The 115,343-nt window shown below is 54.7% G+C and carries 102 protein-coding genes (2 of these 102 only partly in view); 69 read left to right on the plus strand and 33 right to left on the minus strand.

Going from position 1 to position 115,343, the window contains the following annotated elements:
- A protein-coding gene (locus GN242_RS01225) for a zinc/cadmium/mercury/lead-transporting ATPase (protein WP_154754327.1) crosses the window boundary here: on the minus strand, positions 1–2,139 show its 5' portion. 129 nt of this gene lie to the left of the window's left edge; 2,139 of the gene's 2,268 nt are visible here — the first part of the coding sequence; the start codon lies at positions 2,137–2,139; the stop codon falls past the left edge of the window.
- Positions 2,140–2,231: 92 nt separating this feature from the next.
- Positions 2,232–2,858, minus strand: coding sequence for a lysoplasmalogenase (locus GN242_RS01230; RefSeq protein ID WP_154754328.1), 627 nt, complete (start codon positions 2,856–2,858; stop codon positions 2,232–2,234).
- A 154-nt stretch (positions 2,859–3,012) separates the two neighbouring features.
- On the opposite strand from GN242_RS01230, the gene GN242_RS01235 reads away from it, so the two are divergent.
- A complete protein-coding gene (locus GN242_RS01235; protein WP_154754329.1) occupies positions 3,013–3,378 on the plus strand; it encodes a DUF2500 domain-containing protein in 366 nt (121 codons plus the stop codon).
- A 64-nt stretch (positions 3,379–3,442) separates the two neighbouring features.
- Here GN242_RS01235 and GN242_RS01240 read toward each other — a convergent pair whose 3' ends face one another.
- Both GN242_RS01240 and rsmD read right to left on the minus strand, forming a co-directional pair.
- Entirely contained in the window at positions 3,443–3,712 is a 270-nt protein-coding gene (locus GN242_RS01240; RefSeq protein WP_154754330.1) for a DUF1145 family protein, read from the minus strand.
- Positions 3,702–4,307 carry a 16S rRNA (guanine(966)-N(2))-methyltransferase gene (rsmD, locus tag GN242_RS01245; RefSeq protein ID WP_154754331.1) on the minus strand — a complete coding sequence of 202 codons (606 nt, stop codon included), beginning with the start codon at positions 4,305–4,307 and terminating at the stop codon, positions 3,702–3,704. Before rsmD ends, GN242_RS01240 begins: the two co-directional genes overlap by 11 nt.
- A 174-nt stretch (positions 4,308–4,481) precedes the next feature.
- Between rsmD and ftsY the strand changes: the two genes are divergently transcribed.
- From ftsY to GN242_RS01270, 5 genes are all read left to right on the plus strand, one after another.
- Positions 4,482–6,182 carry a signal recognition particle-docking protein FtsY gene (gene ftsY / locus GN242_RS01250; RefSeq protein ID WP_156286799.1) on the plus strand — a complete coding sequence of 567 codons (1,701 nt, stop codon included), beginning with the start codon at positions 4,482–4,484 and terminating at the stop codon, positions 6,180–6,182.
- A gap of 6 nt (positions 6,183–6,188) precedes the next feature.
- A complete protein-coding gene (gene ftsE / locus GN242_RS01255) occupies positions 6,189–6,857 on the plus strand; it encodes a cell division ATP-binding protein FtsE (protein WP_154754333.1) in 669 nt (222 codons plus the stop codon).
- A complete protein-coding gene (gene ftsX, locus GN242_RS01260) occupies positions 6,847–7,839 on the plus strand; it encodes a permease-like cell division protein FtsX (protein WP_156286800.1) in 993 nt (330 codons plus the stop codon). The genes ftsE and ftsX overlap by 11 nt, the downstream gene beginning before the upstream one ends.
- Positions 7,840–8,133: 294 nt before the next feature.
- Entirely contained in the window at positions 8,134–8,988 is an 855-nt protein-coding gene (gene rpoH / locus GN242_RS01265) for an RNA polymerase sigma factor RpoH (protein ID WP_154754334.1), read from the plus strand.
- Positions 8,989–9,432: 444 nt separating this feature from the next.
- On the plus strand, positions 9,433–10,713 hold the full coding sequence (locus GN242_RS01270) for an aminotransferase class I/II-fold pyridoxal phosphate-dependent enzyme (RefSeq protein ID WP_156286801.1): 1,281 nt from the start codon (positions 9,433–9,435) through the stop codon (positions 10,711–10,713).
- 73 nt (positions 10,714–10,786) lie between these two features.
- On the opposite strand, the gene panM is transcribed toward GN242_RS01270, so the two are convergent.
- On the minus strand, positions 10,787–11,179 hold the full coding sequence (gene panM, locus GN242_RS01275; protein WP_156286802.1) for an aspartate 1-decarboxylase autocleavage activator PanM: 393 nt from the start codon (positions 11,177–11,179) through the stop codon (positions 10,787–10,789).
- 390 nt (positions 11,180–11,569) lie between these two features.
- On the opposite strand from panM, the gene GN242_RS01280 reads away from it, so the two are divergent.
- From GN242_RS01280 to ugpQ, 10 genes are all read left to right on the plus strand, one after another.
- Entirely contained in the window at positions 11,570–12,685 is a 1,116-nt protein-coding gene (locus tag GN242_RS01280) for a branched-chain amino acid ABC transporter substrate-binding protein (RefSeq protein ID WP_156286803.1), read from the plus strand.
- 152 nt (positions 12,686–12,837) lie between these two features.
- Positions 12,838–13,764 (plus strand): high-affinity branched-chain amino acid ABC transporter permease LivH, encoded by a 927-nt coding sequence (gene livH / locus GN242_RS01285; protein WP_154754338.1) that lies wholly within the window; start codon positions 12,838–12,840, stop codon positions 13,762–13,764.
- A complete protein-coding gene (locus GN242_RS01290; RefSeq protein ID WP_154754339.1) occupies positions 13,761–15,035 on the plus strand; it encodes a high-affinity branched-chain amino acid ABC transporter permease LivM in 1,275 nt (424 codons plus the stop codon). The genes livH and GN242_RS01290 overlap by 4 nt, the downstream gene beginning before the upstream one ends.
- On the plus strand, positions 15,032–15,799 hold the full coding sequence (gene livG, locus GN242_RS01295) for a high-affinity branched-chain amino acid ABC transporter ATP-binding protein LivG (protein WP_154754340.1): 768 nt from the start codon (positions 15,032–15,034) through the stop codon (positions 15,797–15,799). Before GN242_RS01290 ends, livG begins: the two co-directional genes overlap by 4 nt.
- A gap of 1 nt (position 15,800) precedes the next feature.
- A complete protein-coding gene (gene livF / locus GN242_RS01300; protein WP_154754341.1) occupies positions 15,801–16,514 on the plus strand; it encodes a high-affinity branched-chain amino acid ABC transporter ATP-binding protein LivF in 714 nt (237 codons plus the stop codon).
- 208 nt (positions 16,515–16,722) lie between these two features.
- Entirely contained in the window at positions 16,723–18,042 is a 1,320-nt protein-coding gene (gene ugpB, locus GN242_RS01305) for a sn-glycerol-3-phosphate ABC transporter substrate-binding protein UgpB (protein ID WP_156286804.1), read from the plus strand.
- A gap of 90 nt (positions 18,043–18,132) precedes the next feature.
- Positions 18,133–19,020: a sn-glycerol-3-phosphate ABC transporter permease UgpA gene (gene ugpA / locus GN242_RS01310; protein ID WP_154754343.1), complete on the plus strand. Its 888-nt coding sequence runs from the start codon at positions 18,133–18,135 to the stop codon at positions 19,018–19,020.
- Positions 19,017–19,862 carry a sn-glycerol-3-phosphate ABC transporter permease UgpE gene (gene ugpE / locus GN242_RS01315; protein WP_154754344.1) on the plus strand — a complete coding sequence of 282 codons (846 nt, stop codon included), beginning with the start codon at positions 19,017–19,019 and terminating at the stop codon, positions 19,860–19,862. The genes ugpA and ugpE overlap by 4 nt, the downstream gene beginning before the upstream one ends.
- 2 nt (positions 19,863–19,864) lie before the next feature.
- Positions 19,865–20,935, plus strand: a complete 1,071-nt coding sequence (locus tag GN242_RS01320) for a sn-glycerol-3-phosphate import ATP-binding protein UgpC (protein WP_154754345.1) — start codon at positions 19,865–19,867, stop codon at positions 20,933–20,935.
- Positions 20,935–21,675 (plus strand): glycerophosphodiester phosphodiesterase, encoded by a 741-nt coding sequence (ugpQ, locus tag GN242_RS01325; RefSeq protein WP_154754346.1) that lies wholly within the window; start codon positions 20,935–20,937, stop codon positions 21,673–21,675. The genes GN242_RS01320 and ugpQ overlap by 1 nt, the downstream gene beginning before the upstream one ends.
- A 258-nt stretch (positions 21,676–21,933) precedes the next feature.
- Here ugpQ and GN242_RS01330 read toward each other — a convergent pair whose 3' ends face one another.
- Positions 21,934–22,212, minus strand: a complete 279-nt coding sequence (locus tag GN242_RS01330) for a DUF2756 domain-containing protein (protein ID WP_154754347.1) — start codon at positions 22,210–22,212, stop codon at positions 21,934–21,936.
- Positions 22,213–22,367: 155 nt separating this feature from the next.
- Here GN242_RS01330 and ggt point away from each other — a divergent pair, with 155 nt between their 5' ends.
- A complete protein-coding gene (gene ggt, locus GN242_RS01335; RefSeq protein WP_156286805.1) occupies positions 22,368–24,116 on the plus strand; it encodes a gamma-glutamyltransferase in 1,749 nt (582 codons plus the stop codon).
- Positions 24,117–24,157: 41 nt separating this feature from the next.
- Here the strand turns inward: ggt and GN242_RS01340 are convergent, their stop codons facing one another.
- Positions 24,158–25,300 (minus strand): phytanoyl-CoA dioxygenase family protein, encoded by a 1,143-nt coding sequence (locus GN242_RS01340; protein WP_154754349.1) that lies wholly within the window; start codon positions 25,298–25,300, stop codon positions 24,158–24,160.
- Between the two features lie 9 nt (positions 25,301–25,309).
- Positions 25,310–26,140, minus strand: coding sequence for an SDR family oxidoreductase (locus GN242_RS01345; protein ID WP_154754350.1), 831 nt, complete (start codon positions 26,138–26,140; stop codon positions 25,310–25,312).
- 315 nt (positions 26,141–26,455) lie between these two features.
- On the opposite strand from GN242_RS01345, the gene GN242_RS01350 reads away from it, so the two are divergent.
- The 5 genes from GN242_RS01350 (at position 26,456) to gntU (ending at position 31,991) form a co-directional block, all read left to right on the plus strand.
- A complete protein-coding gene (locus GN242_RS01350) occupies positions 26,456–27,643 on the plus strand; it encodes an aspartyl protease family protein (protein ID WP_197094758.1) in 1,188 nt (395 codons plus the stop codon).
- Between the two features lie 412 nt (positions 27,644–28,055).
- Positions 28,056–28,751, plus strand: a complete 696-nt coding sequence (locus tag GN242_RS01355) for a pirin family protein (protein ID WP_154754352.1) — start codon at positions 28,056–28,058, stop codon at positions 28,749–28,751.
- A 107-nt stretch (positions 28,752–28,858) separates the two neighbouring features.
- The gene (gntR, locus tag GN242_RS01360) at positions 28,859–29,854 is read left to right on the plus strand and encodes a gluconate operon transcriptional repressor GntR (RefSeq protein ID WP_154754353.1); all 996 of its coding nucleotides are present in this window, start codon (positions 28,859–28,861) and stop codon (positions 29,852–29,854) included.
- Between the two features lie 250 nt (positions 29,855–30,104).
- Positions 30,105–30,644 carry a gluconokinase gene (gene gntK / locus GN242_RS01365; RefSeq protein WP_154754354.1) on the plus strand — a complete coding sequence of 180 codons (540 nt, stop codon included), beginning with the start codon at positions 30,105–30,107 and terminating at the stop codon, positions 30,642–30,644.
- Positions 30,645–30,650: 6 nt separating this feature from the next.
- The gene (gene gntU / locus GN242_RS01370; RefSeq protein ID WP_154754355.1) at positions 30,651–31,991 is read left to right on the plus strand and encodes a gluconate transporter; all 1,341 of its coding nucleotides are present in this window, start codon (positions 30,651–30,653) and stop codon (positions 31,989–31,991) included.
- A 47-nt stretch (positions 31,992–32,038) separates the two neighbouring features.
- Here gntU and GN242_RS01375 read toward each other — a convergent pair whose 3' ends face one another.
- Positions 32,039–32,632 carry a YhgN family NAAT transporter gene (locus tag GN242_RS01375; protein ID WP_154754356.1) on the minus strand — a complete coding sequence of 198 codons (594 nt, stop codon included), beginning with the start codon at positions 32,630–32,632 and terminating at the stop codon, positions 32,039–32,041.
- A gap of 263 nt (positions 32,633–32,895) precedes the next feature.
- Here GN242_RS01375 and asd point away from each other — a divergent pair, with 263 nt between their 5' ends.
- The 6 genes from asd (at position 32,896) to glgP (ending at position 43,926) form a co-directional block, all read left to right on the plus strand.
- Positions 32,896–34,005, plus strand: coding sequence for an aspartate-semialdehyde dehydrogenase (asd, locus tag GN242_RS01380; RefSeq protein WP_154754446.1), 1,110 nt, complete (start codon positions 32,896–32,898; stop codon positions 34,003–34,005).
- A 469-nt stretch (positions 34,006–34,474) separates the two neighbouring features.
- Positions 34,475–36,661, plus strand: coding sequence for a 1,4-alpha-glucan branching enzyme (gene glgB, locus GN242_RS01385; protein WP_156286807.1), 2,187 nt, complete (start codon positions 34,475–34,477; stop codon positions 36,659–36,661).
- Entirely contained in the window at positions 36,658–38,643 is a 1,986-nt protein-coding gene (gene glgX / locus GN242_RS01390; RefSeq protein WP_156286808.1) for a glycogen debranching protein GlgX, read from the plus strand. Before glgB ends, glgX begins: the two co-directional genes overlap by 4 nt.
- A gap of 12 nt (positions 38,644–38,655) precedes the next feature.
- Complete coding sequence (gene glgC / locus GN242_RS01395) at positions 38,656–39,942, plus strand: glucose-1-phosphate adenylyltransferase (RefSeq protein ID WP_154754359.1); 1,287 nt, start codon at positions 38,656–38,658, stop codon at positions 39,940–39,942.
- An 81-nt stretch (positions 39,943–40,023) separates the two neighbouring features.
- Positions 40,024–41,457, plus strand: a complete 1,434-nt coding sequence (glgA, locus tag GN242_RS01400; RefSeq protein WP_156286809.1) for a glycogen synthase GlgA — start codon at positions 40,024–40,026, stop codon at positions 41,455–41,457.
- Between the two features lie 21 nt (positions 41,458–41,478).
- On the plus strand, positions 41,479–43,926 hold the full coding sequence (gene glgP, locus GN242_RS01405; RefSeq protein ID WP_154754361.1) for a glycogen phosphorylase: 2,448 nt from the start codon (positions 41,479–41,481) through the stop codon (positions 43,924–43,926).
- A 79-nt stretch (positions 43,927–44,005) separates the two neighbouring features.
- Here glgP and glpD read toward each other — a convergent pair whose 3' ends face one another.
- Positions 44,006–45,517, minus strand: coding sequence for a glycerol-3-phosphate dehydrogenase (gene glpD / locus GN242_RS01410; protein ID WP_156286810.1), 1,512 nt, complete (start codon positions 45,515–45,517; stop codon positions 44,006–44,008).
- A gap of 237 nt (positions 45,518–45,754) precedes the next feature.
- Here glpD and glpE point away from each other — a divergent pair, with 237 nt between their 5' ends.
- From glpE to malQ, 5 genes are all read left to right on the plus strand, one after another.
- Positions 45,755–46,078, plus strand: a complete 324-nt coding sequence (gene glpE / locus GN242_RS01415) for a thiosulfate sulfurtransferase GlpE (RefSeq protein ID WP_154754362.1) — start codon at positions 45,755–45,757, stop codon at positions 46,076–46,078.
- Positions 46,079–46,191: 113 nt separating this feature from the next.
- Positions 46,192–47,010, plus strand: a complete 819-nt coding sequence (glpG, locus tag GN242_RS01420) for a rhomboid family intramembrane serine protease GlpG (RefSeq protein ID WP_154754363.1) — start codon at positions 46,192–46,194, stop codon at positions 47,008–47,010.
- A gap of 12 nt (positions 47,011–47,022) precedes the next feature.
- Positions 47,023–47,781: a DeoR/GlpR family transcriptional regulator gene (locus GN242_RS01425; RefSeq protein WP_156286811.1), complete on the plus strand. Its 759-nt coding sequence runs from the start codon at positions 47,023–47,025 to the stop codon at positions 47,779–47,781.
- Positions 47,782–48,079: 298 nt separating this feature from the next.
- A complete protein-coding gene (malP, locus tag GN242_RS01430; protein ID WP_156286812.1) occupies positions 48,080–50,512 on the plus strand; it encodes a maltodextrin phosphorylase in 2,433 nt (810 codons plus the stop codon).
- On the plus strand, positions 50,493–52,562 hold the full coding sequence (malQ, locus tag GN242_RS01435) for a 4-alpha-glucanotransferase (RefSeq protein ID WP_154754365.1): 2,070 nt from the start codon (positions 50,493–50,495) through the stop codon (positions 52,560–52,562). Before malP ends, malQ begins: the two co-directional genes overlap by 20 nt.
- A gap of 118 nt (positions 52,563–52,680) precedes the next feature.
- Here malQ and fabF read toward each other — a convergent pair whose 3' ends face one another.
- The 3 genes from fabF to gntX form a co-directional block, all read right to left on the minus strand.
- Positions 52,681–53,964: a beta-ketoacyl-ACP synthase II gene (fabF, locus tag GN242_RS01440; protein WP_154754366.1), complete on the minus strand. Its 1,284-nt coding sequence runs from the start codon at positions 53,962–53,964 to the stop codon at positions 52,681–52,683.
- Between the two features lie 169 nt (positions 53,965–54,133).
- Entirely contained in the window at positions 54,134–54,709 is a 576-nt protein-coding gene (gene nfuA / locus GN242_RS01445) for a Fe-S biogenesis protein NfuA (RefSeq protein ID WP_154754367.1), read from the minus strand.
- A 58-nt stretch (positions 54,710–54,767) separates the two neighbouring features.
- Positions 54,768–55,451: a DNA utilization protein GntX gene (gene gntX, locus GN242_RS01450; protein ID WP_154754368.1), complete on the minus strand. Its 684-nt coding sequence runs from the start codon at positions 55,449–55,451 to the stop codon at positions 54,768–54,770.
- A 36-nt stretch (positions 55,452–55,487) separates the two neighbouring features.
- On the opposite strand from gntX, the gene bioH reads away from it, so the two are divergent.
- Positions 55,488–56,264 carry a pimeloyl-ACP methyl ester esterase BioH gene (bioH, locus tag GN242_RS01455; RefSeq protein ID WP_154754369.1) on the plus strand — a complete coding sequence of 259 codons (777 nt, stop codon included), beginning with the start codon at positions 55,488–55,490 and terminating at the stop codon, positions 56,262–56,264.
- A 158-nt stretch (positions 56,265–56,422) separates the two neighbouring features.
- Complete coding sequence (locus tag GN242_RS01460; RefSeq protein ID WP_154754370.1) at positions 56,423–56,689, plus strand: YdgH/BhsA/McbA-like domain containing protein; 267 nt, start codon at positions 56,423–56,425, stop codon at positions 56,687–56,689.
- Positions 56,690–56,721: 32 nt separating this feature from the next.
- On the opposite strand, the gene GN242_RS01465 is transcribed toward GN242_RS01460, so the two are convergent.
- From GN242_RS01465 to greB, 5 genes are all read right to left on the minus strand, one after another.
- Complete coding sequence (locus tag GN242_RS01465; RefSeq protein WP_154754371.1) at positions 56,722–58,410, minus strand: sugar phosphorylase; 1,689 nt, start codon at positions 58,408–58,410, stop codon at positions 56,722–56,724.
- A gap of 81 nt (positions 58,411–58,491) precedes the next feature.
- Positions 58,492–60,801: a Fe(2+) transporter permease subunit FeoB gene (feoB, locus tag GN242_RS01470; RefSeq protein WP_156286813.1), complete on the minus strand. Its 2,310-nt coding sequence runs from the start codon at positions 60,799–60,801 to the stop codon at positions 58,492–58,494.
- On the minus strand, positions 60,798–61,040 hold the full coding sequence (gene feoA, locus GN242_RS01475) for a ferrous iron transporter A (protein ID WP_154754373.1): 243 nt from the start codon (positions 61,038–61,040) through the stop codon (positions 60,798–60,800). The genes feoB and feoA overlap by 4 nt, the downstream gene beginning before the upstream one ends.
- A 146-nt stretch (positions 61,041–61,186) precedes the next feature.
- Positions 61,187–63,517 (minus strand): Tex family protein, encoded by a 2,331-nt coding sequence (locus GN242_RS01480; protein WP_154754374.1) that lies wholly within the window; start codon positions 63,515–63,517, stop codon positions 61,187–61,189.
- 100 nt (positions 63,518–63,617) lie between these two features.
- Positions 63,618–64,097 (minus strand): transcription elongation factor GreB, encoded by a 480-nt coding sequence (gene greB, locus GN242_RS01485; RefSeq protein WP_154754449.1) that lies wholly within the window; start codon positions 64,095–64,097, stop codon positions 63,618–63,620.
- A 288-nt stretch (positions 64,098–64,385) separates the two neighbouring features.
- Here greB and ompR point away from each other — a divergent pair, with 288 nt between their 5' ends.
- Both ompR and envZ read left to right on the plus strand, forming a co-directional pair.
- Entirely contained in the window at positions 64,386–65,105 is a 720-nt protein-coding gene (ompR, locus tag GN242_RS01490) for an osmolarity response regulator transcription factor OmpR (RefSeq protein ID WP_001157751.1), read from the plus strand.
- On the plus strand, positions 65,102–66,451 hold the full coding sequence (gene envZ, locus GN242_RS01495) for a two-component system sensor histidine kinase EnvZ (protein WP_156286814.1): 1,350 nt from the start codon (positions 65,102–65,104) through the stop codon (positions 66,449–66,451). Before ompR ends, envZ begins: the two co-directional genes overlap by 4 nt.
- A 202-nt stretch (positions 66,452–66,653) precedes the next feature.
- Here the strand turns inward: envZ and pckA are convergent, their stop codons facing one another.
- The 4 genes from pckA to GN242_RS01515 all read right to left on the minus strand — a co-directional run bounded on the left by pckA (position 66,654) and on the right by GN242_RS01515 (position 72,220).
- Positions 66,654–68,273, minus strand: a complete 1,620-nt coding sequence (pckA, locus tag GN242_RS01500) for a phosphoenolpyruvate carboxykinase (ATP) (RefSeq protein WP_154754376.1) — start codon at positions 68,271–68,273, stop codon at positions 66,654–66,656.
- A 391-nt stretch (positions 68,274–68,664) separates the two neighbouring features.
- A complete protein-coding gene (gene hslO, locus GN242_RS01505; protein WP_154754377.1) occupies positions 68,665–69,543 on the minus strand; it encodes an Hsp33 family molecular chaperone HslO in 879 nt (292 codons plus the stop codon).
- Positions 69,544–69,565: 22 nt separating this feature from the next.
- Positions 69,566–69,967, minus strand: coding sequence for a ribosome-associated heat shock protein Hsp15 (gene hslR / locus GN242_RS01510; RefSeq protein WP_154754378.1), 402 nt, complete (start codon positions 69,965–69,967; stop codon positions 69,566–69,568).
- 114 nt (positions 69,968–70,081) lie between these two features.
- Positions 70,082–72,220, minus strand: a complete 2,139-nt coding sequence (locus tag GN242_RS01515) for an intracellular growth attenuator family protein (RefSeq protein ID WP_154754379.1) — start codon at positions 72,218–72,220, stop codon at positions 70,082–70,084.
- 400 nt (positions 72,221–72,620) lie between these two features.
- Between GN242_RS01515 and nudE the strand changes: the two genes are divergently transcribed.
- Positions 72,621–73,187, plus strand: coding sequence for an ADP compounds hydrolase NudE (nudE, locus tag GN242_RS01520; protein ID WP_154754450.1), 567 nt, complete (start codon positions 72,621–72,623; stop codon positions 73,185–73,187).
- Between the two features lie 73 nt (positions 73,188–73,260).
- On the opposite strand, the gene mrcA is transcribed toward nudE, so the two are convergent.
- Positions 73,261–75,813, minus strand: a complete 2,553-nt coding sequence (gene mrcA, locus GN242_RS01525) for a peptidoglycan glycosyltransferase/peptidoglycan DD-transpeptidase MrcA (protein ID WP_156286815.1) — start codon at positions 75,811–75,813, stop codon at positions 73,261–73,263.
- 116 nt (positions 75,814–75,929) lie between these two features.
- On the opposite strand from mrcA, the gene pilM reads away from it, so the two are divergent.
- The 12 genes from pilM to trpS all read left to right on the plus strand — a co-directional run bounded on the left by pilM (position 75,930) and on the right by trpS (position 85,850).
- Positions 75,930–76,757, plus strand: a complete 828-nt coding sequence (pilM, locus tag GN242_RS01530; protein WP_156286816.1) for a type IV pilus biogenesis protein PilM — start codon at positions 75,930–75,932, stop codon at positions 76,755–76,757.
- Entirely contained in the window at positions 76,757–77,302 is a 546-nt protein-coding gene (locus GN242_RS01535) for a PilN domain-containing protein (protein WP_154754382.1), read from the plus strand. The genes pilM and GN242_RS01535 overlap by 1 nt, the downstream gene beginning before the upstream one ends.
- A complete protein-coding gene (locus tag GN242_RS01540; protein WP_156286817.1) occupies positions 77,299–77,796 on the plus strand; it encodes a HofO family protein in 498 nt (165 codons plus the stop codon). Before GN242_RS01535 ends, GN242_RS01540 begins: the two co-directional genes overlap by 4 nt.
- Positions 77,786–78,187 (plus strand): DNA utilization family protein, encoded by a 402-nt coding sequence (locus GN242_RS01545; RefSeq protein ID WP_156286818.1) that lies wholly within the window; start codon positions 77,786–77,788, stop codon positions 78,185–78,187. Before GN242_RS01540 ends, GN242_RS01545 begins: the two co-directional genes overlap by 11 nt.
- Positions 78,108–79,355, plus strand: coding sequence for a DNA uptake porin HofQ (gene hofQ / locus GN242_RS01550; RefSeq protein ID WP_156286819.1), 1,248 nt, complete (start codon positions 78,108–78,110; stop codon positions 79,353–79,355). Before GN242_RS01545 ends, hofQ begins: the two co-directional genes overlap by 80 nt.
- A 392-nt stretch (positions 79,356–79,747) precedes the next feature.
- On the plus strand, positions 79,748–80,269 hold the full coding sequence (gene aroK, locus GN242_RS01555; protein WP_048917675.1) for a shikimate kinase AroK: 522 nt from the start codon (positions 79,748–79,750) through the stop codon (positions 80,267–80,269).
- Positions 80,270–80,322: 53 nt separating this feature from the next.
- Positions 80,323–81,411 (plus strand): 3-dehydroquinate synthase, encoded by a 1,089-nt coding sequence (gene aroB, locus GN242_RS01560; protein ID WP_154754386.1) that lies wholly within the window; start codon positions 80,323–80,325, stop codon positions 81,409–81,411.
- 96 nt (positions 81,412–81,507) lie between these two features.
- Positions 81,508–82,494 (plus strand): SPOR domain-containing protein, encoded by a 987-nt coding sequence (locus GN242_RS01565; protein WP_156286820.1) that lies wholly within the window; start codon positions 81,508–81,510, stop codon positions 82,492–82,494.
- A gap of 127 nt (positions 82,495–82,621) precedes the next feature.
- Positions 82,622–83,440 (plus strand): adenine-specific DNA-methyltransferase, encoded by an 819-nt coding sequence (dam, locus tag GN242_RS01570; protein ID WP_154754451.1) that lies wholly within the window; start codon positions 82,622–82,624, stop codon positions 83,438–83,440.
- 39 nt (positions 83,441–83,479) lie between these two features.
- A complete protein-coding gene (gene rpe, locus GN242_RS01575) occupies positions 83,480–84,166 on the plus strand; it encodes a ribulose-phosphate 3-epimerase (protein ID WP_154754388.1) in 687 nt (228 codons plus the stop codon).
- Positions 84,150–84,827, plus strand: a complete 678-nt coding sequence (locus tag GN242_RS01580) for a phosphoglycolate phosphatase (RefSeq protein WP_154754389.1) — start codon at positions 84,150–84,152, stop codon at positions 84,825–84,827. Before rpe ends, GN242_RS01580 begins: the two co-directional genes overlap by 17 nt.
- Positions 84,828–84,845: 18 nt before the next feature.
- Positions 84,846–85,850, plus strand: coding sequence for a tryptophan--tRNA ligase (gene trpS / locus GN242_RS01585; protein WP_154754390.1), 1,005 nt, complete (start codon positions 84,846–84,848; stop codon positions 85,848–85,850).
- Positions 85,851–85,910: 60 nt separating this feature from the next.
- Here trpS and GN242_RS01590 read toward each other — a convergent pair whose 3' ends face one another.
- Positions 85,911–86,348, minus strand: coding sequence for a hypothetical protein (locus GN242_RS01590; protein ID WP_154754391.1), 438 nt, complete (start codon positions 86,346–86,348; stop codon positions 85,911–85,913).
- 151 nt (positions 86,349–86,499) lie between these two features.
- Here GN242_RS01590 and GN242_RS01595 point away from each other — a divergent pair, with 151 nt between their 5' ends.
- Positions 86,500–87,777: a cytosine deaminase gene (locus GN242_RS01595; RefSeq protein ID WP_156286821.1), complete on the plus strand. Its 1,278-nt coding sequence runs from the start codon at positions 86,500–86,502 to the stop codon at positions 87,775–87,777.
- A gap of 72 nt (positions 87,778–87,849) precedes the next feature.
- Here GN242_RS01595 and tsgA read toward each other — a convergent pair whose 3' ends face one another.
- Complete coding sequence (gene tsgA / locus GN242_RS01600) at positions 87,850–89,034, minus strand: MFS transporter TsgA (protein WP_154754393.1); 1,185 nt, start codon at positions 89,032–89,034, stop codon at positions 87,850–87,852.
- 276 nt (positions 89,035–89,310) lie between these two features.
- Here tsgA and ppiA point away from each other — a divergent pair, with 276 nt between their 5' ends.
- The 3 genes from ppiA (at position 89,311) to argD (ending at position 91,827) form a co-directional block, all read left to right on the plus strand.
- Complete coding sequence (gene ppiA, locus GN242_RS01605; protein ID WP_154754394.1) at positions 89,311–89,883, plus strand: peptidylprolyl isomerase A; 573 nt, start codon at positions 89,311–89,313, stop codon at positions 89,881–89,883.
- A 61-nt stretch (positions 89,884–89,944) separates the two neighbouring features.
- Positions 89,945–90,523, plus strand: a complete 579-nt coding sequence (locus tag GN242_RS01610) for an aminodeoxychorismate synthase component II (RefSeq protein WP_154754395.1) — start codon at positions 89,945–89,947, stop codon at positions 90,521–90,523.
- Between the two features lie 86 nt (positions 90,524–90,609).
- Complete coding sequence (argD, locus tag GN242_RS01615) at positions 90,610–91,827, plus strand: bifunctional acetylornithine/succinyldiaminopimelate transaminase (protein ID WP_154754396.1); 1,218 nt, start codon at positions 90,610–90,612, stop codon at positions 91,825–91,827.
- A gap of 583 nt (positions 91,828–92,410) precedes the next feature.
- Here the strand turns inward: argD and GN242_RS01620 are convergent.
- Both GN242_RS01620 and crp read right to left on the minus strand, forming a co-directional pair.
- Positions 92,411–94,489 carry a YccS/YhfK family putative transporter gene (locus GN242_RS01620; RefSeq protein WP_154754397.1) on the minus strand — a complete coding sequence of 693 codons (2,079 nt, stop codon included), beginning with the start codon at positions 94,487–94,489 and terminating at the stop codon, positions 92,411–92,413.
- Between the two features lie 57 nt (positions 94,490–94,546).
- Positions 94,547–95,179, minus strand: coding sequence for a cAMP-activated global transcriptional regulator CRP (gene crp, locus GN242_RS01625; RefSeq protein ID WP_000242758.1), 633 nt, complete (start codon positions 95,177–95,179; stop codon positions 94,547–94,549).
- 366 nt (positions 95,180–95,545) lie between these two features.
- On the opposite strand from crp, the gene GN242_RS01630 reads away from it, so the two are divergent.
- Together GN242_RS01630 and GN242_RS01635 are read left to right on the plus strand one after the other, a co-directional pair.
- Positions 95,546–95,953 (plus strand): OsmC family protein, encoded by a 408-nt coding sequence (locus GN242_RS01630; RefSeq protein WP_156286822.1) that lies wholly within the window; start codon positions 95,546–95,548, stop codon positions 95,951–95,953.
- A 285-nt stretch (positions 95,954–96,238) separates the two neighbouring features.
- Positions 96,239–97,414 carry an amidohydrolase gene (locus tag GN242_RS01635; RefSeq protein ID WP_154754399.1) on the plus strand — a complete coding sequence of 392 codons (1,176 nt, stop codon included), beginning with the start codon at positions 96,239–96,241 and terminating at the stop codon, positions 97,412–97,414.
- Positions 97,415–97,428: 14 nt separating this feature from the next.
- Here GN242_RS01635 and GN242_RS01640 read toward each other — a convergent pair whose 3' ends face one another.
- The 3 genes from GN242_RS01640 to GN242_RS01650 all read right to left on the minus strand — a co-directional run bounded on the left by GN242_RS01640 (position 97,429) and on the right by GN242_RS01650 (position 99,608).
- Positions 97,429–98,298 carry a phosphoribulokinase gene (locus tag GN242_RS01640; protein ID WP_154754400.1) on the minus strand — a complete coding sequence of 290 codons (870 nt, stop codon included), beginning with the start codon at positions 98,296–98,298 and terminating at the stop codon, positions 97,429–97,431.
- 75 nt (positions 98,299–98,373) lie between these two features.
- A complete protein-coding gene (locus GN242_RS01645; RefSeq protein ID WP_156286823.1) occupies positions 98,374–98,592 on the minus strand; it encodes a YheU family protein in 219 nt (72 codons plus the stop codon).
- Positions 98,592–99,608, minus strand: a complete 1,017-nt coding sequence (locus GN242_RS01650; protein ID WP_156286824.1) for a hydrolase — start codon at positions 99,606–99,608, stop codon at positions 98,592–98,594. The genes GN242_RS01645 and GN242_RS01650 overlap by 1 nt, the downstream gene beginning before the upstream one ends.
- Positions 99,609–99,667: 59 nt before the next feature.
- Between GN242_RS01650 and GN242_RS01655 the strand changes: the two genes are divergently transcribed.
- The 5 genes from GN242_RS01655 to tauD all read left to right on the plus strand — a co-directional run bounded on the left by GN242_RS01655 (position 99,668) and on the right by tauD (position 104,629).
- Positions 99,668–100,270: a LysE family translocator gene (locus GN242_RS01655; RefSeq protein WP_154754403.1), complete on the plus strand. Its 603-nt coding sequence runs from the start codon at positions 99,668–99,670 to the stop codon at positions 100,268–100,270.
- Between the two features lie 939 nt (positions 100,271–101,209).
- Complete coding sequence (tauA, locus tag GN242_RS01660; RefSeq protein ID WP_156286825.1) at positions 101,210–102,187, plus strand: taurine ABC transporter substrate-binding protein; 978 nt, start codon at positions 101,210–101,212, stop codon at positions 102,185–102,187.
- Positions 102,188–102,201: 14 nt separating this feature from the next.
- On the plus strand, positions 102,202–102,969 hold the full coding sequence (tauB, locus tag GN242_RS01665) for a taurine ABC transporter ATP-binding subunit (RefSeq protein ID WP_154754405.1): 768 nt from the start codon (positions 102,202–102,204) through the stop codon (positions 102,967–102,969).
- The gene (gene tauC, locus GN242_RS01670) at positions 102,966–103,793 is read left to right on the plus strand and encodes a taurine ABC transporter permease TauC (protein ID WP_156286826.1); all 828 of its coding nucleotides are present in this window, start codon (positions 102,966–102,968) and stop codon (positions 103,791–103,793) included. The genes tauB and tauC overlap by 4 nt, the downstream gene beginning before the upstream one ends.
- Positions 103,790–104,629 carry a taurine dioxygenase gene (gene tauD / locus GN242_RS01675; RefSeq protein ID WP_154754407.1) on the plus strand — a complete coding sequence of 280 codons (840 nt, stop codon included), beginning with the start codon at positions 103,790–103,792 and terminating at the stop codon, positions 104,627–104,629. The genes tauC and tauD overlap by 4 nt, the downstream gene beginning before the upstream one ends.
- Here the strand turns inward: tauD and GN242_RS01680 are convergent.
- Positions 104,626–105,351, minus strand: a complete 726-nt coding sequence (locus GN242_RS01680) for an NUDIX hydrolase (protein ID WP_156286827.1) — start codon at positions 105,349–105,351, stop codon at positions 104,626–104,628. The genes tauD and GN242_RS01680 overlap by 4 nt on opposite strands.
- A gap of 210 nt (positions 105,352–105,561) precedes the next feature.
- On the opposite strand from GN242_RS01680, the gene prs reads away from it, so the two are divergent.
- Together prs and GN242_RS01690 are read left to right on the plus strand one after the other, a co-directional pair.
- On the plus strand, positions 105,562–106,437 hold the full coding sequence (gene prs / locus GN242_RS01685) for a ribose-phosphate diphosphokinase (protein ID WP_156286828.1): 876 nt from the start codon (positions 105,562–105,564) through the stop codon (positions 106,435–106,437).
- Positions 106,427–107,914 carry a nicotinate phosphoribosyltransferase gene (locus GN242_RS01690; protein ID WP_156286829.1) on the plus strand — a complete coding sequence of 496 codons (1,488 nt, stop codon included), beginning with the start codon at positions 106,427–106,429 and terminating at the stop codon, positions 107,912–107,914. The genes prs and GN242_RS01690 overlap by 11 nt, the downstream gene beginning before the upstream one ends.
- 206 nt (positions 107,915–108,120) lie before the next feature.
- Here GN242_RS01690 and GN242_RS01695 read toward each other — a convergent pair whose 3' ends face one another.
- Positions 108,121–110,022 (minus strand): ABC transporter ATP-binding protein, encoded by a 1,902-nt coding sequence (locus GN242_RS01695; RefSeq protein ID WP_154754411.1) that lies wholly within the window; start codon positions 110,020–110,022, stop codon positions 108,121–108,123.
- Between the two features lie 126 nt (positions 110,023–110,148).
- Here GN242_RS01695 and kefG point away from each other — a divergent pair, with 126 nt between their 5' ends.
- From kefG to slyD, 4 genes are all read left to right on the plus strand, one after another.
- Entirely contained in the window at positions 110,149–110,700 is a 552-nt protein-coding gene (gene kefG / locus GN242_RS01700) for a glutathione-regulated potassium-efflux system ancillary protein KefG (protein WP_154754452.1), read from the plus strand.
- On the plus strand, positions 110,701–112,506 hold the full coding sequence (gene kefB / locus GN242_RS01705) for a glutathione-regulated potassium-efflux system protein KefB (protein WP_154754412.1): 1,806 nt from the start codon (positions 110,701–110,703) through the stop codon (positions 112,504–112,506).
- 50 nt (positions 112,507–112,556) lie between these two features.
- Positions 112,557–112,751 (plus strand): YheV family putative zinc ribbon protein, encoded by a 195-nt coding sequence (locus GN242_RS01710; protein WP_154754413.1) that lies wholly within the window; start codon positions 112,557–112,559, stop codon positions 112,749–112,751.
- Positions 112,752–112,887: 136 nt separating this feature from the next.
- On the plus strand, positions 112,888–113,442 hold the full coding sequence (gene slyD / locus GN242_RS01715; protein WP_154754414.1) for a peptidylprolyl isomerase: 555 nt from the start codon (positions 112,888–112,890) through the stop codon (positions 113,440–113,442).
- A gap of 271 nt (positions 113,443–113,713) precedes the next feature.
- Here slyD and GN242_RS01720 read toward each other — a convergent pair whose 3' ends face one another.
- Positions 113,714–113,932: a SlyX family protein gene (locus GN242_RS01720; RefSeq protein ID WP_154754415.1), complete on the minus strand. Its 219-nt coding sequence runs from the start codon at positions 113,930–113,932 to the stop codon at positions 113,714–113,716.
- Between the two features lie 290 nt (positions 113,933–114,222).
- Here GN242_RS01720 and fkpA point away from each other — a divergent pair, with 290 nt between their 5' ends.
- Both fkpA and GN242_RS01730 read left to right on the plus strand, forming a co-directional pair.
- Positions 114,223–115,053, plus strand: coding sequence for an FKBP-type peptidyl-prolyl cis-trans isomerase (gene fkpA, locus GN242_RS01725; RefSeq protein WP_154754416.1), 831 nt, complete (start codon positions 114,223–114,225; stop codon positions 115,051–115,053).
- A gap of 201 nt (positions 115,054–115,254) precedes the next feature.
- On the plus strand, positions 115,255–115,343 hold the 5' end (the start) of the coding sequence (locus tag GN242_RS01730) for a helix-turn-helix transcriptional regulator (protein WP_154754417.1). The gene runs 634 nt beyond the window's last position; 89 of the gene's 723 nt are visible here — the first part of the coding sequence; it begins with the start codon at positions 115,255–115,257; its stop codon lies off the right edge, out of view.

Raw genomic sequence — 115,343 nt, forward strand, 5'->3', positions numbered from 1 at the left:
CAGCGCCAGCGCCACGTTCTGGCGGATATTGGCGTGGGTGGCGCGCGACAGTCGAATCATCGTCGCCAGCCCGTTAAGGCGGTTATGGGTCAGCGCCGCATCGGCAGTTTCCAGCGCAACATCGCTCCCGCTGCCCATTGCAATACCGATGGTGGCCGCCTTCATGGCCGGGGCATCATTAATTCCGTCACCCACCATCGCCACTGGATGCTGCTGGTTAAGCTCGCTAATGGCTGCCACTTTATCTTCCGGCAGCAGGCCTGCGCGATAGTCAATATTCAGCTCTGAGGCGATGGATGCGGCCGCACGCGGATTATCGCCTGTCAGCATAACCGACTGAATACCCAGTGCTTTCAGTTCATCCAGTGCCGCTCTGGCATCGGCTCGCAGCGTATCGCGCAGTGCTATGATCCCCATCAGCTGCTGGCCGTCATGCATCAGCACCACGGTATTGCCCGCACTTTCCAGTTTTTCCACTCGTTCACGTTCCGGAGCCAGCAGGTCACCTGGCAGTTTTGACGGTGAACTGATAGTCAGTAAGCGTCCACTAACCTTTGCTTCCACACCGCTGCCCGCCAGCGCCCGCTGTGAGTCGGTCGGGGGCAGCTGTAGCTCGCGCGTGGTGGCCGCTGCAACAATAGCCAAAGCCAGCGGATGGGAGGAACCCTGTTCAATCGCGGCAGCATTTGCCAGTAGCTGGTTTTCATCCATCCCGGCCAGCGGCAGGATAGCGGTAACCTGGGGTTTGCCCTCGGTCAGGGTGCCGGTTTTATCAAAGGCCACTGTGCGCACGCTGCCCAGACTTTCCAGCGCAGCACCGCCTTTTATCAGGGCACCGTGTCGTGCCGCAGCGGCCAGACCGGACGTGATCGCCGCCGGAGTAGAGATGACCAGCGCGCAAGGGCAACCGATCAGCAGCAGCGTTAAGCCTTTATAGATCCACGGCTGCCATTCAGCCCCCAGCAGCAGCGGTGGCACCAGCACGACTGCCAGCGCCAGCGCGATGATTGCCGGCGTATAGATTCGGCTGAAACGGTCGAGGAAGCGTTCGATCGGTGCGCGCCGCTCTTCGGCTTCTTCAATCAGGTGAAGAATACGGTCGATGGCGCTTTTACCGGGTTCAGACACCACTTCAAGCTGTACCAGTCGATCGACGCTCAGGCAGCCTGCGGCAATGGTCTCATTTTTCTGGCGCTCAACCGGTACCGACTCTCCGGTAAGGGCGCTCTCATCAAAACTGGCGAATGCAGAGAGCAGCCTGGCATCGGTGGGAAGACGGGAACCAGCGGCTACCTCAATGACATCACCGGGGCGCAGATCGTTGACCGCCACGCTCTCACGCTGGCCCGATCGCAGGCGCAGTGCGGTGTCCGGCTTTAGCGCCATCAGGGCCGTCACCCCTTTACGCGCACGTCCGGCAGCAAATGACTCCAGCCGCTCTCCCAGCATAAACAGCAACAGCACCATTGCCGCTTCGGCAGTGGCACCAATAAACAGCGCGCCAAGCGCGGCGACGGTCATCAGGGTCTCAATGCTGAACGGCGATCCGCTGCGCATCAGACGCAGCGCACTGCGGCCAATTGGCCAGACGCCAAACAGCGTCGTCAGAGTAAATGCCAGGGTGCCGGCCGGATGATTCATACTGTTCAGCAGCCAGCTTGCAGCCATCATCACTGCCAGTACGATCAGGCTGAGATTCTCCTGCCAGAAACTCTTCCCGGCTTTTGCGGGGGCGGGGGCGTCACTACGACGCAGCTGGAAACCTGCAAGGACTACCGCCTGCTCTATCTCATTACGTATATCGCTACTGGCATCGACCAGCAGTTTTTCGCTGGAAAATATCACGCGCGCCTGGCTGACTTCAGGGAGTTTTTTGACGGCGGTTTCGACCTTGCGTGCGCAGCTCGGACAATCCATTCCGGCGATCTGCCAGCTGAAGCTTACTGCACCTGTGCCCCTGTCGGCCTCATCATCGGGATCTGGCCCCGAACAGCAGGTACTCTCTTCACAGCAGGGCGCTTCAACGCTGACGGCGCTGATAGAAGTGATTTTTTGAATGACAGGACGTGGGTGAATGCTACATCCGTGTGGCTTACTGGCGTGGTGGTGACCACAGCTGCATGAAGAGTGTTGATGCATAACGCCTCCTGACGAGTATTGGCGGACACAGCTGCCCGCCGATACTTATCTTACACTCTGGAGTGGACTCCAGAGTCAAGCGTTAGTGCCGATTAGAGCCACAAAGCGCGTACGATCATAAAGTGGCCACCAAAATAACAGGCAGCGATAATTGCACTGTCAGCGCGGAAACGGTGGCGATAATGGCTGACCAGCCAGACAATATTACCCAGCAACAGCAGCATAGCGCCGACCATCAGGGTCAGTGTTTCATCGGTCGGCAGCACAAAGTAGCGCTCTGTCGCCAGCCACACCATTAGCAACGCCATACCGAAAAAGGTGCTGACAGGCCAGCGTAGCTCCTCCAGCCGGTTCCAGACCGTAGCTATCACGACGGCTCCGATAATTAACAGCATCAGAGGAACAGGCCAGAATATACTCAGCGTCATCTCGCTGGCGAAATAGAGGGTATAGAGCAGGTGCGACAGGAAAAAGGCACCGATGGCGTACAGCATACGTTTATTGGGCAGCAGCGTCAGTGCATCGCCAACCAGCGTTGCCAGCACACCCAGCAGAATCAGGTAGTCTGTGGTTTTCAGCACCGGAGCCTGCCATGCCCAGGCCAGCAGCAGAAGCATAGTAACCGGTTTAAACACCCAGCGTTGCCACTGCGGACCGCGATAGGATGCATCGACATACAGCCAGCCGGAGAAAAGAACTGCAAGGAAAGACCAGATCATAGATAGATTGTCCCTGTATAGATTAAAATGATGCAACCTCATCCCCAGTCTAGGATAAGGGGGGGCAATGTGACAATGAGAGGTCTCCGGTTGTATCCTGTTGCGCACTCGATGCACACTCTCACTTTGTTACCTCCGGGAGGATGAAGAAAATATGAAGCCCCCTCTGATCTTTTTTATCGTACTGGCTGTGATTGCCATCCTTGCTACCCGCCAGTTTATTAAACAGCGGCGTGAGGTGGCGGTGAATGATGCCTCGCCGGTACGTACCCTGATCGTCGAAGTCAAATCAAAGCGGGAATACCTCGCCCCGAACCGTCGTTCACGCCAGCGCGAACATATTCCGGTGGAAGATATGCGCTATGAAGCATGGTTCCATCCGTTAAACAATGCGGGTGACTTTAAGCTGGAGCTGAACGCCGGGGACTATCATCAGATGGATAAGGGCAGCAAAGGCGAGTTGAAGATAAAAGGAACGCGCTTTATCAGCTTTGTGCCCGAGGGGGCCGCTTCGTCATGATGCGATGCCGGAAAGCGGGATTTTCCGGCATAAGACGGCAGGGCAAGTTAAGCGAAATAGCCCGTTACTGCTTAGGAAAGTTCTTCTTTTGCCAGGCCAGAAGCTCAAAAACACCGAAAAAGAATATTTTGACCTGCATCAGGCCGCTGAGTTTTTCCGCGCCTTTTGGCTGGGTGGTGCGCATCAGCACCAGCTGTAAACCATGCATGATTACCATGAAAAACAGGGCGACGTTTACAAAGTAAGTCAGCGGTTTTGGAAATGGCTGGATCACATTTAGTAGCAAAAATGCCCAGACAAACAGCATCAGCACTCGGCCTGCATTAATCAGCATCGGAAATCTCCTTATCAGTGCTGTGACGGATATAGAGGCGATAAGCCACCTGGCCTGCGATTTTTTCACGGTGCAGCTGCCAGTTTACCGGAACGGGGGGGATGCCGTGCTCCACTTCACTTTCAACATACACCAGTGCGCCATCACTCAGCCAGCCATTACTCTCCAGTAAGCTGGCGGTTTGTTCCAGCAGCCCCTTACGAAATGGTGGGTCAATAAATACCAGCTGATGCTCATCTCCTTTCTGCGCCAGAAATTGCAGGGTATTGGTGTTCACCACGCGCCCGCCTTTTGCTCCCAGAGTAGCAAGATTTTTTTCCAGCTGTTGAGCAACCGGGCGTTCCAGCTCCAGCAGTGTGGCGCTGGCAGCATGGCGCGACAGCGCCTCCAGACCAAGTGCGCCGCTGCCTGCAAAGCAGTCGAGGCATTTTGCCTGCTGAATATCAGCCGCCAGCCAGTTGAACAGGGTTTCGCGCACCCGGTCAGTGGTCGGGCGCAGGCCCGCGCTGTCAGGAACCGGCAGCTTACGGCCGCGCCATTGCCCACCAATAATACGTATTTGCCCGGCTGCGCCGCTGCGGGGTTTCTTATTCATCTTGCTGAACTCTTAATAATTTGTTGCATAGTTTAACGGGCTAACGGGGTGGAGGAAACGTAAAAAGGGTGCTGTGATGCGCTCTGTAGAAAGTGTTAGACTAATAAATTAATTAACAGATTAATTTTCGTACCGGAAACGGAACAGTTTTCCCGCGAGGAGTGTGGTTGCACCATGGCAAAGAATAAAAAACGTGGCTTTTTTTCCTGGCTTGGTCTGGGGCGTGAAGAACAGACACCACAGGAAGAAATAAAAGAAACGTTACCACCGCAGCCCTCTGCTGATACGCCTGCGGAAACGACACCAGTCACTGAGCCTGCACCGCAAAATAATCATGAAGCCGAGGCTGCCGCCCGTGCCGAAGCCGAAGCTGCCGCCCGTGCTGAAGCCGAAGCTGCCGCCCGCGCTGAAGCCGAAGCTGCCGCCCGTGCCGAAGCCGAAGCTGCTGCCCGCGCTGAAGCCGAAGCTGCCGCCCGCGCTGAATCCGAAGCTGCCACCCGCGCCGAAGCCGAAGCTGCCGCCCGTGCCGAAGCCGAAGCTGCCGCCCGTGCCGAAGCCGAAGCTGCTGCCCGCGCTGAAGCCGAAGCTGTCGCCCGTGCCGAAGCCGAAGCTGCCGCCCGTGCCGAAGCCGAAGCTGCCGCCCGTGCCGAAGCCGAAGCTGCTGCCCGCGCTGAAGCCGAAGCTGCTGCCCGCGCTGAAGCCGAAGCTGCTGCCCGCGCTGAATCCGAAGCTGCCGCCCGCGCCGAAGCCGAAGCTGCCGCCCGCGCCGAAGCCGAAGCTGCCGCCCGCGCTGAAGCCGAAGCTGCCGCCCGCGCTGAAGCCGAAGCTGCCGCCCGCGCTGAAGCCGAAGCTGTCGCCCGTGCTGAAGCTGAAGCAGAGCTGGAAGCCGCTGCACTGGCCGCTGAAATGGTTGAAGAAGAACCACAGCAGGTAGTTGAGCAGGTGCGCCCCAGCAAAGAAGGGTTCTTTGCTCGCCTGAAACGCAGCCTGGTCAAAACCCGTGAAAATCTTGGATCCGGCTTTATTGGCCTGTTCCGGGGCAAAAAAATTGACGACGATCTGTTTGAAGAGCTGGAAGAGCAGCTGTTGATAGCCGACGTTGGCGTGGATACCACGCGCCGCATTATCGCCAGCCTGACGGCACACGCCAGCCGTAAGCAGTTACGTGATGCTGAAGCGCTGTACGGTTTGCTGAAAAGCGAAATGGCGGAAATTCTTGCTAAGGTTGAATCACCGCTGGATGTCAGTGGTAAAACCCCGTTTGTTATTCTGATGGTGGGTGTTAATGGCGTGGGTAAAACCACCACCATCGGCAAGCTGGCACGACAGTTCCAGGCAGAAGGCAAATCAGTGATGCTGGCCGCAGGGGATACCTTCCGTGCCGCTGCTGTTGAGCAGTTACAGGTGTGGGGTGAGCGCAATAATATCCCGGTGGTGGCGCAGCATACCGGCGCAGATTCCGCCTCGGTGATTTTTGACGCTATCCAGGCAGCAAAGGCGCGCCATGTTGATGTGCTGATCGCCGATACGGCCGGGCGTTTACAGAACAAATCGCATCTGATGGAAGAGCTGAAAAAAATCACCCGCGTAATGAAGAAACTCGACGACCAGGCGCCGCATGAGGTGATGCTGACGATTGATGCCAGCACCGGCCAGAATGCGATCAGCCAGACTAAACTGTTCCACGAGGCCGTTGGCCTCACCGGGATTACCCTGACCAAACTGGACGGTACGGCAAAAGGTGGGGTGATCTTCTCGGTGGCGGATCAGTTCAACATTCCGATTCGCTATATCGGCGTTGGTGAAGGTATTGAAGATTTACGGTCGTTTAAGGCTGACGATTTCATAGAGGCACTTTTTGCCCGAGAGGACTAAATTAGGATGATTCGCTTTGAAGAAGTCAGTAAGGCTTATCTCGGCGGTCGGCAAGCGCTACAGGGGGCAGATTTCCATCTGCGTCCTGGCGAAATGGCGTTTCTGACCGGACATTCCGGGGCGGGGAAAAGTACCTTGCTGAAGCTGATCTGTGGCATTGAGCGCCCGAGTGCCGGGCACATCTGGTTTGGCGGTCACGACATCAGCCGTCTGAAAAGCCGGGAAGTCCCGTTTCTGCGCCGTCAGATCGGGATGATCTTCCAGGATCACCATTTGCTGATGGATCGCTCGGTGTATGACAACGTGGCGATCCCGCTGATTATCAGCGGTGCCAGCGGTGAGGATATTCGCCGTCGCGTTTCAGCTGCGCTGGATAAAGTCGGCCTGCTCGACAAAGCAAAAAGTTTTCCGATACAGCTGTCCGGCGGTGAACAACAGCGCGTGGGAATTGCCCGTGCGGTAGTGAATAAACCTGCGGTGCTGCTGGCGGATGAGCCAACCGGGAACCTCGATGAGGCGCTGTCAGAAGATATTCTGCGCCTGTTTGAAGAGTTTAACCGCGTGGGCGTCACCGTGCTGATGGCGACCCATGATATGGGGCTGATTAGCAGCCGGAACTATCGGCTGATGACGCTAAACCAGGGACGTCTGCACGGAGGTCATCGTGGCCAATAAACGTAATCCCCGTCCGGCTGCTGCCAAAGCGGTGAAGCAGAAAATGCCATCGAAAAGCAAAGCGCTGAAAGGGGGATGGCAGGAGCAGTGGCGTTATGCCATGCATGGCTCGCTCTCTGATATGTGGCGTCAGCCGCTGGCAACCCTGCTGACGGTGATGGTGATCGCTATCTCTCTGACCTTGCCAAGCGTCTGCTATATGGTGTGGAAAAACGTCAGCCAGGCGGCGGATCAGTGGTATCCCGCGCCGCAGCTGACGGTTTATCTCAGCAAAACGCTGGATGATGATGCAGCCGAAAATGTAGTCGCGCAGCTGAAAAAAGAAGAGGGCGTCGACAAAGTTAACTATCTGTCGCGTGAAGAGGCGCTGGGTGAATTCCGTAACTGGTCCGGCTTTGGCGGTGCCATGGATATGCTGGAGCAGAACCCGCTGCCAGCGGTAGCGATAATCACGCCGAAACTCAATTTCCAGAATTCAGGGACCATGGACAACCTGCGTGAACGCGTGTCGAAAGTGCAGGGCATTGATGAAGTGAAGATGGATGACAGCTGGTTTGCCCGCCTGGCGGCGCTGACCGGGCTGGTGGGGCAGGTTGCGGCAATGATTGGCATTCTGATGATTGTGGCGGTGTTCCTGGTGATTGGTAACAGCGTACGCCTCAGCATCTTTGCCCGGCGCGACACCATCAATGTACAAAAGCTGATTGGTGCCACCGATGGCTTTATTCTGCGTCCCTTCCTTTACGGAGGGGCACTGCTGGGCTTCTGTGGTGCGCTGCTTTCGCTGGTGCTGTCGGAAGTCCTGGTGCTGCGTCTGGAGTCGGTTGTGACGCAGGTTGCTGCCGTGTTTGGCACCACATTTGGTCTGCACGGGTTGGCATGGGATGAAAGCCTGCTGCTGCTGCTAATTGCCGCGATGATCGGCTGGGTTGCCGCCTGGCTGGCAACGGTACAACATTTACGCCGATTTACTCCGCAGTAACCCCTTTACACGTTTTTTTGATATAATCTTCCTCTGCTGCGTGAGAGTTTACCGCAGAGGAAGTTCATCAACCTGTCACTTCCCCCTGCGATTCTGTTCTTCTCATGCGCGCTGCTGTGTGCAAAATATCCGCAATTTTGATGGAACTCGCGGATAAATTTTGTGTCGTAGTAGGTGGATTTTGATCTCATAGCTTCGCACAGATTGCTTTCGATCTTTGCTGGCAATTCGCGTAGTGTAGTCAGCGCGTCATGGATTGGCGCTGTCACCACGCTTAACACAGAGAGGATTTGAATGACCAAAGAAATGCAAACTTTAGCTATTGCTCCTTTAGGCAACCTGGATGCATATATCCGGGCAGCTAATGCCTGGCCTATGCTGACGGCAGAAGAGGAAAAAGCGTTGGCTGAACAGCTGCATTACCAGGGCGATCTGGAAGCAGCTAAAACGCTGATCCTGTCTCACCTGCGCTTTGTCGTTCATGTTGCTCGTAACTACTCTGGTTACGGCCTGCCGCAGGCTGACCTGATTCAGGAAGGTAACATCGGCCTGATGAAAGCTGTGCGCCGTTTTAACCCGGAAGTGGGTGTGCGCCTGGTCTCCTTTGCTGTGCACTGGATCAAAGCCGAAATCCACGAATACGTCCTGCGTAACTGGCGTATCGTGAAGGTTGCCACCACTAAAGCGCAGCGTAAGCTGTTCTTTAACCTGCGCAAAGCCAAGCAGCGTTTAGGCTGGTTTAACCAGGAAGAGGTTGAAATGGTGGCGCGTGAACTGGGCGTCAGCAGTAAAGACGTGCTGGAAATGGAATCACGCATGGCAGCGCAGGATATGACCTTTGACCCAACGCCGGATGACGAAGGTGAAGGGCGTTCAATGGCGCCGATGCTCTACCTGCAAGACAAATCTTCTGACTTTGCTAACGGCATTGAGGAAGATAACTGGGACGATCACGCGGCGGATAAGCTGAGTGATGCGATGCAGGGGCTGGATGAACGTAGTCAGCATATTATCCGCGCTCGCTGGCTGGACGATGACAACAAAACCACGTTGCAGGAGCTGGCCAACCAGTACGGCGTTTCAGCTGAACGTGTACGTCAGCTTGAGAAGAACGCGATGAAGAAACTGCGTCTGGCGATTGAAGCCTGATAGCATCTGGTGTTGGAGTTGGCACTTCTGCGGCTCCTGCACAAGAAACCGTTCCCGGGTGAATCTTGCCCCATAAGTTGGACGGTTTATCTCAGGCGACTATCCTGGCCTGGGTTCGGTACATTACCGAACCCAGGCCTTTTAGTTTCTGCCTTGTTTTTATCACTAATATATTCCCTATATTTATTCTGCATTTCTTACCGCTATTTTTAATTTAATTCATTTTATTCTTAATTTCCCGTTAGGTTTTTTACGAAAAGATCCTTTTAAAGCATTAATTCACCATTGTGGTGAAATATTGTGCTAAATTCTTAATGCTTCATAATTATGTTTTTTAATAGTGCATTATTTCTGGCGAGGATAATACTACTCCTCAAGGATAGATGGCTGAGAAACGATGCCTGCATTTTAATTTGACAGGTTTATTGTGCAGTTAAGGAAGATATGATGGTTGATGAAATTATTACTGTTCAAGAAGACGCGGGTTTTAAAAAAGAGAAAGTAAGCTATAAAAATGATTACTTAACCGCTGTCAGCGCCAGAATTGAAGAATTTGTTCGTAATGGGAAAATGGATCTTATTGAAAGAGAGTTTCATTCGCCTGCTACTACTTCTGCGGAAGTTAGCCTCAGTCGTTATAGTACAGAATCACCCGCTGAAAAAAAACAGGTTCTCCATCTGGGGTCTTATAATTATTCTGGCCTTAATGGACACCCTGAAATTATCAATGCATCCATTGATGCCATAAAAAAATATGGAACGACGTCAAGCGGTGTCAGGCTTCTGAATGGTACTAATGATTTACATATTGAGCTTGAAAAACGCCTCGCGGATTTTCTGGGAATGGAAGAAGCTATCACCGTCTCTTCTGGCTATGCTGCCAACCTGGCGGTGCTGGGAACGCTCTGTCAGGCGGGGGATATTGTCCTGACGGATATGCTCAATCATCAGTCCATTGTCGATGGATTAAAATTGAGTGGTGCAAAGGTCATTCCTTATCGACACTGCTCATTAAAAAGTATTGAAACAACACTTAAAAACTATCGTCATGTGACAAGGAAGTTCCTTGTGACTGATGGTGTTTTTAGCATGGATGGAAATTTTGCTCCATTAGTTGGAATCGTTGAACTTTGTGAGCGCTACGGTGTAAAAATTATCGTTGATGATGCTCATGGCACCGGACATGTCGGCCCATTTGGCAAAGGCGTATGTGAGAAGCTGGGCGTCACTGAAAAGATAGATATTATAATTGGAAGTATGAGTAAAGGTCTGCCTGGTATTGGTGGTTTTATTGCAACCAATAGCGAAACAGCAAATATACTCAGGGCTGCTGCCAATCCTTATATATTCTCTGCATCTATCCCGCCTGCGGTATCAGCCTCTGTTATAGAAGCAATAAAAATTCTGGAAAGTAATCCTGAAATATCCAGAATTCTGGAAGAAAAAACATATTATTTTTCTGATAAGTTGCGAAATCTAGGTTTCGATCTTTTAAATACAGAAAGCAGTATCATTCCAATATTAGGTCGCGACGAAGATAAAGTATTTGAAATGACTCGTCTGCTGTTTGAAAAGGGCGTGTATGTCAATCCTGTGGGTTATCCTGCCGTGGCGAAGTCACGGGCGAGAATCAGGATCAATCTTTGTTCCAGCCTCACCTATAAAGAGCTGGATTACTGCATTGATGCGATTGCCTGCGCCGGAAAAACGGTCGGTGTGATTTAACCGCAGATCACAGAGGCGGTCACGCCACCTCTAAAACAGGCATACGTTTGGCTGGCGCGCGGCAGGCAGTAGTTTAATTATGTTTCGACCACTCCCCCTCTTGATGAGTAAACCCGGCCGCCTGCATAAAGGCGGCTATCACATCAGCAGAAGATGTGCCGTCCTGGGCAATCGTCCAGCGCTGCGTATCAGGATTTTGTGCCAGCACCTCCTCCACCAGGTAAAGCCCCACACCCCGCCTGCGTGTCACTTCACGCACTTCCAGCAATGACATGCGTCCTTCATCAGCGTTGATCTCTACTCTGACAGCCGCCAGCAATCGCTCGTTGAAGCGCGCCGCATAGAGCCGGTGCTGTTCATCAAGATCGGCTTCCAGCGTCCCGGTATCAGCCTGAGGCCAGATTTTTTTTATATCACTGCGATCCTGCTGCGAGAGGTGTTGCAGGCGGATGATAGTCAGTTTCATCGGAATAACCCGTACGTGAGAAAGGCATATTGTAGCGAAGTTGACCATACTATAACGTGTTAGTTTTTCTGTACAAAAACGAGGCGATCTGTCGCTACATTCGGTCGTTAACCGAGTAAATCATTATTACACCGTTTCCAGGCCAGCATAAAACCCTGGTAATCTGGCTAAAACGCCATCGTTCATGTCAGTGGATTGTCCTGTTGTACCTGCCATTTACTGGATATGTCAGTTGATTTACAGCAGAATATTCCTGTTTAATAACCTGAAATTTAAAGCCTTATTCATAAAAACTGCCGGTAATCACTCTAACTCGTTCTTAGTTAAGCGTTTATCGCTGATTCCACGGCAAATAATAAAATAGCAACCACAACAGATGGGGTAGTTCGGATGAAAATGAGTAAAGGTAGTGCGTTCCTGGCGGGCTGTATCGCCCTGGCAATGAGTCATGCGGCAATCGCCAAAGACATCAAAGTGGCGATTGTTGGTGCTATGTCCGGCCCGGTCGCACAGTACGGCGATATGGAGTTCACCGGTGCCAAGCAGGCGATTGCTGATATCAATGCTAAAGGCGGCGTAAACGGCAATAAACTGGTTGGCGTTGAATATGATGATGCCTGCGATCCTAAGCAGGCGGTGGCCGTGGCCAACAAAGTGATCAACGACGGTATCCGTTATGTGATTGGCCACCTGTGCTCATCATCTACTCAGCCAGCGTCAGATATTTATGAAGATGAAGGCGTGCTGATGATCACCCCGGCAGCCACCGCTCCAGACCTGACTACCCGTGGCTACAAACTGATTATGCGTACTACCGGCCTGGATTCCGACCAGGGCCCTACCGCAGCAAAATATATTCTGAGTGAGATCAAACCGCAGCGTATCGCCGTGGTTCATGACAAGCAGCAGTATGGCGAAGGCCTGGCGCGTTCCGTGCAGGAGAGCCTGAAAAAATCTGGCGGTAACGTGGTGCTGTTTGAAGGTGTGACCGCCGGAGATAAAGACTTCTCTACGCTGGTTGCCCGCCTGAAGAAAGAAAACGTCGATTTCGTTTATTTCGGTGGTTACTACCCTGAGATGGGCCAGATCTTACGCCAGGCTCGTGCTGCCGGTCTGAAAACCAAGTTTATGGGCCCGGAAGGTGTGGGTAACTCCTCACTGTCTAACATCGCGGGTACGGCATCTGAAGGGATGCTGGTAACACTGCCTAAACGTTACGATCAGGTGCCTGCCAACAAACCTGTTGTTGACGCGCTGAAAGCGAAGAAACTCGACTCTACAGGCCCGTTTGTCTGGACAACCTATGCCGCATTACAGTCACTGACTGCCGGTATGGAGCGCAGCAAGAGCGAAGAACCTGAAGCTATCGTGAAAAATCTGAAGGAAGGCGCAGCGGTACCAACCGTAATGGGCGACCTGAACTGGGATGAGAAGGGCGATCTGAAAGGCTTCGAGTTTGGCATTTTCACATGGCACGCTGACGGCTCTTCAACCGCTGTTAAATGATGCAGGCTGCGGGCCAGGGGTGCCTGGCTCCTACGGAATAACGGTGATCGGTGGGCTGGCTCACTTATCTCCGTAGGGGCCGGGCATGCCCGGCCCTTTGTCGTTTTCATCCACCTGGTTCTGCTGTAGGTGGATTCGTAAGGTATTAAGGTATGTCCGAGCAGTTTCTCTACTTCCTGCAACAAATGTTCAACGGCGTCACGTTGGGCAGTACCTATGCGCTGATCGCCATCGGTTACACCATGGTGTACGGCATTATCGGCATGATTAACTTTGCCCACGGCGAAGTGTATATGATCGGCAGCTACGTCTCGTTTATCGTCATCGCTGCGCTGATGATGGTGGGTATTGATGTCAGCTGGCTGCTGATTGGCTCTGGCTTTGTTGTGGCAGTGGTCATCGCTTCCTGCTACGGCTGGAGCATTGAGCGCGTTGCCTACCGGCCGGTGCGCTCCTCGAAACGTCTGATCGCGCTGATTTCGGCGATCGGCATGTCAATCTTCCTGCAAAACTACGTCAGCCTGACCCAGGGCTCGCGCGATCTCGCGCTGCCAAGTCTGGTAACGGGTCAGTGGACGCTGGGTGAAAGCAATGGCTTCGCCGCGACTATTTCCACCATGCAGATGGTGATCTGGGGCGTAACGTTCCTCTCAATGCTGGCGCTGACGCTGTTTATTCGCTATTCACGTATGGGTCGCGCCTGCCGCGCCTGTGCGGAAGACTTGAAAATGGCCAGCCTGCTGGGCATTAATACCGACCGTGTGATCTCCCTGACCTTTGTGATTGGTGCGGCAATGGCGGCGGTAGCTGGCGTGCTGCTGGGCCAGTTCTACGGCGTGATCAACCCCTACATCGGCTTTATGGCCGGAATGAAAGCCTTCACCGCAGCGGTGCTGGGTGGCATCGGTAGTATTCCTGGCGCGATGCTCGGTGGCCTGATTCTGGGGATTGCAGAGGCGCTGACCTCGGCCTATCTCAGTACTGAATACAAAGACGTGGTGTCATTTGCCCTGTTGATTGTGGTGCTGCTGGTGATGCCTACCGGCATCCTTGGCCGTCCGGAGGTTGAGAAAGTATGAAGAAGCTCAACCTGCTTAACGCCATTGTCTCGGCGCTGATGCTGCTGGTTCTGGCGGCATTCTTTATGGGGATGCGCCTCAATCTTGACGGAACTCATCTGGTGGTGCATAACGCCGGAGAAGTGCGCTGGAACTGGATAGCTCTGGGCTGTGGCGTGGTGTTTCTGTTCCAGCTGCTGCGCCCGCTGTTGCAGAGTGGCCTGAAAAAAGTCTCCGGCCCGTCGCTGGTATTACCGGGCATTGATGGCTCTACCGTGAAGCAAAAGCTGTTTCTGCTGGTGCTGATCGTTGCGGCAGCCGTGTGGCCGTTCCTGGTGTCACGCGGCACGGTGGATATTGCCACCCTGACGCTGATTTACGTCATGCTGGGCCTTGGCCTTAACGTGGTGGTGGGGCTGTCGGGCCTGCTGGTGCTGGGGTATGGCGGTTTCTATGCCATCGGTGCCTATACCTTTGCGCTGCTTAACCACTATTACGGACTGGGCTTCTGGCAGAGTCTGCCGCTGGCAGGTCTGGTGGCGGCGGCATTTGGCCTGCTGCTCGGCTTCCCGGTGCTGCGTCTGCGCGGTGACTATCTGGCGATTGTGACTCTCGGCTTTGGCGAGATCGTGCGTATCCTGCTGCTGAATAACACCGAAATTACCGGCGGCCCGAATGGCATCAGCCAGATCCCGAAACCCTCCTTCTTTGGTCTGGAATTTAACCGCAGCGTGCGCGACGGTGGATGGGATACCTTCCATAACTTCTTTGGCCTGAAATACGATCCAAGCGATCGCATTATCTTCCTGTATATGGTGGCGCTGCTGCTGGTAGTGATTACGCTGTTTGTTATCAACCGCCTGCTGCGTATGCCGCTGGGTCGTGCCTGGGAAGCGCTGCGTGAAGATGAGATTGCCTGCCGCTCGCTGGGCCTCAGCCCGACGCGTATCAAACTGACGGCGTTCACCATCAGCGCCGCTTTTGCCGGGTTCGCCGGTAGCCTGTTTGCAGCCCGTCAGGGCTTTGTCAGCCCGGAATCCTTCACGTTTGCCGAGTCGGCATTTGTGCTGGCGATTGTGGTATTGGGCGGGATGGGCTCGCAGTTTGCGGTGATTCTGGCGGCTATCCTGCTGGTGGTATCACGGGAGCTGATGCGCGATCTGAACGAGTACAGCATGCTGGTTCTCGGCGGCTTAATGGTATTGATGATGATCTGGCGTCCGCAGGGGCTGTTGCCGATGAAGCGCCCGCATCTGAAGTTGAAAAATGCGGAAAAAGGAGATCAGGCATGACTCAGCCTTTGTTAGCCGTCAATGGCCTGATGATGCGCTTCGGCGGCCTGCTGGCCGTCAACAATGTTGAACTGGAGCTGCACCCGCAGGAGATTGTTTCACTGATCGGCCCGAACGGTGCCGGTAAAACCACGGTATTTAACTGTCTGACCGGTTTCTATCGTCCAACCGGCGGCTCTATCAAGCTGGGTGATAAGCAGCTGGCGGGTCTTCCCGGGCAGAAGATTGCGCGGATGGGCATTGTGCGTACCTTCCAGCACGTGCGTCTGTTCCGTGAAATGACGGTCATTGAAAACCTGCTGGTTGCTCAACATCAGCACCTGAAAAGCGGCGTATTTTCTGGCCTGCTGAAAACCCCGGCTTTCCGCAAAGCAGAGAGTGAAGCGCTCGATCGCGCCGCCTCCTGGCTGGATCGCGTAGGATTACTGGAACTGGCTAATCGTCAGGCTGGTAACCTTGCCTACGGGCAGCAGCGCCGTCTTGAGATTGCCCGCTGTATGGTGACGCGCCCGGAAATTCTGATGCTGGATGAACCGGCGGCCGGTCTGAACCCGAAAGAAACCCATGAGCTGGATGAGCTGATTGCCGAACTGCGCAACCAGCACAACGTCTCGGTACTGCTGATTGAACATGATATGAAACTGGTGATGGGTATTTCTGACCGCATCTACGTGGTTAACCAGGGGACACCGCTGGCTAACGGTACGCCGGACGAGATCCGCAATAATCCGGACGTGATCCGCGCCTACCTGGGGGAGGCATAATATGAGTCAGGCAATGCTTTCCCTGAATAACATCAGCGCGCATTACGGTAAAATCCAGGCGCTGCATAACGTCAGTCTGCATATCAATCAGGGTGAGATTGTTACCCTGATCGGTGCTAATGGCGCAGGTAAAACTACTATTCTCGGTACGCTGTGCGGTGAGCCACGAGCGACCTCCGGGTCGGTGATCTTCGACGGTAAAGAGATCACCGACTGGCAGACGGCGCGTATTATGCGTGAAGCGATTGCCATTGTACCGGAAGGGCGTCGCGTCTTTTCGCGCATGACGGTGGATGAGAATCTGGCGATGGGCGGTTTCTTTGCCGAGCGTCAGCAGTATCAGCAGCGTATCAAGCGGGTGTATGAGCTGTTTCCGCGCCTGTATGAGCGCCGTGTGCAGCGTGCAGGCACCATGTCAGGCGGTGAGCAGCAGATGCTGGCTATTGGTCGTGCACTGATGAGCCAGCCGCGCCTGCTGCTGCTGGATGAGCCATCCCTGGGCCTGGCCCCGATCATTATCCAGCAGATTTTCGACACCATCGAGCAGCTGCGTCAGGAAGGTATGACGATTTTCCTCGTCGAGCAGAATGCTAACCAGGCGCTGAAGCTTGCTGACCGTGGCTATGTGCTCGAAAACGGTCATGTGGTGCTGGAAGATACCGGTGATGCTTTGCTGGCCAATGAAGCCGTCAGAAGCGCGTATTTAGGCGGTTAATATCCGGGGCGGGCTTGCCCGCCCCTACGAACTTCCCCGTGTGAGGCATGCTTCGTCCGCTATCCATGTTGTACTACCGGCCGTCACCTCGCTGTCACTTTTTCGTCATAACTCCGTTATTTTTCTGTCATTTTCGCATGTCATGTTACCTCCCGACTAAAAGAATGCGCGAAATCGCGCCTTACAACACCGGGTACAGGAAACCGACATGTCATCAATCGCATTCCGTCATACCGCACTTAGCGTAGTACTGGGGCTGACCCTTAGCGCCAATGCTCTGGCCGCTACCGAGATCCCGTTCTGGCACTCAATGGAAGGTGCGCTGGGCGAAGAGGTTAACTCGCTGGCGACCCGCTTTAATGCAGAGCACCCTGACTATAAAATCGTACCGACCTACAAAGGCAACTACGAGCAGAGCATGTCAGCGGGTATTGCCGCCATTCGCTCTGGCAAAGCGCCAGCGATTTTGCAGGTATACGAAGTCGGTACGGCGACAATGATGGCATCGAAAGCAATTGTTCCGGTCAATGAAGTGTTTAAAAACGCCGGTATTGCGATGGATCCGCAGCAGTTTGTGCCGGCGGTGGCGGGTTACTACAGCGATTCGACAGGCCAGCTGATCTCCCAGCCGTTTAACAGCTCCACCCCGGTGCTGTACTACAACAAAGATGCTTTCAAAAAGGCCGGCCTCGACCCTGAGCAGCCGCCAAAAACCTGGCAGGATCTGGCGACCTATTCAGCTGCGCTGCGTAAAGCGGGCATGAGCTGTGGCTACGCCAGCGGCTGGCAGGGCTGGATCCAGATTGAGAACTTCAGCGCCTGGCATGCTCTGCCGGTCGCCACTAAAAATAACGGCTTCGACGGCACTGATGCGGTACTGGAATTCAATAAACCGACCCAGGTTCGCCATATTGCCCTGCTGGAAGAGATGAATAAGAAGGGGGATTTCACCTACTTCGGGCGTAAAGATGAGTCCACCGCCAAGTTCTATAACGGCGACTGCGCTATCACTACCGCGTCTTCCGGTTCGCTGGCCGATATTCGTAGCCACGCCAAATTCAACTACGGCGTGGGCATGATGCCGTACGATGCAACCGTGCCGAATGCACCGCAGAACGCCATTATCGGCGGTGCCAGCCTGTGGGTGATGAAAAACAAGGATGCCGCAACTTACAAAGGCGTGGCCGAATTTATGCAGTTCCTGGCGAAACCAGAGATCGCCGCAGAATGGCATCAGAAAACGGGCTACCTGCCGATTACCACTGCCGCCTATGAGCTGACCAAACAGCAGGGCTTCTACGACAAGAACCCGGGGGCGGATATCGCCACTCGCCAGATGCTGAACAAAGACCCGCTGCCGTTCACCAAAGGGATGCGCCTGGGCAATATGCCGCAGATTCGTACCATCGTGGATGAGGAGCTGGAAGGCGTCTGGACCGGCAAGAAAACCCCGCAGGCGGCCCTGGACAGCGCCGTTGAGCGTGGTAATCAGCTGCTGCGTCGTTTCGAACAACAGAGCAAAAAATAGTAGCCGTCAGGCGGGCGATCCCCGCCTGCATCTGTGTTCAGGGGCGGATCAGCTATCCGCCCTGTTTGATCCCTGCATGAGAACCTATTTATGTCTTCACCGCGCCCTGTTTTCCGCTCGGGATGGCTGCCCTACCTGCTGGTGCTGCCTCAGCTGATTATTACCATCGTTTTTTTCCTCTGGCCTGCGGGCGAAGCGCTGTGGTATTCGGTACAAAACGTCGATCCCTTCGGTATCTCCAGCACCTTTGTCGGGTTGGAAAACTTTGTTCGCCTGTTCGGTGACAGCTACTACCTTGATGCTTTCTGGACCACGCTCATCTTCAGCGGGCTGGTCACCGTTATTGGCCTGGTGGTTTCTCTACTGTTTGCCGCGCTGGTGGATTATGTGCTGCGCCTCAAACGTTTTTATCAGACGCTGATGCTGCTGCCTTATGCTGTTGCGCCTGCGGTGGCGGCGGTGCTGTGGATGTTTCTGTTCAGTCCCGGGCTGGGGCTGATTACCCATTTCTTAGGGCTGCTGGGATACAGCTGGAACCACGCGCAAAACAGCGGCCAGGCGATGTTCCTGGTGGTTCTGGCGTCGATCTGGCAGCAAATGAGCTACAACTTCCTGTTTTTCTTCGCTGCGTTACAGTCAATACCCAAATCTCTGGTGGAAGCCGCCGCCATTGACGGCGCAGGCCCGGTACGGCGTTTCTTCTGCCTCTCATTCCCGCTTATCGCACCGGTTGGCTTCTTCCTGGTGGTGGTAAACCTGGTGTACGCCTTCTTCGATACTTTCCCGGTGATTGATGCCGCGACGGGCGGTGGGCCAGTACAGGCGACCACCACGCTGATCTATAAAATTTATCGTGAAGGCTTCGCCGGTCTGGATCTCTCCTCGTCATCTGCGCAGTCGGTGGTGCTGATGGTACTGGTGATTATTCTGACGGTGATCCAGTTTCGCTATGTCGAGAGAAAGGTGCGCTACCAATGATCGAAAACCGACGCGGGCTGGATATTTTCAGCCATACCCTGCTGGGCCTCGGCATCCTCACCGTGCTGTTCCCGCTGTATGTGGCGTTTATTGCTGCGACGCTCAGTAACGAACAGGTGTTTCAGGTGCCGATGCCGCTGCTCCCCGGTACGCATCTGTGGGATAACATTGCCAGCATCTGGACGCATGGGGTGGGGCAGAACAGCGCACCGTTCAGCACCATGCTGATGAACAGCCTGATTATGGCGCTGGCGATCACCACCGGAAAAATCACCGTGTCGATGCTGTCAGCCTTTGCTCTGGTGTGGTTCCGCTTCCCGCTGCGCAATCTGTTTTTCTGGATGATCTTTATCACCCTGATGCTGCCGGTGGAAGTGCGTATTTTCCCGACGGTGGATGTGATCGCCGACCTCAATATGCTCGACAGTTACAGCGGCTTAACTCTGCCGTTGATGGCCTCGGCCACTGCTACATTCCTCTTCCGCCAGTTCTTTATGACGCTACCCGATGAGCTGATGGAAGCTGCACGCATCGACGGTGCCAGTCCGATGCGCTTCTTCTGGGATATCGTGCTGCCGCTGTCGAAAACTAATCTGGCAGCGCTGTTTGTGATCACCTTTATCTACGGCTGGAATCAGTACATGTGGCCGCTGCTGATTGTCAGCGACAGCAAGCTGGGGACGGCGGTTGCCGGTATCCGCAGCATGATTGCCACCGGCGATGCGGCAACCCAATGGAACCTGGTGATGGCGGCGATGATCCTCACGCTGATCCCACCGGTAGTGATTGTTTTAGTGATGCAGCGCGCCTTTGTTCGCGGTCTGGTTGAGAGTGAGAAATAACGATGGCAGGTGTAAGACTTCAGGCAGTAACGAAATCCTACGACGGGATAAACCAGATTATTCAGCCGCTGGATGTGGCGATCCGCGACGGAGAGTTTATGGTGATGGTCGGCCCATCCGGCTGTGGTAAATCAACGCTGCTGCGTATGGTTGCCGGGCTGGAGCGGGTTACCAGCGGCGATATCTATATCGATACCCGCCGGGTGACCGAGGAAGAGCCGAAAGATCGCGGCATTGCGATGGTGTTCCAGAACTACGCGCTCTACCCGCATATGAGCGTGGAGGAGAATATGGCCTGGGGCCTGAAAATTCGCGGCATGGGTAAAGAACAGATCCGCCAGCGGGTGCTGGAAGCAGCGCGCAGCCTGGAGCTGGAAGCGCTGCTGCAACGCCGCCCGCGTGAACTTTCAGGGGGCCAGCGTCAAAGGGTAGCGATGGGGCGCGCCATTGTGCGTGAGCCAGCAGTGTTTCTGTTTGATGAACCGCTCTCTAACCTGGATGCCAGGCTGCGCGTGCAGATGCGTCTGGAGCTGCAACTGCTGCATCGCCGACTCAACACCACCAGCCTGTATGTTACTCACGATCAGGTGGAGGCGATGACGCTTGCCCAGCGGGTGATGGTGATGAATAAAGGCGTGCTGGAGCAGCTGGGTACGCCGGTGGAAATTTACGAACGTCCGGCCACGCGTTTTGTGGCCAGCTTTATTGGTTCCCCGGCGATGAACCTGCTGGAAGGGCAGATGAACGCCGACGGTTCTCGCTTTAATCTGGGTGATAATATGGCGCTGCCGCTAAGTGCTCCAAAGGCAAAATGGGCCGATCGTACATTGACGCTGGGTGTTCGCCCGGAGCATATTGAACTCTCTTCACCGCAGGATGGCGGTATTCCGCTGGTGGTGGATACGCTGGAAATGCTGGGGGCAGACAATCTCGCTCATGGCCGCTGGGGCAAAAATAAAATGGTGGTACGCCTGCCACACTCGGTGCGCCCGCAGATGGGCAGCACGCTGTGGCTGCATCTGACCCCTCAGTCGTTACACTTCTTTGACCATAACGGACAACGGATCGATTAATGAATAATAGCTGGCCATACCCGCCCATTGTCGCCCATCGCGGTGGCGGGAAACTGGCACCGGAAAATACGCTGGCCGCCATTGATACCGGCGCGCAGTTTGGCCATCTGATGATTGAGTTTGATGCCAAACTGTCGCAGGACGGTGAGGTTTTCCTGCTTCACGATGACACCCTTGACCGCACCAGCAACGGCTGGGGCGTGGCGGGGCAGCTCCCCTGGGAAAAACTGGTTCAGCTGGATGCGGGGAGCTGGTTTGGCAGTGATTTTAGTGATGAGCGCCTGCCGCGGCTGGCTGAGGTGGCAGAGCGTTGTCGTCAGCACCGGATGATGGCTAATATTGAAATCAAGCCCACCACCGGTCTGGAGGTAGAAACCGGACGGGCAGTGGCGCTGGCGGCCAGAACGTTATGGCAGGGGCAGGTGATGCCGCTGCTGTCGTCGTTTTCATATCAGGCGCTGGAAGCCGCACAGCAGGCGGTACCTGAGCTGCCACGCGGACTGCTGCTGGATGAATGGGATGATAACTGGCAGGCGCTGACCACGGAGCTGGGCTGTGTCTCTATTCACCTTAATTACCGGGTACTGACTAAGAAACGTGTGGCGCTGCTAAAGCAGGCCGGGCTGCGAATTCTGGTGTATACGGTGAATAATCCAAAGCGGGCACGTGAGCTGGTGCAGTGGGGCGTGGACGCAATTTGTACCGATCGCATTGATATTATCGGGCCGGAGTTTCGTTAAGCAAAGGCCACGGTGCAAAGGGTCGGGCATGCGCGATGATACGCAGGGGCGAGGCATGGCCCGGCGATTGTTGTGGTATGCACGATAATACGCAGGGGCGAGGCATGGCTCGGCGATTGTGGTATGCACGATAATACGCAGGGGCGAGGCATGGCTCGGCGATTGTGGTATGCACGATAATACGCAGGGGCGAGGCATGGCTCGGCGATTGTGGTATGCACGATAATACGTAGGGGCGAGGCATGCCTCGCCCAAAGGTTAATTCTGTTTCACCTGTCCGTCTTTGGTGCGTTGGCTGGCGCTGTCGCGCTGCTCCTGCATTTTACGCTGCAAATCCTGCTGCTGACGCTGCTGATCCTGCTGGAGCTTCATCTTCTGCTGCGACTGCTGATTTTGCATATTCTGCTGCAAGCGCTGGGTGCTCGGGTTGTAACCTTGCTGCTGCTGGTTACTGTTATTGCTGTTGTTACTCAGCATGTTTGCCATACCGGTTAACGGCAGTACGGCGGCAAAGATAACTAACCATTTCATTTTCATTTTTATTCCTCCGTGTTACTTCCTTAAGTCTACTTCAGCCACAGGCCTTTCACCCCAGGAGTGCTCCTGATTTGCGTTAGCGTTCGCCTTTCCGCCATTTTTGTGCATATTTATCAATGGCAAACATAACGTAAATATAATTAAAGGATGTAACAATGATGACAAAGGTTACTCTGAAACGTCTTTCTTGGTCGCTGTTAGCCGGATTACTGGTCTGGCAGGGGGCAGGTGCTGCGCCCACTGCCCCGCCTGTCTCCTACGGGGTGGGGGCGGATACCTTCCATCCGGTTAAGGCACAGCACGGTATGGTCGCCTCGGTGGATGCGACGGCAACTCAGGTCGGGGTGAAAATCCTGGAGCAGGGCGGTAATGCAGTGGATGCAGCCATCGCCGTGGGCTACGCATTGGCGGTAACCCATCCGCAGGCAGGAAACCTTGGCGGCGGGGGCTTTATGCTGCTGCGTACCGCCTCCGGAAATACCACCGCGATAGATTTCCGTGAGATGGCTCCGGTGCATGCCAGCCGTAATATGTTCCTTGATGCTGAGGGTAACCCCGACAGCAAAAAATCACTGACGTCCCCTCTTGCCTCCGGCGTGCCCGGCACCGTGGCGGGCTTCTCGCTGGCCAGTCAGAAATATGGCACCCTGCCGCTGAGTACCTTAATCAAACCTGCCCTTGAGCTGGCGCGTAACGGCATCGTAGTGAACGATTCGCTGGCTGACGACCTGAAGGTTTACGGTAAAGAGGTGCTGGTTGCACATCCCAACAGTAAAGCTATTTTCTTCAAATCCGACGGCACACCTTATCTGAAAGGGGAAAAGCTGGTGCAGCGCAACCTGGCGCGCAGCCTTGAACTGATTGCGCAGCAGGGGCCGGATGCCTTCTATAAAGGTAAAATTGCCGATGAAATTGTCGGCGAGATGCAGCAGCAAGGTGGTCTGATCGCTAAAACCGACCTGGCAAATTTCCGGGCGGTTGAACGTAAACCGATAAGCGGTACCTATCGCGGCTATGAAGTGTTCTCCATGCCGCCTCCGTCCTCCGGCGGCATTCATATTGTGCAGATTCTAAATATTCTCGAAAACTTCGACCTGGCGAAGATGGGTTTTGGCAGCGCTGATGCCATCCAGGTTATGGCAGAAGCGGAAAAATATGCCTATGCCGACCGCTCGGAATATCTGGGCGATCCGGATTTCGTCAAGGTGCCCTGGCAGGCGCTGACCAGTAAAGCCTATGCTAAATCGCTGGCGCAGCAGATTGATATGGCCAAAGCACGCCCATCTGCGGAGATTAAACCGGGGAAACTGGCACCGTATGAAAGCAACCAGACCACCCACTTCTCGGTAGTGGATAAAGATGGCAATGCGGTGGCAGTCACCTACACCCTGAACACTAATTTCGGCAGCGGCATTGTTGCCGGGAACAGCGGTATTCTGCTGAATAACGAGATGGACGACTTCTCCGCCAGGCCGGGAACGCCAAACGTGTATGGGCTGGTGGGTGGTGAAGCTAATGCGGTACAGCCTTACAAACGCCCGCTCTCATCCATGTCACCAACCATCATCGCGAAAAACGGCAAAACCTGGCTGGTTACCGGCAGCCCGGGCGGTAGCCGTATTATCACCACTGTGCTGCAAATGGTGGTGAACAGCATCGACTTTGGGATGAACGTTGCCGAAGCGACGAATGCTCCGCGTTTCCACCATCAGTGGTTGCCGGATCAGCTGCGCGTGGAGAAGGGCTTCAGTCCGGATACGCTGAAATTACTCAGTGAGAAGGGGCAGAATGTGAAAGTGATGTCGGCAATGGGCAGCACACAGAGCATTATGCTGGGGCCGGACGGCACACGTTACGGCGCGTCAGATCCGCGTACTATTGATGATTTAACCGCAGGTTACTGATGTTTACGGGGCGAGGCGCCTGGCGATTCGCCCCCTTTTAATTACGCCTGACGCTTCCGCACGTGTTCACTCAGCTGCTGGTCAAAATGGACTTCTGTCCACTCCTCTTTTAACGCCTGCAACAGCAGAGCCTGCTGCGTCTGCGGCACCAGCCCGCCAAGCGGTGGGTCGGTATCCAGATTAGTCGGGAACGAATAGCCCTCGGCTGCCGCCGCAATCACCGCATTACGTTGCTCCGTCTCCAGCTGGCGCTGACGCAGGGCCGGATAGAGGCTCAACAGCACCTTCACGTGGTTCACCTTCTCCATGGTTTTACCAAAGCTGGAAGAGACCTGGAGCAGGTTGGCGGTGCGGATATGATCCGCCGTGGTGTTATTGCCTGCCGCGTGGAACAGCGCCGGGTTAAAGAACAGGCCATCGCCTTTGCTCAACGGCAGCTGTATCGCATGCTGCTGGAAGTATTCAATAAAGGCGGGCTGCCGCCATGCCAGATAGCCGCCCTGATACTGATGGGAGAACGGCAAAAGCTGCGTCGGGCCGGACTCCAGCGGCATCTCGCTGTGCGCCACTGCACCTTGCAGGGTCAAATACTGCGAAAGAATCTGTAAGGGCAGCGGGAAGCGGGCAACCACGTCGTTACTCTGGAAGCCCAGATGGTAGTCGCGGTGCGGCTGCTGTGCTTTGCCGCCCGGGCGCACCTGATTCACCTGTGCAGTGATCTCATAGCCAGGCCCCACCCAGCTTTCGCAAATCAGCGCCAGCAGCGGGTTAGCGTAGTAATCGATAAACGCGTCGGCGTCGCGCTCGGCAACTTTTTGCAGAGCATTCCAGATGCGTCCGTTACTGCCCGCTTTAGCAAAATGGTCGCCGCCACCGCCGGACGCTGCTTCATCGCGCAGGATCTCTTCAAAAATCTGGCTGCTGCGATCCACCGCCGCCAGATCGCGATACAGCCCTTTGACCACAAATACGCCCGGTCCGGAAGAGAGCGCACGGTGCAGTTCACTCAGCACCGCCTGGCGATCGTCGTGGGCCGCGCTGATGAGCGAATCAGCCTGATAGATCAGCACATTGCGTTCCGCACCCTGCGCCAGCGGGAACGCCTGCTGCTGCAATGACTGCTGGCAGACGCTATTGAACTCATCCACCGACAGCTGCTCTTCGTTAAGATAGATTGTGTTCATCTTTGCTCCTTACAGGGCCAGTTTCTGCTGAGGCTGAGGTGCACCATCGTCACCACAGCCCACCACGTTCTGATCAAAGTCGATGACTGCGCCGGTCATCATCCCTGACTCTTCTGAAAGTAAAAATGCCACGCCACGCGCCACTTCCTGTGGTTTCAACAGGCGGCCAAACGGCTGGGCACGCTCGGCTTTTTCCAGCCAGTCATCGCTGGCCTGGTGATACTGCTTCTGAATATCATCTTCGTGCGGCGTATCCATCCAGCCAATATTCAGACCATTGACGCGGATGCGATTGCGCATCGCGCTAAAGGCGACATTTTTGGTCAGCGTCACCAGCGCACCTTTGGATGCGGCGTAGGTGGTGAGGAAGCTCTGGCCGCCGTGGGAGGTCATGGTAATGATATTGACGATGCTGCCTTCCACATTGTTAGCGATCATCAGTTTGATCGCGGCCTGCATCAGGAAGAACGGGGCGCGTACGTTGACGGCAAAGATGGCGTCAAACAGCTCCGGGGTGGTATTGAGGATGGTGCCACGGTCGGACATTCCTGCGCAGTTCACCAGTCCGTGCAGCGTACCAAAGCGTGTTGCCGCTTCGGCAATCACGCGCTCACAGGCTTCCGGATCGCTGATATCGGCGGCGACAAACCAGGCTTCACAGCCGAGTGCACGCAGTGTTTCTGCCTGAGCGGCTCCGGCTTTGCTGTTACGCCCACACAGGATCAGCCCACGCGCACCGCGTTCGGCAAGTAATCGTGCAACGGCAGCGCCAAGTCCCTGGGTGCTGCCGGTGACCACATAGACGTTACCGTGAAACTGCTGACTAAGATTTAAGCTCATGGTTACACTGCCTTTTTAGTTAATTATGTAGGTTCAGAAGAGATATCAATTGCTCTGAATTACCTTAGCACCAACATTTCATTAACAATACGCAGTAGAAACCTCAAAAAAACCTCAAAAATAACTCATTTGGTCATCGAGCATTGTGCAGAGCGGGATCGGCGATAGCGGTGCTTTTTTGTGTCTTTTCTCTGCAATTTAGGGCGTTTAGCACGTTTATCTCTGGTCTTATCCACTTTTATGCGTAAATTAAAGCGATATAAAAATCCATTTGGCTCCAATAATGGAAGCGGGGCGTCCATCACAAGGAAAGTTATGAAGCACTCTGTACTTCTCTTCTCGTTTACCGCTGTTTTGTTGTCAGGAACATCATCTGCACTGGCAGAAGGTGAAGGTAGCGCTTATTTAGCTGCCCCACCGTTGTTAACGGTTCCGGTGCGGCCAGACGTGTTGATAGTGCCGGTGAAAATCAGTGGCAGGCAGTACCATTTCCTGCTGGATACCGGCATTAGCACGACGTTGATAGATAATGCTCTGGCGAAGCAACTGACAGAACCACTGCCGGACGAGCAGGTTCCTGCACTGCATCGATCGACACTGGCAGTCGGGGTTTACACTGAGGAGGGACCGCTGCCTCGTCATGTTTTTAAGTTCTGGCAACCTTTAGCCATGGCGCTTGGCGATGCGGTAATTCCTGCCAGCGTACCGTGGCTTGGGGCAGATCTCAGTTCCATTGCTCAGGTGACCGGTGTCAGAGTTGACGGCGTTTTGGGAATGGATATTTTCCGCCAGTTTGCCTGGCAGGTGGATAATCAGCAGCAGCAGCTCACCCTCTGGCAGCAGGCACCCGGTACGCTGGATTATCCGGTGTGTGTTCCCTACCGTGATTCCTATGATTCAGGCCCTCAGCTGATGCTGGACTACCACGATCTTCCGGTACCGATGACGGTCAATACTGGCGTTGACTACAGCTACATCGGCGATGAGCTGATCAAGGTAAGCCGCGAGCGCCCGCAGAGTGCAGTACTGACCGGTATTAATCAGCCGATGCTGGGGTTAAATGGCCAGGAGGTCAGCGATGGCTATTCACTGGCGGGCCTGAGTTTTAACCTGATGCCGCTGGGCAAACTGTTAGCGCGTGAGAATAAACATGGCGCATTTGGCCTGGGAATGAACTTCCTGGCGCGTTTCGATCGCTATCTGTTTTTACCGGAGAAGATGCTGTTCTGCTATCAGGAGCAGAATTTTACCCGTGATGAACCGGCCCCCCAGCGAGTGCTTGCCGTTCGTTATTACCAGCAGCGGATTGAGCTGTTTTCTAATCCCTCTCCGGCTCTGGCGCGTTTTGGCCTGCAAAACGGTGACGTGCTGTTGGAAGTTAACGGCAACAAAGTTATGCCTGAGCGTATTTATCATCTGCGTAATGCGCTGGCAGACACCCCCGCAGGGGAGCTGAAGCTGAAGATTGAACGGCGTGGAAAAATGAAAACCATCACCATTTGATATCAGCAGGGGAGAGCTACGGCATCCCCTGTGTCTCAGTGACTGACGTAAACGTGCCTCCTTGTTGATAGATTCCTGTGGAAAATCAGGGTTTTTATCGCCACTTTAAGCAAAAAATAAACAGAAAATGGCTTTACAAGTGCGAATGATAATGATTATTATTGTCATGCGTTTTCAGGAATGCCTCTGGTACAGACTGAAAAAGCACGACATTGCTCACATTGCTTCAGTATTTCTTAGCCAGCTCGGGTGCTGGCTTTTTTTTTGCCTGCCGCTCCTCCTTCTTCAGCAATTCCCCTGTTTATTGACCTCTGTTTATATCGAATTTTTTGAACAGAGAAGACAATTTTCTCCGCTATCATCCGCAGCGCTACAAGTCCAGACTGTGTCAAAACGTTGAGGAGAATTGAATATGATTTACTTACGCAAAGCACAAGATCGTGGTCATGCTAATCATGGCTGGCTGGACAGTTATCACACATTCTCATTCGCTGATTACTACGATGCCAACTTTATGGGCTTCTCGGCACTGCGGGTAATTAATGAAGATGTGATTGATGGCGGCCAGGGCTTTGGTACCCATCCTCATAAAGATATGGAAATTCTGACCTATGTGTTGTCCGGCACCGTTGAACATCAGGACAGCATGGGTAATAAAGAGCAGATCCCGGCGGGTGAGTTCCAGATTATGAGCGCCGGTACGGGCGTTCGCCACTCAGAGTACAACGCCAGTAAAGATGTGCCGCTGCATCTGTATCAGATCTGGATCATCCCGGAAAGAACCGGTATTGAACCACGTTATGCGCAGCGCCGTTTTGACGATGTACAGGGTCGCCAGCTGGTGCTTTCTCCGGATGAGCGTGAAGGTTCTTTGAAGGTATTCCAGGATATGACGCTGTCGCGCTGGGTGCTGAAGCAGGATGAGCAGGCAAGCGTGGACATTGACGCAGGCCGTCGCGTCTGGATCCAGGTGGTGAAGGGCGATGTGACGGTTAATGGCGAACAGGCAGGCACCAGCGATGCCTTTGCTATCTGGGATGAGAAATCCCTGGCGATTGTTGCCAGCAGCGATGCAGAAATCCTGCTGTTCGATCTGCCGCCAGTCTAATCGTTATCTCGTTCACATATTGGGTGCGGTTTGCCGCACCCTTTCTCTTTTTTATCCCCCTATCTTTGTTACACTCAGCTCAAATCCTTCCTATCCGTTGAAATCAGATGAAGAAAAAAAGACCGGTACTACAGGATGTTGCGGATCGTGTAGGTATCACTAAAATGACCGTCAGCCGCTATCTGCGTCATCCCGATCAGGTATCTGCCGCTTTGCAGGGCAGGATCGCGGCTGCACTGGATGAACTTGGCTATATTCCGAATCGCGCCCCCGATATGCTCTCAAATGCGACCAGTCGCGCCATCGGCGTGCTGCTCCCTTCACTGACGAACCAGGTGTTTGCCGATGTGCTGCGCGGTATTGAAACTGTCACAGATGCGGCGGGCTACCAGACGCTGCTTGGGCACTTTGGCTACAGTGCAGAAAAAGAGGAGTTGCAGCTGCGTTCACTGCTGGGCTGGAATATTGACGGGCTGATCCTCACCGAGCGTACGCACACCCCCGGCAGCCTGCGCATGATTGAAACTGCCGGTATTCCGGTCATTGAAATGATGGACTGCATCTCGCCGTGCCTCGATATGGCGGTAGGGTTTGATAACGTTGAAGCAGCACGGCAGATGACCCACGCAATCCTGAAAAAAGGGCACCGGCATACGGTATATCTCGGTGCGCGCCTTGATGAACGTACCCTGCAAAAAGAGCATGGTTATCGCCTTGCTATGCTGGAAGCCGGGCTGGAGCCTAACTGCATTATGATGGAGGCGGCGTCGTCCTTTTCCGCCGGGGCGATGCTGATGTGTGAAGCACAGAAACGCTACCCGCTGACTGACAGCCTGTTTTGTACCAATGATGACCTGGCGGTAGGTGCGATGTTTGAGTGTCAGCGTCAGGGGCTGAAGGTTCCGCAGCAGATGGCGATTGCCGGTTTCCATGGCCATGATATTGCCCATGTGACCAACCCCCAGCTGGCCACGGTGCAGACACCGCGTGAGCAAATGGGCCATGAGTCTGCGGCGCTGCTGCTGGCCCGTATTCGCGGGGAAAACGTTGATTTTTCCCCGGTGAACGTCGGTTTTACCATTTTTACAGGCGGCAGTATTTAACGCTGCCGGCGCGGTTATTCCTCAGGAGCGAGGTGCGCCTCGCCCGTCTTCGCGGCATCTCCCAACGGGAAATAGCGGCAGAATTGTCCCTTTGTGCCTCTGCCAGTCTGATTCTGTCGTTTTTTTGAAGCGTCTCACATTTACCAGCTTTTTCCGCCGTGGCTGTTGCCATACTCTATGCACATCCAGACAATGTTACCGATAACAATTATCCAAACACATCTGCTATCCCCCAGCCGGAGCTAAAATCATGACCACTCATTCATCGCCTAATCATGTCTTTGTACTGATGGGTGTTTCCGGAAGCGGCAAGTCAGCCGTTGCCAATGCTGTTGCGCATCAACTGAAAGCGGCATTTCTTGATGGCGATTTCCTGCATCCGCGCGCCAACATTGAAAAAATGTCTGAAGGACATCCGCTGAATGATGACGATCGTCGTCCATGGCTGGAAGCGATCAACGATGCGGCATTCGCCATGCAGCGCACAAACAGTGTGTCGCTTATTGTCTGTTCAGCGCTGAAAAAAAGTTATCGCGACATCCTGCGTAAAGGGAATAAAAACCTCTCCTTTGTCTATCTGAAAGGGGATTTCGATACCATCGAGGAGCGCCTGCGTGCGCGCAAAGGGCACTTCTTTAAACCTCAAATGCTGGTAACCCAGTTTGCCACTCTGGAAGAGCCTGCCAGCGATGAAAAAGATGTGCTGGTAGTGGATATTAATCAGTCACTTGATGAGGTTGTTGCGGCAACTCTTAGCTCCATTGACGGTGCGACAGAAAAAAATAAGTAGGATGTGATGAGTACTGCAACACTGGTGTTAACAGCAGCCGGATCGGTCTTGCTGCTGCTGTTTTTAGTGATGAAGGCCCGAATGCATGCCTTTGTGGCGCTGATGTTAGTCTCAATCGGCGCTGGTCTGTTCTCCGGGATGCCGCTGGATAAAATTGCCACAACGATGGAAAAGGGCATGGGCGGCACCCTTGGTTTCCTCGCTATTGTTGTCGCGCTGGGCGCGATGTTCGGCAAAATTCTGCATGAAACCGGCGCGGTCGACCAAATCGCCATCCGTATGCTCAAAGCCTTTGGTGAAAATCGCGCCCATTATGCGATGGGGATTGCCGGGCTGATTTGTGCTCTGCCGCTGTTCTTTGAGGTGGCGGTAGTGCTGTTGATCAGCATTGCTTTTGCGGTCGCCCGCCGCACCGGGGATAACCTGGTGAAGCTGGTGATACCGCTGTTTGCCGGGGTTGCCGCATCCGCTGCCTTTCTGCTGCCCGGGCCTGCGCCGATGCTGCTGGCTTCGCAGATGCATGCTGATTTCGGCTGGATGATTCTGTTAGGGCTGTGTGCCGCCATTCCCGGAATGCTGATTGCCGGGCCGCTGTTTGGTCGCTTTATCAGCCAGCATGTGACATTTGGTGTGCCGGTGGAGGGGAGTAACCCGGAGTTTGATGAGAGCAAATTGCCCTCTTTTGGCTTCAGCCTGTCGCTGATTCTGTTCCCGCTGATTCTGGTCGGGTTGAAAACTATCGGCGCACGCTTTACCACCCCCGGCTCCAGCCTGTATGAGTGGCTGGAGTTTATCGGCCATCCATTTACCGCCATTCTGCTGGCCTGCCTGGTGGCGATTTATGGTCTGGCGTACCGTCAGGGAATGGATAAAGAGCGTGTGATGGAGATCTGCGGCGCGGCGTTACAGCCTGCGGGGATTATTCTGCTGGTGATTGGTGCCGGTGGCGTATTTAAGCAGGTGCTGGTGGATTCCGGCGTTGGCCCGGCGCTGGGTAATGCATTAACCGGTGCCGGGTTGCCGGTGGCGCTGGCCTGTTTTGTGCTGGCTGGCGCAGTGCGCATTATTCAGGGCTCCGCCACCGTTGCCTGTTTGACGGCGGTGGGCCTGATTATGCCGGTGATTGAACCGCTGCACTACTCAGGCGCACAGATGGCCGCACTGTCGATCTGTATTGGCGGCGGCTCGATTATTTGCAGCCACGTTAACGATGCTGGTTTCTGGTTGTTTGGGCGTTTTACCGGTGCAACCGAAGGTCAGACGCTGAAAACCTGGACGCTGATGGAAACTATCCTCGGCACCGTTGGTGCTGTTATCGGCATGATTGCGTTTGAGTTATTGTCGTAAGCATTGAGGGCGGGCGAGGCATGCCTCGCCCGCAGCCCGCACCCATCTTACAATTTCAAATAAACGCGAATCCCATCCAGGAACATCTGCGTTGCCAGCATAATCAAAATCAACCCCATCAGCCGCTCCAGCGCATTAACACCCTTATCCCCCAGCAGCCGTAAAAACAGCCCCGACAGCAGCAGGATCACCACCGTCAGCCCCCAGGCGATCAGCAGCGCGCCGACCAGGTGCCCCATATTTTGCGGATACTGATGTGACAACAGCATCAGCGTTGCCAGCAACGACGGCCCGGCAACCAGCGGGATCGCCAGCGGCACCAGGAACGGCTCTTCACCCGCCGACAGCCCGCTACTGTTGCTTTCCTGGGAGGGGAAAATCATCTTAATAGCGATTAAAAATAGAATAATACCGCCGGAGATCGATACGGTTTCAGTACGCAGATTCAGAAACGCGAGAATTTTCTCACCGGCAAATAGAAACAGCAGCATGATCAGCAGTGCAATCAGCATTTCGCGAATAAGCACCATCCGTCGACGTTTTGGCTCCAGATGCTTCAAAACCGACATAAAAATCGGCAAATTGCCGAGGGGATCCATTATCAGCAACAATAATATCGTTGCAGAGATCATTTCAGTCATGGTTATTGTTCTCGTTATTCAGGGTATATAAGCAGAGCTGCTAAAAAAAACCGTCTAATCGATTTAATTCACTTGCCACTTTTTCTGCAACTTGTAAGGTTTAACCATATTTTCTCCTTTAACTCTAACAGGTCAGGCGTTACTGGTGCAGCCAGTTTGCTTACCGCCAGCACACAGCAACCAGAGCGTACTGAAGTACGTGAGGATTGCGCGTACTGCCGGGATGCAAAGTGGCAAGTAAAGTAGCCTGAAGCGGGTGCATGATGAAGACAGTTGGTTTAGTTGGTTGGCGTGGAATGGTGGGTTCTGTACTGATGCAGCGCATGAGCGAAGAGCGTGATTTTGATGCCATTCGCCCGGTATTCTTCTCAACGTCTCAGCACGGTCAGGCAGCGCCTGCGTTCGGCGGCCAGTCTGCGGGAGCGTTACAGGATGCTTTCGATATTGAAGCGCTGAAAGCGCTGGATATTATCATCACCTGCCAGGGTGGCGATTACACCAGTGACATCTACCCTAAGCTGCGCGCAGCGGGCTGGAACGGCTACTGGATCGATGCGGCTTCAACCCTGCGCATGAAAGATGATGCCATTATTATCCTCGACCCGGTGAACCATAAGGTGATTCACGATGGCCTGAACAGCGGCATTAAAACTTTCGTTGGCGGTAACTGCACCGTCAGCCTGATGCTGATGTCGCTCGGCGGTCTGTTTGAAAACAACCTGATTGAGTGGGCGTCCGTCGCCACCTACCAGGCCGCGTCCGGCGGCGGTGCGCGCCATATGCGCGAACTGCTGACCCAGATGGGAATGCTGCACAATCACGTGGCAAAAGAGTTGCAGGATCCGGCTTCTGCTATCCTCGATATCGAGCGTAAAGTGACCGAACTGAGCCGTACTGGCGTGCTGCCAACCGATAACTTTGGCGTACCGCTGGCGGGCAGCCTGATCCCGTGGATCGACAAGCAGCTGGAAAATGGCCAGACTCGTGAAGAGTGGAAAGGCCAGGCTGAAACTAACAAAATCCTGCGTACCAGCAGTGTGATTCCGGTTGATGGCCTCTGCGTACGCGTCGGTGCACTGCGCTGTCACAGCCAGGCATTTACCCTGAAACTGAAAAAAGATGTGCCGCTGGCGGAAATCGAACAGATGCTGGCTTCTCACAATGAGTGGGTGAAAGTGGTGCCGAACGACCGTGAGATCTCCATGCGTGAACTCACTCCTGCCGCTGTGACCGGTACGCTGCACACCCCGGTTGGCCGCCTGCGTAAGCTGAATATGGGGCCGGAATACCTCTCCGCCTTTACCGTTGGCGATCAGCTGCTGTGGGGTGCGGCAGAGCCACTGCGCCGTATGCTGCGTCTGCTGATTGATTAATTACGCTATTTTTCCCCCCGCCGTGCGCGGGGGGAAATATCGTCCTGTTTCAATGTGAATCATCATTTTTCACAGTTATTACCTGCTCCTGCCACTGTTTTAACTGGCGACTCTCTGCGCCAGATTTCAGCGCTTCTTCCCTGCTCCTGCCTGATCCCGGGTGAATCTAAGAAAGCTCTGACGCCCCTGTCTTATGTCTTAAAAGCAGTAACTTTGATCTGAAAGAATTATTTTTACGCTTTCTTCCATGGCTATTGTCCTCACCTGGCTATGCTTAAAAAAGGTTACGTTCCCTAAAACATTATTAGTTTTCACTTAATCAATTTATTGCAGGCTGCGGCGGTTTTTTCCACAGGAAGGTTACCTCTGCCGGTCAGCGCGCTTTGGGCTCAATGAAGAGCAGTGTATTGGCGCAACCGTAGTTCAGGGTTCCAGTCAGTCGCCTGCCAGTCATCACGGGAAGAAAGTCATGTCAGAGCTTATGGATCGTAGTGCGATTAACGCGTTAGTTTCAGGTCATTTTGCCGACCCTTTTTCTCTGCTGGGGATGCATAAGACCAGTAAAGGTATTGAAGTCCGTGCCCTGTTGCCGGATGCCAGCGAAGTCTGGGTGATTGAAACCAGTACCGGTAAACAGTGTGTGCAGCTTAACTGCATCGATTCCCGCGGTTTTTTCCAGGGAGTGGTGCCAAAGCGTAAAAGTCCCTTTCGTTATCAACTGGCGGTTACCTGGCACGGCCAGCAAAATCTGATTGAAGATGCCTATCGCTTTGGCCCGCTGCTGCCGGAAATGGACAGCTGGCTGCTGGCAGAAGGTACTCACCTGCGCCCCTACGAAACCCTGGGCGCTCACGGAGATGTGATTGACGGTGTTATCGGTACACGCTTTGCGGTCTGGGCGCCTAATGCCCGGCGCGTCTCCGTAGTTGGTGAATTTAATTTCTGGGATGGCCGCCGTCATCCGATGCGGCTGCGCCGTGAGATCGGCATCTGGGAGCTGTTTATCCCCGGAGCGACTCACGGGCAGCTGTATAAGTTTGAAATTATCGACAATCAAGGGCAGCTGCGGTTAAAAGCCGATCCTTACGCCTTTGAGGCGCAGATGCGCCCGCAAACGGCGTCAATGATTTGTGGCATTCCGGAAAAAACCACGCTTTCGCCGGAGCGCCAGCGCGCCAACGGGTTCGATGTTCCTATCTCGATTTATGAGGTGCATCTCGGTTCCTGGCGTCGTCATACCGATAATAACTTCTGGCTCAGTTACAAAGAGCTGGCCGAGCAGCTGGTGCCGTATGCCAAAGAGATGGGCTTTACCCATCTGGAACTGCTGCCGATTAATGAACATCCCTTCGACGGCAGCTGGGGCTATCAGCCGCTGGGCATGTATGCCCCGACGCGACGCTTTGGTACGCGTGATGACTTCCGCGACTTTATCACCGCCGCCCATGATGCCGGGCTGAATGTGCTGCTGGACTGGGTTCCGGGCCATTTCCCTTCGGATGATTTTGGCCTGGCGAAATTTGACGGCACTGAACTGTATGAACACGGTGATCCGCGTGAAGGTTTTCATCAGGACTGGAACACGCTGATTTATAACTTTGGTCGCCGTGAAGTCAGTAACTATCTGGCGGGCAATGCGCTCTACTGGATCGAGCGTTTCGGTATCGATGGCCTGCGGGTGGATGCGGTGGCATCGATGATCTATCGCGACTACAGCCGTGCTGAAGGCGAGTGGGTGCCTAACCACCTCGGCGGGCGTGAGAATCTCGAAGCCATCGCCTTTCTGCGGTATACCAACCGCACCCTCGGCCACGCCGCCCCCGGTTCTATAACCGTGGCGGAGGAGTCTACGGACTTTGATGGCGTGTCGCGACCGCCAGAAATGGGGGGACTGGGTTTCTGGTTCAAATGGAACCTCGGCTGGATGCACGACACCCTCGACTATATGAAGCTGGATCCAATCTACCGTCGCCATCACCACAACCTGATGACTTTCGGCATGTTGTACAACTACACCGAAAACTTTGTGCTGCCGCTCTCGCACGATGAGGTGGTTCACGGTAAGCGTTCCATTCTCGACCGCATGCCGGGCGATGCCTGGCAGAAGTTCGCCAACCTGCGCGCTTATTACGGCTGGATGTTTGGCTTCCCCGGTAAAAAGCTGCTGTTTATGGGCAATGAATTTGCCCAGGGCAGAGAGTGGAACCACGATACCAGCCTTGACTGGCATCTGCTGGAGGGTGAAGACGGCTGGCATAACGGCGTGCAGCGTCTGGTGCGCGACCTGAACCATACCTACCGGGATCATCCGCCGCTCTATCAGCTCGATTTCGATCCGGCCGGGTTTGAATGGCTGGTGGTGGATGATTTCGATAACTCGGTGTTTGTTTTTGTGCGCCGCGATCGCGACGGCAATGAGCTGATCGTCGCCAGTAATTTTACGCCGGTGCCGCGTTACAACTATCGCTTTGGCGTATCGGGTGCCGGGCGCTGGCGCGAAGTGCTGAACACCGACTCCGCCCACTATCACGGCAGCAATACCGGCAATCTCGGGTCAATCAGCACCGATGACTGGGGCAGCCATAACCGCAGCCACTCCCTGAGCCTGACATTGCCACCGCTGTCGACGCTGTGGCTGGTGCGGGAGGCTGAATGACGCCACTGCATGAAGGGCTTCCCGCGCCGCGAGGTGCCAGCTATGACGGCAAAGGGGTGAACTTTAGCCTGTTTTCGCAGTATGCCGAGCGCGTGGAGCTGTGTCTGTTTGATGCCGTTGGTGAGGAAACGCGGGTCGATCTTCCTGCCCGCAGCGGTGACATCTGGCACGGTTATCTGCCGGGATGCAAGCCAGGGCAGCGCTATGGCTACCGTGTGCATGGCCCCTGGCAGCCGCAGCAGGGGCACCGTTTTAATCCGGCGAAGCTGCTGGTAGATCCCTGCGCCCATGAGGTACAGGGAGAAGTGACGGACGATCCCTGCTTCCAGTGCGGCGTACATGAGCCAGATGCTACCGACAGCGGGCCGCTGGCACCAAAAAGCGTGGTGCTGGCCGATGATTTTGACTGGGGAGACGATGCTCCCCCGCGTGTGCCCTGGGGCAGTACCGTGATTTATGAGGCTCACGTGCGCGGCCTGACAAAGCTGCATCCTGAGATCCCGCAGGAGATACGCGGCACCTACGCGGCGCTGGGTCACCCGGTGATGATCGACTACCTCCAGCGCCTGGGGATCACCAGTCTGGAACTGCTGCCGGTGGCCAGTTTCGCCAGCGAGCCGCGCCTGTTGCGGCAAGGATTAAGCAACTACTGGGGCTATAACCCGCTGGCTTGCTACGCGCTGGAGTCGCGCTATGCCTCCGGCCTGCATCAGCATCATCCGCGCCATGAATTTCAGCAGGCGGTGAAGGCGCTTCACCAGGCGGGGATTGAAGTGATCCTCGACGTGGTGTTTAACCACACTGCGGAGCTGGAAGAGACCGGGCCGACATTGTCGATGCGCGGTATCGATAACAAGAGCTATTACTGGCTGGATGAGCAGGGTGAGTATCAAAACTGGACGGGCTGTGGCAATACGCAAAACATCAGTCAGCCGCAGGTAATGGAGTGGGTGCTCGACTGCCTGCGCTACTGGGTAACCGAGTGCCACGTCGACGGCTTCCGTTTTGATCTGGCTACCGTGCTGGGCCGTACGCCGGACTATCGGCAGGATGCACCGCTGTTTCAGGCCATTGCTGCGGATCCGCTGCTGTCAGGCTGCAAGATGATTGCCGAGCCATGGGATATCGGGCCTGGAGGTTATCAGGTGGGAAATTTCCCTGCGCCGTTCGCCGAGTGGAACGACCATTTCCGCGATGGGGTTCGGCGCTACTGGCTGCATGGTCATCTCTCTAACGGGGACTTCGCCCGACGTTTTGCCGGGTCAAGCGATGTGTTCAACCATTATGGCCGGCTGCCCTCCAGCAGCATCAATCTGATCACCGCCCATGACGGCTTTACCCTGCGCGATGTGGTCAGCTATGAGCAAAAACATAATGAGGCCAACGGCGAAGATAACCGCGATGGCAGCAGCAACAATTTTAGCCATAACCACGGTGTTGAGGGATTGCAGGCACCTTTACTGATTATGGAGCACCGCCGCCGGAGCGTGCATGCCCTGTTGACCACTCTGCTGATGGCCCAGGGCACTCCGATGCTGCTGGCCGGGGATGAGCACGGGCACAGTCAGCACGGTAACAATAATGCTTATTGCCAGGACAACCCGCTGACATGGTTCGACTGGCAAGAGCACGATCGCGGGCTGTTTGCCTTCACCGCAGCGTTAATTCATCTGCGCCGCCGTATCCCGGCGTTGCAACAGGATCGCTGGTGGCAGGAGGGTGACGGCAATGTTGAGTGGCTGAACGATCAGGGGCAGCCGTTAACAGCCGCACAGTGGGAGCAGGGGGCGCACCGTTTGCAGATCAGGCTTTCACAGCACTGGCTGCTGACCATCAACGCCACCGAAGAAGTGTGTGACCTGGTGTTACCTCAGGGACAATGGCAAGCCATCCCGCCCTTCGCCGGGGATGATAACCCGATTCTGTCAACGGTCTGGCATGGAGCAGCGCACGGCGTGTGCATGTTCCAGGAACAATCATAATAGGAATCAGACATGGTCAAATTAGATAGGAACGACCCTGTAATGCTGGCAAGGCAACTCCCTACACAAACGGTGGCGCTGATCCTTGCGGGTGGCCGCGGTACGCGTCTGAAAGACCTGACCGCCAAGCGTGCAAAACCCGCCGTTCACTTTGGCGGGAAGTTTCGCATTATCGATTTTGCGCTCTCCAACTGCCTGAATTCCGGTATCCGGCGTATTGCAGTGATTACTCAATATCAGTCGCACACGCTGGTACAGCATATCCAGCGTGGCTGGTCTTTTCTTAATGAAGAGATGAATGAATTTGTCGATCTGCTGCCAGCTCAACAGCGCCTCTCGACGGAACTCTGGTATCGCGGTACTGCCGATGCAGTCACGCAAAACCTCGATATTATTCGTCGCTATAACGCGCAGTACATCGTGATCCTCGCCGGGGATCATATCTACAAGATGGACTACTCGCGCATGCTGATCGACCACGTGGAAAACGGCGCGCGCTGCACCATCGCCTGCCTGCCGGTGCCGCTGGAGGAGGCAAGTTCCTTCGGCGTGATGAAGGTCGATGAGAACAACAAGGTGGTGGAGTTTCTTGAAAAACCTGAGAACCCCCCTTCTATGCCGGGTGACGACAGCCGTGCGTTAGCCAGTATGGGCATCTATGTTTTTGATGCCGAATATCTTTTCGGTCTGCTGGAAATTGACCAGGAGCTGCCGGAGTCGAGCCATGATTTTGGTAAAGATCTGCTGCCAAAAATCGTTGCCAGTGGTGAAGCGCTGGCCCACTCGTTCAGCCTCTCCTGCGTGCAGCATGATGAGAGCGCGGAACCTTACTGGCGCGATGTCGGTACGCTGGAGGCCTACTGGAAAGCCAACCTTGACCTCGCGTCGGTGATGCCGGAACTGGATATGTATGACAGTACCTGGCCGATTCGCACCCATATGGAGCCGCTGCCGCCAGCTAAGTTTGTGCAGGATCGCTCCGGTAGCCACGGTATGACAATGAATTCGCTGGTCTCAGGGGGCTGCATTATCTCTGGCTCGGTGGTAGTGAACTCGGTGCTGTTTTCCCGGGTTCGGATTAACTCCTTCTGCAATATTGAGTCGTCGGTATTACTGCCGGATGTGGAGGTGGGACGTTCCTGCCGTCTGCGCCGCTGCGTAATAGACCGCGCCTGCGTGCTGCCAGAGGGAACGGTGATTGGCGAAAATCCGGATGATGATGCCCGGCGTTTCCACCGATCGGAAGAAGGGATCGTTCTTGTCACAAGGACTATGCTGGCGAAGCTTGGCTGGCGATAGCACAAACATTATCCAAATCAGTTGAGGTCGCCACTAATACAGAGGCAGCTGCAAGTATGAAGGATAAAAAAGGAGCCGATAATGCAGGTGTTACACGTCTGTTCAGAAATTTTCCCGCTGCTAAAGACCGGCGGGCTTGCTGATGTTATTGGGGCATTACCGGCGGCACAAATTGCAGAAGGGATGGATACCCGGGTGTTATTACCGGCTTTTCCCGCTCTGACCAAAGCCATTACCAACACACAGGTGGTGGCGCGGCTGCAAACTTTTGCTGGGTATGTTGAGTTGCATTTCGGTCATTATGACGGTGTGGGTATTTATTTGATCGATGCTCCCGGTTTGTACAATCGGCCCGGAAGCCCGTATCACGATGAATCGCAGTATGCCTATGCCGATAACCATCTGCGCTTTGCGCTGCTGGGGTGGATGGGCTGTGAGCTGGCATGCGGGCTGGACGAATGGTGGCGGCCGGACGTGGTGCACGCGCACGACTGGCACGCCGGGCTGACCTGCGCCTATATTGCCGCGCGCGGGCGTCCTGCTAAGTCGGTATTTACCGTACATAACCTGGCGTACCAGGGGCTGTTTGAGGCGCGGCATCTTGATACGCTGCAAATTCCGGCGTCATTCTTCAATATGCACGGGCTGGAATTCTACGGTCAGATCTCATTTCTTAAGGCCGGGCTGTTTTATGCCGATCATATCACCGCAGTCAGCCCGACCTATGCGCGTGAAATCACCCATCCAGAATTTGGCTACGGCATGGAAGATCTGCTGAAACAGCGCCAGCTGGAAGGGCGTCTGACCGGCATTCTGAATGGTGTCGATCCGGCGATTTGGGATCCGGAGCAGGATTTGCTACTGAATGCCCGCTACAACCGTGATGTGCTGGACGCCAAGCTGGAGAACAAACGCCAGTTGCAGATCACCATGGGGTTGAAGATCGACGATAAAGCACCGGTGTTTGCCGTCGTCAGCCGCTTAACGAAACAGAAAGGGCTGGATCTGGTGCTGGAAGCGCTGCCGGGGCTGCTTGAGCAGGGCGGTCAGCTGGTGCTGCTGGGGGCGGGTGATGCCGAATTGCAGCAGGGATTCCTTGCCGCTGCGGCGGAATACCCGGGCCAGGTAGGGGTACAGATCGGTTATCACGAAGCGTTCTCACACCGCATTATCGGCGGCGCTGATGTGATTATGGTGCCGAGCCGCTTTGAGCCATGCGGCCTGACTCAGCTCTACGGATTGAAATACGGCACGCTGCCGTTAGTGCGGCGTACGGGTGGGCTGGCGGATACCGTTAATGACAGCTCGCTGGAAAATCTGGCAGACGGTATCGCCAGCGGTTTTACCTTTGAAGACAGTAATGCCTGGTCGTTATTGCGGGCTATTCGACGTGCTTTTGTTCTCTGGTCCCGTCCTTCGTTGTGGCGCTATGTTCAGCGCCAGGCCATGGGGATGGATTTTAGCTGGCAGGTGGCTGCTGTGGCCTACCGCGATCTCTATCAACGTTTGTTGTAACCAGAAAATGGGAAATTTGATATGAACGCACCTTTCTCCTATGCATCACCGACGCTCAGTGTAGATGCACTCAAGCATTCGATTGCCTATAAACTGATGTTTACTATTGGTAAAGATCCCTCTATTGCCAACAAGCATGAGTGGCTGAATGCCACCCTGCTGGCCGTGCGTGACCGTATGGTTGAACGCTGGCTGCGATCGAACCGTGCACAGCTGTCGCAGGATGTGCGTCAGGTGTATTACCTGTCGATGGAGTTTCTGGTGGGCCGCACGCTGTCAAATGCGCTGCTGGCGATGGGTATCTATGACGATGCGAAATCAGCGCTCGAAGAGATGGGCTTCGACCTTGAAGAGTTGATTGAGGAAGAGAGCGACCCGGGCCTCGGCAACGGTGGTCTTGGTCGTCTGGCCGCCTGCTTTCTCGACTCGCTCGCCACCCTCGGCCTGCCGGGGCGTGGCTATGGCATTCGCTATGAATATGGCATGTTTAAACAGAATATCGTTGATGGCCGCCAGGCAGAGTCGCCGGATTACTGGCTGGAATATGGTAACCCCTGGGAATTCCAGCGCTTTAACACCCGTTATAAAGTGCGTTTCGGCGGGCGTATTCAGCAGGAGGGCAGCCGCGCTCGCTGGGTAGAAACCGAAGAGGTGCTGGCCACCGCTTACGACCAGATTATCCCGGGCTATGATACGGATGCCACCAATACGCTGCGGCTGTGGGGAGCGCAGGCGAGTAATGAGATTAACCTTGGGAAATTTAACCAGGGTGATTACTTTGCGGCAGTGGAAGATAAAAACCACTCGGAAAACGTGTCGCGCGTGCTCTATCCCGACGACTCGACCTACTCCGGGCGCGAGCTGCGACTGCGTCAGGAGTATTTCCTCGTGTCGGCCACGGTGCAGGATATCCTTCACCGTCACTGGGCGATGCATCAGACCTTCGATAACCTGGCCGATAAAATCGCTCTGCATCTGAACGATACCCATCCGGTGCTGGCGATCCCTGAGCTGATGCGACTGTTGATCGATGAGAATAAATTTACCTGGGATGATGCGTTTGAAATCACCTGTCAGGTCTTCTCCTATACCAACCATACGCTGATGCAGGAAGCGCTGGAGAGTTGGTCGGTTGATATGATTGGTAAGATTTTGCCGCGCCATCTGCAAATTATCTTCGATATTAACGACTACTTCCTGAAAACGATTCAGGATTACTATCCGGATGACTGGGAGCTGCTGGCGCGTATCTCCATTATTGATGAGAACAACGGCCGGCGTATTCGTATGGCCTGGCTGGCGGTAGTGGTCAGCCACAAGGTGAATGGTGTTTCGGAACTGCACTCCAACCTGATGGTGCAGTCACTGTTTGCTGATTTTGCCAAACTGTTCCCGGGCCGTTTCTGCAATAAAACCAACGGAGTGACGCCGCGCCGCTGGCTGGCACTGGCAAACCCGCCGCTGTCCGATGTGCTGGACGATACCATTGGCCGCAACTGGCGTACCGAACTGAGCCAGCTCGACGAGCTGAAACAGCATATCGACTTCCCGAACTTTATTGAGCAGGTGGCGAACGCCAAACTGAAAAATAAAAAGCGTCTGGCAGCTTATATCAGTCAGAAGCTGGATGTGGTTATCGATCCGCGTGCGATGTTTGACGTCCAGATCAAGCGTATCCATGAATACAAACGTCAGCTGCTTAACGTGCTGCACGTGATCACCCGCTATAACCGGATTAAAGCCGATCCGAACGCTGACTGGGTGCCGCGCGTCAATATCTTCGCCGGGAAAGCCGCATCGGCCTACTACATGGCGAAGCATATTATTCATTTGATCAACGATGTGGCTAACGTGATCAATAACGATCCGCAGGTGAAAAATAAGCTGAAAGTGGTGTTTATCCCCAACTATGGGGTCAGCCTGGCGCAGATCATTATTCCGGCGGCGGATCTCTCTGAGCAGATCTCACTGGCGGGAACAGAAGCCTCCGGTACCAGTAATATGAAATTCGCGCTTAACGGTGCGCTGACCATTGGTACGCTGGATGGGGCAAACGTTGAGATGCAGGAGCATGTGGGTAAAGAGAATATCTTTATCTTCGGCAACACCACGCCGGAGGTCGAAGAGCTGCGCACTAACGGCTATAACTCACGTGAATATTACGAGAAGGATGAGGAGCTGCGTCAGGTGCTGACGCAGATTGCTACCGGCGTATTCAGTCCGCAGGAACCCGGGCGCTACCACAATATCTTTGATTCACTGGTGAGTCTTGGCGATCACTATCAGCTGCTGGCCGATTATCGTAGCTATGTGGATACGCAGGATAAGGTGGATAAGCTGTATCGTAATCAGCAAGAGTGGACACGCTGTGCGGTGAACAATATTGCCAATATGGGGTATTTCTCGTCGGATCGTACCATTCAGGAGTATGCGGATGAGATCTGGGGAATAAAACCGATAAGATTGTAATCAGAGTCAGACAGGGCGAGGCATGCCTCGCCCCACCATTACATAATGTAGGGGGTCAGGCACGCCCGACCCGTTGGTATTATGATGCCAGCGACAACGCCGCTGGTTTCTTGCCGTGGGCGGCCAGCCATGCGGCGATCCGCGCCTGCTGCTCATCGTTCAGCCACATTCCCTCTTTCGTGCGGCGCCAGATAGCATCGTCGGTCACGCGAACCCATTCATTTTCCACCAGGTAACGCAGCTCCGCCTCGTAGAAGTGGTGACCAAACAGCTCGCCCAAATCTTCCAGGCTGGTGGCATCTTTTAGCAGCAGCTCGGTATTACTGCCGTAGGTACGCGCATAGTGGCGCGCCATCGCTTCGGTAATAAACGGGAAACGACGACGCAGGGTCGCTGCATAATCTTCACGGGTTCCGGCAAAGTTACCGCCCGGCAGCACACAGCTTTTCGTCCAGGCCGCACCGATATTCGGATAGTATTTGCTCAGTTTCTCCATTGCGTGCTCGGCCAGCTTACGATAGGTGGTCAACTTACCGCCGAACACCGACAGCAGCGGCGCCTGTCCTGCATCATCATGCACATCCAGCGTGTAATCGCGGGTGATGGCCTGTGGAGAATCTGACTCATCGTCGCACAGCGGACGTACGCCGGAGTAAGTCCAGACGATATCGCTGCGACCCAGATCTTTCTTGAAGTGAGCGTTAAACACCTTCAGCAAATAATCGATTTCGTTGTCGTCGATCTTCACATTCTGCGGATCGCCCTGGTACTCAACGTCGGTGGTACCGATAATTGAGAACTCATCCATCCATGGAATGACGAAGACAATGCGGTGATCTTCGTTTTGCAGAATATAAGCCTGCTTCTGGGTATGGACGCGCGGCACCACAATATGGCTGCCTTTAATCAGGCGAATGCCGTACGGCGACTTCAGCTTCAGGCTATCGTCAAACAGCTGTTTGACCCACGGGCCAGCAGCGTTCACCAGGCCTTTGGCCTGCCAGGTGAAGGTTTTACCGCTATCAATATCTTCAGCCTCTACCGTCCACAGACCATTTTCACGCCAGGCGCGCGTCACACGGGTACGGGTACGTACTTCGCCGCCGCGCTTCTCAATTTCCTGCGCATTAAGCACCACCAGGCGGGCATCGTCCACCCAGCAGTCAGAATATTCGAAACCGCGCACGATTTCCGGCTTCAGCACCGAGTCTGAGCCAAAACGCAAACCTTTACTGCCCGGCAGGCTGGTACGTTTACCGAGGTGATCGTACATAAACAGCCCAACGCGAATCATCCAGGCCGGACGCAGGTGCGGGCGGTGTGGCAGGCGGAAACGCATCGGGAAGGCGATGTGGGGTGCCATTTTCAGCAGCACTTCACGCTCGGCAAGCGCTTCACTCACAAGGCGGAATTCATAGTGTTCCAGATAGCGCAAGCCACCGTGGATAAGTTTAGAGCTGGCAGAAGAGGTGGCGCAGGCGAGATCTTGCGCCTCCAGCATCAGCACTGACAGGCCGCGTCCTGCGGCATCAGCGGCAATGCCAGCACCGTTAATACCGCCGCCGATTACGATCAGGTCTTTGGTTTCCACGTCATCTCCTCCGATGTTCGGAATCTTTCAATAATGTTCGTTTTCGAGCATTATATTAATCGCAAACCAACATTGACGCCAGCGTTAACCAAATAAAAACAATTATGCGTGATGCAGGTAACAAATTTGCTGCAAGAAAAGTATATACCCTCTCTTATTACCGGGTTATTGTGCGCGCGCTTCAGGCTACAATGGGGGATATTTGGTCACTTTTTTATCTTTTGACGAGAACCCACCATGGAACAATTTGAGTGCATCAACGTGCAGCAGGCGCAGCAGAAACTCGCGGAAGATAACGCGCTGCTGGTTGATATTCGCGACCCCCAGAGTTTTGCTGCGGCTCATGCCAGCGGTGCCTTTCATCTGACCAACGATTCACTGCACGATTTTATCTCTCAGACTGCGTTGACCAGCCCGGTGCTGGTGATGTGCTACCACGGCAACAGTAGCAAAGGTGCCGCCCAGTACTTGCTCAATCAGGGTTTTAGCGCTGCCTATAGCATCGATGGTGGTTTTGAAGCGTGGCGTGCTGCTTTCCCGCAGCAGATAAGCTCGCTGTAACGCTTGCCTTGTGGCCGGGCAGCGCGCTTTCCTCTGCACGCTGTGAGGGGAAAACGTTATACTGCCGGTTTGTCCGCTTTGTCTGGTCTGACTGAAAGGAAGTCGCTTCTACTATGCGCATCACCCATTTTACCCACCTGCGCCCGGCGCAGGCGTTTGTTGACTACATGGCGACGCGCGGCGTGACGCTGCGTATTGAACATGACAATGGTTACACCCTGTGGCTGGATGACGAATCGCAGCTGACGGTGGTCGAAAACGAACTTAACCAGTTTATTCGTGACCCCAATCACGTGCGTTATCAGGCGGCAAGCTGGACATCAGGCACTACCGACAGCGGTATTCACTATCAGCATGTCTCGCTGATGGAAAACCTGCGCGAACGCGCCGGGGTATTAACGCTGACGGTTATGGCAGCCTGCGTGCTGGTATTTATTATGATGCAGGTGCTGGGCGATGGGGCGGTGATGCGTCTGCTCTCGTGGCCTGATGCCGACCAGCACTTCGAAGTGTGGCGCTGGTTCAGCCATGCTTTGCTCCACTTCTCGCTGTTACACATTCTGTTTAACCTGGTATGGTTTTGGTATCTTGGCGGCACGCTGGAGAAGCGACTTGGCAGCGGCAAGCTGTTTGTGATTATGCTGATCTCTGCGCTACTTAGCGGCTGGATGCAGGCTAAGTTTAGCGGCGTGCTGTTCGGTGGACTTTCCGGCGTGGTCTATGCCCTGATGGGCTATTCCTGGCTGAGTGGTGAGCGCGATCCTGAACGCGGGATCTTCCTGCCTCGGGGGTTGATGGCGTTCGCTGTCCTCTGGCTGCTGGTGGGATATTTTGGCTGGTTTGGTTTGTCGATCGCCAATGCAGCGCATGTTACGGGGCTGGTGGTTGGGCTGGCAATGGCGTTTGTCGATACGCGTCCGGGTAAACGTTAAAAGGGGAAGAGTGTGAAGCAGACACAACGACATGATGCCATCATCGATTTGGTGCGCCGTCAGGGATATGTCAGTACCGAAGAACTGGTGGAGCATTTTAACGTCAGCCCGCAAACTATTCGCCGTGACTTAAACGACCTGGCGGAGCATAACAAAATTCAGCGCCATCACGGCGGAGCAGCGCTGCCTTCCACGTCGGAAAATACCGCCTGGCAGGATCGTAAAATGATGTGGTCGGCTGAGAAGGCGCGTATTGCTCAACGTGTTGCCAGCCAGATCCCTGACGGGGCCTCGCTGTTTATTGATATCGGTACCACGCCGGAAGCGGTGGCCCATGCGCTGATGAATCACAGCAATCTGCGTATCGTTACCAATAACCTGAATGTGGCGGTGCTGCTGATGGCGAAGCCCGACTTCCGCCTGATCCTCGCCGGCGGCGAAGTGCGTACCCGTGACGGTGGAATTATGGGGGAAGCTACCCTCGACTATATCTCACAGTTCCGCCTTGATTACGGCATTCTCGGTATCAGCGGCATTGATATGGATGGTTCACTGCTCGACTTTGACTACCACGAAGTGCGCACTAAACGCGCCATAATCGAAAATTCGCGCTGTGTCATGCTGGTGGCCGACCACTCTAAATTTGGTCGTAACGCGATGGTTAACCTCGGCAATATGGGGCTGATTGACTATCTGTTTACCGACCAGGCACCACCGCCCAGCGTTATGAAAACTATCGAACAGCACGAAGTTCATCTGGAACTTTGCTAACCGCCTGAGGCGGCCGAAAAAAAGGCCGCCTGCCACTGGCGCGTTTAACGAATTCACTCATACTTAAACCAGAGTCTCTTTTTCCCTCTCCTTCCCCTTGCCGGGCGTGCAGCCTGTTCTGCACCCTATGACCGTGCGCTTTATCCGGGCTGCCTGGCCCGGTTAGTTGTATCCCTCTAGTTGTATTTTTTGCTTTTTTTTCGCTCATCGCATTCTGCGGTGAGCTTTTTTTCGTATTGGCGTCTTAACTGTAAGGTGCCCTTTGTCACATTTTCGCCTACCTATTAAGAGGGACTGTATGTCGCAACAGAAATTCAATAAGTCGCGCTTTAACGCAGCTCTGACACGACAGTGGCAGCATCTGGGCTACACCGACGCCGCAGAGATGACCGCCCACCAGTGGTGGCAGGCTATCAGTAGCGCGCTGGCGGAAATGCTGGCGGCGCAGCCTCCGGCTAAAGCTGCGAAAAATCAGCGCCACGTTAACTATATTTCCATGGAGTTTCTCATTGGCCGTTTGACCGGAAATAACCTGCTGAATCTGGGCTGGTATGACGAGGTTAAGGCTGCGCTGGCGGAACATCAGTGCAACCTCAGTGAGCTGCTGGAGGAGGAGGTCGATCCGGCTCTGGGCAATGGCGGGCTGGGCCGCCTGGCAGCCTGCTATCTGGATTCGATGGCCACGGTCGGTCAGTCAGCAACGGGTTACGGCCTGAATTATCAGTACGGTTTATTCCGTCAGTCGTTTGAGGATGGTCATCAGACTGAAGCGCCGGATGACTGGCAGCGCGAACGTTATCCGTGGTTTCGCCATAATGCCGCCCTGGATGTCAGCGTTGGTATCGGCGGGACGATAATAAAAAACGCCGACGGGCATATCTCATGGCATCCGGCGTTTACCCTGCGCGGCGAAGCCTGGGATCTGCCGGTTACCGGCTATCATAACGGCGTGGTACAGCCGCTGCGCCTGTGGCAGGCGACGCACGCCCATCCGTTTAACCTCACGCTGTTTAACGATGGCAAATTCCTTGCCGCCGAGCAGCAGGGCATTGACGCGGCGAAGCTGACCAAGGTGCTTTATCCCAATGATAATCATCAGGAAGGTAAGCGTCTGCGCCTGATGCAGCAATATTTCCAGTGCGCCTGTTCGGTGGCCGATATCCTGCGCCGCCATCACCTTGCCGGGCGCAGTGTGCATACGCTGCCGGACTATGAAGTGATTCAGCTTAATGATACCCATCCCACCATCGCCATTCCGGAGATGCTGCGCGTGCTGCTGGATGAACACCAGTTAAGCTGGGATGAGGCCTGGGAAATCACCAGCAATACCTTTGCTTACACCAACCACACGCTGATGCCGGAGGCGCTGGAGCGCTGGGATGAACGGCTGGTTCGCACCCTGCTGCCGCGCCATTTTATTCTGATTAAAGAGATCAACCGGCGCTTTAAGAAAGTGGTGGAGAAGCAGTGGCCGGGCGATGAGGCGGTCTGGGCAAAGCTGGCGGTGGTGCATGATAAACAGGTGCGAATGGCCAATCTCTGCGTGGTGAGTGGTTTTGCCGTAAATGGTGTCGCCGCGCTGCACTCTGAGCTGGTGGTAAAAGATCTGTTTCCGGAATATCACCTGCTGTGGCCGGAGAAATTCCATAATGTGACCAATGGCATTACGCCGCGTCGCTGGCTGAAGCAGTGCAATCCGGCGCTGGCCGATCTGATTGATAAGACGCTGAACGTCGAGTGGGCAAATAATCTCGACGCGCTAAAAGGCCTCGAGGCGTTTGCCGACAATAAAGCGTTCCGCGAGCAGTACCGGAAAATTAAGCACGCCAACAAGCTGCGGCTGGCGGAGTATATCGTGCAGCGTACCGGTATTGTGGTCAATCCGCATGCGCTGTTCGATGTGCAGATCAAACGCCTGCATGAGTATAAGCGCCAGCATCTTGGCCTGATGCATATCCTCTCGCTGTATAAACGGCTGCGCGAGGATCCTGCGCTCGATGTGGTACCACGCGTATTTCTGTTCGGAGCTAAAGCTGCACCGGGTTACTACCTGGCGAAGAATATTATCTATGCCATTAACAAGGTGGCAGAGAGGATCAATAACGATCCGCTGATAGGCGACAAACTCAAGGTGGTGTTTATTCCTGACTACCGCATCACTGCCGCTGAACTGATGATCCCGGCAGCCGACCTCTCCGAGCAGATCTCGACCGCCGGGTATGAAGCTTCCGGCACCGGCAATATGAAGCTGGCGCTCAACGGCGCGCTGACCGTGGGCACCCTTGACGGAGCCAATGTGGAAATCGCCGAACAGGTCGGTGAAGAGAATATCTTTATCTTTGGCAATACGGTGGACGAGGTAAAAGCGCTGAAAGCCGGAGGCTACAATCCGCTGAAGCTGCGCAAAAAAGATAAACATCTTGATGGTCTGCTGAAAGAGCTGGAGAAGGGCTTCTTCAGCGACGGTGATAAGCACGCTTTCGATTTGATGCTGCACAGTCTGGGTAAAGGCGGCGATCCGTGGCTGGTTCTGGCTGACTTCGCCAGCTACTGCGAAGCACAGCTGAGGGTGGAGGCACTGTATCGCGACAGTGAAGCCTGGACTAAAGCGGCGATTCTGAACACTGCCCGCACAGGGATGTTCAGTTCCGATCGCTCCATTCGAGATTATCAGCAGCGTATCTGGCAGGTAAAACGGCCCGGGAGAGGCGATGGACTTAAAAAAGCTTGAGCAGGCCGCTGCGGCGGCTGGTATTGCAGCGAAATATATTAATGCACGTGGAGAGCCTGAAGAGGTTAGCCCTGACACGCGTGAGAAGCTGCTGGCGGCGATGGCCGCACGGCCAAAGGCGCGCAGCGCTCCGCTGCCACCCTGTCAGGTGCTGCTGAAAAAGCGCACTCAACAGCTGCAAATAGGCGGTAAGGGGGAGTATCAGTGGCAGTTTAACAGTGAACAGGGCAAAGCTTATTACGGCGAAATCTCTGCGGGAGAGATGCTGAAGCTGCCGTCGAATCTGCCGGAAGGCTATCATCAGCTGCTGCTGACGCAGAGGAAAAAGCAGTGGGCGTGCCGGATTATCGTCGCGCCAAAACGCTGCTATGAACCCGCAGAGTTGCTACGTGGCGATAAGCTATGGGGTGCCTGTGTGCAGCTCTACACGCTGCGCTCCGCACATAACTGGGGAATCGGTGATTTTGGCGATCTGAAGCGTATGGTCGGTGAGATCGCGACGCGCGGTGGGGCCTTTATCGGCCTTAATCCAATCCACGCGCTTTATCCTTCGCTGCCTGAAAATGCCAGCCCGTACAGCCCATCGTCACGCCGCTGGCTGAATGTCATCTATATCGATGTGGCTGCGGTAGCAGACTTCCAGCAGAGCGCGGCGGCCCAGCGCTGGTGGCAAAAAAAGAGCACTCAGCGGTTGCTTAAAAGCGCACGGGATACGGACTGGGTCGACTATGCCGCGGTAGGGGAGCTGAAAATCCACGGTCTGCGGCTTGCCTGGCAGCAGTTTTCCACGCGCGATGCCCAGGACGCCAGCGTGCTGAACTTTGCTACCTTTATTAAAGCTGGCGGTGACAGCCTGTTGAACCAGGCCGCTTATGATGCGCTGCACTGCACCCTGCTGAAGGAGGATCCGGCGCTTTGGGGCTGGCCGGTGTGGCCGGAAGCGTTACAGCACGGTGACCAGGACGCGGTACGGCAGTTTTGCCAGGATCACCAGGACGAAGTGCGTTTCTGGCTGTGGCTGCAATGGCTGGCGAGCTGTCAGTTTGACGAGTGCTGGCAGTGCTGCCAGCAGCATCGGATGCCGGTGGGGCTTTACCGTGATTTAGCCGTCGGCGTGGCTGAGGGAGGAGCGGAAACCTGGTGTGACCGCGAGCTGTACCGCCTGAAAGCCTCGGTGGGCGCACCTCCGGATATTCTCGGCCCGCTGGGGCAGAACTGGGGGCTGCCGCCGATGGATCCGCACGTGATGACGGCACGCGGCTATCAGCCGTTTATCGATCTGCTGCGGGCCAATATGGCAAGCTGCGGTGCGCTGCGTATCGACCACGTGATGTCGCTGCTGCGGCTGTGGTGGATCCCTTACGGTGAAACGGCCAACTTCGGTGCCTATGTTTACTATCCGGTGGACGATTTAATGGCGATCCTTGCGCTGGAGAGTCAGCGCCATCAGTGCATGGTGATTGGTGAGGATCTCGGTACCGTGCCGGTGGAGATCGTCAGCAAGCTGCGTGATAGCGGCGTCTATTCGTGGAAGGTGCTCTATTTCGAACAGGAGAGCGACGGTCGTTACCGTGCGCCGTCGGACTGGCCGCGTCAGTCCATGGCCAGCGCCACCACTCACGATCTGCCAACGCTGCGCGGTTTCTGGAGTGCCGGGGATTTAACGCTCGGGGCAACTCTTGGCGTCTATCCGGATAAGTTGATTCTGAAAGGGCTGTTTGAGCAGCGCACCCGGCAGAAACAGGCATTGCTGGAGGCATTACATCACTATGGCTGCGTGCCCAAAAGCTGCGCTAAACGTGCCGATAATATGATAATGACGGCGGTACTGAACCGTGGATTACACCGCTTTATTGCCGACAGCAACTGTGCACTGACCGGGCTGCAACCGGAGGACTGGCTGGATATGGCAGCGCCGGTAAACGTGCCGGGTACCACCGATCAGTATCCCAACTGGCGGCGTAAACTGAGCACTACCCTGGAGGCGATGTTTGCCGATGATCGCGTTAATCGTTTGATTAAGGATGTTGATAAACGACGCAGGAGATGAGCGCGGCGCAGCGCGGATGTGATGTCGTGGCGCTTTTAAAACCCACCGCGTGTACTGTCTGGCCTCAGATCTGAAGCCAGACAGTCGCCACAAAACTCTTTGCTACATTGATGGCGTATTATGGCGTAAAGGCTTTAAAAATCACCGAACCATTAACACCGCCAAACCCAAAACCATTCACCAGCACGTTACGGATGGTGGTCTGCTGCGCGTTATTTCGCACAATATTCAGCCCTGCTGCGGCACTGTCCAGATCTGTGACGTTAAGTGAAGGGGGAGCAATCTGCTGACGCATCGCCATCAGCGAGAAGATCGCGCCCACCGCTCCGGCGGCACCCAGCAGATGTCCGGTAGCAGATTTGGTGGAAGAGATCGCCGCATGTGCGCCGTCGCCCAATACGCGCAGCAGTGCGTTGATCTCGGCCAGATCGCCCACCGGAGTAGAGGTGGAGTGCGCGTTGATATAATCCACATCGCTGCCCGTCATTCCTGCCTGCTGAAGCGCAATGTTCATGGCACGGGCGGCACCGTCACCATCTTCCGGTCCGGAAGTAATATGGTAGGCATCTGAGGTAGTGCCGTAACCCACGACTTCACCCAGGATGGTTGCGCCGCGGGCCTGAGCACGGGTCAGCTCCTCCAGTACCAGCATCCCGGCACCTTCTCCCATGACAAAACCATCACGGCCCTGGTCGAACGGACGTGAGGCCTGTTCCGGGTGCTCATTGAAAGCGGTTGAGAGTGCACGCGCCGCCTGGAAACCGCCAAGCGATACCGGGTTAATGCAGGATTCACAGCCGCCAACCACGGCGATATCTGCATCGTCATAGCGAATAGCACGGAAACCGTCGCCGATACTTTGAATGCTGGCGGCACAGGCGGAAACCGGCGTCCCCAGCATCCCTTTGAATCCATATTTGATTGCCACGTGTGAGGCGGCAAGATTGGCAATAAACGAAGGAATAGTGAAGGGTGACAGCTTGCGGCTGCCTTTTTCAGCCACGGTTTTCACCGCATTGCTGATGGCGTGAAAACCGCCGATACCGGTGGCAATAATGGTGGCGGTGCGCAGACGCGCGGCTTCCGTCAGATTATGCAAACCTGCCTGGGTAATAGCTTCTTCAGCTGCCGCCAGCGCCAGATGAATAAAACGGTCTGCTTTACGCTGCTCTTTCACCGGGATAAGCGCGGCGATATCGAAGCCGTACTGCGGATCTTCTTCAATGGAAGGAACCTGCCCGCCGATGCGGATTGGTGTATCACCGTGTGCCTCTGCCGGGAGGTGGCGAATACCGGACTGCCCGGCGATCAGCCGCTGCCAGCTACCTTCCACGCCATTGCCCAGTGGGCTGATTAAGCCCATACCAGTGATCACGACTCTTCTGCCAGTATTGTTCAACATGATGACCTGTGGGTTACGAAAACAGATTTCAGTGTACACGTGTAAGCTGAAAGATCCAGTGACAATCATGCCGTAAATAATCAATAGCAAAAAAAAGCGGAGGTTATCAGGGGGGAGTTAAACGCAGGGAGCTGCAAAAAAAAGGCCGGATAACCGGCCCTCGGGGGAATCAGTAGAACGAGTGATCGCCGCGCTCGTGTTCTGTCAGGTCGCGTACGCCTTTCAGCTCAGGGAACGCAGCCAGCATCTCTTTCTCGATGCCTTCTTTCAGGGTCACATCCACCATGGAACAGCCGTTACAGCCGCCGCCAAATTGCAGGATGGCATAACCTTCATCAGTGATTTCCATCAGGGAAACTTTACCGCCGTGGCTGGCCAGCTGCGGGTTGATCTGCGCCTGCAACAGGTACTCAACGCGTTCAATTAACGGGGCATCGTCGTTCACTTTACGCATTTTTGCGTTCGGCGCTTTCAGCGTCAGCTGTGAACCCAGGTTATCCGTCACAAAGTCGATTTCAGCTTCTTCCAGATACGGGGCGCTCAGTGCATCCACGTAGGCTGACAGCAGCGGGAATTTCAGTTCAGTATCGGTTGCTTCTACTGCATCGGGCGGGCAGTAAGAAACACCGCACTCGGCAGTTGGCGTACCCGGATTAATCACGAATACACGAATTTGGGTGCCATCTTCCTGCTTTGACAGCAGTTTAGCGAAGTGCTCTTGGGCAGAGTCGGTAATTAGGATCATGGCGATTGCTCAATAGTTGACTAATTTCATTGGTTATAATACGCCCATCACCGACGCTCTACAAGGTTCGGCACAGGCACCAGATCTGTACGCTGGCAGCGCCGTGGGCCAGCAAAAGGCGGCTGATCTCGGCAACGGTACTGCCGGTGGTCACCACATCATCCAGCAGTGTGATATGCAGTCCGCGCACCTCAATTTCAAGTCGAAACGCGCCGCGTAAGTTTTTACGCCGCGCCAGTGCACCCAGATGATGCTGAATATGCGCGGCGCGTATGCGTGTAATGGCACGGGGTAAATAGCGACACTGCGTCCAGCGTGCCAGCTGGCTGGCGATCTCTTCTAACTGATTATAGCCGCGCTGCCATGCCCGGCGATGATGCAGTGGAACTGTCAGCAGCAGGTCGGGGCGTTGCAGCACATATTTACGCCGCTGCTTCAACCAGCATAGCAGTAACAGGCGGGCCAGCATTACCGCAAGTGCGGTGGCACGATAAAACTTCAACCGGTTCACCAGCCGGTTCAGCGGCGGCTGCCAGGGGGTGACTGCGATCATCCGCTGCCACGGCGGCGGGCGGCGCAGGCAGCGACCACACTCGATATTGGTCTGACTGCTGGATAGCCCGCAGCGCGGACAGCCGCAGGGCAGCGCCAGAAGCTGACGCAAACAGACCGTACACAGCCCGTGCTGTGCGAGTGTGAGCGGCATCAGACATAGCCAACAACCCGCTGGCATTGGTAGCATGGCGACCTCTTAATTCAAAAAACAGGACAATAACCCATGAAGGCGCTTCACCGGGAGACTATTGGCCACGGCGATCGCCATCTTGTGCTGCTGCACGGATGGGGGCTGAACGCCGGGGTCTGGCATTGCATCAGCGATCGACTCAGCGCACATTTTTGTCTGCACCTGGTGGATCTGCCTGGCTATGGTCGTAGCCAGGGTTACCCGGCGATGACGCTGGATGAGATGGCGGCGACGGTGGTAGCGCAGGCGCCGGAGCAGGCGATCTGGCTCGGATGGTCCCTCGGCGGCCTGGTCGCCAGCCAGATCGCGCTGGACTTCCCGCAGCGCGTAAGCGGCCTGATAAGCGTTGCCTCCTCGCCGCGTTTTAGCGCGGAGGATAGCTGGCCCGGTATTAAGTCAGAGACACTGAGTGCTTTTCAGCAGCAGTTAAGTGAGGATTTCCAGCGTACCGTCGAGCGTTTTCTGGCGTTGCAGACGCTGGGAACCGAGAGTGCGCGGCAGGATGCCCGTGCGCTGAAAAGCGTGGTCTTTGAACGCCCGATGCCAGCGGTTGAGGTGCTGAATGGTGGGCTTGAGATTCTGAAGACGGCAGATCTGCGACAGGCGCTTGTCGGTCTGCCACTGCCATTCTTACGACTTTACGGTGCGCTGGATGGATTAGTACCGCGAAAAATTGTCCCGCTGCTCGACGGGCGCTGGCCTGACAGCCGCAGCCATATTATTGCCAGGGCTGCGCACGCGCCGTTTATCTCTCATCCGGCAGAATTTTGTCAGCAGATTATCGATTTCAGTGATGCAGTGTGGCCCTGAGTGCCATTCTGTTTACGGGGTATTAATGGGGATCAAAACATTACCTTCTGCAACAATTCACTGATTTACCGCTTTTCATCCAGGGGATGATAATCATCAGGGTAGCGTTTTTTTGCTACCAAAGTTAGCTGGAGTATTGGCCTAAGGAGAGGACAAATATGAAACAGATTATCGTCACTGCCGTTCTGTCACTCGCTGGCCTGCTGGCATTTAATGCCAGTGCGGCACAGGAAATTACCCGCCAGCAGGCGCTGGATATGAAACTGGAGAAGATCGGTACCGTAACCACCAACTCCACCCTTGATCCGATGGATGCAAACGCGCGCCTGTCTGAGAAAGCGGATGCGAAGGGGGGGAAATACTACGTGATCATTGCCGCCCAGCAAGGGAATCACGATCACGCGCTGGCCGACGTATATAAATAAACGCCTTATCTGCCTGCCGCTGGTGGGCAGTTTCAGACCTTCAGCCAGCGAAATTCCCATGCTTTCAGCAGCAGCGCCTGCGTACCGTCAAGTCGATCGCCACTGGCGATATCACGATACCAGCGCCCCTCCGGCAGCATCATATTCACCTCTTTACTGCTCAGGTTAAACAGGCACCAAAGGGATTCCTGCTCTTCTCGCGCCTGACGTTTCATCACCAGCAGTGAGTTGTCGCTATCGATAATCATCATCGGGTTATCCGGATGAAAGGCAGATTGCTGAGTGCGTATCTGAATCAGCTGGCTCAGGGCGTAGTAGACCCGCTGGCGCAGAGAATCTTTCTCCATTAACGCCGGTTCGATATCGCTGATGGCGTATTTCTGACGGTTAATCGCCCGGTTGTATCCGGCGGCTTTCACCCCGTCCACATCGTTACGCGAGCCTAAAATACTCTGGATATAGATGGCCGGGACGCCGGGAAAGGCCAGCAGCAGCGCATGAGCCAGCAGGAAACGGCGCAGGCGTGTATCGTCATCATCCCCTTTTTGATTCAGCGCATCCATATAGGTGACGTTGATCTCATAAGGGCTGGTGGTGCCGTCAGGATTATTTTTATAAGAGATCAGCGCCCCTTCCATTGCCAGGTCGCGCACCAGGGAGACAATCTCAGTTTCCGGCAGGATGCCGCGCAGCGGATTAAGGCCGATGCCATCATGGGAGGCGAGGAAATTAAAGAAGGTGGTACTGCCGTTGCTGCCGTCCAGAGTGGAGGCCCACTGGCGCAGAGCACGTGACGATCCGTAATGGATGGCGTGGAGTACCAGCGGTGGCAGTGAAAACTGGTAGACCATTTGCGCTTCGTCACGGCCATTGCCGAAATAACTGATGTTATCTTTGTGCGGCACGTTAGTTTCGGTCAGCACCACCGTACCGGGGGCGACTTCATTGGCAATGGCGCGAAATAATTTGACCAGCTGGTGGGTTTTTTCCAGATGAATGCACGAAGTTCCAGGGGTTTTCCACATATATCCCACCGCATCCAGCCGCAGGTAGTCAGCCCCTTTTTGCAGATAATCGAGCAGCACGTTCACCATGGCGAGCAGCACTTGCGGATTGGCAAAGTTCAGGTCGATCTGATCGGCGCTGAAGGTGGTCCAGACAAAGCGTGTTTCACCGTCAGCCATCTCGAAAGGCGTCAGCAGCGGTGAAGTGCGCGGGCGGGTGACGGCGCTTAAGTCGGTGGTGGGCGGCATACTGATAAAGAAATCATCCCAGCCGGGATCCTGTGCCAGGTAGTGCTGAAACCAGGCGCTGCGCGATGACATATGGTTGCAGACAAAATCAAACATCAGCCTGGTGTGCTGGCGCAGGTCAGCAACGTCCTGCCAGTCACCGCAGCGGGGATCCACCTGATGATAGTCAATAACGGAAAAACCGTCGTCGGAAGACCAGGGGAAAAATGGCAGCAGATGAACCAGGTTAAAGCTGGCCTGCAGATGCTGCTGCCAGAAGCGGGAGAAAGTGTTCAGGGTGGGAGTATTTTCTTCATAAAACTGATCGGCGTAGGTGATCAGCACCACGTCTTTTTCGTCCCAGTGCGCCTTACGCGGCTGGCAAATACTCTCCCGCGCATCGGCAATTAGCGCATGCAGCCGCTGTAAGCATGATGGCGGGAAAGTGTAGTCGTAGATCTTATCTATTAAGTTATTGATAATATCCATTATTATTCGGATGCCACCACGAGTGAAAAATTCAGACGTTATTTTTCACTGTAGACGCTGGTCACAAAATCGCAACCTGCATCAGTGGCAGCTACCGTTTTTAGCGCAGTTCTGGCAGCCTCCGCCGCTGCTGATTGTCGTTACCGGAATCAGCGCAGGAGAAATGCGGATGTGGCGCAGACCGGCCAGAATCACGGCGTTGAACAGCAAAACGATGGCGATGATCAGGCTGCTGCTGCCCGGATGCTGATGGAAAGTGGCGATCTGATAAAACAGTGCTGAAAGCGAATACGCCAGATTCAGACCCCACATAATCGAAAACATCATCCAGCGGTTGCTGCTCTCACGGGCGAGGGCACCCATGACTGATACGCAGGGTACATACAGCAGCACAAAGATCAGGTAGCTGTAGGCGGCGATATCGCTGCCAAATTTAGTGTGCATGGTGCCCATCGGGCCGCTGGCCATCTCCGCATCCCCTTTACTGGCTTCAATGGGGTTGGCGAGGACGCTAAGGCTGAAGGTAGCTTTGACACCCTGCCAGGTCTCGTTTACAGCATCACGCAGTTGGGCGATCAGGCTGAACTGGTCGGGATCAAACGGCTGCTGATGCAGTGCTTCGGCGGTGTAGAGGGTATTCAGCGTACCAACGACCACTTCTTTCGCCATTGCCCCGGTTATCAGGCCGACGGTGGCCTGCCAGTTATCACTATGAACGCCAATAGGAGCCAGCAGCGGTGTGATCGCCTGGCTGACGCTGGCCAGAGCGGAGTCGTTCAGGCTGCTGACGGCCTTGCCGCTAAACGAAAAACTATTCAGTGCACCAATAAACATACTGACCAGCACAATCACTTTCCCTGCACGCAGCACAAACCCGCGCAGACGCTGCCAGGTCTGCAACAGCAGGCTCTGTGCATGAGGGACGTGCCAGAGAGGAAGCTCCATCACAAAGGGGCTGGCGGTACCGCGCATCAGCGTATGTTTCAGCAGCAGGCCGGTGGCGATGGCCGCGCAAATCCCTAAAAGATAGAGGCTGAATACCACCACCGCCCCCCGCTGGCCGAAAAAGGCCGCTGCAAACACGGCGAAAATAGCCAGGCGTGCACCGCAGGAGATAAACGGAGCCATCAGCATGGTGATCAGCCGTTCCCGTGGCGCATCCAGCGTACGCGCCGCCATTACTGAAGGCACATTACAGCCAAAACCGACAATCAGCGGGACAAAGGATTTACCTGGCAGGCCAAGCGCCTGCATCAGCCGATCGATCACAAATGCTGCCCGCGCCATATAGCCCGAATCTTCCAGCAGGGAGAGGAACAGATACATCATGCCGATTTGCGGCACCAGCGGCATCACGGTATTAATCCCACCGCCGATGCCCTGTGCCAGAAACAGCGTCAGCCATGATGGCATATGCAGCGTGGCACCGAGCCACTGCGTGCCCTGAATAAAGATAGCCGCAGAACCGATATCAAACAGCGGCTGGAGTGCGCCCCCAAGATTGATGGCAAGGAAGAACATCATATACATCACCAGCAGAAACACGGGCAGGCCCAGCCAGCGATTCATGGTCAGCCGATCGAGATACTGGCTGAAACGAGAGCGGCTTCCCGCTTCACGAATCACTTTTTTACACAGCACCTCAAGGCTCTGATAGCGGCTGCTGGCAATGGACTGGGCCACGTCATCCCCCAGGCGATCAAGGATGGCGGGCAGCAGCTGTGCCGCCTCAGGCATCTGCTGCTGGCTCCAGATGTCACCTTCCAGCATATGCAGCGCCAGCCAGCGTTTTTGCTGCGCAGGCGTGGATGAGGGCATTGCAGCCATCAGCTCGCGTACCGCCTGTTGCAGCGGCTGTGGGTAGGGGGCGTCCAGCGTAGTGGGCTGACGTGAATAGCGGTCGATGACCTTTTTCAGACCATCAATACCGCGCCCGCGAGTGGAAACCAGCGGTACCACCGGGCAGCCCAGCGCATCCTCCAGCGCCTGAAGATCCAGCTCTGTCTTCTGGTTTTCAATAATATCCAGCATATTCAGCGCCACGATACAGGGCTGACCCATCTCCAGCAGTTGCAAAGTCAGATAGAGATTACGTTCGAGATTGCTGGCATCCACCACATTGATGACCAGGTCAGCTTCACCGCCCAGCAGATACTGGCAGGCAATCTGTTCATCCAGTGATGCCTGAGCCGAAAGCGTGGTGAGTGAGTAACACCCCGGCAGATCAACTAACCGTACCTGATATTCTGCCGTCGTAAACTGCCCCTCTTTACGCTCAACGGTCACCCCGGCCCAGTTCCCGACGCGCTGGTGCGATCCGGTAAGCTGGTTAAACAGTGTGGTTTTGCCGACGTTCGGATTGCCGGTCAGAGCGATAGTCGTGGTTTTCATGCGATATCTCCGGCGGCGTGTATCGCTTCAAGCTGGAGCAGGTTGAGATCTTTTTTACGCAGCATCAGGCTAACGTGGCGAGTTTCAATATGCAGCGGATCGCCCAGCGGCGCGACGCGAACCAGCTGAAAAGTAGAGCCAGGCAACAGGCCCAGCGCCATCAGCTTCTGGCGGAATGCTGGGTTGATGGATGCTGAAAAACCGGCGATTCGATAGGAGTGCTGTGGGGTAAATTTCATTGTCTGTACCTGCTATGGAGCGTGGTAAATAAACACTGAGAATTTTAATGAGAGTGATTCTTGGTCACATTGATATGGAGCAACATATATCGCGGGGAGGGGGAGATATTGGGAAAAAGAGCGGGCCGTGAGGCCCGCGAGTAGAATCAGCTTTTCTTGCCAAACGCGGCAGCCAGCGCATCGCCCATTGCGCTGTTGCCCGCTGGCTGGGCAGCAGGGCGTTTGTTGTTGGTTTTTGCCGGACGCGCGTTATCGCGATCGGGGGCTTTGTTACCGCCGCCGCGTCGTGAGCTGGTTTCGCCTGGCTGCTCGTCAAGGCGCATAGTCAGAGCGATACGTTTACGCTGTAAATCCACTTCCATCACTTTCACTTTGACCACATCACCGGCTTTCACCACTTTGTGCGGATCATCAACAAACTTATCGGAAAGCGAGGAGATATGTACCAGACCATCCTGGTGAACGCCGATATCAACAAAGGCACCGAAGTTGGTGACGTTGGTGACGGAGCCTTCGAGCACCATGCCTGGCAGCAGATCGTTCATGGTGTCGATGCCGTCAGCAAACTGTGCGGTTTTAAACTCAGGGCGCGGGTCACGGCCTGGTTTTTCCAGCTCTTTAATAATGTCGCTAACGGTTGGAACACCGAAGCGTTCATCGGTGAAATCGACGGCCCGCAGATTACGCAGCTCAGTCGGGTTACCCATCAGATCGTTCAGCGCCTGCTCAGTGGCGGCGAGAATGCGCTGGACTACCGGGTAGGCTTCTGGGTGAACCGTGGAGGCATCCAGTGGGTTATCACCCTGGGTGATACGCAGGAATCCGGCGCACTGTTCAAAGGCTTTTGGCCCAAGACGGCCCACTTTCAACAGCTGCTGGCGGTTCTGGAAGCGGCCATTTTCGTCACGCCAGGCGACAATATTCTGCGCGATCATTTTACTTAGCCCCGCCACGCGGGTCAGCAGCGGCACTGATGCAGTATTGAGGTCGACGCCCACGCCGTTAACGCAGTCTTCTACCACCGCATCCAGTTTTTTCGCCAGCTGACTCTGACTGACGTCATGCTGATACTGGCCGACACCAATGGATTTCGGGTCGATTTTTACCAGCTCTGACAGTGGATCCTGTAAGCGGCGGGCAATGGACACTGCTCCGCGTAGCGAGACATCAAGGCCCGGGAACTCCAGCGCAGCCAGTTCGGAGGCGGAGTAAACCGAAGCTCCGGCTTCACTGACGATCACTTTCTGGCCCTGTACCTGCGGGAACTGTTTCTGTACGTCCAGATAGAAGCGCTCAGTTTCGCGCGAGGCTGTACCGTTGCCGATGGCGACCAGCTCAACCTGATGTTTAGTACACAGCGCTGCAACGGCAGCCGCAGCTTTAGCCGTCTGGCCGGTGTGAGGATAGATGGTGTCGGTGGCGACCAGTTTACCGGTGGCATCCACCACGGCGACTTTAACCCCGGTGCGCAGGCCCGGATCAAGGCCCATAGTCGCGCGCATACCCGCCGGAGCGGCCATCAGCAGGTCGTGCAGGTTACGGGCGAAAACGTTGATTGCTTCGTCTTCCGCACGTTCACGTACGGTGCCCATCAGCTCGGTTTCGAGGTGCAGCAGCACTTTGATGCGCCATGTCCAGCTGACCACGGCTTTACGCCAGGCGTCCGCCGGGGCGTTATTCAGACGCAGATTGAGATGGTCGGTGATGATCTGCTCACCATGGCTTTCACGCGGCGGCTCGTCGAACTGCGGATCGGCATTCAGCGCCAGCTGTAAGATGCCTTCGTTGCGGCCACGGAACATCGCCAGTGCACGGTGTGAAGGCACGGTAGATAACGCTTCGTGATGGTCGAAATAGTCGCGGAATTTTGCGCCTTCTTCCTCTTTACCTTCGATTACACGTGCGACCAGGTGAGCATTTTTCCACAGGTAGTCACGTACTTTCGCCAGCAGACCGGCATCTTCTGCGAAGCGTTCCATCAGAATATAGCGTGCCCCATCCAGCGCGGCTTTAGTATCAGCCACGCCTTTATCGGCATCGATATATGTGGCGGCCAGCTGCTCAGGATCGTGAGACGGCTCCTGCCACAGGGTCTCCGCCAGCGGTTGCAGGCCCGCTTCAATGGCGATCTGCCCGCGTGTGCGGCGCTTCTGTTTGTAGGGCAGGTAGAGGTCTTCGAGTTCGGTTTTACTCAGGGTGGCGTTGATGGCGGCTGCCAGTTCGTCGGTCAGCTTTCCCTGGTCGGCAATGGATTTCAGAATGGACTGGCGGCGGTCGGCGAGTTCGCGCAGGTAACCCAGGCGGGTTTCCAACTGGCGCAGCTGGGTATCATCCAGTCCACCGGTCACTTCCTTACGATAACGTGCGATAAACGGCACGGTATTCCCTTCGTCCAGCAGGCGAACAGCAGCTTCAACCTGTTCTGCTCTGGCCTGCAGCTCACTTGCAATCAGGCGGCTCAGTGAATCATTCATCATTATTGGGTTACTTTTTAGCTAAAGAAATTGGCAACAGTTATACGGATTGCAGAAGCATAATGCCAGCCATCAGGCGGAGAGAGAGGCCAGAATGGTGAGATTAGGACTCTTTTACGTAGTCGATCGCATTGACGTACCACAGTGCTTCGCCTGCCGGGGTGAAGACGATGGCGCTGTCGCCGATCTCTTTTTTCAGCAGGGCGCGCGCCATGGGTGAATCGATGGAGATGTAGTCATTGCGGCCAAAGATTTCGTCATAGCCGACAATGCGAAAACGCTTAATATCGCCGTCATCATTTTCCACTTCGACCCAGGCACCGAAAAACACTTTGCCATCCTGCTGCGGGGAGTAGTCAACAATACGCAGCTGTTCGAGGCATTTAGTCAGATATCGTACCCGGCGATCGATTTCACGTAGGCGTTTTTTGTTGTACTGATAGTCTGCGTTTTCGCTACGATCGCCAAGGCTGGCAGCCCAGGTGACTTTTTTGGTGACCTCAGGGCGCTCTTCTCGCCAGAGAAAGTCCAGCTCCTGCTTCAGCAGGTTATAGCCTTCGCGGGTAATTAGTTTGGTTTTCATCATCAGCCATCGTCATCGTGATATGGAGACTATTTTGGTGTGCCGGATTTTCAGATGCAAATCTATTGTTCTGAATGGTGCCGTGACGTTACTGCTTGTTTGCCATCATAATACTCTGGCAAAACGCAGCACAATAACTGACGATTCTTATCGAAAATTAAAGATAAGCTGCTGTTTAATATGCTTTGTAACAATTTCGGCTACAATATAAACCATTATTGACTGTTACATTCAGGCATCTTTTTTGAAAATAGAGTCTCAGGCAATAGCGCCTTTGGGAGTAACGAAATGCAAGAGAATTACAAAATTCTGGTAGTAGATGACGACATGCGTTTGCGTGCGCTGCTGGAACGTTATCTTACAGAGCAGGGCTTCCAGGTACGCAGCGTGGCAAATGCCGAGCAGATGGATCGTCTGCTGACGCGTGAATCTTTCCATCTTATGGTGCTTGACCTGATGTTACCCGGCGAAGACGGCCTTTCTATCTGTCGCCGTCTGCGCAGTCAAAGCAATCCGATGCCGATTATTATGGTCACCGCCAAAGGCGAAGAAGTTGACCGTATCGTAGGGCTGGAAATCGGTGCTGACGACTACATTCCAAAACCGTTCAACCCGCGTGAACTGCTGGCACGTATCCGTGCGGTACTGCGCCGCCAGGCGAACGAACTGCCGGGTGCACCTTCGCAGGAAGAGGCGGTGATTGCTTTTGGTAAATTTAAACTGAACCTCGGCACCCGTGAGATGTTCCGTGAAGATGAGCCAATGCCGCTTACCAGCGGTGAGTTTGCGGTATTGAAAGCGCTGGTGAGCCACCCGCGTGAGCCGCTGTCGCGTGATAAGTTGATGAACCTTGCCCGTGGCCGTGAGTACAGCGCTATGGAGCGTTCAATCGACGTACAGATTTCCCGCTTGCGCCGTATGGTGGAAGAAGATCCGGCTCATCCGCGCTACATCCAGACCGTTTGGGGCCTGGGTTACGTATTCGTGCCGGACGGCAGTAAAGCATGAGGCGATTCCGCTTCTCTCCCCGTAGTTCGTTTGCCCGTACGCTCCTGTTGATTGTTACCCTGCTGTTTGTCAGCCTGGTAACAACCTATCTGGTAGTGTTGAACTTTGCGATTTTACCCAGCCTGCAACAGTTCAACAAAGTTCTGGCCTATGAAGTACGTATGCTGATGACCGATCGTTTGCAGTTGGAAGATGGCACACAGCTGGAAGTGCCACCGGCGTTTCGCCGTGAGATCTACCGTGAACTGGGCATCTCGCTGTATACCAATGCAGCGGCGGAAGAGAGCGGATTACGCTGGGCGCAGCATTATCAGTTCCTTAGCCAGCAGATGGCGCAGCAGCTGGGTGGCCCGACCGATGTCCGTGTTGAGGTCAACAAGAACTCGCCGGTGGTATGGCTGAAAACCTGGCTGTCGCCCGATATCTGGGTACGGGTACCGCTGACCGAGATTCATCAGGGTGACTTCTCGCCGCTGTTCCGCTATACGCTGGCGATTATGCTGCTGGCGATTGGCGGAGCATGGCTATTTATTCGCATCCAGAACCGCCCGCTGGTGGAGCTGGAGCATGCGGCATTGCAGGTGGGGAAAGGCATTATTCCGCCGCCGCTGCGCGAGTATGGAGCCTCTGAAGTGCGCTCTGTGACGCGGGCATTTAATCAGATGGCGTCGGGAGTGAAACAGCTGGCGGACGACCGAACCCTGTTAATGGCGGGGGTCAGTCACGATCTGAGAACGCCGCTGACGCGTATCCGCCTGGCGACGGAGATGATGTCTGAGCAGGATGGCTATCTGGCAGAATCGATCAATAAAGATATCGAAGAGTGTAATGCGATTATCGAGCAGTTTATTGATTATCTGCGCACCGGGCAGGAGATGCAGTTTGAACGTGCCGACCTGAACAGCGTGCTGGGCGAGGTGGTAGCGGCAGAGAGCGGTTACGAGCGTGAAATCGAAAATGCCGTGATGTCAGCGGAGCTGATGCTGGATATCAACCCTCTGGCGATTAAGCGTGCTATTGCCAATATGGTGGTCAATGCTGCCCGCTATGGTAATGGCTGGATCAAAGTCAGCTCTGGCCGTGAACTGCATCGGGCCTGGTTCCAGGTGGACGATGATGGCCCCGGTATTGAACCGGATCAGCTTAAGCATCTGTTGCAGCCGTTTGTGCGCGGCGACAGCGCGCGCAGCACCAGCGGAACCGGCCTGGGTCTGGCGATTGTGCAGCGAATTATCGATGCGCATCAGGGGTCACTGGAAATTGGTAAGAGTGAAAGAGGCGGTTTGCGCATTCGTGCCTGGCTGCCTTTGCCCCCCGCCAGTCTTCCTGTGGGGCCGATGACGTAATAGAGAAGCGCGCGGCATGTTGGTGTGTTCAGGGTCAGGCATGCCTGACCCCTACGGGAATACGTCAGCATATTAACTTTGGACTCGTACTCTTCCTGGGTCAGGCGTGCCTGACCCCTACGGGAACACGTCAGCATATTAACTTCGGACTCGTACTCTTCCTGGGTGAGGCATGCCTCACCCGCTAACAGCCGAAACCGCTTTACAGTACAGGCCCGGCCTTGACCAGCGCTTCCCCTGTTTTGGTGTCCGTAAACTTATCGAAATTGCTGATAAACCGCTGTGCCAGATCCCGAGCCCTGGTTTCCCACTCTGCTTCATTCGCGTAGGTATTACGTGGATCGAGCAGTTCGCTGTTCACACCAGGCAGAGCCAGCGGTATTTCCAGATTGAAAATCGGCAGGGTAATGGTTTCCGCATCGGCAATCTCGCCGCTGAGGATCGCGTTGATAATCGCCCGCGTATCCTTCAGGGAAATACGCTTACCGCTGCCGTTCCAGCCGGTATTGACCAGCCAGGCCTCCGCCCCCGCAGCTTTCATACGCTTCAGCAGTACCTCAGCATATTGCGTAGGGTGCAACGTCAGGAAGGCTGCGCCAAAACAGGCGGAGAAGGTGGGGGTGGGTTCCGTTACGCCGCGTTCGGTACCCGCCAGCTTGGCAGTAAACCCGGAAAGGAAGTGGTACTGGGTTTGTTCGGCGGTCAGATGTGATACCGGTGGCAGCACGCCAAACGCGTCCGCCGTCAGGAAAATGACTTTCTTCGCATGGCCCGCTTTCGATACCGGCTTCACGATATTGTCGATATGGTAGATCGGGTATGACACGCGGGTATTTTCCGTCTTGCTGCCGTCGTCAAAGTCTACCGATCCATCGCTGCGAACCACCACGTTTTCCAGCAGGGCATCGGGGCGGATGGCGTGAAAAATCTCCGGCTCTGCTTTTTCCGACAGCTTAATGGTTTTGGCGTAGCAGCCGCCCTCAAAGTTAAACACACCGTCGTCATCCCAGCCGTGTTCATCATCGCCGATTAGCTGGCGCTGCGGGTCGGTTGAAAGGGTGGTTTTTCCCGTACCGGAGAGGCCGAAGAATATGGCAACATCGCCTTTTTCCCCGACGTTAGCCGAACAGTGCATTGAGGCAATTCCTTTCAGTGGCAGCAGATAGTTCATGACTGCGAACAGCCCTTTCTTCATCTCACCGCCGTACCAGGTACCGCCAATCAGCTGCATGTTCTCCGTGAGGTTAAAAGCGACAAAATTTTCCGAGTGTAGTCCCTGCGCCTGCCAGTCCGGATTAGTGCATTTGGCACCGTTCATTACCACGAAATCAGGAGTGAAATTTGCCAGATCCGCTTCATCCGGGCGAATAAACATATTTTTTACAAAGTGCGCCTGCCAGGCGACTTCTGTAATAAAGCGTACGCTCAGGCGTGAGTCCGGGTTGGCTCCGCACCAGGCGTCTACGACAAACAGGCGTTTACCTGATAGCTGTTGAGTGACAAGGGATTTGAGTGACTGCCAGGTTTCCTGCGAGAGCGGCTGGTTATCATTCTTGCCTTTGCCCTGATCGTTCCACCACAGGGTGTCGCGGGTGGTTTCATCACGTACCAGATATTTATCTTTAGGAGAACGGCCGGTAAAAATGCCGGTATCAACGGCGACAGCGCCGGATTGTGTGACGATACCGCGCTCATATCCGCTTAAACCAGGCCTGGTTTCTTCCCTGAAGAGGGTTTCATAGTCAGGGTTATAAACAACTTCAACCGTATCAGTGATGCCATAAGCGACGAGTTCCTGCGGGGTCAGGTCGTTAGTGCGCATGTTACTGCTCCTTTGTCGGTTTTTTGTACTACAGCAAATTGTAGGGGTATTTCAATTTTATTACCGTGATTACCCGCAACTTCCGTATCAGGGCCGGGGGATGCCACGATCGCGCGCAGTTTACACCCGCCAGAATGTAGCGAAAGAGTTAAAAAGGAAAAATGAGAAGCTGCCCCTGCTTCGATGAAAAGAAACCGCACTTGTTGCATTCATAGTGCTAACCCGGAGGGTATTGGCAGTGGTAAATTTCAGACTTTAGCGAAATGAGTGGTGGAAAACTCGGCATTTTGTGACGGGAGTGTCGTAATGTCTTTGCCGAAAAATAGCGCGGGGAGGGATGAGAATTGGCGATAAAAGAGAAGAAGGCCGGAGATTATCCGGCCCCTGGCGATTAATGGATCTGCTTATCACCGGCCGCAGAATCATTACGGATCGCGGCAATATCAACGGCATCGTAGACGTAGTGATTGCCACAGTAGTCGCAGTGCATATCGATCTCGCCATCTTCCGCCAGAATCTGATCTACTTCCTCGGGTGGAAGCGTGTTCAGCACGTCGCCGCAGCGTTCACGAGAACAGGTGCATTTAAAGCTGACGTTTTGCGGTTCGAACAGCGTCACCTCTTCCTGATGGTAGAGACGCCACAGCACATCATTAGCTGGCAGGCCGAGCAGCTCTTCCGCTTTAATCGTCTCAGTCAGCGTGGCCAGATGGTTGAACTCATCCAGGCTGGCGTCCTGAGCTGGCAGTACCTGCAACAGAATACCGGCCGCACCCGCTGGGGACTCCGCATTACCGGTGCGGATAAACAGACGGGTTGGCAGCTGCTCTGAGCGCATAAAGTAATCTTCCAGGCAGGCGGAGAGGGTGTCACCTTCCAGGCCGACAACGCCCTGGTAGCGTTCACCCTCTTTCGGTGAAATAGTGATCACCAGATAGCCGTTGCCGACCATCTCTTTCAGGCTGCTGCCGTCGGCAATCTCACCCTGCATACGTGCAACGCCGCGCATTTCCTGATTATTATTGCCATTGATCACCGCCATGTTAAGCGGGCCATCGCCCTGCAACTGCACCGTAATATCACCGTCAAATTTCAGGGTGGCGGTCAGCAGGCTGGTAGCGACCAGCAGTTCGCCAAGTACCTGCTGCACCGGCTGCGGGTAGTCATGACCATCGATGATTTCCTGCCATGTCTGGGATACGGTGACCAGTTCACCGCGCACAGCGTGGTTCTCAAACAGGTAACGGTGCATTTGGTCTTGCTGGGACATAGTGTTTCTCTCAAGTGTGGCGTTATTCGTCGCCAGAATGTTTAAATTTCATCAGGTCACGACGTTCCTTTTTGTCCGGACGCCGGTCAGGATGCGGCATGGTGAGAGCATTCATTTTGCGCGCCAGGGCTACTTTTTCCCGCTTCACAATACTCTCTTCCGTCTCACGGTATAGCTGCTGCGCAACGGTCGCCGGGCCACGTTTGTCACTGACCGCTTCAATAACTACGGTGCGCTGATCGTTACCCTGGCGCAGCGTCAGTTCAGCAGCCACTTCAACCAGTTTACTGGGCTTACTGCGCTGACCGTTGTAGTGGACTTTGCCGCCTTCGATCATTTCGCGGGCGTCAGCGCGGGTTTTATAGAAGCGTGCGGCCCAGAGCCATTTATCGAGCCGTACCCCTTCTGAGGGTTTCTCTTTCATCGCTGCTCCTTGTGGGAATACCCCTATATAGGGTTACCCCTGCCGGGTTTCAAGTCACCGGATGGGGGCATACAGGATTATAGGGGGAAGGAGTTAAAAATAGCACATACCGGCTTAAAACAGCGGGCGTACAGTCTGGATATCATTAATCGAGTGGTTAAAGCATTTCTCGTAATACTGATGAATTTCCATCATGCGGATACGATGACGATGGATGCGGCGCAGCGCCAGCAGAGTGTTAATCACCAGGCACAGGGAGAGCGCCAGCAGCAGCAGGCTGCTACCGAGATAGTGCCATAAGGTGATGGTGTCTGGCTCACTGTGCAGCGCGATATGGCGCGTACCGTTGGCGTCGGTGGTGATGCTGGTAATAATACCACTGGCGCTAAACGGCGTGTGCAGCAGCATCCCTGCCAGGCGTTGCAGCTCTGGCCACTGTTCCGGTGCATTGTAATCAAACAGCGAGGCTGTCGGAGCAGGCTGATTGACCAGCTGGCGGCCTTCATCGCTGAGGATCAGGAAGCCACCCGGCGGCGGGCTGTTCAGCGCTTCCGCAGCCCGGCGCGTTTCACGATAGAAGAAAGATGAGGTGGCAGTATTGACCAGGTTCTCCAGCGCTTCGGCGCTGACCGGCCTCAGCAGCACGTTCATGCCGTTGAGCGCCCCGGAGTTAGCGCGATGCACCAGGGTTTGCCAGTCTTTGGCATTGCCGAGATTCACCAGCGCATTCTTCAGGCGCACACAGTCCTGATCCTGATTACACAGATCCTCAGTTTTTTGCACGATGTCGGAAAAATCATCCAGCAGGATCATGCCTGATTTTTGAATGGCGGTAGCCAGCTGCGGGTTAAGCTTGGGATCGGTGCTGCTCTGCGGATGAAGTTGCAGCCGCGTGGTATCCAGCAGCGCGGTAGCTTTATCGATAATATCGGACTGCGGCAGGGGCAGGGGATCGGCTTTATTCCAATATACGGCGGAGCAGTCGAACGGCATAAAGGCGTAGCTGCGGTTACCCTGATAGATTGCCGGAATTGAGCACATTCCCGTCCCTTTCACTTTCAGGCTATCGCCCACATGCAGTGGAACGTTTTCCAGGGCGCTGACCTGTGTGACCTGAAGGCTTTCAGTGCCTTTAATCCATGCCAGACTTAATTTGAGCGGCATGCTCAACGGGATCCAGGTGATCAGCAGCACCAGCACCAGCAAAGAGCCGGCAGCCAGCACGATATTTTTGCGCCAGCGCTGAATAGGGAAATTGCGTACCTCATCCTGTAAGGAGAGGAAGCGCCCCTGGCGGACGACCTGACGATTAAGGTAGATGTCGATATCGGTAGTCTGACCCAAATCCTGGGTCACATAGCTTTGCCAGTGCGGTGGATAGATTAAATCAATGATACCCAGCGAGATATTACTTATCTGGCCCTGGTTGGACTCACCAAACAGCCCCCAGCGTTTAGGTGCGCCGCGCAGGCAATGAATATCACGCAGGTCTTTCTCTGTAGGACGCCGATAGAGTAACCAGATACTGACCAGGATCATGCTGAACCCAGCAATAACCAGCCACGGCATCAGTACCAGCGGGCCGACCAGGCTGAGGAAAAAGAGCAGCATACCGGTGCTGATAAGCAGGGCCTCGCGGGTGCCATCCGGGCGGCTTAATGCATACTCTTCCAGGCTCTCTTTGCGCACGCGGAGCAGCTCGACATTTTCACCCTCTTCCTTGCGGATTGAGGCATTCTGCCCGGTCGCACGCACCATCGGCGCTAGCGAAGGCGCTTCCCAACGGTACTGGGTGAGCGAGTGCCCGTTCAGCGAGATCACCAGCGGAATAGTTTGCGTCTTAATCAGCTCAACGTAGTTCTCTTCCGCGATGTATTGCTCCCATAATGGCGGCAGATGCACTTCAACGGCATCAAGGTAGTAGCGCCATTTGTGCTTATCGTCGGTGGAAAGTCCGTAGCGGGTAATTGAGCGGGTGACGGGATAAACATTGTTACTTTGAGAGGTGAGAACCAGTTGCTCTGGTGAACTGCTGGCACCGGTGGGCTGGGTGCCGTTACGATCGTTGGCCTGCATTGAGACGTAGCGCTCTACCGCTGCGCGCTCTTCGTCGCTCAGTTTACGATAGGGGGGGCTGACAAATGGCAGTGGTTTCGCCAACGGCGGACGATGCCGCATAGCGTACCAAAAAAAACAACCTGCCGTTACCGAGCAGGCCAGCATCACAGCCAATATGATGACTATTGTGCTCATGCTCCCCTCATTCTTGCCACGATGCTCCTGTCATTCCTCTCGCATAAAATTGTGGTCAATACCGGCCAATAATGGCGAGTGAAGACAGTTTTTGGCAATTCACTGTGTGATTAAAAATAGCGCTAAAAATCATAAAATTAGAATAATTGTATAGCATGGCCGACGGTGATGTTACCAGGCATTTGGCATAACAGATATCGGCATAATCCTATTTTTTAGCCATCTGATTGACTTTCTATGAAAGATTTTCCCCATGTTAACAATGATTTGTTATAAATAAGTAAAATGATTCATGCGATGATTGGATTCGTGCGGCACCTGCCGCACAATGGGCGATAACACACCCGCGTATGTTTACCGGGTATGACGTTAACCTTTTCGGCTTTCCGCTGGGGCCATGATGACCAGACAATTACAGAAACCTGCCATCCTCAATGTTGAGGTTGTGGCACATTCCAAACTGTTCACGATAGAAGCCGTGGACTTAACGTTCAGCAATGGCGTGCGTCGCGTGTATGAACGTATGCGATCGTCTGGCCGTGAAGCCGTAATGATCGTTCCGATTATCGACGACCATCTGATCCTGATCCAGGAGTATGCCGTCGGACTGGAAAGTTACGAACTGGGTTTCCCTAAAGGATTGATTGATCCGGGTGAAACGCCGTTTGAAGCTGCCAACCGTGAGCTGAAAGAAGAAGTGGGATTCGGCGCTGACAGGCTGTCGACGCTGGGAAAACTGACAATGGCACCCTCCTATTTTTCCAGCCAGATGAATATCGTGGTGGCAGAGGGACTTTATCCTGAGCAGCTGGAAGGGGACGAACCCGAGCCGCTACCGCAGCTGCGCTGGCCGTTGGATAATCTGCTGGCGTTGCTGGATGAACCCGATTTTCGCGAGGCGCGCAATGTCAGCGCACTATTCCTGGTCAGAGAGTGGCTGGTGAAGCAGGGCAGATTACGCTACTGAAAAGGGCCAGGTATGGCTGAATCCTGCGGGTGAAATAAAAAGGCCGGGCAACATATTGCCCGGCCTTTTTGCATCAGAACAACTCGTGACTTTCGCCGTTGTCCATCAGCGTGGTGCCGACGTCATGAACGGAATACTCTGTGGGCTGTGTGCCGTTGATAAAGTACTCTGCACGGCTGTTGCCGCTACCGTTCGATAGTTTGCCGGTGCTGCGGTCAATATTAACCGTCACGATGCCCTCTGGCGGTGTCAGCGGCTCTACCGGCACGCCATCCAGTGCGGACTTCATATAATCATCCCACGCTGGCTGGGCGCTCTTGGCACCGCCCTCATAGCCGGAGATCTGATCTTTAATTGCGCCAGATGCGGTGGTACGCCCCAGATCGCGGCGATGATCGTCAAAACCGATCCACACCGAAGTGACAACCCCAGGTCCGTAACCCGAGAACCAGGCGTCTTTCGAACTGTTGGTAGTACCTGTTTTGCCACCGATATCGTTACGCTTGAGGTCGCGACCAGCGCGCCAGCCCGTTCCCATCCAGCCCGGCTCACCAAACACGTTTGAGTTCAGTGCGCTTTTGATCAGGAAGGCCAGCGGAGTGTTAATGACGTGTGGTGCGTACTGCTGCTCACTGTTCGGCTGGCTCTGCTGGGGAACCTGCTCCAGCTGCGGCTGCGGTACGGCAACGTTATTACCTTCGGCCGATATCGCCGGGTTTTCCACGCTATCTTCACTCAGCGCCACGGCCTTTTGCGTATCGCCATAGATCACCGGCAGATTGCACTCAGGGCAGGCCACTTTTGGTTTGGCTTCGAAAAGGTGATTGCCCTCTTCATCGTCGATTCGGGTGATGAAGTACGGATCAACCAGGAAGCCGCCGTTTGCCATTACCGAGTAGCCACGCACCATCTGCAACGGAGTGAATGAGGCTGAACCCAGAGCAAGGGATTCGGTGTGGACGATATTTTCCGCAGGGAAGCCAAAGCGCTGCAAATATTCTGCCGCGTAATCAACGCCCATCGCACGCATCGCGCGCACCATCACTACGTTCTTCGACTCACCTAATCCCTGACGCAGACGAATCGGGCCAGCGTAGGTATTCGGGGAGTTTTTCGGGCGCCAGTCAGCACCGGCACCGGCATCCCAGCGGGAAATCGGCATATCGTTGAGCATTGATGCCAGCGTCAGACCGCGATCCATTGCAGCGGTGTACAGGAACGGTTTGATATTGGAACCGACCTGACGCAACGCCTGAGTTGCACGGTTAAACTTGCTCAGGTTGAAGTCAAAACCGCCCACAAGGGCGCGCACGGCACCGTCATGCGGGTCAAGAGATACCAGCGAGGAGTTTACATCCGGCACCTGGGCCAGCTGCCAGTCGTTATCGACTTTACGCACCCAAATTTGCTGGCCTGGCTGCAATACCTGGCTAACCGAACGTGGTGTGGCACCTTGCAGCGTATCTGACTTAAACGGGCGCGCCCAGCGCACGCTGGCGAGGTTGAGTGCCGCGTTGCTGCCGTCACGCATAATCACAGTGGCTTCATCGCTGCTGGTTTTGGTCACTACCGCCGGGAACAGTGGGCCATAGACCGGCAGAGACTTCAGCGTTTTCATAATTTCGCTGTGACCCCACTCAGGCTCACCTACTTTCCACAACACGTTCGCCGGACCACGATAGCCATGGCGCATATCATAGGCAATTACGTTGTCCTGAACCGATTTCTGCGCTGCCAGCTGGAGCTTGCGGGTGACGGTGGTGTAGACCTTGTAGCCATCGGTATAAGCGTTCTCACCGTAGCGCTTGATCATCTCCTGGCGCACCATCTCAGTCAGATACGGCGCTGAGAAGGCGATCTCCGGCACATGATAGTTCGCCACCAGAGGTTCGCTGCGTGCTTCGTTGTATTGTGCCTGAGTGATGTAACGCTGGTCGAGCATACGTGCCAGCACGGTATTGCGACGCTGCACGGCACGGTCAAGTGAGTAGAGCGGGTTAAAGGTCGACGGTGCTTTTGGCAGGCCGGCGATCATCGCGATCTCACTCAGCGTCAGTTCATCAACATTTTTACCAAAATAAACCTGTGCTGCCGCGCCCACGCCGTATGCACGGTAACCAAGGTAGATTTTGTTCAGATAGAGCTCAAGGATCTCATCCTTGCTCATCATCTGTTCAATGCGAATGGCGAGAAACGCCTCCTTGACCTTACGTATCAGCGTACGTTCAGGGCTGAGGAAGAAGTTACGCGCCAGCTGCTGAGTGATGGTACTGGCACCCTGCGATGCATGGCCAGAAACCAGCGCAATGCTGGCTGCACGGAAAATACCAATCGGGTCGACGCCGTGATGCTCATAGAAACGGCTGTCTTCCGTCGCGATAAAAGCCTTCACCATTTGCGGCGGGATTTGTTGCAGCGTCAGTGGAATACGGCGTTTCTCGCCGTACTGCGCGATAAGCTCGTTATCTGCGCTGTAGACCTGCATTGGCGTCTGCAGACGCACATCTTTCAGCGTGGCAACATCCGGGAGCTGCGGCTCTATGTATTTGTAGAGACCATATATCGAGCCAGCTCCCAGCAGAATGCAACACACTGCAAGGATCAATAAATACTTTACGAACTTCACCTGATATTTCCCATTCAAAGTCGGTTGGGCAGTTTATAAACAATCGCGCGGTAGTATAAAGGCAACCCTGTACCTTGGATACGTCCTTTTCAACAGACGATAAGGAGATCGCGTCAATGGCTTTCAAGACATGGCAAGTCGGGCTGGATATTCAAAACGGGCAACTCTGCGCCCTGGGCATCCAGCGCCGCCGGAACGGCTGGCAGCTACGCCACTGGTGGCACCATACGTTGCCGCAAGATACGTTAAGAAATGGCCTGGTGCAACGCCCGGACGCCGTGGTGACATTACTGCAACGCTGGCGCAAACAACTTCCAGCCCGCATCTCGTTACGGGTGGGCTTTCCTCCGCAGCTGGTGATGCAGCGCCAGCTGGCGCAACCCGCCCTGCAATTACGAGAACCCGATCGTAGCAGTTACATCGTCGCTGCGGCGAGGCGATTTTTCCCATTCGCACCGGAGGCGCTGGCGCTGGACTACCGTTGCGGTCAAGACGATGGTGGGCCGGTGTATCTGACGGCGGCGCGGCAGGAAGCGTTAAAAAATTGGGTCGACTGCCTGCAACAGGCTTCGCTTACTCCTGATGTTCTGGAGTTGACTCCGGCGGCGCTGTTTGCGTTGGCCCGTACGCTGGCGCTGGACACCTCCGCTGCACTGGTTCATCGCCTGAGTGACCACTGGCTGTGGTATGCCCCGCACTCTGCTGAACATCCCTGGGGCTGGTGCTCGCTGGAGGAGGCAGCAGATTTTAACGCGCTTCAGCAGCGTTATTTACAGGACAGCAGCACCGTCTGGTACAGCACGGCGCTGGATGAGGCGCGGCCTGAAGGAACCCGTGCGCTGTCGCCGCTGGCGGCCTTGCAGCTATATCAACCACCGCTGCCCCGCTATGACGGTGTTTTTTCCCTGGCCACTGGTCTGGCATTACGCCCGGAGGATCGCTGATGATATGGGTGAATTTATTACCCTGGCGACAGGCAGCGCAGCAGAAACGAGGTCGTATCTGGGGGATAGCCGGGGGAGCATTACTTCTGGTGCTTATGATGCTGCTGCTCAAGGGATATGCGCAGCGCAGTCTCAACCAGCAGCAACGTATTACGCTGGATCGTTTGAATACGGCAGTGGATGGCGCTCAGACCTTTTTGCTACGAGCGCAGGCCGCGCAGCAGCAGGTCAGAGAGCTGCAAGAGCAGCTGGAACAGCATCTGTTCAGGCAACAGCAGACGGTGCTATGGCGTGATTTCGCCTATGCACTTGGCTCCCATTTCCCGCCGGGCACCTGGCTCAACACCCTGCATAAAACCCGTCATGAGGTGATGTTACGCGGAGTGGGGGCCAGCATCCTTGAGCTGCACCAGCTGCGCGATCGTCTGCGTCATGTCACGCTATTTGAACAGGTGAAGCTGGGGCCGATACAGCGCCTGCGCGCGCGCGAATTGGCGTTTGATATGCAGGCCGTGCCGGTCAGCTTATTGGTCGCGGGGCAATGATGCACCGCTGGCTGATTGGCTGGTTGCAGATAGCGGCCTGGCAGCGTCTGACCAGTTTCTCTATTGCTGCTCTGCTGCTGGCAACGCTGATATGGCTCGGCTGGCTGCGTCCTGGTTATCAACAGCAACAGCAGCTGGAAAAGCAGCGCCAGCAGCTGACTCAGCGTTATCACCAGCAGCGACGGCTGCTACAGGATATACCAGCGCTTTTCATCCTACAGCAGCAGGCAGAAAAGCTGAGAGCAGAGCTGCTCCCGGCGGAAAACAGGCCTTTTTCTCTGCCTGCGTTGCTCAATTCCAGCGGTGCGGTGCTGGAGTCCTGGCGTCCGTCCGGGCAGTGGGGCGAACTTACCGTGACGCTGGACTGGGTGCAGTTTCTGGCGCTGCTGGATTATCTTTCAGTACTGCAACCCGTACCACTTATTCCTCAATTCAGCCTGCAACGCAAAGAGCAACGGCTGCATCTGGTCATGGAATTAACTGATGAAAATTAAACTGGCCTGGGGGGTGCTGCTGCTGGCGTTTCACAGCTGGGCGCGCGATCCATTTTTCCCGCTGAATACCCTGCGCTGTCAGCCTGAGGAGGAGGCTGAATTTTCCTGGCGTCTGCTGGGGATTATCGGCCGCGAAGATCGCTATGACGCATGGCTGGTTTCACCTCAGGGCAACACGCTGTGGCGACAGCAGGGCGATCCGCTGCCCGGCAGCCCCTGGCGGGTTGCCGGAATTGAGCAAGAGGCTGTCACGCTTACCATTTTACAGGAGTGCCAGCCGCCGCGGCGTCTGGCGTTGAAAGGACAACATAATGATCAGGATGATTTGCCTGTGGCTGGTTCTGATAACCCCATTATCAGCGAGTCAGGCTCCCCTCTCACTGGCTTTTGATGCTGCTCCGGTCGGGCAGGTTTTACAGGCGCTGGCGGATTATCAACAGCTAAATCTGGTGGTGGCACCAGGCGTTGAAGGCGCTATTTCACTGCGACTGAAAGCGGTACCCTGGCAGCAGGCTTTGCAGCTGGTGCTGAAGATGGGCCGGTTGAGTATGGAAAAACAGGGCAATGTGATGCTGGTATACCCGGAAAGCTGGCAGCAGGAGGAGCAGAATAAAATCGCTGCCAGCATTGAGGCGCAGGAGCAGGCACTGCCGTTGCAAAACCGTACGCTGACGCTTCAGCATGCGGATGCCGCAGCCGTCAATGCCAGCCTGCAAAACGAGCGTGCAAGATTAATGACCGATCGCGGCAGCGTGACGCTGGATAGCCGTACCAACAGCCTGTTGCTGCGCGATACTGAAAAAGCACTGAGGCAGACTGAACGCTGGGTGCGTATGCTGGATGTGCCGCTGGCACAGATTGAACTGGCGGCACAAATCGTTACTATCAGTGAAGAAAATCTGCGTGAGTTAGGCGTTAACTGGGGCCTGAGAAGCAGAACGGAGCAGGTAGCGGACGCATTGCGCAGCAGCCAGCTTCGTGTGGATCTGGCCGTTGGTCGTCCGGCAGGTATGGTTGGTTTTACCCTGGCAAAACTGGATGGTCATCTGCTGGATCTGGAACTTAGCGCACTGGAGAGAGAACAGCAGGCCGATATTATTGCCAGTCCGCGCCTGTTTACCTCGCACCAGCAGACTGCCAGTATAAAACAAGGCACGGAAATTCCTTACGAAGTTGCCAGCGGCAATAGTGGTTCGACCACGATGGAATTTAAAGAGGCGATGCTGGCGATGGAAGTGACGCCTGAAGTCCAGGCAAACGGTCGGATTTTGCTGAAACTGCATATTTCCCAAAATGTGCCAGGAAAAAATATGCGAAGTGGTGAAAATGAGGTTTTGACCATCGATAAACAGGAGATTGATACCCAGGTGATGCTCAAGGATGGTCAGACGCTGGCACTGGGTGGAATTTTCCAGCAACAGAGGGCGACAGGGCGTACAAAGGTACCTGTGCTGGGGGATATGCCGTTATTGGGGGGGCTGTTTCGTCACGATATCCGTGAGCAAAAAAGACGAGAATTGGTGATCTTTATCACACCAAGACTGATTCGTAGCGATTAATGCGATTTTTGCGTCAAACTGTAGCACCTGCATGTTTTTTCCGGAATTGCTGACAGTTGGGTTTGACGCAAGGGCGGAATTAGCTTACAAGGTTTAGCGATTTTGAATTACGGGCCAGGTGCCCTTAGCAGCGAATGCTTTTTAACCGTTTTTTATCGCGCGCAACCGGCGTAGCCGATGCAACCACATCCGGCTGATAAATGAAGCGGACTGAAACGCGCCAAAATATTACGTGCAGTGGGCAAGGTAAATTTAATCGGTTGCCAAAACACCTTCAGTGTTGAGATAATTTTCGTCTGACTCTCGCACTATCGCTCATGAGGTTTCAGTTCATGTCCTGCCTGGTTTAAGGCGGGGTATCATCAACGAATTGTCTTAGTAATACCGAAAAAATGGCAGAGAAACGCAATATCTTTCTGGTTGGGCCTATGGGTGCCGGCAAAAGCACTATTGGGCGTCAGTTAGCTCAACAACTCAATATGGAATTTTTCGATTCCGATCAAGAAATTGAGCGACGTACCGGAGCGGATGTGGGCTGGGTTTTTGACGTCGAAGGCGAAGAAGGTTTCCGCGATCGCGAAGAAAAAATCATCAATGAACTCACTGAAAAGCAGGGCATTGTGCTGGCGACAGGTGGCGGTTCCGTCAAGTCGCGCGAAACGCGCAATCGTCTCTCCGCCCGTGGCGTAGTGGTTTATCTTGAAACGACTATCGAAAAGCAACTGGCACGTACTCAGCGCGACAAAAAGCGTCCGCTGTTGCAGGTGGATTCTCCACCGCGTGAAGTGCTGGAAGCATTAGCCGACGAACGCAATCCGATGTACGAAGAGATTGCCGACGTAACCATTCGTACTGACGATCAAAGTGCGAAAGTGGTGGCTAATCAGATTATCAATATGTTGGAAAAGAGCTGATCTATGCTCTGACGGCTCACTCGTGGGCACAGCAAAAAAGGTGATACAGCGTCATGGAGAGGATTACCGTAACTCTTGGGGAACGTAGTTACCCCATTACCATCGCCGCCGGGTTGTTCGCAGATCCGGCTTCTTTTTGGCCGCTTAAAGCGGGCGATCAGGTCATGCTGGTAACCAACCAGACGCTGGCTCCTCTCTATCTCGACACGGTGCGCACACGCCTTGAAGGTGCGGGCGTCGTGGTCGATCAGGTGATCCTGCCGGACGGCGAGCAGTATAAAACGCTGGCCGTAATGGATCAGGTTTTTACCGCTCTGCTATCCAGACCCCATGGCCGGGATACCACCCTGGTGGCGCTGGGTGGCGGTGTGATTGGTGATTTAACCGGATTTGCTGCCGCCAGCTATCAGCGTGGCGTACGCTTTATTCAGGTGCCAACCACGCTGCTGGCGCAGGTGGACTCCTCCGTTGGGGGTAAAACCGCTGTTAACCATCCGTTAGGCAAAAATATGATCGGGGCGTTTTATCAGCCTGCCTCGGTGGTGGTCGATCTTGACTGCCTGAACACCCTGCCTGCACGAGAGCTTGCTTCCGGGCTGGCTGAGGTGATCAAATACGGCATCATCCTTGACGGTGAGTTCTTCACCTGGCTTGAAGAAAATCTGGATGCATTACTGGCGCTGGATGGCACGGCGATGGCGTACTGCATTCGCCGCTGCTGTGAGTTGAAAGCAGAAGTGGTGGCAGCAGACGAGCATGAGCAAGGTTTACGTGCGTTGCTGAACCTTGGGCATACTTATGGTCATGCGATTGAAGCCCATATGGGGTACGGTAACTGGTTGCACGGTGAAGCTGTAGCGGCAGGGATGGTGATGGCCGCACGGAACGCTGAACGTCTCGGGCAGTTCAGCTCTCAAGATACGGATCGTATTATCGCGCTGTTACAGCGTGCCGGGTTACCGGTACATGGGCCAGAGAGTATGGCAGCGGCTGACTATCTGCCGCATATGATGCGTGATAAAAAAGTGTTAGCAGGCAAGCTGCGTCTGGTTCTTCCGCTAGCCATTGGCAAAGCTGAAGTGCGTGGCGGGGTGCCACATGATATGGTTCTTGCATCTATCGAAGATTGTCAGCAGCCATAACGATATATCTGCGGTCAGGCATTCTGACTGCTATTTCTGAAGTATCTGTCGTTCACAGGGTTCGAACGGCATCGCCGCTCTATGGGAGGAGGTTAAATGGACGAGTTTAAACCGGAAGACGAGTTAAAACCTGACACCAGTGACCGCCGACCGACGCGGCCCCGCAAAACGTCGTCTGTACCAAAAGTTCCTGTTTCTCGTCAGCATATGATGATGGGAATTGGTATCCTGGTTTTGCTGCTGCTTGTACTGGGTATCGGTTCGGCGCTTAAGTCTCCGGATAGTGACAGTGCGAAACAGCCTGCAACACCAGCGGCGGGTAACACCAGCGGTGAGAAAAATATCGATCTTTCCGGGTCGTCTTCCATTAGCGGTCAGTCCGGTCAGCCTGCCACAGCTGAAAATAATCAGACTGCCAATAACACCCAGCCTGCTGCGACACAGAATGTAGGGGTTCCACCGATATCGCCGACGCCGACAGAGGCTCCGCCGGTACAGACGCCCCCGAATCAACAGCGTATTGAGTTACCAGGTGACCTGAACTCAGCGCTTAATGACCAGCAGGGACAGGTTGATGCTGCGGCACAGGCTGGGCAGGGTGAGTCTTCACTGCCTACTGCGGCTGCAACGGTAGCTCCCGGTGGTGAAACGCCACGTCCGGTCAGTAACAAGCCGGTGACGGCACCGCGCCCGTTGGCAACGCATCAAAATAAACCTGCCGCCACTCACACTCCGGCGTCCCGTAAGCCGGTCGTGAAAGAGAGCAAGCCGGCCACCACGGCCAGCCAAAGCAGTAGTGTCAGCCATAGCGGTAGCACTACACCAGGCGGTAATTTTACCTTACAGCTGAGTAGTGCCTCGCGTTCTGACACATTGAATGCCTGGGCTAAAAAACAGAATCTGAGCAACTATCACGTGTATCAAACCACGCGTAACGGACAACCCTGGTATGTGCTGGTGAGCGGCTCTTATGCCACCTCAGGGGAGGCTAAACGCGCTGTTGCCACTTTACCTGCTGAAGTTCGTGCTCAGAACCCATGGGTAAAACCAGTGAGCCAGGTAAAAAAAGAGACGGGTAAATAAAACACTCTGCCGGGGCAAACCCGGCGTTTCCTGAAGTGTGTGCGCGCCGCTGGCGCGCAGAGCATTCAAAGCGCAGATATGCTGTCGGTGTAACCACAGCCTGATGAGTAAAGTAATTAACGACGGCATGAAAAAAAATCGCGCTTTTTTGAAGTGGGCAGGTGGTAAGTACCCGTTGCTCGATGATATCCGACGTCATCTCCCGGAAGGGGATTGTTTAATCGAACCGTTCGTCGGAGCGGGTTCGGTATTTCTTAACACGCAATATTCGCGTTACATTCTCGCAGATATTAACAACGATCTGATTAATCTCTATAACATCGTCAAAGATCGTACCGATGAATTCGTCGCTGACGCTCGTCTGTTGTTTATTCCTGAAACGAATGATTCGGCGGTTTACTACGCGTATCGCACCGAGTTCAATTTGTGCCGCGATGATTATCGCCGGGCCGTGCTGTTTCTGTATCTTAACCGCCACTGTTACAATGGCCTGTGCCGTTACAACCTGAGCGGTGAGTTCAATGTGCCGTTTGGTCGCTATCGCAAGCCCTATTTCCCGCAGGATGAGATCTACTGGTTCGCCGAACGGGCGCAGCATGCGACCTTTGTCTGTGAATCTTACGATGTTACGCTGGGTAAAGTTCAGCAGGGAGCGGTGGTCTATTGCGATCCACCCTATGCGCCGCTCTCCACAACCGCTAACTTTACCGCGTACCATACCAACAGCTTTAGTATGCGTGAGCAGCAGCATCTGGCCGAACTGGCTACCATGCTGGCGCATGAGAATAGCGTTACCGTTCTGATCTCCAATCATGATACGCCGCTGACGCGGCAGTGGTATCAGGACGCCATATTGCATGAAATCAAAGTGCGTCGGTCGATCAGCCGCAGTGGCAACACGCGCAGTAAGGTCAATGAATTGCTGGCACTGTATACTGGCCGGTGATGACAGCCTGAACATCAGGCACAACCCAGGGAGAAACGGATGAAACAGTTTTTAATTGCCCCATCAATTCTTTCCGCAGATTTTGCCCGCCTGGGCGAAGACACCGCAAAAGCACTGGCTGCTGGCGGTGATGTGGTGCACTTCGATGTGATGGATAATCATTACGTTCCCAATCTTACGATGGGCCCGATGGTGCTAAAAGCCCTGCGCGATTATGGCATTACTGCCCCGATTGATGTCCATCTGATGGTTAAGCCGGTCGATCGCCTGATACCTGATTTTGCTAAAGCCGGGGCGAGTTATATCACGTTCCACCCGGAAGCCTCTGAGCATGTCGATCGTACGCTGCAACTGATTAAAGAGCATGGCTGTAAAGCGGGCCTGGTACTGAATCCGGCAACGTCGCTGAGTGTGCTTGAGTATGTGATGGATAAGCTGGATGTGATTCTGCTGATGTCCGTAAACCCAGGTTTTGGCGGGCAGTCATTTATCCCCGGAACCCTGAATAAGCTGCGTCAGGTACGTAAGCTTATCGATCAGAGCGGCTATGACATTCGTCTGGAAGTGGACGGCGGCGTGAAAGCGGATAACATTGGCGAAATTGCCGCCGCTGGTGCTGATATGTTCGTGGCCGGTTCAGCTATTTTCGGCCATCCGGACTATAAAAAAGTCATTGATGATATGCGCACTGAACTGGAGAAATCTCGTCATGGGTCATTTCACTAACGTCCGGGCGCTGGCTTTTGACCTTGATGGCACGCTGACTGACAGTGCTCCGGGGCTGGCAAATGCCGTTGATGGCGCGTTAACCGAACTGAACTTGCCTGCTGCTGGTCTGGAGCGTGTTTCTACCTGGATTGGCAACGGCGCGGATATCCTTATTGAGCGGGCACTGACCTGGGCGCTGGGCCACGCACCGCAGAGTGATTTGCAGCGGGATGCACGGGTTCTGATGGATAAGCATTATGCACAGAGTGCCGACGGCGGCAGCCTGCTGTATCCTGGTGTCAAAGAAACGCTCGCTGCGCTGGCTGCTCACAACCTGCCGATGGCGCTGGTGACGAATAAACCCACGCCGTTTGTCGGCCCGCTACTGCAATCTTTGGGTATCGCTGAGTACTTTTCACTGGTTATCGGCGGCGATGATGTGGTGGCTAAAAAACCGCATCCCGCACCGCTGTTCCTGGTACTGGGCAAGTTTGGCCTGCTGCCGGGTGAACTGGTCTTTGTGGGCGATTCACGCAATGATATTCAGGCAGCGCAGGCAGCAGGGTGCCCCTGCATCGCTCTGACCTACGGTTATAACTACGGCGAGCCGATTGCCAATAGTCATCCCGACGTCACGCTCGATCACTTTAACGATTTGTTGCCCGCACTCGGGCTGTAATTTATTCAGGACGGAAACATGAGCAAACCCATCGTATTTAGCGGCGCACAGCCTTCAGGTGAACTGACCATCGGTAACTATATGGGTGCGCTGCGTCAGTGGGTACAGATGCAGGATGATTATCACTGCATCTACTGCATCGTTGACCTGCACGCCATCACGGTTCGTCAGGATCCGGTTGCCCTGCGCAAGGCCACGCTTGATACGCTGGCGCTCTACCTTGCCTGCGGTATCGATCCGCAGAAAAGCACCATTTTCGTTCAGTCGCACGTGCCGGAGCATACGCAACTGAGCTGGATCCTTAACTGCTACACCTACTTTGGTGAACTGAGCCGTATGACTCAGTTCAAAGACAAATCGGCGCGTTACGAAGAGAACATTAACGCCGGTCTGTTTGACTATCCGGTGCTGATGGCGGCAGATATTTTGCTGTATCAGACTAACCAGGTGCCAGTGGGCGAAGATCAGAAACAGCATCTTGAACTGAGCCGCGATGTGGCTGCGCGCTTCAACGCGCTGTATGGCGATATCTTTACCGTTCCAGAGCCGATCATTCCTAAATCCGGTGCGCGCGTGATGTCGCTGCTGGAGCCAACCAAGAAGATGTCCAAATCGGATGATAACCGTAATAACGTTATCGGCCTGCTGGAAGATCCGAAATCGGTGGTGAAGAAGATTAAGCGCGCAATGACCGACGGCGATGAGCCACCGGTGGTGCGTTACGATGTCAAAGAGAAGCCAGGTGTGTCGAATCTGCTGGATATCTTGTCCGGTGTTACTGGCAAGTCAGTAGTTGAGCTGGAAGCCGAGTTTGCCGGCCAGATGTATGGTCACCTCAAAGGAGCCGTCGCGGATGCTGTATCAGCGATGCTGGGCGAGCTGCAAGAGCGTTATCACCGCTATCGTGGTGATGAAGCTTTCCTTGAGCAGGTAATGCGTGACGGCGCGGCTAAAGCCCGTGCGCAGGCGCAGGAGACGCTGAAAAAGGTCTATAACGCTATCGGCTTCGTCGCCCAGCCGTAATAGCCTGTCCGGTGGCAGCCCGATCGGGGTTGCCACCGGTTAGTGCTGAAGATGCCCTGGCTAACGCAGCTCTTTCTTCAGCTCCAGAATTGCCCCGTCATACCAGTAGAGCGTCAGCGTATCGTTGACCGGTTTTGTCACTACTGCGCCCGGCCCCCACGGCTCATCGCCGCAGATCACATTAAATCCTCCCGCAACCTGATAACCATTTTCCGGGTCGTTTTCATCGGCTGATGTCAGCTGCGGTTTTTTCAGACAGTTATCCGTGGCCGGATCGACAGGCCGCTGTGGAGTGCCTTTAGTCCACAAGATTTTATCGGGTGAAAATGTCACTTCAGCGCCAATATACTGCGGGTCATTCTCCACTACGGCCTGAATCCCGCTGCTATCAACATGCACGGCATCCACCTGCCAGGTGCCTTCCAGCGTGGCATAATCTGGCGCTGCTGCCATCAACGGCTGGCTTACCAGTAGACTGGCAATCATCAGGTACTTCATGGTCATCTCCTCGCAGTCAGTCACAGCGCTGAGTATAGATGGGAAATTCGCACTCAGACTGCTGATTTCTCATTGGATAGTGCAGAGATCTCCTGTAGCCGCAATAATCCGTGATAGGGTGACTTGTCTCTAATTAATGGCGGAGGGTTTTATGCGTCCAGAACTACAGTGGATCAATCACGTTCGTCTGCCTGCCCGCGAAGGGCTGTGGCAGATTGAGATCCGACAGGGAAAAATTGTGCGCATTGCGCCGCAGCCAGCAGGTGGCAGCAGTGGTGAAGCGCTGGATGCTGAAGGCGGACTGGCCTTCCCTCCGTTTATTGAACCCCACATCCACCTGGATACAACGCAGACAGCCGGAGAGCCTGCATGGAATCAGTCTGGTACGCTGTTTGAGGGCATTGAGCGCTGGGCCGAACGCAAGGCGATGCTGTCACATGAAGATGTGAAGCAGCGGGCGCGTCAGACGCTGAAGTGGCAAATCGCCAACGGTATTCAGCATGTGCGTACTCATATTGATGTGTCGGATCCCACGCTGACCGCGTTGAAAGCGATGCTGGAAGTGAAGCAGGAGATGGCGCCGTGGGTCGATATTCAGCTGGTCGCCTTCCCCCAGGAGGGGATCCTCTCTTACCCTGATGGTGAAGCGCTGCTGGAGCAGGCGTTACAGCTGGGAGCCGATGTGGTGGGGGCGATACCGCACTTCGAATTTACCCGTGAATACGGCGTTGAGTCACTTCACCGTACTTTCGCTCTGGCGCAAAAGTATCAGCGTATGGTGGACGTGCACTGCGATGAGATTGACGATGAGCAGTCGCGCTTTGTTGAAACCGTTGCTGCGCTGGCGCACCGTGAACAGATGGGCGCGCGCGTAACAGCCAGCCACACTACCGCGATGCACTCTTACAACGGCGCTTACACTTCCCGCCTGTTCCGCCTGCTTAAGCTGTCCGGGATTAATTTTGTGGCTAACCCGTTAGTTAATATTCATTTGCAGGGCCGTTTCGACACCTATCCCAAGCGCCGGGGTATTACTCGGGTGAAAGAGATGCTGGAGGCAGAGATCAACGTCTGCTTTGGTCACGATGATGTGTTCGATCCCTGGTATCCGCTGGGTACGGCAAGTATGTTGCAGGTGCTGCATATGGGGATGCACGTGTGCCAGCTGATGGGCTACGAGCAGCTGGATAGTGGAATTAAGCTGATTACTACCCATAGCGCCAGAACGCTACAGCTGACGGATTACGGCCTTGAAAGCGGCAACAGCGCTAACCTGGTGATCCTTCCTGCGGAGAGTAGTTTCGATGCGCTGCGTCGTCAGGTGCCGGTACGCTACTCTGTCCGTCATGGCCGCGTGATCGCAGAGACGGTGCCAGCGACCAGCGTTATTCATCTGGATAAGAGTGAGCCGGTCGATTTCAGGCGCTGAAAGGGCTTTTCTACAGCAGCGGGTCAGCCGCATAAAAAAGGCCGGTTAACCGGCCTTTTTTGCATCTGACGTTTAGTGTGAACCCATATGACCGTGCAGCTTGTGCTTGCTGACGAAGCCGAGCAGCAGACACATTACAAACACCACGGCGTACAGACCATTAGCCGTAGCCAGCGCCGCATGTGCGCCGCCTTTCTCAACGATTGGGCCAGTAACGACAAAGGTCAGCATGGTGCCGACGGTGCCGCAGGTAAGGATAAAGTTTACCAGCTTCGGTGAGGCCACCTTTGTCTGTAATGAACCCAGCGTGATAATGGTGGTGTAGATAGCGCTGGAGAAGAAGCCCAGGCTCATCATGATCCACTTCAGCATCGAGGCGTCATTTTCAGTGATAAACCAGTACATCAGTGCGGTTGCTGCCAGTGCCAGCACGGTAAGAATGCGCTGCGGATCGAAGAAACGCAGAATGGCACTGAAGGCCCACATACCGACCATATAGGCCGTCCAGAAGTTACCGACCAGGCTACCGGCCTGGCCGATATCCATCTTCATATTGCTGGTGGCATACATCGGCACCCAGCCAATAAAACCAAGCTGGCCGAGAATGTAGCAGAGAGCAGCGACAGACAGCAGGGCAACGCCCACGCCCCACTTCTCTTTCACTACCGGCTCGCCCTGGTTGGCTTTCTTACCCAGCACCGGGAATTCAAAGCACAGTGCCAGAATAAAGATCGCTACATAGATCACACCGATGCAGGCATACACCCAGTACCACGGCAGAGAACGCGCGAGAATGGCGGCAGCAATAATCGGGAAGATAGTCCCGGCCATGCTGAAGAACGAGTCCGTAAACAGCAGACGTGAGCCGCGCTGACGCCCTTCGTACAGATGGGTGATGAGGAAAGTACCGATGGACATAGTAATACCGCTGACCACCCCGAGAACAAACATACACAGGGAGAAGACGGTAAGACTATGGCTGTTCATCAGGCCCAGCACTGCCAGCACCATCAGCACAAAGCCAAAGATAAGCTGGCGCTTCAGGGGGACAATTTCCATCAGCCAGGCGTTAAGAAACACGGCCAGCAAGATCCCGGCATTCAGGAAGGTAAAGGTATTGCTCATCTGTGCAACGGGCAGTTGGAAATAAGCAGCAATATTCTCCAGTACCATACCGGTAACGATAACCACTGCACCGGTCAGCGCATAAGAGAAGAAGCTGATCCAGGTAAGCCCGATTCGATCGCGATTTGTCATAGTGGAAACCTGTTTGAGAGAGAAGCTCGTCGGGCGGAATGCCCAGGGTTAGCGGGGGAAGTTTAACGATATTCGTGATCTGCATAAATCTTTACTGAAATGAATATTTTCATATTTCATTCATAACGTGATCACTATCACTATTTTTGCTCTCCCTCCGCCGCTGCTTTCAGATGGCCGGCGAGTAAATAAAGGTAAAAGGCTGGCGCGTTGGTAAGTGCCTCTTTACAATCAGCGTTGTTTTTATGGTTTGTTGCACTCAGTAAGGAATCTTTCATGTTGAAACGTACGTTGACCGCGGTGGCGACTGTTCTCGCACTGTCTTCGATCTCTGCCTCCGCCATTGCTGCGAAGGGGGATACGCATGTGCTGCTGACCACCTCAGTGGGCAGTATTGAATTGGAATTAAACAACCAGAAAGCACCGGTGTCGGTGAAAAATTTTACGGATTACGTTAACAGTGGTTTTTATAACAACACTATTTTTCACCGCGTAATCCCGGGCTTTATGTTGCAGGGCGGTGGCTTCACTACCGATATGCAGCAGAAGCAGCCTAAGCCGCCGATCAAAAATGAGGCTGATAACGGCCTGCTGAATAAACGCGGTACCATCTCCATGGCACGTACCGCAGATAAGGACAGTGCTACCAGCCAGTTCTTTATCAACGTTGCCGATAATGCCTTCCTCGATCACGGTCAGCGTGATTTCGGCTATGCCGTCTTCGGTAAAGTGGTAAAAGGGATGGATGTTGCCGATAAGATCGCCCAGGTACAGACCAAAACCTTTGGCCCTTACCAGAATGTTCCGGTAACACCGGTGGTGATTCTGTCTGCTAAAGTGCTGCCATAATCTACCTGCGGGTAATTCTGTCGGGGCCGCCTGCCGGTGGCCCTGTTGTAACGGGCCCTCCATGCTACTTCTCATCGATAATTACGACTCCTTCACCTGGAATCTCTACCAGTATTTTTCCGAACTGGGAGCAGAGGTTTGTGTACGCCGCAATGATGACATCACGCTGGCGGAGATAGCCGCACTGGCACCTCAGCATCTGGTGATTTCACCCGGCCCCTGTACCCCAAATGAAGCCGGAATCTCTCTTGATGCCATCCGCTATTTCTCCGGTAAACTGCCGATTCTGGGTGTCTGTCTTGGCCATCAGGCGATAGCACAGGCCTTAGGTGCGCGTGTGATCCGCGCTCGTAAGGTGATGCATGGGAAAATCTCGGAGATTGAACATGCTGGCGTTGGGGTATTTGCCGGGCTGAATCATCCGCTGTCGGTGACCCGCTATCATTCGCTGATTGTTGAAAATGGCACCCTGCCGGCGGAATGCGAAGTGACAGCCTGGACAGTAGGTGATGATGGTCAGCCCGATGAAATAATGGGTTTTCGCCATCGAACGCTGCCGCTGGAAGGGGTGCAGTTCCACCCGGAAAGTATTCTCAGCGAACAGGGGCATCAGCTGCTGGCTAATTTTCTCAGGCGTTGATTATCATTTGCCTTTGTGTGATTTTTTATGCATATTTTATGACTATATTTTCACATCAATGAAAAGATTAAATGGCGAGGTAGTGAATGGCGGCGGAAAAAATAGCGGTAACACGTGCAACGTTCGATGAGGTGATTTTGCCTGTTTATGCACCAGCACAGTTTGTGCCGGTCAAAGGTAAAGGTAGCCGCGTGTGGGATCAGCAGGGCAAAGAGTACATTGATTTCTCCGGCGGTATTGCCGTTACTGCGCTGGGGCATTGTCATCCTGCACTGGTTGAGGCGTTGAAAACTCAGGGTGAGACGCTGTGGCACACCAGCAATGTCTTCACTAATGAGCCAGCTCTGCGCCTGGCGACCAAGCTGATTAATGCCACCTTTGCCGAGCGTGTGTTCTTTGCTAACTCCGGGGCCGAGGCTAACGAAGCGGCATTTAAACTGGCGCGTTACTACGCCACCAAACGCCACAGCCCGTTCAAAAGCAAGATTATTGCCTTCCATAATGCTTTCCATGGCCGCACGCTGTTTACGGTCTCCGTTGGCGGTCAGCCAAAATATTCCGATGGTTTTGGGCCGAAACCTGCCGATATCATCCACGTGCCGTTTAACGATCTGGCTGCGGTAAAAGCAGTCATTGACGATCACACCTGCGCCATTGTGGTTGAGCCGATTCAGGGAGAAGGGGGCGTGCTGCCCGCAACAGCTGAGTTTATGCAGGGCCTGCGTCAGCTGTGTGATGAACATAATGCGCTGCTGGTGCTGGATGAAGTGCAAAGCGGTATGGGGCGCAGCGGTAAGCTGTTTGCCTATGAACATTATGGCGTACAGCCGGATATCCTCACCACGGCGAAAGCCCTCGGCGGCGGTTTCCCGGTCAGTGCGATGCTGACCACCAATGAGATTGCCTCCGTGATGGCACCGGGAGTACACGGCACCACCTATGGCGGTAACCCGCTGGCCTGTGCGGTCGCTGAAGCGGCGCTCGATATTATTAATACGCCGGAAGTGCTGGAAGGGGTGGCGGAACGTCGTCAGCTGTTTGTTGAAGCGCTTGAGGCGCTGGATGCACGTTTCGATCTGTTCAGCGATATCCGCGGTAAAGGGCTGTTGATTGGTGCGGCGTTAAAACCACAGCATGCAGGGCGCGCGCGCGATCTTCTTAACGCGGCGGCGGAAGCTGGTGTAATGGTGCTGGTGGCAGGAACTGATGTGATGCGTTTTGCCCCTTCACTGGTGATTGAGCCGACCGATATTGCCGAGGGTATGGCGCGGTTTGCTGTGGCCGTCGAAAAAGTATTGGCATAACGGCTGCGGGTGAGCGGCCTGACCCGGGCGAGGCGTGCCTCGCCCCTGTGTGGTGTCGTATTGCCATATTGCCTGACCCGGACGAGGCGTGCCTCGCCCCTGCGTGGTGTCGTGTTGCCATATTGCCTGACCCGGGCGAGGCGTGCCTCGCCCCTACGTAGTGTCGTGTTGCCATATTGCCTGACCCGGGCGAGGCGTGCCTCGCCCCTACGTGGTGTCGTATTGCCATATTGCCTGACCCGGGCGAGGCGTGCCTCGCCCCTGCGTGGTGTCGTATTGCCATATTGCCTGACCCGGACGAGGCGTGCCTCGCCCCTGCGTGGTGTCGTGTTGCCATATTGCCTGACCCGGGCGAGGCGTGCCTCGCCCCTACGTAGTGTCGTGTTGCCATATTGCCTGACCCGGGCGAGGCGTGCCTCGCCCCTACGTGGTGTCGTATTGCCATATTGCCTGACCCGGGTGAGGCGTGCCTCGCCCCTGCGTAGTGTCGTATTGCCATATTGCCTGATCCGGACGATGCATCGGCTCTGCGTGGTGTCGTATTGCCATATTGCCGTAGGGGTCAGGCATGCCTGACCCGCATTTATTGCGATTTACGCAATTTTCGTGACAACCATTGGCCATGTTGCGGGCGCTGGCTCCACGTCAGCGATGAAATGGTGTGCATCACACTAAGATGACCAAGAATTCGCTTTATGTGTCGCTCAAGGATGGTGACCGGCCCTTGATGGAAATCCTCCGGTGCGTCCAGCACATTACTGCCTGAATCTGGCCCGTCATACTCCAGACGCTGCTGACAGCGCTGAAGTGCAATTTCGCAGGATTGCAGATAGCGCTCTGCCAGCGATGGCGTCAGCATGGTATGTTCGCGCGCCAGAATTGTCATGGCGTTGATATGCTCGACGATAAACTGACTGTGCGTAACCCAAAGCTGCATATCTGCCAGATAGCGGGAATTAAAGGCCGGTTCCTGCATTGCCTGATGTAGTGAATTAAACAGCGCATTGTGTGCCTGATTCACCCGCATCCTCTGGTAGGCCAGCTTCACCGCATCCTGTTCGTTACCCAATAACAGCTGCAATGCCTCCTGATAAGCCTCCAGCGCATCGTGAGCGTTCTGACGCATCAAACCGCTCTGCCACTGCGGCCACAGCCAGATCATGCCACCAAAGGCTATCAGGCAGCCCATTATCGTATCCATCAATCGGGGCAGCAGGAACTGGGCTCCGTTCAGCGACAGCAGTTGCAATGTGTAAACCGCAGTGACGGTGAACCCCACCGTTGCCCAGCCGTAAAACTTGCGGATAAACAGATAGCTCACCAGGGTGATCAGCAGCATCACCAGTAATATCCAGGACTCTGGCGCATGCAGGCCGAGAGTCACGGCAGCAATCGCCAGCCCGGCCAGCGTTCCCAAAGCCCTGTGCTGAATCCGTACCCGGGTTGCACTGTAGCCGTTGAGGCTGACAAACATCACTGTCATCAGTACCCAGTAAGGTTTTGGCAGGTTGAAGAACAGCGCCAGTGAACTGGCAAAGGCCAGCATCACCGCATAACGCGCGGCAGTGCGCAGGGCTGAAGATTTTAACGACAGGTAATTTTTCAACGCAGGAAGCAGCGGCAGGCGGCGCTGGCGATCGGCCATCAGGTCACGGCGGTACAGTGGACGCTGGGTACGCAGCACGCGGGCGATGCGGCTGAAGTGGTAGTAGCAGAAGTGGCCGACCGGATTATCCGGATGCTGACGGGAGATCTTCTCCAGTGCCTGAAGCTGTTTCTCCATGGTGAAACGCTCTGGAAAACGGTGGTAGAGAATGTCGTCGGCCAGCACGCGCAGGCGGGCGGCGATGGTTTGCGCATTCCAGCGGATCACCGCCTCGGCGTGGCTCTGCTCCACCAGCTTCTGCACCTCCTCCGGCTGATGCAGGCTGACCGCTATATGCTCCTGTAAATCAAGCGCCACCTGAAATGCCCGTGTCAGACGCTGGTAGTGGCTATCGCGGCTGGCCGAAAGCATATGCATCTGTTGGTAGCAGGTATTAATCAGATCGACGGCTTTTTGCTGGCGCGCCAGCAGCGGTGGCAAGGCAGTTTGCGGGTCGGTAAGCCGGGTAAGCAGGCTATATTTGGCTTCGCAATAGTCGGCAAGTTCCCGATACAGCAGGCTGAGTGTTTCACGCATCGGCTGCTCTTTCCACAGCCTGAACCAGAACCAGTTAAAAGCGCCGTACCAGACAGTGCCAAGAATATAGAGCAGCGGCGGCTGCCACATTGGCATGCGTCCGGCCAGGCTGAGGGTGAAGATAGCGGCAATCAGCGATGCGGGAAGCAGACGTGCGTGCAGCGGGCTGATCTCACCGGTGACGCCAAGCAGTAGCGCCATCACCAGCAGGATCAGCGGTAGGGGAACCCCTTCGGCACCAGCGTATTGAATCAAAAAGCTGCTGAAGGCAAACAGGCAGCCTCCGACGATCAGGCGTTTAAAGAAACGCTTGTGCGGGGTATCAAGACCAGCATTGTTACAGCAGGCAGGAACTAAAGAGAACAGCAGGCCGTTTTGCAGATGGCCGAGCATCCAGCCGATCGCCACAGGTAAACAGAGCACCAGCGTCTGCCTGAGTGCATAGTTCACTTCGGGATGATAGATGATTCTCCGCCACATGAGCCACACCAAATAAAAACGGCGCGACAGGGGGTCGCGCCGTGGGTTCAGAGCCGGTTAACGTGTGCCGTAAACAACGATGGTTTTACCATGTGCGGAGATCAGGTTCTGATCTTCCAGCATTTTCAGAATACGACCTACGGTTTCACGGGAGCAGCCGACGATCTGGCCGATCTCCTGACGGGTGATTTTAATCTGCATACCATCCGGGTGAGTCATGGCATCCGGTTGTTTCGCCAGATTCAGTAACGTCTGGGCGATGCGTCCGGTCACATCAAGGAAAGCTAAGTTACCCACTTTCTCTGAGGTGACTTGCAGGCGACGCGCCATCTGTGAAGACAGGCGCATCAGAATGTCAGGATTCACCTGAATCAACTGACGGAATTTTTTATAGGAAATTTCAGCCACTTCACAGGCTGTTTTCGCACGTACCCACGCACTACGCTCCTGCCCCTCTTCAAAGAGACCCAGTTCGCCAATAAAGTCGCCCTGGTTGAGGTAGGAGAGGATCATCTCTTTGCCTTCTTCATCCTTGATTAACACCGCTACCGATCCTTTAACGATATAGTAGAGGGTTTCCGCCTTCTCACCCTGATGAATCAGAGTGCTTTTGGATGGATATTTGTGAATATGGCAATGAGACAGGAACCATTCGAGAGTAGGGTCTGTTTGCGGTTTGCCGAGAACCATTCGCTGTTATCCTCTGTTGTAATCGTGCCTAAATATACCCTTCATCTACGAGTGACAGAGGCGTTGCCGCCGAACTGCTGCGCGAGGAGGCTGGATATACAGGGCTAAATCCCTGCCAGGCGTTGAAATAGTCAAGCGTTCCCATAGGAAATTTGTACGGGCCTCTGTTAGGAGCATGGCTCGAGCTGTCGTCCCGTTTTTACTGTGCATTCTCATGCCAGTAAAATATTGCAGCCTCGTTTGTAGCACAGCTTTACAAGACTGTCTTCTGTTGTCTCGCTTCAGCATAGTTGTAAAACGGCGGCGTTGCCGTTTTTGTTAGCGCAGCGTACTCTTTCTGCACTGGTTCAATGAGAGGATTTTGCGATGCATGCACGAGTTAAGTGGGTTGAAGGAATGACGTTTTTGGGAGAATCCTCCTCAGGCCATCAGATTCTGATGGATGGAAATGCAGGGGATAAAGCTCCCAGCCCGATGGAAATGGTGCTGATGGCGGCCGGGGGCTGTAGTGCTATCGACGTGGTGTCTATTTTGCAGAAAGGCCGTAACGATGTCGCCGACTGTGAGGTTAAACTGACGTCAGAACGCCGTGAAGAGGCTCCACGCATTTTCACCCATATCAACCTGCACTTTATTGTCAGCGGCAAGGCTCTGGGCGATAAAGCGGTATCACGTGCGGTCGATCTCTCCGCAGAGAAATATTGCTCAGTGGCGATTATGCTGGGGAAAAGCGTGGAGATCACCCACAGCTATGAAGTGATAGAGCTGACCTGATAGTGATGATTTAATCCAATCGGCGGTCTTATCAGGCCGCCCGAAACTGATGCAGCTTGCCGTGATCTTCCCCTCCCTGTTTCGATTTGTCCCCTTTGATAGCCAATTTTCTGCACATCATGCGGAACGGTAACTACCCGCATTTCACGCCACAGCGAGTGGATGACTCCAGCAGTATATTTTTCCTTGTTTTGCTTTCTTTCTTGCTGGCCTGCGGGCTGGTTAAACGAACGTCCGGGTTGTCTGGTTTGTGGTCTTAACCTTGCAACCAATCAAGGAGCACTGATGAATACTGAGAGTTTAATTCACGATGTCACATCAAAGGTACTGCAATGGCGGCGTCATATTCACGCAAACGCTGAACTCTCTTTTCATGAGCAGGGAACGGCAGATTATGTTGCCGCTGAACTGGCAAAGTTTGGCCCGTTAACCCTCACCCGGCCGACGCCAAATAGCGTGCTGGCAGAGCTTGCCGGGCCGCATGGCGACCGCTGTATTGCTTTACGTGCAGATATGGATGCCTTACCCATTGAAGAGTTGAACCAGGAGGCGTTTACCTCGCATAACCATGGGGTAATGCATGCATGTGGGCACGATTCGCATACGGCCATGCTGATGGGGGCCGCGTGGGTGCTGTGCCAGCAGCAGGAGAAGATTAACGGAAAAGTGCGCTTTATTTTTCAGCATGCAGAAGAGGTGCCGCCCGGAGGGGCCAGCGAGCTGGTGAAACTGGGCGTACTGGATGGGGTAGCGCAGATCTTTGGTTTACATGTGTTTCCAGGATTACCTACCGGAAAAGTGGCGATAAAAGAGGGGGTATTCAGCGCGGCCTGCGATAACTTCGATCTGATTATCCAGGGCAAAGGTTCTCATGCTGCGATGCCGCAGGACAGTACCGACCCGCTGGTGCTGGGGGCTGGGGTGGTGCAGGCGTTACAGCAGATTGTGTCGCGCCGGCTGGATGCCAACGATGGCGCAGTGCTGAGTGTCGCGAGTTTTATGGCTGAGGGAGGCTATAACGTGATCCCTGATAAGGCGCACCTGCGCGGTACGCTGCGTACCCTGAGTCAGCATAACCGTACCTGCATTCCGCAGATGGTATCTCAACTGCTGGATGGTATGACGCAGGCCGTAGGTGCCAGCTATGTGCTCAAATGGACGCCGGGTTACACCATGGGGGTCAATCACCCGGACGCCTGCCGCATCGCTGAGGAGAGTGTGAAGGCGGCGCTGGGAAAAGAGGCGTTGCAGAGCATGCATAGCCCGATGTTTGGCTGCGAAGACTTCTCGGCCTATCAGCAGGTGGTGCCGGGCTGTTTCCTGTGGGTTGGCTCGGGTAATAAACAAAAAGGCACCTGCTGGGGACTGCATAACCCCCATTTCCGTCTTGACGAAGATGTTCTGAAAATAGGGGTCAGTCTGCATACTGCACTGATTCATCGACTGCTGATCAAGGCGTAATGGCCGGGGCCGGGTCAGCCGATTTTCTTACCTTCGATCAGACGCTTGACCAGCGGCCCCATAATCAGCTCCATTGCCAGCCCCATTTTCCCACCCGGCACTACCAGGGTTTTAATATGGGAGATAAACGATCCCTGTATCATCGACAGAAGATAAGGGAAGTCGATATCCTCCAGCCCCTGGAAGTGGATCACCACAAAACTTTCATCCAGCGACGGGATGCCGCGTGCGGCGAAGGGGTTTGAGGTATCTACCGTTGGTACGCGCTGGAAGTTGATATGAGTGCGGGAGAACTGGGGCGTAATAAAGTTAATGTAGTCCTCCATTGAACGCACTACCGAATCCATCACGGCTTCGCGCGAATGGCCGCGTTCACCGGTGTCCCGCACCAGCTTCTGGATCCACTCCAGGTTGACGATAGGCACCACGCCGACCAGCAGGTCGACTTTTTCGGCCACATTGTGCTGCGGTGTCATCACTCCGCCATGCAATCCTTCATAAAACAGCACGTCGGTGGGTTCAGGCAGCGGCTGCCAGGGTGTGAAAGTGCCCGGTACCTGATTCCACGGCACCGCTTCATCATAGGTATGCAGATACTTACGCGACTTACCGCTGCCGCTGCGGCCATATTCAGTGAACGTCTGTTCCAGCAGGCCGAAATCATTGGCTTCCGGGCCAAAATAGCTGACGTGTTTACCCATATCGCGCGCTTTGCGGATCGCCATATCCATTTCCGGACGGGTAAAACGGTGGAAACTGTCCCCTTCGACCTCAGCGGCGCGCAGATTAAGCTGCTGAAATATCTTCCTGAAGGCCAGGCTGGTGGTGGTGGTTCCCGCACCGCTGGAACCCGTGACGGCGATAACCGGATGTTTGGCTGACATAACGCACTACTCCCTCAGAGAGATCTTACTGACGGATCATAGGTAACATGTTTTCCCCGTCAAAGTCATCAATGCTTAATTGCGAAACTGGCTGCGCGGCATGATGTTGACGGACTCATGCAGTTCAGACCACACCAGCACCACTTCGCCACTGTGGAGCTGGCGGCGCACATCATCCACCTTCTGTTTTAGCGACCGCTCCTGCTCGCCGTAATCGGTGCCTTCGCGCAGCACAAAGGATTCAATCAGGTTATCGAGGGTTTCGTTATCCAGGTCTTTCCACGGAATAATCATTATTTCTCCAGCCAGGGGGTAAGCCACTGAGGTATACGCTGCTCCAGCCACATAGTCGGTTTGCGCAGCGTACCGCCGACAAAGCCAACATGGCCGCCGTGCTGTGTGAGCTGATACTCAACGCAGGCGGGCAGCATGGCTGAGTCCGGGATCACCTCAGGGGTCATAAATGGATCGTCTTTGGCGTGAATCACCAGCAACGGTTTTCGCACGCCCGGCAGCAGCGGCAGAGCGCTGCAACGGCGATAGTAGTCGGTGGCATCATCAAAGCCGTGCGCGCGAGCGGTAATCGCATCGTCAAAGTCGCGCAGCAGACGCAGCGATTTTAACTGGGCCATGTCCACGGGCAGAGTTCCGGGCCATGCGCGAAGTTTACGTTCGGCATTCTGTTTTAACAGCCCCAGCAGATAGCGCTGATAGACGCGGGAAAATCCCTGCTCCAGCCGCTGGCTACAGGGTTCCAGCATCAGTGGAGCAGACACCACCACGCCAGCATCCAGCAGGCACTCCTCTCCCTGTCTGCCCATCAGGCAGGCCAGCATATTGCCACCCAGCGAAATTCCAACCGCAGCGGTAGGAACCCGGCCCCACTCATCGCGCAGCCATTGCAGAAAGTAGCTGGCATCCCCGGTCTCGCCGGAATGATAGATACGGTTGAGCCGGTTAGGCACGCCGCTACAGCCGCGAAAGTGCATCACCACGCCAAGCCAGCCGCGATCTTTCCACGCCTGCAACAGACCGTGTGCATAAGGGCTGTGGAAGCTGCCCTCCAGCCCGTGGAACAGTACGACACGAGGTTTATCACGCGCGCTGGCCGGGTCTTCACTCCACGCCAGATCAACAAAGTCGCTGTCCGGCAGCGTCAGACGCTGCCAGTGGGGTTGCAGAGTAATACGACGGCGCAACAGCCGTGGCAATATCGTTTGCAGATGCGGGTTGCTGGCGCCCGGTAATGGGCGGAAAGCGTTATCTGTCATGGCACTAAAAATTATCGGGGAAGAGCTTGTAGGATCCATAGCACGCTGTTAGCTTCGTCAGGTTGTTAATTTTTCAGAGGGGTGGGAGCACCCGTTCTATGGAACTGAGTCTGTTTTTATCCATGTTAGGTTTTCTCTGGGTCGCAGCGATCACGCCCGGCCCTAATAATATGTTACTCACCGCCTCAGGTGCTAATTTTGGTTTTTTGCGCTCTCTGATGTTGCTGATAGGCATAATGATCGGCATGCAGGTGATGCTGCTGATGGTTGCCTTTGGCGTAGGTGGTTTAATTCTGCTTTACCCTTCCCTTCATCTGTTCCTCAAGATAGCAGGCAGTGTTTACCTGCTCTGGCTGGCGTGGAAGATCGGTACTGCCGAATATGAAAAACTGGAAACGAACAATGCTCCTGCCGCACCGATGCCGTTCTGGCAGGGCGGGCTGTTGCAGCTGATCAATCCAAAAGCCTGGCTGATGGCGCTCGGTGCTGTCGCCAGCTTCAGTCTGGCAGGTGAAGCCTACCGCAGTTCGGTAATTGCTATCAGTATTGGTATGGCGCTGGTCAATGTGGTTTCCGGTGTGATCTGGTTAGGCTTCGGTACGCTGATAGGGCGCATTCTGCGTAGTCGCCGCGCCTGGACTATTTTCAACGTATTTATGGGGGGGTTAACGGCGGGGTGTGTTTTGCTCATCTGGCACTGACAACGCCTGTACACCGCTGCGACGGCGTTGCTGCGCCGTCTCGCCATGCTCACATACTGATGTATGCTGCGCTTGCTTAACGTCTGGCGCCTTGTCTCGCTGGCGTACAGGCGTTGTCCTGTCGACGATGTACACCCAGTTACGGCGTTACTGCGCCGTCTCGCTATGGTTACATACTGATGTATGCTGCGCTTGCTTAACGTCTGGCGCCTTGTCTCGCTGGCGTACAGGCGTTGTCCTGTCGACGGTGTACACCGCAGTTACGGCGTTACTGCGCCGTCTCGCCATGGTCACATACTGATGAGTGCTGCGCTTGCTTAACGTCTGGCGCCTTGTCTCGCTGGCGTACAGGCGTTGTCCTGTCGACGATGTACACCGCAGTTACGGCGTTGCTGCGCCGTCTCGCCATGGTCACATACTGATGAATGCTGCGCTTGCTTAACGTCTGGCGCCTTGTCTCGCTGGCGTACAGGCGTTGTCCTGTCGACGATGTACACCGCAGTTACGGCGTTGCTGCGCCGTCTCGCCATGGTCACATACTGATGAATGCTGCGCTTGCTTAACGTCTGGCGCCTTGTCTCGCTGGCGTACAGGCGTTGTCCTGTCGACGATGTACACCCAGTTACGGCGTTACTGCGCCGTCTCGCCATGGTCACATACTGATGAATGCTGCGCTTGCTTAACGTCTGGCGCCTTGTCTCGCTGGCGTACAGTAGTGCGTATAGTAGTTGCCACCTCGACGATGTGAATCCCCTGAACCACCGCCTTTGCGGTGGTTTTTTATTGCAGCGGATTAAACCCATTTTTCGGCAAACCAATTCACAATTCCTCCTAAGTAATTTTTGATATAAAAAAGAAGTTTTAATTACTTTATTACGATAGTCGCGCCCGGTTACAAAGGTGGTGTTCACCTATAACTATAATTTTTTGGAGCGGGCTATGGCGGGTAAATTCACACTTTCAATTCTGGCAGCGGCGCTGTCACTGACAGCACTCAGCGTTCAGGCGGTGGATGTCACCATCGCCTATCAGACATCGGCAGAACCGGCGAAAGTCGCGCAGGCTGACGGCACTTTTGCTAAAGAGAGCGGCGCAAAAGTTGACTGGCGTAAATTCGACAGCGGTTCCAGCGTCATTCGTGCTCTGGCCTCCGGTGATGTGCAAATTGGTAATATTGGCTCCAGCCCGTTGGCGGTGGCCGCCAGTCAAAAACTGCCGATCGAAGTGTTCCTGCTGGCCTCGCAGCTGGGTAACTCCGAAGCGCTGGTGGTGAAAAAAGAGATCAGGGAGCCAAAAGACCTTATCGGTAAGCGTATCGCGGTACCGTTTATTTCTACCACTCACTACAGCCTGCTGGCGTCATTAAAACACTGGGGTATTAAGCCCGGCCAGGTACAGATTATTAACCTGCAACCTCCGGCAATTCTTGCTGCCTGGCAGCGTGGTGATATCGATGGCGCTTACGTCTGGGCACCTGCTGTGAATCAGCTGGAGAAAGACGGCAAGGTGCTGACTGACTCTGCTCAGGTCGGGAAATGGGGATCGCCAACGCTGGATGTCTGGGTGGTGCGTAAAGACTTCGCGCAGCAACATCCGGAAGTGGTTACCGCCTTTGCCCGCAGTGCGCTGGAGGCGCAAAAAGCCTATCTCGATAATCCACAGCAGTGGCTGAAACAGGAAGAAAACCTGACTAAGCTCTCGCGCTTTAGCGGGGTACCGAATGCCGATGTTCCGGTTCTGGTGGAAGGGAATACCTATCTGACCGCAAAGCAGCAGGTGGACCAGCTTAACGGCCCGGTTAACAAGGCGATTGTAGATACCGCACAGTTCCTGAAAGAGCAGGGCAAGGTACCGTCAGTGGCTACCGATTACAGCAGCTATGTGACCGACCGCTTTGTAAAACCACTCGCACAATAACAGGAGCCAGAACCATGCTGTCAGTCTCTCATCTTCGCGCCAGCTATGCAGGACAGCTGGCATTACAGGATATCAACCTGTCGATCGGCAACGGAGAGCTGGTGGTGGTTCTGGGGCCTTCCGGCTGTGGCAAGACCACGCTGCTGAACCTGATTGCCGGTTTTATTCCGGCAGATAGCGGCAGTATCACGCTGGACGGCCAGCCGGTCACCGGGCCGGGAGCCGACCGTGGCGTGGTGTTTCAACATGAAGGGCTGCTGCCGTGGCGCAACGTGCTCGATAACGTGGCCTTCGGGCTACAGCTGGCGGGAGTGGAGAAGAATGTCCGCCGAGAGATAGCCAGCAAGATGCTGAAAAAAGTGGGGCTGGAAGGGGCCGGAAAACGCTTTATCTGGCAGCTTTCCGGCGGCATGCGCCAGCGCGTTGGCATCGCCCGTGCGCTGGCGGCGGATCCTCGTTTGCTGCTGCTGGACGAACCTTTCGGCGCGCTCGACGCTTTTACCCGCGAACAGATGCAGGAGCTGTTGCTGACGCTTTGGCGCGATAGTGGCAAACAGATCCTGCTGATTACTCACGATATTGAAGAGGCGGTGTTTCTCGCCAGTGAACTGATCCTGCTGTCACCAGGGCCTGGACGCATTGTTGAACGACTATCCCTCGACTTTGGCCGTCGTTATGCGGCAGGAGAACCCTGCCGCGTTATTAAATCCGATCCTGCGTTTATTGAACGCCGTGAATATGTCCTCAGTCGGGTGTTTCAGCAGCGCGAGGTATTTGCATGAGCTCTCTGATTACTGAAAAAAGTACTGTGCGTCGTCTGAGACTGCGCTGGCCGCTATCACGTCAGCTGACCCTTAGTCTGGGAACGCTGCTGGTACTGCTGACAGTGTGGTGGGCGGTGACCGCCTTACAGCTGATCGCACCGCTGTTTCTGCCGCCACCGCAGCAGGTGTTACACCAGCTGCTTACCATCGCCAGCCCCGCCGGATTTATGGACGCTACGCTATGGCAGCATCTGGGAGCCAGCCTGACGCGCATTATCGTTGCCCTGCTGGCTGCCACGCTGATTGGCGTACCGGTGGGTATTTTTATGGGGCTGAATGATACCGTTCGCGGCATTCTGGATCCGCTGATTGAGCTTTATCGTCCGGTGCCACCGCTAGCCTATCTGCCGCTGATGGTGATCTGGTTTGGCATTGGCGAAACCTCGAAGATATTACTGATCTACCTGGCGATTTTCGCACCGATAGCTATGTCGGCGTTGGCCGGAGTGCAAAGCGCCCAGCAGGTGCGCCTGCGGGCGGCGCGCTCCCTCGGTGCCAGCCGCTGGCAAGTGCTGTGGTATGTGATCCTGCCCGGTGCATTGCCGGAGATCCTCACCGGAATTCGTATTGGTCTTGGCGTCGGCTGGTCGACGCTGGTGGCCGCAGAACTGATCGCCGCTACCCGCGGGCTGGGCTTTATGGTGCAGTCTGCCGGGGAGTTTCTCGCTACCGATGTGGTACTGGCGGGTATTGCGGTGATCGCCCTGATTGCTTTTGCGCTGGAGCTGGGGCTGCGTGCCTTGCAGCGCCGCCTCACCCCCTGGCATGGAGTACAACAATGAACGAACGAATTAAAATTCAGCCCCTTGGCCCCTATATCGGCGCGCTGGTCAGTGATGTAAACCTGACCCGCCCGTTAAGCGATGCCCAGTATGAGCAGCTTTATCATGCTCTGATCCGCCATCAGGTGCTGTTCCTGCGCGATCAGCCGCTGACTCCGCAACAGCAGCGTCAGCTGGCGGCCCGTTTTGGCGATCTGCATATTCATCCGGTCTACCCTCATGCGCCGGGCGTGGAGGAGATTATCGTGCTGGATACCCATGATGATAATCCGCCAGATAACGATAACTGGCATACCGATGTCACCTTTATTGAAACTCCGCCAGCCGGGGCAATTCTTGCGGCAAAACAGCTGCCAGAAACCGGAGGCGATACGCTGTGGACCAGCGGTATTGCTGCTTATGAAGCGTTATCTGAACCGTTCAAAGTGTTGCTGAATGGTTTGCAGGCCGAGCATGATTTCCGCAAAGCCTTCCAGGAGTATAAATATCGCGGCAGTGAAGAAGATCATCAGCGCTGGCTACAGGCAGTGGCGAAGAATCCGCCAGTGTTACATCCGGTAATCCGCACCCATCCTGTCAGCGGTAAAAAGGCGTTGTTCGTTAACGAAGGCTTTACCACACGCATCGTCGGGCTGAAAGAGAAGGAGAGTGATGCGCTGCTGCACTTCCTGTTTGCGCATGTTACCAAACCTGACTTCCAGGTACGCTGGCGCTGGCAGGTGGGTGATGTGGCCATCTGGGATAACCGCGTGACGCAGCATTATGCCAATGCGGATTATTTACCGGCACGCCGCATCATGCACAGAGCAACGATATTAGGGGACAAGCCCTTTTAATTGTCGCTCATCAGGTTGCGTGAAAAGTTATGGATATCAACGCCGGGCTTAAGGCGATACAGTTTGGCCCTGCGTGCCCCGGTGGCCACACTCTCACCGGTTTCCTCGAACATCTCTGATGCTTCAAAGCGGCGAATCAGACTCTTACGCTGCACCGGACGGTCAAGGATGGTTTCGGTCACGTCCTGTAGCTGGGTGAGAGTAAAGGCGGCAGGCAGGCAGTAAACCGGCAGCATGGAGTAGAGCGTTTTCTGCCGCAGCCGTTGCAGCGCTTTGGCAATAATCTGCTGGTGGTCAAAGGCAATGTCATTGCGCAGCGCCAGTCCGGCGAGCGGTCGCCACTGAACATCACTGACGTCATTACTCTCTGTGCGGCAGTTTTCAGCGGCGATCAGCGCATACCAGGCGGTGGTGAGGCTCCAGCCACGCGGATCGCGATCAGGGCCAGAGAAGGTCGCCAGCTGCTCCAGCCACGGTGGATTGACGGTGGTTTTTTCGCGCAGCTTACGCAGCGCCGTGGCGCGCGTGGAGTCGTCCTGCTGCATATCAATAAACCCCCCAGGTAACCCCCACCAGCCACGCTGCGGATGATTGGCACGTTGTACCAGCAGTACGCACAGCTGCTCCTGCCACAGCGTAAACAGCACGCTGTCGACGGTGACAATCGGCGATGCATAGCGTGTGGCGTCGTACTGTGCCAGATACTCTTGTTCAGATGTCATACTTTTTATCCGCAGGAAGTGTCGCTCGGACACATTATCAGCCCCACCGTACTGATTCAATCATGCCGTACGGCCGGAAAAATAAAAAATCTCAATAATCAGCGTGTTAATAAAAACCTCCAGGTTCAGCTTACTTTTTTCTTGTTAATTAGTGTCTCTTGGACAATTATATAAGTGTCCTTGAGACATTAATTAACCCCGGAGCCAGCGATGATGAAACTGCAATTGATAGTAGAGGGTCAGGAGATGGCGCTGGAAAGCGGACGCTTCCCTGACGGAGCGGTCTGGGCGCGGGTGCTATCGCCGCTGGATCCACAGGCCAAAACTCTGACAATGCGTGCCAGCGCGATGCAAACCCTGGATGACCTGATGCTGGTGGCACAGGTGCTTGATGCCGTACGCCAGCGCTGTCTGCTGCGCCAGACCATCCTGGAACTGCCGTGGCTGCCCTATGCCCGCCAGGATCGCTCTATGCGTGACGGTGACAGCTTTGCTCTTAAGGTGTTCGCCGGATTTCTTAATCAGCTGCGCTTTGACCGTGTGGTGGTTCTTGACCCGCACAGCGATGTGGCAGCCGGAGTGGTTGACCGTCTGGTGGCTATTCCGCAGCATCGCTGCCTGACACACAGCCGTACGCTGGTGGAGAAGCTGGCGCAGGGCATGATGCTGATCGCTCCGGATGCGGGGGCTTTGAAGAAGGTGCACGCGCTGGCGCAGCAGGTAAATGCTGCGGATTACGGCATTCTTGGTAAGCACCGTGATATAGCCAGCGGTGCACTGAGCGGATTTGAACTGCTGAAAGGGAACGTGGCGAACCGGGATGTGCTGATTGCCGACGACCTGTGTGATGCCGGAGGTACTTTTATCGGATCGGCGGCGGTACTGCGTGCCGCCGGAGCACGCTCTGTCAGCCTGTATGTTACCCACGGCCTGTTCAGTAAAGGCGTTGATCATCTGCTGAATCAGGGTATTGACCACATCTGGAGCACCACCTCACTGACTGGTGATGAACTGGCGCAGGATCGTGTTGAACTGATTGATATCGCAACCATTTACCGCAGTGAAGGAGCATTCCATGCAAATTAATCCGATTCTGGCTATCGACGGCTATAAGACCTCACACCGCGAGCAGTATCCACAGGGAACTAACCGTGTTTACTCAAACTTTACGCCGCGCGGCAATCGTTATTTTCACTCGCCGCTGGCGGATGATTCGCTGGTATTCTTCGGGTTACAGGGCTTTTTACAGTGGTTTATGGTCGATCTGTTTAACGATAAATTCTTTGCACAACCGGAAGAGCAGGTCGTGGGCGAGTACCAGCAGCTGATGGACAGCTACCTCGGCAAAAATAGCGTCAGCGTTGAGCACATTCGCGCACTGCACCGTCTTGGTTATTTGCCGCTGGCGATTAAAAGCCTCGATGAAGGCAGCAAAGTGCCGATGAAAATTCCGGTACTGACCATTACCAATACCGTGGATGAGTTTTTCTGGCTGGTTAACTATCTGGAAAGCGTAATGTCGGCGGAACTGTGGAAATCATCCACCAATGCCACCGTGGCGCATCACTATCGTCAGATCTGCCAGCGCTGGGCGGAACGCACCTGTGACGATAGCGCACATATCGATTTTCAGTGCCATGACTTCTCGTTTCGCGGGATGTCCGGGTTGCATGATGCCGCACAGTCTGGCGTTGGCCATCTGCTGAGTTTTACCGGTACCGACAGCCTGCCGTCGATTCTTTACGCGCAGCAATACTACACGCCTGCGGCAGGGACGTTTATTGCCGGTAGTATTCCTGCTACTGAGCACAGCGTGATGTGTATGGGGGAAGAGCAGGGGGAGATTGCTACTTTCCGCCGTCTGCTGACAGAACTTTATCCCGCCGGGTTTGTTTCGGTGGTGTCAGATACCTGGGATTACTGGAAAGTGCTGACTGAATACAGCCGGGAGTTAAAGCCGGAGATTATGGCGCGTGAAGGTCGTCTGGTGTTTCGACCGGACAGCGGCGACCCGGTGGAAATTCTCTGCGGCAGCGGCAATGATGACGATCGCAGCCCGGCGCGCAGCGCGCAGCAAAAAGGATCGGTGGAGGTGCTGTGGGAGATCTTCGGCGGTACGATCAATGCTAAGGGCTACAAAGTGCTGGATCCGCACGTTGGCCTGATTTACGGCGATTCAATTACTCTGGAGCGGGCCAATCTGATCCTTAGTCGCCTTGAAGCCAAAGGCTTTGCCAGCAGTAACGTGGTGTTCGGCGTCGGCTCTTATACCTACCAGTACCATACGCGTGACACCTTTGGTTTTGCCATGAAGGCAACATACGGCGAAGTTAACAGCGTGGGCAGGGAGATTTTCAAGCAGCCGAAAACTGACAATGGCATGAAAAACTCAGCGCGAGGTTTGCTGCGAGTGGTGAGGGATGCGCAGGGTGAGCTGCAACTGCTGGATGGTCAGAGCTGGCAGCAGGAGCAGGGTGGGGAACTGAAACTCCGCTTTCTTAATGGGAAACTGCATAACGTTGAGGATTTAACCGTGCTGCGCCAGCGTCTGGCGGTGCAGTAACGACATGCGGGTCGGGCATGCCCGACCCCTACGAATGATCATCCTGATAAATCAGGTGTAGCAGGGGCGTGGTACACCGCGCATCATCCCGCTAAATCAGGTGTCGTAGGGGCGTGGCATGCCGCGCCCGGTTGTGTCGCGGAATGCAGCAGCCCGATAAATCAGTGTCGCAGGGGCGTGGCATGCCGCGCCCGGACTCTGTGATATCAGGCGTTCATGAGCGACTCTAACTCTTCCTGTGCTTCAAGCCATTCCATCTCACACTCTTCCAACGCTGACTTCGCTGTTGCCTGCTGTTGCAGCGCGGCGGTCAGATCAGCTTTACGGCTTTGCTCGTAAATAGCCGTGTCGGAGAGCTTTTCTTCAGCATCGGCCAGCTGCGCATGGTGCTTCTCCATCTGCTTCTCCAGTTTCTCAATTTGCTTACGCAATGGTTGAGTCTGGGCGCGCAGTTCGGCATCGCGGCGCTTCTGGTCTTTACGTGCCTGTGCACTGTTGGCACCGTCAGTTTTTGGCGCGGCATCCGCGCTTGCCTGGCGCTGCTGATCGCTTAACCACTGCTGATAATCATCCAGATCGCCTTCAAAGGCTTCTACTTTGCCATCGTGTACCAGGTAGAGATCGTCGGTGGTGGAGCGCAGCAGGTGGCGGTCATGTGACACCACTACCAGCGCACCTTCAAAATCAATCAGTGCTTCGGTCAGGGCCTGACGCATATCAAGATCAAGGTGGTTCGTTGGTTCATCCAGCAACAGCAGGTTAGGGCGCTGCCAGACGACCAGAGCCAGCACCAGGCGCGCTTTCTCACCGCCAGAGAAACGACGGGTCTCTTCGCTCACTTTATCGCCCTGGAAGCCAAAGCCGCCAAGGTAATCACGCAGCTGTTGTTCGAGCACTTTCGGGGCCAGACGCACCAGATGCTGAAGAGGCGACTCGTCGGCGCGCAAAAACTCCAGCTGATGCTGGGCGAAGTAGCCAAGCTTGATACCTTTCGCCAGCCCGATATCGCCCTGTAACGGCGCAAGTTCACCGGCCAGCAGCTTGATCAACGTTGATTTACCCGCTCCGTTACGCCCCAGCAGGCCGATACGTGAACCGGGAACCAGGTTGAGTTTGATCGAGTTGAGGATCTTTCTGTCGCCATAGCCAGCGCTGACTTTTTCCATTTTCAGCAGTGGATTCGGCAGGCTTTCAGGCTCGCGGAAGCTAAAGGTAAACGGGTTATCGACGTGAGCAGGCGCGATTTTCTCCATGCGTTCCAGCATTTTGATACGGCTCTGCGCCTGTTTTGCCTTCGTTGCTTTGGCTTTGAAGCGATCGATAAAGCTTTGCAGATGCGCGACTTTTTGCTGCTGGTGTTCAAACATCGACTGCTGCTGTGCCAGCTTGGTGGCACGCTGAATTTCAAACGAGCTGTAGTTACCGGTGTACTCGAAGATAGACTCCTGCTCGATATGCAGGATCTTGTCGATTACCGGGTCAAGGAAGTCGCGGTCGTGCGAAATCAGAATCAGCGTACCTGTGTAGCTTTTCAGCCAACGCTCCAGCCAGATTACCGCATCCAGATCGAGGTGGTTGGTCGGTTCGTCAAGCAGCAGCAGGTCAGAGCGGCAGATCAGCGCCTGCGCAAGGTTAAGGCGCATACGCCAGCCGCCGGAGAAATCACTCACCGGGCGCTGTAGCTGTTCCTGGGTAAAGCCGAGACCGTCGAGCAGACTGGCGGCGCGTGACTGGATAGTCCATGCCTGAACTGCATCCAGTTTACCGTGCAGTGTGGCGATGGCGTGTCCATCATTAATCTGATTTGCGTGCGCTAATTCAGATTCCAGCTGGCGAAATTCTCGATCGCCATCGATAACATATTCAATGGCGGGAACGTCGAGCGCCGGAGTTTCCTGGTTGACCCACGCCAGCGACCAGCTGCCGGGATAACTGAAGCTGCCCGCATCGGCGCTTATCTCGTTTTTCAGCAGCGCCAGCAGCGTGGATTTACCGCAGCCATTTTTGCCCACCAGACCCACTTTTTGGCCTGGATTAATCGTAGCCGATGCGTTGTCCAGCAGTACGCGGACACCGCGACGAATTTGTAACGAGGAGAATACAATCATAAGCGCCGTAAGTTCAGAGTATGTTAAATTACACCATCATAATCAGTTTATCGGAATCAAGTAGTTCCGTTGCGTCGAGCATGGTAGCGGAAATAACCCGCCATGACGACGATTTGGAGGGGAATGATGTCGCAGCCGCCTAAAGTCCTGCTGTTGTACGCCCATCCGGAGTCTCAGGATTCGATTGCCAATCGCGTTTTGTTGCAGCCGGCTCATTATCTGGAAAATGTGACGGTGCATGACCTGTACGCACATTACCCAGATTTCTTTATTGATATTCATCGTGAGCAGCAGCTGCTGCGTGAACACGACATCATCGTTTTTCAACATCCCCTTTACACTTACAGCTGTCCTGCACTGCTGAAAGAGTGGCTGGATCGTGTTTTGTCACGCGGCTTCGCCAGCGGGCCTGGTGGCAATATGCTGGAAGGTAAATACTGGCGCAGCGTCATCACCACCGGTGAGCCGGAAAGTGCCTACCATGCGGAAGGGCTGAACCGTTATCCGATGTCGGACTTTATGAGGCCTTTCGAACTCACGGCGCAGATGTGCCGTATGCAATGGATGACGCCGATGATTATTTACTGGGCGCGTCGGCAGTCTGCTGATGTGTTGAAAAACTATGCGCGCGCCTACGGTGACTGGCTCGCCAACCCGCTGCCGCACGGAGGAGTTTAGATGGAAGGTCAAAGTCTCCTCACCGCAGGGGTTGTGTATCTGTTTGCGGCGGTTATCGCGGTGCCTATCGCCGCCCGGCTGGGAATTGGTGCGGTACTGGGTTACCTGCTCGCGGGGATAGCTATCGGTCCCTGGGGCATTGGTTTTATCAGCGACGTTGATGAGATCCTCCACTTCTCCGAACTGGGCGTGGTGTTTCTGATGTTTATCATCGGACTGGAGCTGAAGCCGTCAAAACTCTGGGAACTGCGGCGTTCGATATTTGGCGTGGGGGCTGCTCAGGTGATCCTGAGCGCGCTGGTGCTGGGCGGTTTACTGTGGCTGACAGACTTCTCCTGGCAGGCGGCCATCATTGGCGGTATTGGCCTGGCGATGTCTTCAACGGCCATGGCGCTGCAACTGATGCGCGACAAAGGGATGAATCGCAATGAGTCCGGGCAACTGGGCTTTTCAGTGCTGTTATTCCAGGATCTTGCGGTGATCCCTGCGCTGGCGCTGGTACCACTGCTGGCGGGTGGGGATAGCGGCCATACAGACTGGATGAAAGTGGGGATGAAGGTGCTGGCCTTCGGCGGGATGCTGGTAGGCGGACGTTATCTGCTGCGACCAATTTTCCGCTTTATCGCTGCTTCCGGCGTGCGCGAAGTGTTTACGGCTGCGGCGCTGCTGCTGGTGCTTGGATCCGCGCTGTTTATGGATGCCCTCGGGCTGTCGATGGCGCTGGGTACCTTTATTGCCGGTATCCTGCTGGCAGAGAGTGAATATCGTCACGAGCTGGAAATTGCGATCGATCCGTTTAAGGGACTGCTGCTCGGGCTGTTCTTTATTTCTGTCGGGATGGCGTTAAATCTGGGTGTGCTCTATACCCATATTGTGGAGATCCTGATTGGCGTTGTGACCCTGGTGGCGGTGAAAACAGCGGTGCTCTATCTGCTGTCGCGCATTTATGGTCTGCGCAGTTCTGAGCGGTTGCAGTTTGCCGGGGTGCTGAGTCAGGGCGGGGAGTTTGCTTTTGTACTGTTCTCGGCGGCGGCCTCTGCTAAATTATTTAGTGGCGATCAAATGCCGCTTTTGCTGGTGACCGTTACGCTGTCGATGATGACCACACCGCTGCTGATGCAGGGCGTGGATAAAATCCTTGAGCGCCGCTTTAATGAAGTGGATGACAGCCAGGAAAAACCGTTTGTAGAAGACGACAAGCCCCAGGTCATTGTGGTGGGCTTTGGGCGCTTCGGACAGGTGGTTGCGCGTTTGCTGATGGCTAATGAAAAACGGATTACGGTACTGGAGCGCGATATCAGCGCCGTCAGCCTTATGCGTAAATATGGTTACAAGGTGTATTACGGAGATGCCACCGAGCTGGAGCTATTACGCGCGGCAGGGGCGGAAACGGCTCAGTCGATCGTGATAACCTGCAACGGCCCGGAGGACGCGATGGAGATTGTGCATCTCTGCCAGCACCATTTTCCGCATTTGCAGATTCTGGCGCGTGCCCGTGGCCGCGTGGAGGCTCACGAACTGTTACAGGCAGGCGTGACGCAGTTCTCGCGTGAGACCTTCAGCAGTGCGCTGGAATTGGGCCGTAAGACGCTGATGGCGCTGGGAATGCATCCGCACCAGGCGTTCCGCGCCCAGCAGCATTTCCGCCGACTGGATATGCGTATGCTGCGTGAGCTGATGCCGAATCATAGCGACAGTCAGCAGATTTCAAGAGTCAAAGAAGCGAGGCGCGAACTGGAGGATATCTTCCAGGCCGAGATGCGGCATGAGAAGCGGCAGTACGATGGCTGGGACGAGGGCAACTGATTTTTGGCTATCTCTCATCGCGATAACGCCAAACAGGTATGGAAAAAATTATGCGTAAACGTTTTATCGCTGGTGCAACCTGTCCGAAGTGCCAGGCTAAAGATACCCTCGCCCTGTGGCGGGAAAATAATATCGATGTGGTGGAGTGTGTGAAATGCGGCCATCAGATGCGAGAAGCCGATAAACAGGCGCGTGAGCAGGTACGCGCTAACGAGCAGGTGATCGGTATTTTTCACCCTGAGTGACATTCTGGCTCAGTTTTTTTATGTTGTACCGTACAGCCGCATTGAAATTCGATACAATCGTCGCCACTTAGAGTCACTAGGCTGACAATTGCAGTCGATGAAACAGGGCTCAAGCTCTCAACGGTTAGGAGTAATCATGAAAGTAGCAAAAGACCTCGTGGTCAGCCTGGCATACCAGGTACGTACAGAAGACGGTGTGTTGGTTGATGAGTCTCCGGTGAGTGCACCGCTGGACTACCTGCACGGTCATGGTTCCCTGATCTCAGGGCTGGAAAAAGCGCTGGAAGATCGTGTGGTCGGTGATAAGTTTGATGTGAATATCGCGTCAAACGATGCATACGGTGCCTACGATGACAACCTGGTGCAGCGTGTTCCTAAAGACGTATTTATGGGCGTTGACGAACTACAGGTAGGCATGCGCTTCCTGGCAGAGACCGATCAGGGCCCGGTGCCGGTAGAAATTACCGAAGTGGAAGATGAGCATGTTGTGGTTGATGGTAACCATATGCTGGCTGGCCAGAACCTGAGCTTCAACGTGGAAGTGATCGCAATCCGTGAAGCAACCGAAGAAGAGCTGGCCCACGGCCACGTTCACGGTGCTGATGGCCATCACCACGACCATGACCACGATCATGGCCATGATCACGGTCAGGGCGGTTGTGGTAATGGCGGCTGTGGTTGCAGCCACTAATATTCCGTCGTCTTTCGTGCCGCAGTTGCGTTAGCTTTTCTTTCGAACCCCGGTGCCATAGTTAACTATGCTCCCGGGGATTCTCAAGTCTCTCTGCCTTACTGCAACACGAAATACTCAGGAATATCAGCAAAAGGTCACCTCTGGGTGGCCTTTTGCGTTTCTCGATCGAAGAATGCGCGAGCCAGTGCTGATGCAAGGCGCAATGCTGTGGGAAAGCGCATTTCACGCGGGCATAGCAACACAGCAGCAGCTCTGCACAGCCATTCTGTTAATAGTGAGGGGGTGGGGTTTCTTCTGACTGATCTGCCAGCATTGACGGTGCTGCCTCTCTAAGCTTATCAGTCAACAGGCGCATCTGATCTCGCAGGCGAGCCATCTCCAATTCGTGCTGTACCACGGTCAGATTCAGCTCTTCAATGGTATGCTCCTGAAACGCCAGTTTACTCTCCATTATCTCCAGCCGTTGCTCCAGCAGTGATTGTTGCATTCTGTTTCCTCTTGTTACTACCGGCCCGATAACTGGACTCGCGAATTGTCCAATTCTAGCGGTAAAATGCAGGCAGAAGTAAGAGTTATGGCGTAAATTGGCCGCCAGAGGTTGAAAAGGCACTAAGTGGCCTCCATCCCTGTATTGAAACTTTCGGATAATCACGCGGTCGGAAGTTAACTTCTAGTTTTTATGGCGAGATTGTTTTGTGATCGCGCCCCCGGTTATATTACAGACCGCAGGTCTGCATACGATTTCCGAGGTGAGATGCTTCGGTTTTGGAGAAATGGATGAAATCACTGTTTAAAGTCACAATGTTAGCTACCACGATGGCCGTCGCGCTGAGTGCACCTCTGGCCATGGCTGCTGATGCAGTTCCGGTTAAGCCAACTGCACCGCAGCAGGCACCGAAAAATGCCGCGTTCAAGAATGATGACCAGCAGTCTGCTTATGCGCTGGGCGCTTCTTTGGGTCGCTACATGGAGAATTCCCTGAAGGAGCAGGAAAAACTGGGTATCACACTGGATAAAGACCAGCTTATCGCAGGTGTTCAGGATGCGTTTGCAAGTAAGAGCAAGCTCACTGACCAGGAAATTGAACAAACACTGCAATCTTTCGAAGGTCGTGTGAAAGGTGCAGCTCAGGCGAAGATGGAAAAAGACGCGAAAGAGAACACCGCTAAAGGTGAAGCTTATGCGACTAAATTCGCTAAAGAAAAAGGCGTGAAGAAAACTGAATCTGGCCTGCTCTACCAGGTAGAGAAAGCAGGTACAGGTGATTCACCAAAAGACAGCGACACCGTTGTTGTTAACTACAAAGGTACGCTGATTGACGGTAAGGAGTTCGATAACTCTTACACCCGTGGTGAGCCACTGTCATTCCGTCTGGATGGTGTTATCCCAGGCTGGACTGAAGGTCTGAAGCACGTGAAGAAAGGTGGCAAGATCAAGCTGGTGATCCCACCGAATCTGGCTTACGGCAAAAATGGTGTTCCGGGTATCCCGGCTAACTCCACCCTGGTCTTCGATGTTGAGCTGCTTGACATCAAACCAGCGGCAAAAGCTGATGAAAACGCAGAGCAGGCCGCTCCGGCCGCCGCTGATGCGAAAGCTAAGAAATAGTCTGACAATCGCCACCTTCGGGTGGCGTTTTTTTTCGCCTTCGCCACTGTATCTGCACCTTCTTTGCGCCAGGTTGTATTAAACGACAAAGGGCAGGACACGCCTTTCCCATATTTGCTAGACTAACCCCCGCGCATTTAAATAAGAAATGAGTCTGCCGGTCGCCTTGTGACAGGCTCTTGTCGATGGGTGGTGTCGTTCATGTCTAATTCTCTTTTCTCCGGTGATACTGCGGATTCGGAGCTGCTTGAGCAGCGACCTTTTACGCCCGGTGATTTCGAAATATTAAA

Source organism: Erwinia sorbitola (assembly GCF_009738185.1).
GTDB classification, from domain to species: domain Bacteria; phylum Pseudomonadota; class Gammaproteobacteria; order Enterobacterales; family Enterobacteriaceae; genus Erwinia; species Erwinia sorbitola.

Coding starts and splice junctions, on each gene's coding strand:
- aroB (WP_154754386.1), top strand. CDS start 80,323: ATGGAGAGGATTACCGTAACTCTTGGGGAACGTAGTTACCCCATTACC.
- GN242_RS01280 (WP_156286803.1), top strand. CDS start 11,570: ATGAAAATGAGTAAAGGTAGTGCGTTCCTGGCGGGCTGTATCGCCCTG.
- GN242_RS01230 (WP_154754328.1), bottom strand. CDS start 2,858: ATGATCTGGTCTTTCCTTGCAGTTCTTTTCTCCGGCTGGCTGTATGTC.
- asd (WP_154754446.1), top strand. CDS start 32,896: ATGAAGACAGTTGGTTTAGTTGGTTGGCGTGGAATGGTGGGTTCTGTA.
- tauB (WP_154754405.1), top strand. CDS start 102,202: ATGCTGTCAGTCTCTCATCTTCGCGCCAGCTATGCAGGACAGCTGGCA.
- glgX (WP_156286808.1), top strand. CDS start 36,658: ATGACGCCACTGCATGAAGGGCTTCCCGCGCCGCGAGGTGCCAGCTAT.
- ompR (WP_001157751.1), top strand. CDS start 64,386: ATGCAAGAGAATTACAAAATTCTGGTAGTAGATGACGACATGCGTTTG.
- ugpA (WP_154754343.1), top strand. CDS start 18,133: ATGTCTTCACCGCGCCCTGTTTTCCGCTCGGGATGGCTGCCCTACCTG.
- rpoH (WP_154754334.1), top strand. CDS start 8,134: ATGACCAAAGAAATGCAAACTTTAGCTATTGCTCCTTTAGGCAACCTG.
- GN242_RS01320 (WP_154754345.1), top strand. CDS start 19,865: ATGGCAGGTGTAAGACTTCAGGCAGTAACGAAATCCTACGACGGGATA.
- tsgA (WP_154754393.1), bottom strand. CDS start 89,034: ATGACAAATCGCGATCGAATCGGGCTTACCTGGATCAGCTTCTTCTCT.
- envZ (WP_156286814.1), top strand. CDS start 65,102: ATGAGGCGATTCCGCTTCTCTCCCCGTAGTTCGTTTGCCCGTACGCTC.
- gntR (WP_154754353.1), top strand. CDS start 28,859: ATGAAGAAAAAAAGACCGGTACTACAGGATGTTGCGGATCGTGTAGGT.
- GN242_RS01695 (WP_154754411.1), bottom strand. CDS start 110,022: ATGATTGTATTCTCCTCGTTACAAATTCGTCGCGGTGTCCGCGTACTG.
- slyD (WP_154754414.1), top strand. CDS start 112,888: ATGAAAGTAGCAAAAGACCTCGTGGTCAGCCTGGCATACCAGGTACGT.
- gntK (WP_154754354.1), top strand. CDS start 30,105: ATGACCACTCATTCATCGCCTAATCATGTCTTTGTACTGATGGGTGTT.
- greB (WP_154754449.1), bottom strand. CDS start 64,097: ATGAAAACCAAACTAATTACCCGCGAAGGCTATAACCTGCTGAAGCAG.
- ppiA (WP_154754394.1), top strand. CDS start 89,311: ATGTTGAAACGTACGTTGACCGCGGTGGCGACTGTTCTCGCACTGTCT.
- GN242_RS01590 (WP_154754391.1), bottom strand. CDS start 86,348: ATGAAGTACCTGATGATTGCCAGTCTACTGGTAAGCCAGCCGTTGATG.
- glpE (WP_154754362.1), top strand. CDS start 45,755: ATGGAACAATTTGAGTGCATCAACGTGCAGCAGGCGCAGCAGAAACTC.
- GN242_RS01355 (WP_154754352.1), top strand. CDS start 28,056: ATGATTTACTTACGCAAAGCACAAGATCGTGGTCATGCTAATCATGGC.
- prs (WP_156286828.1), top strand. CDS start 105,562: ATGATGAAACTGCAATTGATAGTAGAGGGTCAGGAGATGGCGCTGGAA.
- livF (WP_154754341.1), top strand. CDS start 15,801: ATGAGTCAGGCAATGCTTTCCCTGAATAACATCAGCGCGCATTACGGT.
- glgC (WP_154754359.1), top strand. CDS start 38,656: ATGGTCAAATTAGATAGGAACGACCCTGTAATGCTGGCAAGGCAACTC.
- glgA (WP_156286809.1), top strand. CDS start 40,024: ATGCAGGTGTTACACGTCTGTTCAGAAATTTTCCCGCTGCTAAAGACC.
- GN242_RS01290 (WP_154754339.1), top strand. CDS start 13,761: ATGAAGAAGCTCAACCTGCTTAACGCCATTGTCTCGGCGCTGATGCTG.
- GN242_RS01710 (WP_154754413.1), top strand. CDS start 112,557: ATGCGTAAACGTTTTATCGCTGGTGCAACCTGTCCGAAGTGCCAGGCT.
- rsmD (WP_154754331.1), bottom strand. CDS start 4,307: ATGAATAAGAAACCCCGCAGCGGCGCAGCCGGGCAAATACGTATTATT.
- GN242_RS01375 (WP_154754356.1), bottom strand. CDS start 32,632: ATGACTGAAATGATCTCTGCAACGATATTATTGTTGCTGATAATGGAT.
- rpe (WP_154754388.1), top strand. CDS start 83,480: ATGAAACAGTTTTTAATTGCCCCATCAATTCTTTCCGCAGATTTTGCC.
- hslR (WP_154754378.1), bottom strand. CDS start 69,967: ATGAAAGAGAAACCCTCAGAAGGGGTACGGCTCGATAAATGGCTCTGG.
- fkpA (WP_154754416.1), top strand. CDS start 114,223: ATGAAATCACTGTTTAAAGTCACAATGTTAGCTACCACGATGGCCGTC.
- tauD (WP_154754407.1), top strand. CDS start 103,790: ATGAACGAACGAATTAAAATTCAGCCCCTTGGCCCCTATATCGGCGCG.
- GN242_RS01640 (WP_154754400.1), bottom strand. CDS start 98,298: ATGTCAGCCAAACATCCGGTTATCGCCGTCACGGGTTCCAGCGGTGCG.
- bioH (WP_154754369.1), top strand. CDS start 55,488: ATGAAGGCGCTTCACCGGGAGACTATTGGCCACGGCGATCGCCATCTT.
- pilM (WP_156286816.1), top strand. CDS start 75,930: ATGGCTTTCAAGACATGGCAAGTCGGGCTGGATATTCAAAACGGGCAA.
- malQ (WP_154754365.1), top strand. CDS start 50,493: ATGGACTTAAAAAAGCTTGAGCAGGCCGCTGCGGCGGCTGGTATTGCA.
- GN242_RS01515 (WP_154754379.1), bottom strand. CDS start 72,220: ATGAGCACAATAGTCATCATATTGGCTGTGATGCTGGCCTGCTCGGTA.
- ggt (WP_156286805.1), top strand. CDS start 22,368: ATGATGACAAAGGTTACTCTGAAACGTCTTTCTTGGTCGCTGTTAGCC.
- GN242_RS01540 (WP_156286817.1), top strand. CDS start 77,299: ATGATGCACCGCTGGCTGATTGGCTGGTTGCAGATAGCGGCCTGGCAG.
- crp (WP_000242758.1), bottom strand. CDS start 95,179: ATGGTTCTCGGCAAACCGCAAACAGACCCTACTCTCGAATGGTTCCTG.
- GN242_RS01330 (WP_154754347.1), bottom strand. CDS start 22,212: ATGAAAATGAAATGGTTAGTTATCTTTGCCGCCGTACTGCCGTTAACC.
- GN242_RS01465 (WP_154754371.1), bottom strand. CDS start 58,410: ATGGATATTATCAATAACTTAATAGATAAGATCTACGACTACACTTTC.
- dam (WP_154754451.1), top strand. CDS start 82,622: ATGAAAAAAAATCGCGCTTTTTTGAAGTGGGCAGGTGGTAAGTACCCG.
- GN242_RS01690 (WP_156286829.1), top strand. CDS start 106,427: ATGCAAATTAATCCGATTCTGGCTATCGACGGCTATAAGACCTCACAC.
- nfuA (WP_154754367.1), bottom strand. CDS start 54,709: ATGATCCTAATTACCGACTCTGCCCAAGAGCACTTCGCTAAACTGCTG.
- glpG (WP_154754363.1), top strand. CDS start 46,192: ATGCGCATCACCCATTTTACCCACCTGCGCCCGGCGCAGGCGTTTGTT.
- gntX (WP_154754368.1), bottom strand. CDS start 55,451: ATGCTACCAATGCCAGCGGGTTGTTGGCTATGTCTGATGCCGCTCACA.
- fabF (WP_154754366.1), bottom strand. CDS start 53,964: ATGTTGAACAATACTGGCAGAAGAGTCGTGATCACTGGTATGGGCTTA.
- aroK (WP_048917675.1), top strand. CDS start 79,748: ATGGCAGAGAAACGCAATATCTTTCTGGTTGGGCCTATGGGTGCCGGC.
- trpS (WP_154754390.1), top strand. CDS start 84,846: ATGAGCAAACCCATCGTATTTAGCGGCGCACAGCCTTCAGGTGAACTG.
- livG (WP_154754340.1), top strand. CDS start 15,032: ATGACTCAGCCTTTGTTAGCCGTCAATGGCCTGATGATGCGCTTCGGC.
- GN242_RS01565 (WP_156286820.1), top strand. CDS start 81,508: ATGGACGAGTTTAAACCGGAAGACGAGTTAAAACCTGACACCAGTGAC.
- GN242_RS01655 (WP_154754403.1), top strand. CDS start 99,668: ATGGAACTGAGTCTGTTTTTATCCATGTTAGGTTTTCTCTGGGTCGCA.
- ugpQ (WP_154754346.1), top strand. CDS start 20,935: ATGAATAATAGCTGGCCATACCCGCCCATTGTCGCCCATCGCGGTGGC.
- hofQ (WP_156286819.1), top strand. CDS start 78,108: ATGATCAGGATGATTTGCCTGTGGCTGGTTCTGATAACCCCATTATCA.
- GN242_RS01595 (WP_156286821.1), top strand. CDS start 86,500: ATGCGTCCAGAACTACAGTGGATCAATCACGTTCGTCTGCCTGCCCGC.
- glgP (WP_154754361.1), top strand. CDS start 41,479: ATGAACGCACCTTTCTCCTATGCATCACCGACGCTCAGTGTAGATGCA.
- ftsE (WP_154754333.1), top strand. CDS start 6,189: ATGATTCGCTTTGAAGAAGTCAGTAAGGCTTATCTCGGCGGTCGGCAA.
- hslO (WP_154754377.1), bottom strand. CDS start 69,543: ATGTCCCAGCAAGACCAAATGCACCGTTACCTGTTTGAGAACCACGCT.
- GN242_RS01680 (WP_156286827.1), bottom strand. CDS start 105,351: ATGACATCTGAACAAGAGTATCTGGCACAGTACGACGCCACACGCTAT.
- GN242_RS01635 (WP_154754399.1), top strand. CDS start 96,239: ATGAATACTGAGAGTTTAATTCACGATGTCACATCAAAGGTACTGCAA.
- GN242_RS01720 (WP_154754415.1), bottom strand. CDS start 113,932: ATGCAACAATCACTGCTGGAGCAACGGCTGGAGATAATGGAGAGTAAA.
- malP (WP_156286812.1), top strand. CDS start 48,080: ATGTCGCAACAGAAATTCAATAAGTCGCGCTTTAACGCAGCTCTGACA.
- gntU (WP_154754355.1), top strand. CDS start 30,651: ATGAGTACTGCAACACTGGTGTTAACAGCAGCCGGATCGGTCTTGCTG.
- GN242_RS01480 (WP_154754374.1), bottom strand. CDS start 63,517: ATGATGAATGATTCACTGAGCCGCCTGATTGCAAGTGAGCTGCAGGCC.
- feoB (WP_156286813.1), bottom strand. CDS start 60,801: ATGAAAACCACGACTATCGCTCTGACCGGCAATCCGAACGTCGGCAAA.
- GN242_RS01350 (WP_197094758.1), top strand. CDS start 26,456: ATGAAGCACTCTGTACTTCTCTTCTCGTTTACCGCTGTTTTGTTGTCA.
- tauC (WP_156286826.1), top strand. CDS start 102,966: ATGAGCTCTCTGATTACTGAAAAAAGTACTGTGCGTCGTCTGAGACTG.
- glgB (WP_156286807.1), top strand. CDS start 34,475: ATGTCAGAGCTTATGGATCGTAGTGCGATTAACGCGTTAGTTTCAGGT.
- GN242_RS01630 (WP_156286822.1), top strand. CDS start 95,546: ATGCATGCACGAGTTAAGTGGGTTGAAGGAATGACGTTTTTGGGAGAA.
- pckA (WP_154754376.1), bottom strand. CDS start 68,273: ATGCGCACTAACGACCTGACCCCGCAGGAACTCGTCGCTTATGGCATC.
- GN242_RS01340 (WP_154754349.1), bottom strand. CDS start 25,300: ATGAACACAATCTATCTTAACGAAGAGCAGCTGTCGGTGGATGAGTTC.
- GN242_RS01545 (WP_156286818.1), top strand. CDS start 77,786: ATGAAAATTAAACTGGCCTGGGGGGTGCTGCTGCTGGCGTTTCACAGC.
- tauA (WP_156286825.1), top strand. CDS start 101,210: ATGGCGGGTAAATTCACACTTTCAATTCTGGCAGCGGCGCTGTCACTG.
- ftsY (WP_156286799.1), top strand. CDS start 4,482: ATGGCAAAGAATAAAAAACGTGGCTTTTTTTCCTGGCTTGGTCTGGGG.
- kefG (WP_154754452.1), top strand. CDS start 110,149: ATGTCGCAGCCGCCTAAAGTCCTGCTGTTGTACGCCCATCCGGAGTCT.
- kefB (WP_154754412.1), top strand. CDS start 110,701: ATGGAAGGTCAAAGTCTCCTCACCGCAGGGGTTGTGTATCTGTTTGCG.
- GN242_RS01650 (WP_156286824.1), bottom strand. CDS start 99,608: ATGGATCCTACAAGCTCTTCCCCGATAATTTTTAGTGCCATGACAGAT.
- GN242_RS01610 (WP_154754395.1), top strand. CDS start 89,945: ATGCTACTTCTCATCGATAATTACGACTCCTTCACCTGGAATCTCTAC.
- feoA (WP_154754373.1), bottom strand. CDS start 61,040: ATGAAATTTACCCCACAGCACTCCTATCGAATCGCCGGTTTTTCAGCA.
- GN242_RS01535 (WP_154754382.1), top strand. CDS start 76,757: ATGATATGGGTGAATTTATTACCCTGGCGACAGGCAGCGCAGCAGAAA.
- argD (WP_154754396.1), top strand. CDS start 90,610: ATGGCGGCGGAAAAAATAGCGGTAACACGTGCAACGTTCGATGAGGTG.
- GN242_RS01645 (WP_156286823.1), bottom strand. CDS start 98,592: ATGATTATTCCGTGGAAAGACCTGGATAACGAAACCCTCGATAACCTG.
- ugpE (WP_154754344.1), top strand. CDS start 19,017: ATGATCGAAAACCGACGCGGGCTGGATATTTTCAGCCATACCCTGCTG.
- GN242_RS01620 (WP_154754397.1), bottom strand. CDS start 94,489: ATGTGGCGGAGAATCATCTATCATCCCGAAGTGAACTATGCACTCAGG.
- ugpB (WP_156286804.1), top strand. CDS start 16,723: ATGTCATCAATCGCATTCCGTCATACCGCACTTAGCGTAGTACTGGGG.
- GN242_RS01240 (WP_154754330.1), bottom strand. CDS start 3,712: ATGCTGATTAATGCAGGCCGAGTGCTGATGCTGTTTGTCTGGGCATTT.
- GN242_RS01460 (WP_154754370.1), top strand. CDS start 56,423: ATGAAACAGATTATCGTCACTGCCGTTCTGTCACTCGCTGGCCTGCTG.
- GN242_RS01270 (WP_156286801.1), top strand. CDS start 9,433: ATGATGGTTGATGAAATTATTACTGTTCAAGAAGACGCGGGTTTTAAA.
- nudE (WP_154754450.1), top strand. CDS start 72,621: ATGACCAGACAATTACAGAAACCTGCCATCCTCAATGTTGAGGTTGTG.
- GN242_RS01345 (WP_154754350.1), bottom strand. CDS start 26,140: ATGAGCTTAAATCTTAGTCAGCAGTTTCACGGTAACGTCTATGTGGTC.
- panM (WP_156286802.1), bottom strand. CDS start 11,179: ATGAAACTGACTATCATCCGCCTGCAACACCTCTCGCAGCAGGATCGC.
- GN242_RS01580 (WP_154754389.1), top strand. CDS start 84,150: ATGGGTCATTTCACTAACGTCCGGGCGCTGGCTTTTGACCTTGATGGC.
- livH (WP_154754338.1), top strand. CDS start 12,838: ATGTCCGAGCAGTTTCTCTACTTCCTGCAACAAATGTTCAACGGCGTC.
- GN242_RS01235 (WP_154754329.1), top strand. CDS start 3,013: ATGAAGCCCCCTCTGATCTTTTTTATCGTACTGGCTGTGATTGCCATC.